Annotated in this window: 116 protein-coding genes and 1 pseudogene (2 of these 117 cut by a window edge); 56 read left to right on the top strand and 61 right to left on the bottom strand. The window is 60.4% G+C overall.

Annotated elements, in window-relative coordinates:
* From RAS12_RS12225 to RAS12_RS31075, 34 genes are all read right to left on the bottom strand, one after another.
* Window positions 1-569 carry the 5' portion of a phage baseplate assembly protein gene (locus RAS12_RS12225; RefSeq protein ID WP_306948761.1) on the bottom strand. Its footprint begins 565 nt before the window's first position, so only the first 569 of its 1,134 coding nucleotides appear in the window; it begins with the start codon at window positions 567-569; the stop codon falls past the left edge of the window.
* Window positions 553-1,830, bottom strand: coding sequence for a DNA circularization protein (locus RAS12_RS12220; RefSeq protein ID WP_306948759.1), 1,278 nt, complete (start codon window positions 1,828-1,830; stop codon window positions 553-555). The genes RAS12_RS12225 and RAS12_RS12220 overlap by 17 nt, the downstream gene beginning before the upstream one ends.
* A complete protein-coding gene (locus RAS12_RS12215) occupies window positions 1,830-4,166 on the bottom strand; it encodes a phage tail tape measure protein (RefSeq protein WP_306948757.1) in 2,337 nt (778 codons plus the stop codon). Before RAS12_RS12215 ends, RAS12_RS12220 begins: the two co-directional genes overlap by 1 nt.
* Before the next feature lie 179 nt (window positions 4,167-4,345).
* Complete coding sequence (locus RAS12_RS12210; protein ID WP_306948755.1) at window positions 4,346-4,768, bottom strand: hypothetical protein; 423 nt, start codon at window positions 4,766-4,768, stop codon at window positions 4,346-4,348.
* Window positions 4,765-5,139: a phage tail protein gene (locus RAS12_RS12205; protein WP_306948753.1), complete on the bottom strand. Its 375-nt coding sequence runs from the start codon at window positions 5,137-5,139 to the stop codon at window positions 4,765-4,767. The genes RAS12_RS12210 and RAS12_RS12205 overlap by 4 nt, the downstream gene beginning before the upstream one ends.
* 30 nt (window positions 5,140-5,169) lie before the next feature.
* Window positions 5,170-6,594 carry a phage tail sheath subtilisin-like domain-containing protein gene (locus RAS12_RS12200; protein ID WP_306948751.1) on the bottom strand — a complete coding sequence of 475 codons (1,425 nt, stop codon included), beginning with the start codon at window positions 6,592-6,594 and terminating at the stop codon, window positions 5,170-5,172.
* Window position 6,595: 1 nt separating this feature from the next.
* Window positions 6,596-6,823, bottom strand: coding sequence for a DUF2635 domain-containing protein (locus RAS12_RS12195; RefSeq protein WP_306948749.1), 228 nt, complete (start codon window positions 6,821-6,823; stop codon window positions 6,596-6,598).
* Window positions 6,823-7,506: a DUF1834 family protein gene (locus RAS12_RS12190; protein ID WP_306948747.1), complete on the bottom strand. Its 684-nt coding sequence runs from the start codon at window positions 7,504-7,506 to the stop codon at window positions 6,823-6,825. Before RAS12_RS12190 ends, RAS12_RS12195 begins: the two co-directional genes overlap by 1 nt.
* 2 nt (window positions 7,507-7,508) lie before the next feature.
* Window positions 7,509-7,931, bottom strand: coding sequence for a gp436 family protein (locus RAS12_RS12185; protein ID WP_306948745.1), 423 nt, complete (start codon window positions 7,929-7,931; stop codon window positions 7,509-7,511).
* A 6-nt stretch (window positions 7,932-7,937) separates the two neighbouring features.
* Window positions 7,938-8,213 (bottom strand): HI1506-related protein, encoded by a 276-nt coding sequence (locus RAS12_RS12180; protein WP_306948744.1) that lies wholly within the window; start codon window positions 8,211-8,213, stop codon window positions 7,938-7,940.
* 116 nt (window positions 8,214-8,329) lie between these two features.
* A complete protein-coding gene (locus RAS12_RS12175) occupies window positions 8,330-9,220 on the bottom strand; it encodes a Mu-like prophage major head subunit gpT family protein (protein ID WP_306948742.1) in 891 nt (296 codons plus the stop codon).
* Between the two features lie 42 nt (window positions 9,221-9,262).
* Window positions 9,263-9,661: a hypothetical protein gene (locus RAS12_RS12170; RefSeq protein WP_306948740.1), complete on the bottom strand. Its 399-nt coding sequence runs from the start codon at window positions 9,659-9,661 to the stop codon at window positions 9,263-9,265.
* A 61-nt stretch (window positions 9,662-9,722) separates the two neighbouring features.
* The gene (locus tag RAS12_RS12165; RefSeq protein WP_306948739.1) at window positions 9,723-10,877 is read right to left on the bottom strand and encodes a phage protease; all 1,155 of its coding nucleotides are present in this window, start codon (window positions 10,875-10,877) and stop codon (window positions 9,723-9,725) included.
* Between the two features lie 327 nt (window positions 10,878-11,204).
* Entirely contained in the window at window positions 11,205-11,708 is a 504-nt protein-coding gene (locus RAS12_RS12160) for a phage virion morphogenesis protein (protein ID WP_306948737.1), read from the bottom strand.
* Between the two features lie 12 nt (window positions 11,709-11,720).
* Complete coding sequence (locus RAS12_RS12155) at window positions 11,721-12,980, bottom strand: phage head morphogenesis protein (RefSeq protein WP_306948734.1); 1,260 nt, start codon at window positions 12,978-12,980, stop codon at window positions 11,721-11,723.
* Window positions 12,973-14,577 carry a DUF935 domain-containing protein gene (locus tag RAS12_RS12150; protein WP_306948732.1) on the bottom strand — a complete coding sequence of 535 codons (1,605 nt, stop codon included), beginning with the start codon at window positions 14,575-14,577 and terminating at the stop codon, window positions 12,973-12,975. Before RAS12_RS12150 ends, RAS12_RS12155 begins: the two co-directional genes overlap by 8 nt.
* 7 nt (window positions 14,578-14,584) lie before the next feature.
* Window positions 14,585-16,252 (bottom strand): phage terminase large subunit, encoded by a 1,668-nt coding sequence (terL, locus tag RAS12_RS12145; RefSeq protein ID WP_306948731.1) that lies wholly within the window; start codon window positions 16,250-16,252, stop codon window positions 14,585-14,587.
* A 3-nt stretch (window positions 16,253-16,255) separates the two neighbouring features.
* Entirely contained in the window at window positions 16,256-16,759 is a 504-nt protein-coding gene (locus RAS12_RS12140) for a DUF1804 family protein (protein WP_306948728.1), read from the bottom strand.
* 3 nt (window positions 16,760-16,762) lie between these two features.
* A complete protein-coding gene (locus RAS12_RS12135; protein ID WP_306948726.1) occupies window positions 16,763-16,981 on the bottom strand; it encodes a hypothetical protein in 219 nt (72 codons plus the stop codon).
* Complete coding sequence (locus RAS12_RS12130) at window positions 16,978-17,259, bottom strand: hypothetical protein (protein WP_306948724.1); 282 nt, start codon at window positions 17,257-17,259, stop codon at window positions 16,978-16,980. The genes RAS12_RS12135 and RAS12_RS12130 overlap by 4 nt, the downstream gene beginning before the upstream one ends.
* Window positions 17,256-17,882 carry a hypothetical protein gene (locus tag RAS12_RS12125; RefSeq protein ID WP_306948722.1) on the bottom strand — a complete coding sequence of 209 codons (627 nt, stop codon included), beginning with the start codon at window positions 17,880-17,882 and terminating at the stop codon, window positions 17,256-17,258. Before RAS12_RS12125 ends, RAS12_RS12130 begins: the two co-directional genes overlap by 4 nt.
* Window positions 17,879-18,133, bottom strand: coding sequence for a DUF7940 domain-containing protein (locus tag RAS12_RS12120; protein ID WP_306948720.1), 255 nt, complete (start codon window positions 18,131-18,133; stop codon window positions 17,879-17,881). Before RAS12_RS12120 ends, RAS12_RS12125 begins: the two co-directional genes overlap by 4 nt.
* Entirely contained in the window at window positions 18,130-18,621 is a 492-nt protein-coding gene (locus tag RAS12_RS12115; RefSeq protein ID WP_306948718.1) for a lysozyme, read from the bottom strand. Before RAS12_RS12115 ends, RAS12_RS12120 begins: the two co-directional genes overlap by 4 nt.
* Window positions 18,622-18,709: 88 nt before the next feature.
* Window positions 18,710-19,186 (bottom strand): Mor transcription activator family protein, encoded by a 477-nt coding sequence (locus RAS12_RS12110; protein WP_306948716.1) that lies wholly within the window; start codon window positions 19,184-19,186, stop codon window positions 18,710-18,712.
* Entirely contained in the window at window positions 19,183-19,611 is a 429-nt protein-coding gene (locus tag RAS12_RS12105; RefSeq protein ID WP_306948714.1) for a regulatory protein GemA, read from the bottom strand. The genes RAS12_RS12110 and RAS12_RS12105 overlap by 4 nt, the downstream gene beginning before the upstream one ends.
* Window positions 19,604-20,059, bottom strand: coding sequence for a hypothetical protein (locus RAS12_RS12100; protein ID WP_306948712.1), 456 nt, complete (start codon window positions 20,057-20,059; stop codon window positions 19,604-19,606). Before RAS12_RS12100 ends, RAS12_RS12105 begins: the two co-directional genes overlap by 8 nt.
* 354 nt (window positions 20,060-20,413) lie before the next feature.
* Window positions 20,414-21,028: a DUF3164 family protein gene (locus tag RAS12_RS12095; RefSeq protein WP_306948711.1), complete on the bottom strand. Its 615-nt coding sequence runs from the start codon at window positions 21,026-21,028 to the stop codon at window positions 20,414-20,416.
* Window positions 21,029-21,043: 15 nt separating this feature from the next.
* The gene (locus RAS12_RS12090) at window positions 21,044-21,421 is read right to left on the bottom strand and encodes a hypothetical protein (protein ID WP_306948709.1); all 378 of its coding nucleotides are present in this window, start codon (window positions 21,419-21,421) and stop codon (window positions 21,044-21,046) included.
* Between the two features lie 19 nt (window positions 21,422-21,440).
* Complete coding sequence (locus RAS12_RS12085) at window positions 21,441-21,779, bottom strand: hypothetical protein (protein WP_306948707.1); 339 nt, start codon at window positions 21,777-21,779, stop codon at window positions 21,441-21,443.
* On the bottom strand, window positions 21,776-22,171 hold the full coding sequence (locus RAS12_RS12080) for a hypothetical protein (protein WP_306948705.1): 396 nt from the start codon (window positions 22,169-22,171) through the stop codon (window positions 21,776-21,778). Before RAS12_RS12080 ends, RAS12_RS12085 begins: the two co-directional genes overlap by 4 nt.
* Window positions 22,155-22,775 carry a hypothetical protein gene (locus tag RAS12_RS12075; protein ID WP_306948701.1) on the bottom strand — a complete coding sequence of 207 codons (621 nt, stop codon included), beginning with the start codon at window positions 22,773-22,775 and terminating at the stop codon, window positions 22,155-22,157. The genes RAS12_RS12080 and RAS12_RS12075 overlap by 17 nt, the downstream gene beginning before the upstream one ends.
* Window positions 22,772-23,509 carry an AAA family ATPase gene (locus tag RAS12_RS12070; protein ID WP_306948699.1) on the bottom strand — a complete coding sequence of 246 codons (738 nt, stop codon included), beginning with the start codon at window positions 23,507-23,509 and terminating at the stop codon, window positions 22,772-22,774. Before RAS12_RS12070 ends, RAS12_RS12075 begins: the two co-directional genes overlap by 4 nt.
* Before the next feature lie 85 nt (window positions 23,510-23,594).
* Window positions 23,595-25,412, bottom strand: coding sequence for a Mu transposase C-terminal domain-containing protein (locus RAS12_RS12065; protein ID WP_306948698.1), 1,818 nt, complete (start codon window positions 25,410-25,412; stop codon window positions 23,595-23,597).
* A 404-nt stretch (window positions 25,413-25,816) separates the two neighbouring features.
* On the bottom strand, window positions 25,817-26,059 hold the full coding sequence (locus tag RAS12_RS31075) for a helix-turn-helix domain-containing protein (protein WP_371321277.1): 243 nt from the start codon (window positions 26,057-26,059) through the stop codon (window positions 25,817-25,819).
* A 95-nt stretch (window positions 26,060-26,154) separates the two neighbouring features.
* Here RAS12_RS31075 and RAS12_RS12060 point away from each other — a divergent pair, with 95 nt between their 5' ends.
* Together RAS12_RS12060 and RAS12_RS12055 are read left to right on the top strand one after the other, a co-directional pair.
* Complete coding sequence (locus RAS12_RS12060) at window positions 26,155-26,517, top strand: helix-turn-helix domain-containing protein (protein WP_306948697.1); 363 nt, start codon at window positions 26,155-26,157, stop codon at window positions 26,515-26,517.
* 9 nt (window positions 26,518-26,526) lie between these two features.
* Entirely contained in the window at window positions 26,527-27,189 is a 663-nt protein-coding gene (locus tag RAS12_RS12055) for a hypothetical protein (RefSeq protein WP_306948695.1), read from the top strand.
* A gap of 149 nt (window positions 27,190-27,338) precedes the next feature.
* On the opposite strand, the gene RAS12_RS12050 is transcribed toward RAS12_RS12055, so the two are convergent.
* The 10 genes from RAS12_RS12050 to RAS12_RS12005 all read right to left on the bottom strand — a co-directional run bounded on the left by RAS12_RS12050 (window position 27,339) and on the right by RAS12_RS12005 (window position 33,947).
* Window positions 27,339-28,313 carry a tyrosine-type recombinase/integrase gene (locus RAS12_RS12050; RefSeq protein ID WP_306948694.1) on the bottom strand — a complete coding sequence of 325 codons (975 nt, stop codon included), beginning with the start codon at window positions 28,311-28,313 and terminating at the stop codon, window positions 27,339-27,341.
* Window positions 28,314-28,515: 202 nt separating this feature from the next.
* On the bottom strand, window positions 28,516-28,899 hold the full coding sequence (locus RAS12_RS12045; protein WP_306948692.1) for a hypothetical protein: 384 nt from the start codon (window positions 28,897-28,899) through the stop codon (window positions 28,516-28,518).
* Window positions 28,896-30,113 (bottom strand): hypothetical protein, encoded by a 1,218-nt coding sequence (locus RAS12_RS12040; protein ID WP_306948690.1) that lies wholly within the window; start codon window positions 30,111-30,113, stop codon window positions 28,896-28,898. Before RAS12_RS12040 ends, RAS12_RS12045 begins: the two co-directional genes overlap by 4 nt.
* A gap of 203 nt (window positions 30,114-30,316) precedes the next feature.
* On the bottom strand, window positions 30,317-31,066 hold the full coding sequence (locus tag RAS12_RS12035) for a Rha family transcriptional regulator (protein ID WP_306948688.1): 750 nt from the start codon (window positions 31,064-31,066) through the stop codon (window positions 30,317-30,319).
* On the bottom strand, window positions 31,063-31,341 hold the full coding sequence (locus RAS12_RS12030) for a hypothetical protein (protein WP_306948686.1): 279 nt from the start codon (window positions 31,339-31,341) through the stop codon (window positions 31,063-31,065). The genes RAS12_RS12035 and RAS12_RS12030 overlap by 4 nt, the downstream gene beginning before the upstream one ends.
* A complete protein-coding gene (locus tag RAS12_RS12025) occupies window positions 31,334-31,534 on the bottom strand; it encodes a hypothetical protein (RefSeq protein ID WP_306948684.1) in 201 nt (66 codons plus the stop codon). Before RAS12_RS12025 ends, RAS12_RS12030 begins: the two co-directional genes overlap by 8 nt.
* Complete coding sequence (locus tag RAS12_RS12020; RefSeq protein ID WP_306948682.1) at window positions 31,531-31,860, bottom strand: hypothetical protein; 330 nt, start codon at window positions 31,858-31,860, stop codon at window positions 31,531-31,533. Before RAS12_RS12020 ends, RAS12_RS12025 begins: the two co-directional genes overlap by 4 nt.
* Entirely contained in the window at window positions 31,857-31,994 is a 138-nt protein-coding gene (locus RAS12_RS12015) for a hypothetical protein (protein WP_306948680.1), read from the bottom strand. Before RAS12_RS12015 ends, RAS12_RS12020 begins: the two co-directional genes overlap by 4 nt.
* A gap of 652 nt (window positions 31,995-32,646) precedes the next feature.
* A complete protein-coding gene (locus RAS12_RS12010) occupies window positions 32,647-33,519 on the bottom strand; it encodes a hypothetical protein (protein WP_306948678.1) in 873 nt (290 codons plus the stop codon).
* A complete protein-coding gene (locus tag RAS12_RS12005; protein WP_306948674.1) occupies window positions 33,516-33,947 on the bottom strand; it encodes a hypothetical protein in 432 nt (143 codons plus the stop codon). Before RAS12_RS12005 ends, RAS12_RS12010 begins: the two co-directional genes overlap by 4 nt.
* 99 nt (window positions 33,948-34,046) lie before the next feature.
* Here RAS12_RS12005 and RAS12_RS31070 point away from each other — a divergent pair, with 99 nt between their 5' ends.
* Window positions 34,047-34,292, top strand: a complete 246-nt coding sequence (locus RAS12_RS31070; protein WP_371321276.1) for a helix-turn-helix domain-containing protein — start codon at window positions 34,047-34,049, stop codon at window positions 34,290-34,292.
* A gap of 47 nt (window positions 34,293-34,339) precedes the next feature.
* Here RAS12_RS31070 and RAS12_RS12000 read toward each other — a convergent pair whose 3' ends face one another.
* A complete protein-coding gene (locus RAS12_RS12000; protein WP_306948672.1) occupies window positions 34,340-34,642 on the bottom strand; it encodes a hypothetical protein in 303 nt (100 codons plus the stop codon).
* 160 nt (window positions 34,643-34,802) lie between these two features.
* Here RAS12_RS12000 and RAS12_RS11995 point away from each other — a divergent pair, with 160 nt between their 5' ends.
* The 7 genes from RAS12_RS11995 to RAS12_RS11965 all read left to right on the top strand — a co-directional run bounded on the left by RAS12_RS11995 (window position 34,803) and on the right by RAS12_RS11965 (window position 40,216).
* Complete coding sequence (locus tag RAS12_RS11995) at window positions 34,803-35,003, top strand: hypothetical protein (protein ID WP_306948671.1); 201 nt, start codon at window positions 34,803-34,805, stop codon at window positions 35,001-35,003.
* 42 nt (window positions 35,004-35,045) lie between these two features.
* A complete protein-coding gene (locus tag RAS12_RS11990; RefSeq protein WP_306948668.1) occupies window positions 35,046-35,456 on the top strand; it encodes a hypothetical protein in 411 nt (136 codons plus the stop codon).
* Between the two features lie 9 nt (window positions 35,457-35,465).
* A complete protein-coding gene (locus tag RAS12_RS11985; protein WP_306948666.1) occupies window positions 35,466-36,569 on the top strand; it encodes a hypothetical protein in 1,104 nt (367 codons plus the stop codon).
* The gene (locus RAS12_RS11980; protein ID WP_306948664.1) at window positions 36,566-38,293 is read left to right on the top strand and encodes a toprim domain-containing protein; all 1,728 of its coding nucleotides are present in this window, start codon (window positions 36,566-36,568) and stop codon (window positions 38,291-38,293) included. Before RAS12_RS11985 ends, RAS12_RS11980 begins: the two co-directional genes overlap by 4 nt.
* A 179-nt stretch (window positions 38,294-38,472) precedes the next feature.
* Entirely contained in the window at window positions 38,473-38,850 is a 378-nt protein-coding gene (locus RAS12_RS11975) for a hypothetical protein (RefSeq protein ID WP_306948662.1), read from the top strand.
* On the top strand, window positions 38,847-39,437 hold the full coding sequence (locus tag RAS12_RS11970; RefSeq protein WP_306948660.1) for a hypothetical protein: 591 nt from the start codon (window positions 38,847-38,849) through the stop codon (window positions 39,435-39,437). Before RAS12_RS11975 ends, RAS12_RS11970 begins: the two co-directional genes overlap by 4 nt.
* Window positions 39,438-40,018: 581 nt before the next feature.
* The gene (locus RAS12_RS11965) at window positions 40,019-40,216 is read left to right on the top strand and encodes a hypothetical protein (RefSeq protein WP_306948659.1); all 198 of its coding nucleotides are present in this window, start codon (window positions 40,019-40,021) and stop codon (window positions 40,214-40,216) included.
* A 91-nt stretch (window positions 40,217-40,307) separates the two neighbouring features.
* On the opposite strand, the gene RAS12_RS11960 is transcribed toward RAS12_RS11965, so the two are convergent.
* Window positions 40,308-40,682 (bottom strand): hypothetical protein, encoded by a 375-nt coding sequence (locus RAS12_RS11960; RefSeq protein ID WP_306948657.1) that lies wholly within the window; start codon window positions 40,680-40,682, stop codon window positions 40,308-40,310.
* Window positions 40,683-40,695: 13 nt separating this feature from the next.
* Window positions 40,696-41,109, bottom strand: a complete 414-nt coding sequence (locus RAS12_RS11955) for a type II toxin-antitoxin system HicB family antitoxin (RefSeq protein ID WP_306948656.1) — start codon at window positions 41,107-41,109, stop codon at window positions 40,696-40,698.
* Window positions 41,110-41,271: 162 nt separating this feature from the next.
* Here RAS12_RS11955 and RAS12_RS11950 point away from each other — a divergent pair, with 162 nt between their 5' ends.
* A complete protein-coding gene (locus RAS12_RS11950) occupies window positions 41,272-41,784 on the top strand; it encodes a hypothetical protein (protein WP_306948655.1) in 513 nt (170 codons plus the stop codon).
* A 121-nt stretch (window positions 41,785-41,905) separates the two neighbouring features.
* Here RAS12_RS11950 and RAS12_RS11945 read toward each other — a convergent pair whose 3' ends face one another.
* A complete protein-coding gene (locus RAS12_RS11945; protein ID WP_306948653.1) occupies window positions 41,906-42,136 on the bottom strand; it encodes a hypothetical protein in 231 nt (76 codons plus the stop codon).
* 304 nt (window positions 42,137-42,440) lie between these two features.
* On the bottom strand, window positions 42,441-43,103 hold the full coding sequence (locus RAS12_RS11940) for a hypothetical protein (protein WP_306948651.1): 663 nt from the start codon (window positions 43,101-43,103) through the stop codon (window positions 42,441-42,443).
* 390 nt (window positions 43,104-43,493) lie between these two features.
* Between RAS12_RS11940 and RAS12_RS31065 the strand changes: the two genes are divergently transcribed.
* From RAS12_RS31065 to RAS12_RS11820, 26 genes are all read left to right on the top strand, one after another.
* Window positions 43,494-43,844, top strand: coding sequence for an HNH endonuclease (locus RAS12_RS31065; RefSeq protein WP_371321275.1), 351 nt, complete (start codon window positions 43,494-43,496; stop codon window positions 43,842-43,844).
* Window positions 43,845-43,950: 106 nt separating this feature from the next.
* The gene (locus RAS12_RS11935) at window positions 43,951-44,379 is read left to right on the top strand and encodes a hypothetical protein (RefSeq protein WP_306948649.1); all 429 of its coding nucleotides are present in this window, start codon (window positions 43,951-43,953) and stop codon (window positions 44,377-44,379) included.
* Complete coding sequence (locus RAS12_RS11930) at window positions 44,357-46,126, top strand: terminase large subunit (protein ID WP_306948646.1); 1,770 nt, start codon at window positions 44,357-44,359, stop codon at window positions 46,124-46,126. The genes RAS12_RS11935 and RAS12_RS11930 overlap by 23 nt, the downstream gene beginning before the upstream one ends.
* The gene (locus tag RAS12_RS11925; protein ID WP_306948644.1) at window positions 46,123-47,415 is read left to right on the top strand and encodes a phage portal protein; all 1,293 of its coding nucleotides are present in this window, start codon (window positions 46,123-46,125) and stop codon (window positions 47,413-47,415) included. The genes RAS12_RS11930 and RAS12_RS11925 overlap by 4 nt, the downstream gene beginning before the upstream one ends.
* A gap of 10 nt (window positions 47,416-47,425) precedes the next feature.
* Window positions 47,426-48,295 (top strand): head maturation protease, ClpP-related, encoded by an 870-nt coding sequence (locus tag RAS12_RS11920; RefSeq protein ID WP_306948642.1) that lies wholly within the window; start codon window positions 47,426-47,428, stop codon window positions 48,293-48,295.
* Window positions 48,296-48,305: 10 nt separating this feature from the next.
* Window positions 48,306-49,484 (top strand): phage major capsid protein, encoded by a 1,179-nt coding sequence (locus RAS12_RS11915; RefSeq protein WP_306948640.1) that lies wholly within the window; start codon window positions 48,306-48,308, stop codon window positions 49,482-49,484.
* A 47-nt stretch (window positions 49,485-49,531) separates the two neighbouring features.
* Window positions 49,532-49,756 (top strand): hypothetical protein, encoded by a 225-nt coding sequence (locus RAS12_RS11910; protein ID WP_306948638.1) that lies wholly within the window; start codon window positions 49,532-49,534, stop codon window positions 49,754-49,756.
* A gap of 2 nt (window positions 49,757-49,758) precedes the next feature.
* On the top strand, window positions 49,759-50,088 hold the full coding sequence (locus RAS12_RS11905) for a head-tail connector protein (RefSeq protein ID WP_306948636.1): 330 nt from the start codon (window positions 49,759-49,761) through the stop codon (window positions 50,086-50,088).
* On the top strand, window positions 50,076-50,462 hold the full coding sequence (locus tag RAS12_RS11900) for a head-tail adaptor protein (protein WP_442538742.1): 387 nt from the start codon (window positions 50,076-50,078) through the stop codon (window positions 50,460-50,462). Before RAS12_RS11905 ends, RAS12_RS11900 begins: the two co-directional genes overlap by 13 nt.
* Before the next feature lie 65 nt (window positions 50,463-50,527).
* Window positions 50,528-50,683: a hypothetical protein gene (locus RAS12_RS11895; protein ID WP_306948633.1), complete on the top strand. Its 156-nt coding sequence runs from the start codon at window positions 50,528-50,530 to the stop codon at window positions 50,681-50,683.
* Window positions 50,680-51,165, top strand: coding sequence for a hypothetical protein (locus RAS12_RS11890; RefSeq protein WP_306948631.1), 486 nt, complete (start codon window positions 50,680-50,682; stop codon window positions 51,163-51,165). The genes RAS12_RS11895 and RAS12_RS11890 overlap by 4 nt, the downstream gene beginning before the upstream one ends.
* Window positions 51,165-51,536, top strand: a complete 372-nt coding sequence (locus tag RAS12_RS11885) for a DUF3168 domain-containing protein (RefSeq protein ID WP_306948630.1) — start codon at window positions 51,165-51,167, stop codon at window positions 51,534-51,536. Before RAS12_RS11890 ends, RAS12_RS11885 begins: the two co-directional genes overlap by 1 nt.
* 61 nt (window positions 51,537-51,597) lie before the next feature.
* The gene (locus RAS12_RS11880; protein WP_306948628.1) at window positions 51,598-52,092 is read left to right on the top strand and encodes a phage tail tube protein; all 495 of its coding nucleotides are present in this window, start codon (window positions 51,598-51,600) and stop codon (window positions 52,090-52,092) included.
* A 9-nt stretch (window positions 52,093-52,101) separates the two neighbouring features.
* Window positions 52,102-52,434: a hypothetical protein gene (locus RAS12_RS11875; RefSeq protein WP_306948627.1), complete on the top strand. Its 333-nt coding sequence runs from the start codon at window positions 52,102-52,104 to the stop codon at window positions 52,432-52,434.
* 71 nt (window positions 52,435-52,505) lie between these two features.
* The gene (locus RAS12_RS31130; protein ID WP_442538741.1) at window positions 52,506-52,763 is read left to right on the top strand and encodes a phage tail assembly protein T; all 258 of its coding nucleotides are present in this window, start codon (window positions 52,506-52,508) and stop codon (window positions 52,761-52,763) included.
* A 9-nt stretch (window positions 52,764-52,772) separates the two neighbouring features.
* Entirely contained in the window at window positions 52,773-55,760 is a 2,988-nt protein-coding gene (locus tag RAS12_RS11870; protein WP_306948626.1) for a phage tail tape measure protein, read from the top strand.
* A 1-nt stretch (window position 55,761) separates the two neighbouring features.
* Window positions 55,762-56,109 (top strand): hypothetical protein, encoded by a 348-nt coding sequence (locus tag RAS12_RS11865; protein ID WP_306948625.1) that lies wholly within the window; start codon window positions 55,762-55,764, stop codon window positions 56,107-56,109.
* Between the two features lie 37 nt (window positions 56,110-56,146).
* The gene (locus RAS12_RS11860) at window positions 56,147-56,587 is read left to right on the top strand and encodes a DUF1833 family protein (RefSeq protein ID WP_306948624.1); all 441 of its coding nucleotides are present in this window, start codon (window positions 56,147-56,149) and stop codon (window positions 56,585-56,587) included.
* Window positions 56,587-56,973: a hypothetical protein gene (locus RAS12_RS11855; protein WP_306948623.1), complete on the top strand. Its 387-nt coding sequence runs from the start codon at window positions 56,587-56,589 to the stop codon at window positions 56,971-56,973. The genes RAS12_RS11860 and RAS12_RS11855 overlap by 1 nt, the downstream gene beginning before the upstream one ends.
* Entirely contained in the window at window positions 56,961-60,833 is a 3,873-nt protein-coding gene (locus tag RAS12_RS11850) for a host specificity factor TipJ family phage tail protein (protein ID WP_306948621.1), read from the top strand. The genes RAS12_RS11855 and RAS12_RS11850 overlap by 13 nt, the downstream gene beginning before the upstream one ends.
* Window position 60,834: 1 nt before the next feature.
* Window positions 60,835-61,647 carry a hypothetical protein gene (locus RAS12_RS11845; RefSeq protein ID WP_306948619.1) on the top strand — a complete coding sequence of 271 codons (813 nt, stop codon included), beginning with the start codon at window positions 60,835-60,837 and terminating at the stop codon, window positions 61,645-61,647.
* On the top strand, window positions 61,647-62,072 hold the full coding sequence (locus RAS12_RS11840; RefSeq protein WP_306948617.1) for a hypothetical protein: 426 nt from the start codon (window positions 61,647-61,649) through the stop codon (window positions 62,070-62,072). Before RAS12_RS11845 ends, RAS12_RS11840 begins: the two co-directional genes overlap by 1 nt.
* A 49-nt stretch (window positions 62,073-62,121) precedes the next feature.
* Window positions 62,122-62,469 (top strand): putative holin, encoded by a 348-nt coding sequence (locus RAS12_RS11835; protein WP_306948615.1) that lies wholly within the window; start codon window positions 62,122-62,124, stop codon window positions 62,467-62,469.
* A 1-nt stretch (window position 62,470) separates the two neighbouring features.
* The gene (locus RAS12_RS11830) at window positions 62,471-62,770 is read left to right on the top strand and encodes a phage holin family protein (protein ID WP_306948612.1); all 300 of its coding nucleotides are present in this window, start codon (window positions 62,471-62,473) and stop codon (window positions 62,768-62,770) included.
* Complete coding sequence (locus tag RAS12_RS11825; RefSeq protein WP_306948610.1) at window positions 62,767-63,243, top strand: hypothetical protein; 477 nt, start codon at window positions 62,767-62,769, stop codon at window positions 63,241-63,243. Before RAS12_RS11830 ends, RAS12_RS11825 begins: the two co-directional genes overlap by 4 nt.
* A gap of 270 nt (window positions 63,244-63,513) precedes the next feature.
* Window positions 63,514-63,717 (top strand): Rz1 family lipoprotein, encoded by a 204-nt coding sequence (locus tag RAS12_RS11820; protein ID WP_306948609.1) that lies wholly within the window; start codon window positions 63,514-63,516, stop codon window positions 63,715-63,717.
* A gap of 513 nt (window positions 63,718-64,230) precedes the next feature.
* Here RAS12_RS11820 and RAS12_RS11815 read toward each other — a convergent pair.
* On the bottom strand, window positions 64,231-64,983 hold the full coding sequence (locus RAS12_RS11815) for a hypothetical protein (protein ID WP_306948606.1): 753 nt from the start codon (window positions 64,981-64,983) through the stop codon (window positions 64,231-64,233).
* 371 nt (window positions 64,984-65,354) lie between these two features.
* On the opposite strand from RAS12_RS11815, the gene RAS12_RS11810 reads away from it, so the two are divergent.
* Complete coding sequence (locus RAS12_RS11810; RefSeq protein WP_306948604.1) at window positions 65,355-66,242, top strand: hypothetical protein; 888 nt, start codon at window positions 65,355-65,357, stop codon at window positions 66,240-66,242.
* 1,195 nt (window positions 66,243-67,437) lie between these two features.
* On the opposite strand, the gene RAS12_RS11805 is transcribed toward RAS12_RS11810, so the two are convergent.
* Window positions 67,438-68,574, bottom strand: coding sequence for a hypothetical protein (locus RAS12_RS11805; protein ID WP_306948603.1), 1,137 nt, complete (start codon window positions 68,572-68,574; stop codon window positions 67,438-67,440).
* A 1,079-nt stretch (window positions 68,575-69,653) separates the two neighbouring features.
* Between RAS12_RS11805 and mdtD the strand changes: the two genes are divergently transcribed.
* From mdtD to RAS12_RS31060, 11 genes and pseudogenes are all read left to right on the top strand, one after another.
* Window positions 69,654-71,048, top strand: coding sequence for a multidrug transporter subunit MdtD (gene mdtD, locus RAS12_RS11800; protein ID WP_306948601.1), 1,395 nt, complete (start codon window positions 69,654-69,656; stop codon window positions 71,046-71,048).
* A 372-nt stretch (window positions 71,049-71,420) separates the two neighbouring features.
* On the top strand, window positions 71,421-71,687 hold the full coding sequence (locus RAS12_RS11795) for a hypothetical protein (RefSeq protein ID WP_306948598.1): 267 nt from the start codon (window positions 71,421-71,423) through the stop codon (window positions 71,685-71,687).
* Window positions 71,687-73,093 carry a hypothetical protein gene (locus RAS12_RS11790; RefSeq protein ID WP_306948597.1) on the top strand — a complete coding sequence of 469 codons (1,407 nt, stop codon included), beginning with the start codon at window positions 71,687-71,689 and terminating at the stop codon, window positions 73,091-73,093. The genes RAS12_RS11795 and RAS12_RS11790 overlap by 1 nt, the downstream gene beginning before the upstream one ends.
* On the top strand, window positions 73,090-73,800 hold the full coding sequence (locus tag RAS12_RS11785) for a TadE/TadG family type IV pilus assembly protein (protein ID WP_306948595.1): 711 nt from the start codon (window positions 73,090-73,092) through the stop codon (window positions 73,798-73,800). The genes RAS12_RS11790 and RAS12_RS11785 overlap by 4 nt, the downstream gene beginning before the upstream one ends.
* Window positions 73,801-73,922: 122 nt before the next feature.
* Window positions 73,923-74,546 carry a hypothetical protein gene (locus RAS12_RS11780; RefSeq protein WP_306948593.1) on the top strand — a complete coding sequence of 208 codons (624 nt, stop codon included), beginning with the start codon at window positions 73,923-73,925 and terminating at the stop codon, window positions 74,544-74,546.
* Window positions 74,543-75,400 carry a Flp pilus assembly protein CpaB gene (gene cpaB / locus RAS12_RS11775; protein ID WP_306948591.1) on the top strand — a complete coding sequence of 286 codons (858 nt, stop codon included), beginning with the start codon at window positions 74,543-74,545 and terminating at the stop codon, window positions 75,398-75,400. The genes RAS12_RS11780 and cpaB overlap by 4 nt, the downstream gene beginning before the upstream one ends.
* Complete coding sequence (locus RAS12_RS11770; RefSeq protein WP_306948590.1) at window positions 75,397-76,761, top strand: type II and III secretion system protein family protein; 1,365 nt, start codon at window positions 75,397-75,399, stop codon at window positions 76,759-76,761. The genes cpaB and RAS12_RS11770 overlap by 4 nt, the downstream gene beginning before the upstream one ends.
* Before the next feature lie 25 nt (window positions 76,762-76,786).
* Window positions 76,787-78,538, top strand: coding sequence for a TadA family conjugal transfer-associated ATPase (locus RAS12_RS11765; RefSeq protein ID WP_306948587.1), 1,752 nt, complete (start codon window positions 76,787-76,789; stop codon window positions 78,536-78,538).
* Window positions 78,535-79,380 (top strand): type II secretion system F family protein, encoded by an 846-nt coding sequence (locus RAS12_RS11760; protein ID WP_306948585.1) that lies wholly within the window; start codon window positions 78,535-78,537, stop codon window positions 79,378-79,380. Before RAS12_RS11765 ends, RAS12_RS11760 begins: the two co-directional genes overlap by 4 nt.
* A 129-nt stretch (window positions 79,381-79,509) precedes the next feature.
* Window positions 79,510-80,277, top strand: a complete 768-nt coding sequence (locus tag RAS12_RS11755; RefSeq protein ID WP_306948583.1) for a type II secretion system F family protein — start codon at window positions 79,510-79,512, stop codon at window positions 80,275-80,277.
* Window positions 80,274-80,507, top strand: a pseudogene (locus RAS12_RS31060) (DUF192 domain-containing protein); the annotation flags it as partial. The gene RAS12_RS11755 and the pseudogene RAS12_RS31060, both read left to right, overlap by 4 nt.
* Window positions 80,508-80,513: 6 nt before the next feature.
* Here the strand turns inward: RAS12_RS31060 and RAS12_RS11750 are convergent.
* Both RAS12_RS11750 and RAS12_RS11745 read right to left on the bottom strand, forming a co-directional pair.
* Complete coding sequence (locus tag RAS12_RS11750) at window positions 80,514-81,317, bottom strand: BPSS1780 family membrane protein (protein ID WP_306948582.1); 804 nt, start codon at window positions 81,315-81,317, stop codon at window positions 80,514-80,516.
* Window positions 81,318-81,381: 64 nt separating this feature from the next.
* On the bottom strand, window positions 81,382-82,350 hold the full coding sequence (locus tag RAS12_RS11745) for a homoserine kinase (RefSeq protein ID WP_306948580.1): 969 nt from the start codon (window positions 82,348-82,350) through the stop codon (window positions 81,382-81,384).
* Window positions 82,351-82,535: 185 nt separating this feature from the next.
* Between RAS12_RS11745 and dusA the strand changes: the two genes are divergently transcribed.
* Window positions 82,536-83,552, top strand: a complete 1,017-nt coding sequence (gene dusA, locus RAS12_RS11740; protein WP_306948579.1) for a tRNA dihydrouridine(20/20a) synthase DusA — start codon at window positions 82,536-82,538, stop codon at window positions 83,550-83,552.
* 28 nt (window positions 83,553-83,580) lie between these two features.
* Here the strand turns inward: dusA and RAS12_RS11735 are convergent, their stop codons facing one another.
* Together RAS12_RS11735 and RAS12_RS11730 are read right to left on the bottom strand one after the other, a co-directional pair.
* Window positions 83,581-84,039 (bottom strand): CBS domain-containing protein, encoded by a 459-nt coding sequence (locus tag RAS12_RS11735; protein WP_306948577.1) that lies wholly within the window; start codon window positions 84,037-84,039, stop codon window positions 83,581-83,583.
* A gap of 36 nt (window positions 84,040-84,075) precedes the next feature.
* Window positions 84,076-85,389 carry a YihY family inner membrane protein gene (locus tag RAS12_RS11730; protein WP_306948574.1) on the bottom strand — a complete coding sequence of 438 codons (1,314 nt, stop codon included), beginning with the start codon at window positions 85,387-85,389 and terminating at the stop codon, window positions 84,076-84,078.
* Window positions 85,390-85,406: 17 nt separating this feature from the next.
* On the opposite strand from RAS12_RS11730, the gene RAS12_RS11725 reads away from it, so the two are divergent.
* The 3 genes from RAS12_RS11725 to RAS12_RS11715 all read left to right on the top strand — a co-directional run bounded on the left by RAS12_RS11725 (window position 85,407) and on the right by RAS12_RS11715 (window position 88,194).
* The gene (locus tag RAS12_RS11725; RefSeq protein ID WP_306948572.1) at window positions 85,407-85,778 is read left to right on the top strand and encodes a DUF2069 domain-containing protein; all 372 of its coding nucleotides are present in this window, start codon (window positions 85,407-85,409) and stop codon (window positions 85,776-85,778) included.
* On the top strand, window positions 85,775-87,262 hold the full coding sequence (locus RAS12_RS11720; protein ID WP_306948570.1) for a protein adenylyltransferase SelO: 1,488 nt from the start codon (window positions 85,775-85,777) through the stop codon (window positions 87,260-87,262). Before RAS12_RS11725 ends, RAS12_RS11720 begins: the two co-directional genes overlap by 4 nt.
* 212 nt (window positions 87,263-87,474) lie before the next feature.
* Complete coding sequence (locus RAS12_RS11715) at window positions 87,475-88,194, top strand: response regulator transcription factor (RefSeq protein WP_035212861.1); 720 nt, start codon at window positions 87,475-87,477, stop codon at window positions 88,192-88,194.
* 69 nt (window positions 88,195-88,263) lie between these two features.
* On the opposite strand, the gene RAS12_RS11710 is transcribed toward RAS12_RS11715, so the two are convergent.
* Window positions 88,264-89,727: a sensor histidine kinase gene (locus RAS12_RS11710; protein ID WP_306948567.1), complete on the bottom strand. Its 1,464-nt coding sequence runs from the start codon at window positions 89,725-89,727 to the stop codon at window positions 88,264-88,266.
* Between the two features lie 68 nt (window positions 89,728-89,795).
* On the bottom strand, window positions 89,796-91,754 hold the full coding sequence (locus tag RAS12_RS11705) for a bifunctional diguanylate cyclase/phosphodiesterase (protein ID WP_306948565.1): 1,959 nt from the start codon (window positions 91,752-91,754) through the stop codon (window positions 89,796-89,798).
* A gap of 530 nt (window positions 91,755-92,284) precedes the next feature.
* On the opposite strand from RAS12_RS11705, the gene RAS12_RS11700 reads away from it, so the two are divergent.
* From RAS12_RS11700 to RAS12_RS11690, 3 genes are read left to right on the top strand one after another with little or no spacing between them, the layout of a single operon-like run.
* Complete coding sequence (locus RAS12_RS11700; protein ID WP_306951423.1) at window positions 92,285-93,667, top strand: putative bifunctional diguanylate cyclase/phosphodiesterase; 1,383 nt, start codon at window positions 92,285-92,287, stop codon at window positions 93,665-93,667.
* Between the two features lie 36 nt (window positions 93,668-93,703).
* Complete coding sequence (gene aroC, locus RAS12_RS11695) at window positions 93,704-94,771, top strand: chorismate synthase (RefSeq protein WP_306948563.1); 1,068 nt, start codon at window positions 93,704-93,706, stop codon at window positions 94,769-94,771.
* Window positions 94,772-94,809: 38 nt separating this feature from the next.
* Window positions 94,810-95,637: a M48 family metallopeptidase gene (locus RAS12_RS11690; protein WP_306948561.1), complete on the top strand. Its 828-nt coding sequence runs from the start codon at window positions 94,810-94,812 to the stop codon at window positions 95,635-95,637.
* 63 nt (window positions 95,638-95,700) lie between these two features.
* On the opposite strand, the gene RAS12_RS11685 is transcribed toward RAS12_RS11690, so the two are convergent.
* The 4 genes from RAS12_RS11685 to RAS12_RS11670 all read right to left on the bottom strand — a co-directional run.
* Complete coding sequence (locus RAS12_RS11685) at window positions 95,701-97,680, bottom strand: bifunctional diguanylate cyclase/phosphodiesterase (protein WP_306948559.1); 1,980 nt, start codon at window positions 97,678-97,680, stop codon at window positions 95,701-95,703.
* A gap of 17 nt (window positions 97,681-97,697) precedes the next feature.
* Window positions 97,698-98,381 carry a transglutaminase-like cysteine peptidase gene (locus RAS12_RS11680; RefSeq protein WP_306948557.1) on the bottom strand — a complete coding sequence of 228 codons (684 nt, stop codon included), beginning with the start codon at window positions 98,379-98,381 and terminating at the stop codon, window positions 97,698-97,700.
* Between the two features lie 105 nt (window positions 98,382-98,486).
* Window positions 98,487-110,747 (bottom strand): retention module-containing protein, encoded by a 12,261-nt coding sequence (locus RAS12_RS11675; protein ID WP_306948555.1) that lies wholly within the window; start codon window positions 110,745-110,747, stop codon window positions 98,487-98,489.
* An 84-nt stretch (window positions 110,748-110,831) separates the two neighbouring features.
* Window positions 110,832-111,453: the 3' portion of a response regulator transcription factor gene (locus RAS12_RS11670; RefSeq protein WP_306948554.1), read on the bottom strand. 35 nt of this gene lie beyond the right edge of the window; 622 of the gene's 657 nt are visible here — the last part of the coding sequence; the start codon falls outside the window, past its right edge; it ends in the stop codon at window positions 110,832-110,834.

Raw genomic sequence — 111,453 nt, 5'->3', positions numbered from 1 at the left:
TCTGGCCCGCCGACGATAAGCGTCCCGTCCGGTGCAAACCAGGGCCACAGGCCGTTTGCATGCGCCGCACGTTCCAGCGCTCGCCATGCCGTGTCACCAGGTTCAATATTTACCTTCTTCGCGGCGCTGCTGCCACGTGAATCAACGCGCACTTTTGATATCCCCAGTGGGTTGACCACAGACCTTACAATCTGCTCAAGGCTCATGTCTTTGGCGGTGAAAATTGGAGCGCTGCAATCCGTGAGAATGCCAGCCCCATCTCTGCCGGACATAGACAGGCTTGCTGTCCGGCCGCCAACGTCATCATCAACATCGTCCACAATGCCAGTAAGCGCCACATCGGAGCCTATGCGCACTTCAACGCGTGCCCCAGGTTCAACGGCCAGCGGAAGTTGGCCAGCTGGCAAGCCTAAGTCCACACGCCATCCCGCAGCCGGCCGCATGAGGTCGGAGTCAACGTCATAGTTTGACCAGTCGTTGTGGACACGACCACCAATCAGAATACTAACTGGCTCTATGTCTCTCGACAGGTCTGGAGTGTGTCCTTGCGAGCTATTGGGCGTAGCCATTGATGGTGTCCCCCGTATTCAAATCGTTGGGATTCCGTAGCCGAGGATTCAACCTTAGTAGCTCATCGGACCGCCGAAAATCGCCGTACCACGCAAAGGCAATAAGATGCAGATTTGCTGGCGCGTCGATAGTACGGCGGCGCAGAGGCGGCCTCGCTTCGATGACGGCCGCCCCAGCTTCTTGAATTGCCAACGCAGCCTCTTTAAGCGGCTCCGTGATGACACGGGCTTCTTCTACGGGATAAAGGTCACGGTTGTCATCTATGGCATCTTGAATCGCATCACGCACGTCGGCAACAATCTGCTCGATATCCGCAGGCGAGAGCGTCGGCCGCTTTGCTTCTTCGGTCAGGATGTCCGATGCTATATCGACCAGCTCGCCCGCAACTACAACCTTGACGATGGCCTCAATTGGCTTTTGATCCTCGGGCAGAATTGCGATGGGATTTTGACCCTGTTGGGTCGCGGCTTGCCCTGTCTGGGTCGGTCGGAATGATGTCGGCGTCTGTCCTTTTGCGGACGAGACCGGCAGCAATACAACGTCGTCAAAGATACCCTTTAAGCCCTTCCAATCCGACATGCGACTGGCGGACCCAAATGCGCGTAAGTCCACTAGGCCATGCAGGCCGTTGGACAATTCTGCGGTAAACGCACGCGGAAAGTCGATCAGGTCAACAATCGCGCTAGTACCGTTGGTCACACTGCGAACTGCACTCAATACGCGTCCCATCGTTGACCGTATCGAATTCAATCTGTCCGTTATTCCTTGCAGGCTCGTTAGAGCCTTTAGGCGCTTGGCGAATGCCTCGACTCCACTGGCGATACCATCGTCTTTTAATTGCCGACTAGCTGCCGCCTTCTGTTCAGGCAATTGCCGCACAAAGAAAGGGCTGCTCGTCGTGCTGTGTAGAAAGCGCAACTCCACCGAGCAAGCGTCGGGGCTTTCCGCATCATGTCGGATTCTCCAGCCCTCAAGCTGGGCAAGAGGAATAGAGCCAAAGATTGGATGGATGAGTTCACCCGGTCCCGGCTGCTCCAACACCTCCACGAACTTCTGCAATTTCTGCTCGTAATCATCACCCCAGAAAACTGCGGTCAATTCGGTCCCGATGCCACCGCGCCCCAGGTCTTCCGCATCTTCGCCATTTAGGTAGGGGTATTGGTGCTTTTGTACGTCGCGCTCGGCCCCGTCCTGTGTATGCTCGCACTCAAACTTGATGCCCTTAAAAGACGCATCCAACAGGGTTTTATCCCAAGACATTAATCTCTCCTGGCGTCCCGTGAATTGTGTTCGTTGACTGAAGCTGCAATTTCTCGGCCATCAAGAATTACCTTGACCTCCATTTTCTGGGGCGACGCACGGTTAGCGCTAATGATGGCCCGCTGCATAGCTGCCGGGTCAAAGCCACCCGTTGCAAGACTGGCAGCTGAGCCAGTTTCAGGTCGTGCCACGCCTGAGCCAAACCACGCTTGGCCCAGTTTTTCCCCGGCCCAATCGCCTCCGAGACTACCCAAAAGCCCGCCGCCAATAGCGCCAGCTGCAACGCCGTAGGGGCCAAGAAAGGCGAGTGCTTGGCCTCCTGCATAGGCTCCTGCCATGCCGCCGCCAGTGCGCCCGCCAATCCGCGTATAAGCAGCGTTCTTTTCTGCCTGAGTAATATCGCTTCCAGAAACGCCAAGCGCGTCGTACCCCCCGAGCGCCACAGAAGCTAGTGGTGCTGATCTGGCCAGCACGCCGGACCCAAGGAATCGAGTAGGTGCCAGTACGCTCGCCGCACGGCCCGCAACGCTTGATACGCCACTGGCAGTCCCTGCCGCCACCGCGCCCACACCAACGCCAGCGCCCGTCACCATCTTGATGCCACCAAAGGCCAACGCTGCGCCTGCCATCACTTTGATCCCATCCGTAGCGCCCACTATCGCAGTGGTCAACCCCGGATAGGTATCCGCATACTTGGTAATCTTGTTAGCTAGATCGCCCATTACATCCGTGACGGGCTTTAACGCGTTGTGGCGCGCATCCGCAATTGCTTGATTGGCCTGGTTCACCTGCTCGCCAGCAGTAGCCATCATCACAGAGCTGCTCGTTTCCAACGCGCCAACACCGACGCCTGCGTATTCGCTGCGCAGACCCTTGATTGCACCACGTTGACTCATATAGCCAGACAGCGCCATGAGCGATTCCCGGCCGATGCCCACATCACGAAATACTGATGATTCAAGCAAGGTCGTCATTTGCTCCCTATCGGCTTGCGTGCCGCCATTAGCTAAACGGCCTTGCAACTGCTTGTAGACCTGGTTGTTGCCCATAGACTTATCAACAACAGCGGCGAATGTCTCCAAGGGACTGATGTCGCGTAGCGCACCCTTACCCAATGTACCCGCCAGGTCAACGCCTTTGCCGCCAATTGATAGCTTCTTGGCCACGGCTTGCGATACAGCGGGCTGTTTGAGCGTGTTCATCAATGCCATCAACGATTGGGCGGATTCTTGCGGCATGTTGGTGCCTGCTGTGATCGCTTGCATATCGACCAAGGCCATTTCCAGGCCCTTCATGCCTGATATGCCGTAGTTGTCGCGCTGGGATGCCAGGAGCTTCGGCAGGCTGGTAATCATGTTCTCAATGCCATAGCCGCCGGTTTCACCCGCATGCAGCATCTTGCCCAGCGCGGCGGGCATATCCGCGACGGGGATATTGTTTGCCTTGAGCGCGCCGACCAGGGGGACGATTTCCCGAGATTTCCTGCCCGCAGCCAACCCGGTTTTCTGCACGGTGGGGAGCATAGAAAACGCTTCATCTCGGGACAGTCCGCTGCTGCCCAGTAGCTCGTTGAGAGCGTCCGCCGCATCTTCCCGCGTGCCGCCTTGCCTCACAGCTCGACCGATTTGGAAGCTGATTTCTCTTTGCCCCTCTCGTCTGCCATCGATACCTTCTGAGGCATACGCCGTATTCGACATAGCCGCAATCTGCTGGTCATACGCCATCGTGTCCGAGAGCGGACGCTTTGCTATGGCAACTCCCGCCATCACGCCGCCGCCAATGGCTGCCAGACCCTTGCCCCATTCGCTGGGGGTTTTCAGCTCGCGCATTTCCCTTTGAAGCATTTTGACTTTGCGCTGTGCCGCCTCGGCAGCGCGGGCAAGTTCCCGTCCTGACACTCTGCCTGAATCTTCCAAACGCTTATAGGCGATTGCCGTCTGCACAATCTCGCGCTGCAAGGACTTTTCCGACCGAATGCCTAGGCGCGCCCTGGCAGAGTGCAGGCGCTCCGTATCGCGCAGGATTTGAGACGATGCGTGACGTGATGAGGCAATCTGCTGTTGGGCGAGCTGAACGCTGGCGCGTCGGCTTTGGTCGATGTACCTGCTGTTGGACGCGCTCACTACCGCGCCATCACGTTGTTCCTGGCGCGCGGCTTCTTGCTTTTTCTGCGCCACGACAGACACCGCCGTGACCACCGCAGCGGCATCACGCTGCTCTTGCCGTGATGCTTCATGCTTTTTTTGAGCGACGACAGAAACAGCTTGTGCAGCCTCTTTGCTGCCCCGGTCGCTGACGACGATCTCAAGGGCGACTTTCATGTTCGTGTTGGACACGGCTGGCCTCGGTTATGTAGATGGCGTGAGCGCGGCAATGCGCTGCTTGCGGCGCAGTCGCGCCTTTGGCCTTACGCGCCGCTGGCTCACGATGCGGCGCGTGGATGAACTACCTGAATTCTTGGCCGAGCCGTTCAACTCGGCCAAGGCTTCAAGGTAGCCCTCCAACTGCTCAAACGTCAGGCGACGGACGCGGTTTTCTGGGATGCCGTGCTTTCCGAGGACGAGGATGAGTTTTCTGTAGGTTCGGAGCTTTCGTTCCGTGGCCGCAGCTTTTTTTTTGCCTCGCTCATCGCTGCATAAATGACATCCACGTCAGTCGGGTCCATCTCCGTCAGCAGCTCGAAAGAGATATCGTCCGAGGGGATGTCGCCCAAGCGCACCATGCAAGAGGCAAACATGGCCAGGTCGATACGCGCAGGCGAACCATCCGGGTATGCCTCCAGCGCATCAATGTTGTCGCCCATAGTCGGCAGGTGCATGACGAAGTCGTAATGCCTGCGATCGCCGTAAGGAACGCCGTAGGTGAAACTGCCGGTGACCAGGACGACGCGCTGTTGCGTGGCCGTGCCGGTTTGCTGTTGTTGCGGCTTGGTTGTCATTCGTCCACCTTCTTGACTGCAAACATGGTCAGGGTGCGACGCGCTTCGTTGTCAACGGTGTACTGTTTGCCCACCTCTGACGTGCAGCAGTCCATGTATGTCTCGCGCTTGCCGCCAGGTGACGATGGAAACACCGTGATCGAGGCTCCGAATATCTCGGCCCACTTGGTGTCATCATCGAACGGGATGGGAACGGTCACACGCAGCGAGTATTCTTTAATTCCCTTGGCCACGCCGCCAATGAGACGGCTTCGGTTCATGACCTTGACGGGCTTCATGCCGGTGCTTTCGGTCACGTCGATGTCAATGACCTCGACCTCTTTGCCGTCCAGCTCCATGATGATGGCGCCAACGTATTCCTTGATTGCCATGATTGGCTCCTTATGGGTCTGTTGGACCCGTTAAACGTACAGGTCGATGCGACCAGCAAAGACGTGCATGCCATGCACAATTGGCGCGGGAATGGACGCGACGGCCATACCCTTGTTTTGCGGATGCTTCTGCACTACCAGGCGGTCTTTGTACTGGTCGATGTTCTGTAGGATTTCCAGGTCTTCGCATTGGTAAGAGATTTGCAACAGCAGAGTGCGCACCTTCGGCGGCGTTTTCTCCGAAAGCAGCTCACGCGGAAAACGTAGGGCCACGGCTTGGCGGCATGCCTTACGGAAGTAATGCAGCGTGCGGAACACTGTGATATCCAGGCTGGAGTCATCCGGGATGTTCTGGGCGTCGACCAGGTAGGTGGAGATTGCGCGCACAATTTGCACCCGGTTTCCGGGGCCGACGATGAGCGGAGTAACGCCGTTGTGCAAGGCGTTCTCTTGTTCCTTGCGTCCCGGATAATCTTCTTGGGCGATTATGTCCAGGCCCTGAATTTCCAGATAGTTCAAAGGCCGCGCCGGATGCTCTTCGCCCGCCATCACGGCGGCGTATCCCGCCGCAATCTCGCCCGTAGTGCGCTTGGATTTGTTGTACCAGGCCAAGGTGATGATGGACGAGTTGACCGCACTGGCGACGGTGGTGGCCGCCGCCAGCGTGCCAGGGAATCCCGCCACGCCGATGGCGTCACGCTGCTCCAAGGGACTACCAAGCTCTTCCAGGTGATCGCGGAAAGCCAGCAGCGCCTCTTGCGTGGCAAATGGGCAGACGCGAATTTCATAGGAAGAGCCGAAGGCGGCAGCGTAGGCAGGGCGCAGGTCAGGATCGGCCAGGCCGCCCGCGAGCTGCGCAGTGATCGTATTAGTTGCGCCCGTCGAATAGCGCACCACTGCGGCGAGCTTGATCTGGTTTCCGGCTTCGCCTTTGTGCTTGGCCTCGACCTTGATTTTTCCCGCCGTCGCGGTAGCTGTTACAGGAAGCTCCACGTTGGCATTAATCGCCGCCGCAGTTGCAGCCGCCATGTCGGCAGCGGGCATGTCGGTTTCGATAGCTACATCTACGGACTCAGGGCCAACGAAGAACTTGAGAATGCCGCGCCCCGTCGCCGCCGCCGTGATCTCCACCTCGCCCTGCGCGGCCTGGCTGGCGGCCGCGTCGTCTACCGCGATGACCGCAATCTGGGCATTCGGGTTGGCCTCGATGGCATTGATGACCATACGATGCGCAATCGACCCAGCGCCAAAGTAGACGGCGGCGTCTTTGTCATTGAATACGTCAACGGTTGTGAGTGCTGGCGTCATACCCGTGGCCAGGCGCTGGCCGTAGATCAAGACACGCTGCAAGTTCGTTGGCAAGGACGAGCGGGCAAGCTTCGTATTGAACTCGAAATATGCACCCGGCTTGAGGGTGCTGACAGGGATCTGGTCCAGCTGGATGATTTCGCCCATGTCAGGCTCCCTTTTTCGTGGTTGCACGTGGGGCCACGGCGTCGGTAGGCGCTGCCTGGCCAGCAGCCTGCGTATCGTCGACGTGGACAAGATCGCCGTCGGCCAGACGGCGCAGGTAGTAAATGGTTTGTTCCACCGAAAATGCTTTGTCGGTGATGTACTTGCGTCCGTTGTCCTCGCGGGGGACCCGCAGGCCAGGCGCGGCTTTGACATTGATGGTTGTCATCATCAGTCCTCGTTAAATGTCACCACGTCGGTGGCGTTAGGTGGATCGGTATCGCTGCGTGTGGCCAGCCGGTAATCCAGCTGGATGCCAGTAAGCCAGGGGTACGGTTCGTCAGTCTTGCCGCCCTCATCGGAAAAGATCAGGTCCGGGTCGGTTGCGTCCGGGTCGCCAATCTGCCCAGGGTCTGGGCTTGGCCAGCGGCCATTGGAGAGGACGTGTTCCACCCACTCCACATCAAACTCCACCGCAAAGATGGCGCAGGCGTCAGCCTTGGCGCGACCGTTAAAGAGCGGGCGCACCGCGCCGGGCTTCATCTGGCCCACGTCGTCCAGCCCGAAGTCCTGTCCGGCAAGCAGCCTGCGCACGGCATAGATGAGTTGGTCCGTTCCGACCTGGTCGCGTGAGCCCTTGCGCGGTGCGTCTTCAGAGCGCACCGAACGCTGGCCCACCATGACCGTGAAGCGCCCACGCGCCAGGTTCTTGGTGCGTGCCGTGTTCATGCCTTTCGTGGCCTGCACACCCAGGAACGAAACCCAAGCCGCAGGGAAACGCCGGACGACCGTGGCCAGCTCGTCGTCCAACTCGCCGCCGTAGGACTCGACGGACTTAACCATCTTGCCTAGGCCGATCTGGAGCCGTTCGATCATGGCCGCCTGGATACTGCCGATAGGAGTAGCGCGAAACATGGTCAGAACGCTCCCGGTCCTTGACGCACAAAGACGCGGGACCCTTGCACGAATTGCACGCCGCCGTCCGAGCTGGGCGTCACACCGTTTTCACCGGGTCCCAGCGTCACTTTTCCATTGGCCACCAGTTCCAGAAACCTCACCGCCGCCTTGTAGCGGTCGGTGATGGTGTCCGTTACCTGGCGTTCGTCGCCTGTCAGGACATAGCGTGCAATGTCGCAGCAGATGCGCACCAGGTGCTGGGGGGCAGGGTTGAGGGGTAGGCGATAACGTCCGCTGAGATAGGTGTCAATCTCAGCGGATGCCGCGACCAGCGCACCGTCCAGGATGACCTGGTCAATGTCGCCCGTATCCTCGGGGTCGGTCAGCGCCAGCACCTCGCGATGCGTGAACTGGCGGACCATATCGGCGGCGGTGGCGTACATGGAGCCTTAGCCGCGGTTGCCGTTGCGGGCGCGGGTGCGCGTGCCGGTAGCGGGCGTCGTGGCCGCCTCGGGGGCAGCGGCTTGGATGGCGTCGGCCTCCACCTCCAGCTCCGTCGCGACCAATGCGGGATCGGCCAGGATCGCCTCCAGCTTCTTTTTGCCTTGCGCGCCGGTCAGGTCATCCATCGGGATATCCACGGCGTTTGCGCCAAATTGGTAGCCAGCGCGGCGGAAGCTTTCCTTGCGTGCCACGACTCGCAGCACCTTGATTTTCTCGGCCATATGGCCCTCCTGAGTTTGATTCGGTTGCCGCCGCCCTCGATGGCCAGGGGCGGCGGGTGGGTCGCTATGCCAGGCTTATGGCTTCGCCTGGACTTGGGACGGCGCGAGGAGTCGCGTTAAGCCAGCCAGGGCGTGGTCAGCACGTCGACCACGTCGCGGTTGATGTTGGTCGCACCGTTGGCGCTGCGCTCTGCCTTGACAACCTCCAGCGCGGCGGCGCGGTCTTGGGGACCCACAACCAGCAGCTTGGGGCGGATGCCCAGGGGTTTGCCATGGTCACCCTTGAACGAGGACATTTCCGCGTGCGCGTCATTGAACGCGCTGCCGTCCAGCGGTTCGCGGCTGGCGTAGGCCAGTTGCCAGAGGCTGAAACCCACGTTCAAGCGCCCATCAACACCATAGACAAACTCATTCTTGTCGAACACGTTGGTGTCTTTCACGTCGGTCTTGGCGACGAAATCGTATTCACGACGCTTCTGGAGAATCAGCGGCTTGATGACGCGGCTGGTGTCCAGCAGGAACCAGGGGCGACCGCTGCCACCCTGGAAATTGCTGACGGACTGCGTGGCCCCTTCCTTGCCGACCGGGTGGTCGGTGTCAAAGAAATACTGGCCGTCATAGCAGGCCGTGCTGAAGGCGCTTTTCAGAAGCTCGAAGATAAGCAGGTCGGGGTGTTCCTTGGCGTCCTGGCCAAGCTGGGCCATCAGCGGCGTGAACACGCCGTACTGGTCATCTTCGATGGAGTCGCGGTCAACGGCGACGGTGTTTTCAAACGTCTTATTCTTGATGCGGTAACCGTGCATCTTGAGGTTTTGATAGACGCGTTCGCCCACCCATTCCCGGAACTGGGTGGATTGGCCGAGCCAGGGATAGGCCTCCTCGCCCGTTGTCGACGGGATCGGCGTGGCAAGCTGTGCCCAGGCCGAGGGCGCACCCTCGAAAGCCTGGGAAAACGCGAGCTTGAAGCCTTGGAACAGCGCCTGTAGGTTTTGCGGATTGATGATCATGCGTATCTCCGAAGTCGGATAAAGGGTGTTGACCTGGTCCGGTCAGAATTCGACCCAGACGCCATCAGCGTCCACATCGCGTACAACGCCTGCGACGATGGCGGCGGCGTCTTCGCCCACCAGCGCAACCGATTCGTCATCGACCGCCTTAACGGGCTTGCCGTAGGCAGCCAGGGTCAGGCCTGCCGCTGCGGGCTTGAGCTGGAAGGTGCCGCGCCGCACGTCCACGGATTGCGCGCCTGCTGCGCCGTCCCGGTTGTCCACCTGTTCCTGGGCAATCCCCAGGATGGCCACAGCGGCAGCACTGCCACCGGGGACGGCGTGGCCGTCCGCGTTCACGCCGACGATGGCCCCCGCGTAGATGCGGACGCCTGCGGCGGCGGGCGGGCGAAATCCCCGGCCGTCTCGGCGCAGGGTGTTGCGGTCTTTAGTCAAAGCCATGAGCGGTCCTTGCTGGTTGTATGTGGGAATTGCGGGCCATGCCGCGTTGAGATGCTTGGGTTCAGTCTTGGCTGATGGACTTGAGGTATTTCTGGGGGTCCAGGCCCATCCGCGTGCAAACGGCCATTTGTTCGTCGTTCAACTGCGAGCCGTTGCCGCCGGGCTGACGCCCGCCCGTTTGGGTGCCAGACAAGGCTGCAATGGCCGGGGCCTGGTCCAGATAGGCCTTGAGCTGGGCGGGGTCCTTCATGCCCAGGGCCACCGCCCAATCCTTCAGGGCAGGCGTCAGCTTGTTGGCGGAGAGGGCGACCGTGACCAGCTCGGCCACGTCGCGGGCGCGCTGGTCCGTGGTCAGCGTTGCGACTTGCGCCTGCAAAGCGGACAGCGCGGCGATGGGCACGTACTTGGCCGGGTCGGGCTTGCCTGCGCTCGAAGTCAAGGCGGCCACCTCTTCCTTCTTGTTTTCGACCTCGGTCGTCAGGGCGGCGACCTGGTCGGCGTCCTGCTTGGCCTTGTCGGAGTATTCGCTCAGCTTGGCGAGCGCTTGCTCTTCGGTCGCGTCGTCGGCCAAGCCGAGCAGCGCGAAGAGCGCCTTCAAAAGTTCATTCATCTTGCTTTCCTTCGGAGATTGGGCGGGAAGGAGCTGCGCCCCGCCATGCGCGATACCAGGTGCGAGCGCGCTGGCCACCGCCAGGCGCACCGCCTCCATGTTGTCTAGTGCCGGGTTGTTGGTCAGCGCCGCATGCAGGATGTCCTGCGGCCTGCCTTGCTTGTCGTAGGTAAAGACTGGCGAGATGTAGAGGTATTCCTCAGCCTTGATGTAGGCCTGGGCGCGCTGCTTCCAGTCCACCCTGGCATACACGCCTTCGCCTTCGCGCCACTCCAGCGCGACCATCCAGCCCGAAGCGGGCGCGGGCTGGCCGTTGGTAGCGGCGGCCAGCGTCTGGTGTTCGTAGTCGATGACCAGGCGGCGGTTGCGGGCGTTAAATCTGGCGATAAGAGCGCGGGCAATGTCGCCATCCATGCGCCAGGTGTCTACGTCCTCGGGGCGGCCATCCGAGGCGCGGAATTCGCCAGCGGGGAAAACCTGAATTTCGTCTTGGGCCTGGCCGTCCTTGCCAGGGCGCAGCGCAATGCTGAGAGCGGCCACCATGGGAGCGGCGGCGGCGGCAGGGCGGGTCGAGCTGGGAGCGGATGCGGATCGGGTCTTAGCCATAACCGCCATGGTGCCGATTAGCGCCCGCGCCGATTAGTTGAAAGACTTCAGTAGGTCCGGCTGGGGAATCGCGGCAAGCGGTGGGAGAAAACCCGCCGAATTGGCGGTTCTGTGCAAACCGCAGGGGGGCCAACAGGTGCCGATAGCGTTAAAAGGGTTTTTAACGCTGGGTTAACGATAGGCTGGGACCGAATGGGTAACGATGCCGCACCCCACCCCCTACAAATCGCGCCACGGCCCGATTCTGCGATTTCGGTCTAGACCGTCTGACGGAGCAATCCGAACCGTTCCGATTTCGCCCTAAGCCATTCGGCTGACCTGGTCAGGTTATGCCGGGCCGTCCTTGAATGCCCCGGCCAGATAGTCCGCCGCCAGCTCTTCGCTTTCGGTCGCGTCCTCGGCTGAGATACCCAGGTATTGACGCGCCGGTATCTTGACCTGGCTGACCACGCGCCCGCCGACCTTGAGCGCCTTGGCCTTCTTGGGGCGAATGACCCCGCCAAACTGGTGAATCGCGGCGTACTCCAAATTGCTGCCCACCAGGACCTGGTCAGGCATGACCTGCCAGTGTATGGAGCTGCGTAGGTATCCGCGAAGCGTCAGCACCTTGTCTTTGTTGGAGGGCTTGGTCTCCCTGTACCAATTGCTCAGGGGCGTCCACGCGCTGCCATCGGGGGCCGTCTGAGTGCCAAAACGGTCCTGGCTGGAGCTGGCCAGGTACTCGCCTATTCCGCGCAGGGCGGGGGTCATATCCGCCATCAGCTCAGTCAGCCGCTTCATGGCCTGGGCGAACTGAACGTCATTGACCTCTACAACTAGCATCGTGGCCATATACGTCTCCGCCTACTTCGCCGCGCCGCCAGGCTGGCCATACCAGAGGTTTCCGCCGCGCACCTGGGCGAGCGTGGCGCTATCGCCCAGCGGCAACCGCGCCCAGGACTCTAGATAGCCCCCGCCCACCTGGGCGACCAGCGCGGCCTCGGTGCCATCAGCCTGGCGGTATCCCTTGATGAAATGGGTACGCAGGACATACCCGCCCGTCACGCGGCTCCTGTAAAGGTTTTGCCACACTTCCCAGGGCTGGGTGAGGAGATCCACCAGGAGGGCCAAAAGCGGCAGCGGCTCGGCTTCCCTGGCCAGTGGAACGGCCAGCGACCGTGCAACCAGCGCAATAGGGATATCTTGCGTTTTCACCAGGCGCACCGGCCCGCCAAGAACTTCCGCGACCTGGTCGGTCAATGTGCCCGGCGCGTTAACGGCGGACGCGGGCGGCGGCGGGGCCGGGACTGTGGGAATGACATCGGGTCGGCCTGCGGAGCTGGGCGAGCCAGGCAGGACGGGCTGCCATCGGCTGGGCGTGAGGTCCGGCCCAAAGTGCAGGGCTTGATCCGCACGTGGGCCAAGCGCGCCCTGCGGCACCGTCGCGCCTGGCGCATACTCAAAGCCAGGGTCTATACCCTCGGGGACGCGCACCGTTCGCGGGGTGGGGCCATGCTGGCCAATCGTGACCTCGTGCACCGGGATGACCGGGGCCTGGTCAGGACCATCTTTCCCGAGTTTGCGCAGCTGCCTTTCAGTAAGCGCCCGCACCGAGCATTGACAGCCCCAGCCATTGGGGGGAAAGAACGTGTCCCAAAACGGATCATCCCAGCGCAGCACTAGGCCATCTAGAGCCAGATGCTCCGGCCTGGGATGCTTTACCGCATCGGAATGTACATACATCCAATACGGGTGCGTTTCCGTCATGCTCAATAGCTGTTCACGACGGCCAGCGGCAAAGCTGGTGAACATGTTTGTTTCGTAGATGACGCGGCTACGCCAATTCCGTGAGCCGTTGTAGTCCCAGCCATGGGTGGCGACGATACGGTCAAAATCCTTGCGGAACGACTCCAGTGACTTGCCCTCGGAAATCGACTTTTCCACCGCCTCAAAGAAGTCTTGCACCAGGGCTTCCCGCGTCGCGCCCGCGATAACAAAGCCATGGTCATGTCCTGCGGTGTACAACTGGGTCCAAGACTCGGACGGCAGGGGAACCTTGCGCCGAAAGAACGCGATTTGTTCGGCAAAGGGAATACGGCCAACGCTGAAAACGGGACTAGGCACGGGCTTCGTCCAAGATGTCCGCCCGGCCCGCAAGCGCCGCCGCCGTCAGTGCTTCGGCCAAGGCAGCGGCGTAGTCTTCAATGCGCATGTCGGGCGCAAGCGCGAGCAATCCCTCCCGAACCTCCGACAGGTTCTTGGCTCGCTCGACCAAATCGCGAACCTGGTCAATCCAGTCATTCAAAGTCGGGGCGGCATCGCTGGCCAGGCGGTCCACCTGGCCTGTCGCCGTCGCGATGGGCCGGGCGACAAGCGCAGCTCCGGTAGACCTGGACAATACTGCCAACGCCGCCCCGAGTTGAGACGTGGCGGCGGCAAGCTCGCTTTGCCCAGGCTGCTGTGTAGGTGCAGCCAGCCTGACCAGTACGGCCTGGCCTGCTGCGGGCTTCGGAATGTTGGCACGCTCGTGCGCCCAATCCACGGGAATCTGCATCCCAGCGTCTACCAAGCGCGGCAGGGCTTGGGAGAGGGTGCGCAGGTCGTCAAAGCGGCGCGTATCGAAACGGAATTCAGGAGGGCGACGACCGTCTGCGCCAGGGATGTTGAGCAGGCGTAGCGGGGCGACGATGTCCCGATTGATGGTCGCTGCCAGCTGGCGCGCATCCGACACCAGCAAATCGTGGCGAACCTCGTTATGTACATTGCCCAAGGCGTTCGTGGACGACTTGCCATCGGCCTGGCTCGTCAGCGTGCCGCCAAGGATCACTTTAGACTGCGTCCGCTCGCACCATGCAATCATTGCCTCGAAAGGCTCCTGCGTCCCTTGGGCGGCGTTCTCGAAGTCGATGGCCATTCCATCCGGGATGATGCCAGCCGCATTGTGGCCAATGCCTGCCACGGCGGCGAGCAAGGTAGCTTTCTCCCGCTCGGTCGTACCAGCGGGGTACTTGCCCAGGCGCAGCGGCAAGCCGTAGATTTCCAGGAACTCGGCCAGGTCCCGGACGGAATAGTTTTTGAACAGATACGGCCAGGCTAGGGTGCGGTGTAGGCCCGCCCGCGTGAGATAGCCGGACCGCGCTTTGTGCTGATGCACGACCCAGCCGAGCGGCCAAAGGGCTTGCCCTTCGGCGGAACCATCGCGCAAGCGCAGCGCGTTGCCGTCATGCTGGAGCGTCTGGAACCAGCGCTGCGGGCGATGCGTAAAGGAGCGCTGTAGGGCCACGCTCCCAACTTGGTGCCATTCTGTCTCCATGGGCGCGAAGCCATGGCCTGCCGCGTCCATGCAGTCCAGCAGCAATTCGTCAAAAGCGGGTAGCTCCGACATCCACTCGCGGAGCATGGCCGTGTCGCGCTTCTCCTGCGGTGTTGCCCCAGCCGGTTCGTGAACCTCCCAGTCCAGCGTCAGAATGGCCCGCTTCCGCTTGGCCATCTCGGACATGATGTGTCCGTCCTTCTCCTCCATGTCCGAGAACAGGTCGGCCTGCGCCGTCAGGTTGCCTTGCTCCGCATCCTCAAGAATATGGTGCAGGCGCTGCGGCGTGAGGCCGCGTGAGGGGTGCTCAGCCCATTCACGGCGCACCCAGCCCAGGCGGGCGCTTTGCGGTTCGTGCAGGGCTTCCCGGTGCAAGGGGCGGCCACGGGAATCAACAAGGTTTGTCATAGGTTTCCTACCAGGCCCCCACATCCCGAGAATGAGCGTCTGTCACATCATCCTGGTCAGTGTCGTCGGGGCGTTTGTGAGCGGGCGTGTATTCAAAGATGCCGAATCCAGTTGTTGCCGCCATCCACAGCATATGGAGGGCGTCTGGGCCGTCATCGTGATCGGCCATGGGCCAATGGGTAAGCTGGCTGTTGAGCGTCTTTTGAGACGGATGGAGCCGGATGAGGCCGTTGGCCACATGAGGCTGTATCGACGCAATGCGCAGGTCCTTGTCCGTTCCCGGAGTGATGCCCCGCGCCGGAACAGGAATGCCCAGCGCAGCAGACCGTTTAACCAGTTCGGTGCGTAGGAACTCCTGGAACTGCACCGCCTCAACGACCCACAGCAGGCAGCGCCATTCACGTTGCATGGCGATAACGTCGCTGATGATCTTGTCCGGCACACGCTTGGCAATCTTTGCCTCAACCACGTCAAGGACCCCCGTGACGCGATTGAAGCCGCCGACCAGGAGCGCGGACGGATCGCGCCGATTTCCTGCCTTGCCTAAGCTCGGATCGCAGGCACCATAGAAAATCCAGTCTGCCAGGCGGTTGACCCAAAAGGTGATGACGCCCGAGAACGGCGCGTTATCGCCCGCGACGGGATCGTTTTGCAATTCGGAGTCAAACGCATCGTGTCCGTCGCGAGCGCGGATGACCATAAGCGACAGGATCGGGCGGGCAGCGGGCCATGAAACCATGGCCCCTTCAATCATCTGCGCCTCATTGGCGGCATAGAACAGACGGGCAGTGTCTGGCCCATCGTTCCTATACAGCTCTTCCCACTGGTCCCACAGGTCCATCCGGCTCGGCCAGGTGATGACCGCTTGAAACTTGATGCCGCGCCAGAAATGATTCTTCAGAAGGCGGGACAGTACCGAGTCGTAATGCAGCACGGTGCCGATGATGACCACGTCCAGCTTCTCGCCTGGTCCGGCCAGTTTCATGACGGACTTGGCAATCCAGCCTTGCAGCTTGTCGCGTTGTTCGGGAGAGCGTACGTTTTCGTCGTTCTCCAGATCGTCGCCCACGGCCAGGTCTGGCCGGTGGGGGCCATGACGACGGCCTCGTATTCTTTTCCCGGCACCAAAGACTTCGACCATGCGCCCATTCTTGGTGATGATCTTGCCGACCTGCCAGGTGCTGCCTTGGCCAGCCGCCTCAGGGAAGTCCATGGCCAAGCGCGGATTGCTTTCCAGCTCGGCCTTGATCGCCTCCAGCATCACGGCGGCTTGCTCGAAAGCGTCCATGATGATGACCGGATACCACTTGCGCTCGGTGATGACACACCACAGGACGAATATCTGGCTGGTGATTGTTGATTTCGCTTCGCCGCGTGGGGCTGCCACCACGTCCGATTGCGACTCGGGCAGCGCCACCATTTCCGGCAAGCGCTTGTATAGATAGTCATGCAGCTGGCTGTTGGCTTTGCTGATGTAGTGCGGGAAATAGGTGCGGGCGAAATACTCGAAATCGTCCCAGGCCCTGGCCCTACGCTCGCGGGCAACGGCGGGGTCAGGACTGAAACCCGATACCTCGGCCTCGACCAGCGCCCGCATGCCTGCGGCCAGCTGCATGACCTCGGCCATGAACGCTTTGCGGTTCGTCCGCTTGGCCTTGATTTCAAAGCGAGCCATGTGTCACCCGCCGAAGTTGTTGGCCAGAACCTCGCCAAACGGCTCCAGAATCTGGACGAAGGCGGTAGCGTGCTTGGGGTGGCGCTGCTGGATGAAATCGGCCAGAAGCTGCACGACCTGCATGGCCGTGGCCAGTTCGCTCGTCTCCGGTAGGATGCGCTTGGACGCCGAGACGGTCTTGTTGTAGGCATCGGCCAGGCTGGCCAGCATCTGCACCTTGGCCGCTGGCTTGATGTCGGTGTCCACGCTGACGGCGTCCATCGTGGCCTGGTACTGCATGACAAGCCCCGCCAGCATCTGGCGGGCGATGTTCTCGATGCCCCCGCCGGAAAGCAGCTGTGCGGCCTGCGCCTTGTCCCAATCGTCACCGTCCTTGGCCGATTGGCTTTTCCAGCGCGCCGCCGTCGCATAGGAAACGCCAGCCTTGAGGGCTGACACTTCCAACGAGAGCCGGTCATACACGTAGGCACGCCGGACCGTGTCACGGGTTTCCTTAGGGTGGGCCATGCGTCACAGGCCCAGCTTTGCCTTGGCCAAGGCGATACCCACGGCGACAATTCCGCCCGTCACACCACCGGCCGCAGCGCCATACCGTACCGCGTCCTTGCGAACGTCCTGGCGGACACGATCAAGCTTGCCGTCCAGGTTGTCCAGCTTGCCGTCCACACGGCGAAGCAATTGCAATTGTTCATCGTGTCCAGCTCCGGTGTTCGTGTCTTTGGCGGTCATGCTTGTTTGTCCTGTTTGGAATCCAGTTTGTCGGTCATGCGGTCCAGCTTTTGTTCGATGCGGCGCATCAGTTCTTCCATCTCGCCGCGCCGGGCGTATTCGCTCGCTTCGCGTGCGAGCTGTTCACGCAATGCAGCAAGCTCGGTTCGTAGGACCGCGATCTGCTGCGTGTTCTCTTTCTGGTCGCTTTGCACCCGCCTGGTCCACATCCCGACCAGCGCGGCAATGATCATCACCACGACACTAAATATCTGTGCGCCGCCAATCTCGACCGTCATGGCGATTTCCCTTCGTCCAGGTCCAAGATGGCATTGAGCTGGGCTTCAATCTTTCGGCAAATGGCGGCGTTGTCGTGATGAGCCGTCAGGACATCGGCCTGGCTCACGGTGCTGCGGGTAAGGTCTGCGGCATCGGCACCGCCGAAGGGGCCAGAGGAAGAAAGCTCGGGGGACGTTCGCGCAACGCTGCCGGTAGCCGCTGGGGCTTCGGGCATTCGTAGGCCAAGGGCGGCGTTGTAGTCGCGCACCCAGCCAACAGTGAAAGGACGATCAGGCAGGGGAACAGGAGCCGCACCGGGCTTCTCGATGTAGACGGTAGACACATGGGGAACTCGCTTCTTGAGGTCATCAGATAGCTTGGCGCGCTCGGCGTGGCTGGCCAGGAGCGCGAGCGACAATTCGTCGCCGCGCTCCTGCTCGACTTGCAAAGCACGCATGTGGTTTACGAGCGCGGTTGCGGTGGCTTGGTTCTGCTGGGCGACATAGTCGTTATGGCGGGCCTCGCCCTGTGCGCTGGCGTAGGCATGTCCCTGGGCGTACCCACCCAGGCCAGCAAGCACGACTAGGAGAAACCAGCCCGTAGCCGCGTCAATGCCGAGCCAAGACAGAATGCGGGCAATCATTGCGGACCGCCTGCATCGTCGGGCGTATTCCGGGGCTGCTGCAAACAGGGCTGATCCACATAGCGCAGCGCTGCAATCAGCACGCCCAGCACCATGGAAATCCAGGCGAAACGGGATTGCTCGACGACGGACCGAAAGAGGGGGAGCAGTTCGTAGGCCGCCGAAGCGACCGCTAGGAGCAAACCTAGAATGACGGTGTACGAGCGATGCAGTCGCCGCCAGCTCTTCGTGAGCTTGAGGCGGCGCGTCATAACCAGGCCCCGGTCAGGAACAATTGCCGCTCGGCCTTGCGTCGACGTTCCAGCCCGCGAAGGGGGACGCCGCCCGCATAAATCCATTTGGGGAATTCTTCGGCTGCTCCGGCGTAATCGCGGGCCAGCACCTTGCGGGCGAGCGTGGAGACTTGGCCGCTCATCAACACGAACAGCCCGGACTTGATGCCACGTTTGCCGGGGCCTACGTTGTACAAGAAAGACACCAGCGCATCGAACTCGCCACGCGTGAGGGGCACGCTAGCAAAGAACTTCTTAACGGCGTTCTCGCGTTCAATCAGGTCTTGCGCAAGCATGGCGTCAGCGACTGCCTGCGTGATGACCAAACCCTCATACACATCCAGGCCAGTGTGGCCCCAGCCGATTGTCCAGCATTTGCCGTGTGGGTCCCAATAGGCTTTCAGGCGGCAGCTCTCGAAGTGTTCGATAAGCGAGACGCCAGCCTCTGAAGTGTGTTCCGGGTGCATAGTCGTGTCCAATAGTTGCTGGACATGACTATGCCGATGCTGCGCCTAGAGCGCGCCGTGAATCACTTCAGTGGGTGTTTGTATAGAGTCAGAAGAGGCCGAGCTGACCAGCGGCCCGCACAGCTTGTTCGGCCTGGCCGAAGCGGTCGGCCATCTTGAGGATGGACCAGATATGACGGTCGGAATAGCCGTAACGTACGGCCAGGACGGAGACAGCCTGTATTGCTGACGTATCGCGGGTGAGGCGGTCGAACGTCTGCCGGATGTCGCGGTAGATGTACTCCACCAGCGCATCCCGGCAGCGCGGAATGTACAGCGATTCACCGCCAAAGTGCCGCACCATGGCCATGGCGGCATCGGGTCCAACGACCTCGGCCAGCGCTTCAAACTTGGCCTCTCCGAGTCGGGTTTCGCGTTGGGGTACTGCAAAGGTCGTGCCACCGAGCTGGCGCACCAGCTCCGACGTTGCGCGCAAGCCAATCACCGCAATCAGAGCTTGTGCTGCGGGCGGAACCAGTCCGGCGACCTCAGACAGGTCGGTGCGGCTTGCGGCAATCTTGTTCACGGATAAGCCCGTCCATGTCGTTTGGCGTCAATTGCGAGCGCCGCAATCAGCTTGGAAAGCGCATGCTCGTCGCAGAATTCCAAGGCGTCCACCTTGGCTATGCGCTTGACCATCCCGTCCAGATAGCGACGGTCTCGGCCTGCCGCATTCAATTGGGCCGTCAGCTTCGCCAGCAGGCGCTGGCGAGAGGTGCCAACGCGGTCCAGCTTGGCGCGGCCCTGGGACTTAACGCCCAGGCGGGCGAAGTGATCCAAGACGCGACGCAACTGCGCGATGTCCAGATCCTTGCTGCTTGTCAGGCCGGTTTGCGCCTGGAGCATGGCGCGATACTCATCGTCGCTCATACCCGCTTGCGTCTTGAGAACGTGAACGGCGGAAATGGCGCGCTTGCGTGCCACGGCCAGCGGAGTCGAAGGGCTACGCATCGGTGACGGCCTCATCACGCGGCAGGCTGGCCCTGACAGCGGACGCACCAATTTCAACAAGCTCCACGCTTGCATTGTTGGCAGTGAAGTGGCGCAGCATGGTGCGCACCGATAGCCAGTTATGGGAATGGAACGTAAAGCGTTTTTCCGCGCCCATCTGCTTGGCAAAGCGCTTTCCGCCAATTTTTACGAGATTCTTGCGCTCCGCTGGCGAATACAAGTACTGCTCGCACGGACGCAGAAAGCGCCTACGTTCTTCGCAGTCTTCCACCAGCTGCTTGCCTGTCTGCCGACCGTTGATATACACCGTCAGGCCGAACCTGAGCGTGCCGGTACGCACAACCGCGACCGTCACACGGTAGCCGTCGCAGACCAGGCCCACGCAGCCCCAGGGCGACGCCAGCTCGGTTGTGATCGCCTTCATATCGTCTTGCTTCAATTTCGTCATGTTTTGGTCCCTAAGCCGTCGCTATCGTGTTACGGCCTTCATTGCGTTGCTGCTGTCGCTTTGCCCAGAACGCCTGGCGTGTCGGGCTGTCCTTCTCGCAGGCCCTGCACCGTGAGCGCAACCGACCTCTGTCCATAAAATAGAACTCGCCGTCTGCTGGCCAGAAGTTCTTGCAAGCAGCACACTGCACCTCTGTGCCCAGCTCGGTTTCTATGCTCTTACGCATTTGTGCCGCTCTCCAAAAATTGCCGGGGCCGCACACCCCGCCCGGCCAGGGTCCTGAACCGCGCACGTTTACCCGCGTGCGCCCGTCGACGGCTGACGGTAGATCGGGGCCATTGCAGCCGTGGCGCGTCAGATTGCCGCGAAGTCCAGCGAAATGGGGGTGTACTCGTCGGAGCCTTCTGCGCGCTCGTAGAAGCGGATATAGGGCTTGCTGCCGTCCACGCGCAGGCTGTCGCCAATCGCGGTCATGGCACGCTGCCATTTCTCATCCTTGATATTGAGACGACGCAGGCCGAGGACGCGGGCGGTGTTGATCTGCCCTTCCTGGTCAACCCGGAAAGCGTCATTGACCAGCACCTTGATTTCATCCGTGCTGCTTGCGGACCAAGCCATGATGCATTCGTCAATCAGCGTCTTGGCCGCTTGCAAGCGCTCATCGAACGCCAGGCGCTCTTGCACCTGGCGCACGATCTTGTATTGGCCGTTGAACGAGACAACCGTAAGGTTTCCCTTTCGTCCGCCGCTCTTGACGCCGTACATCTCCAGGCTGGTCGACGTGAACGCGTCCAGGTCTGAAAATGCGGCGCTCTTGAATTCAGCCAGCTTGGCGCTGATCGCCTTCGCGTTAACAATGAGTGATTCGACCGTCTGATCACGCAGCTTGTCGATATCGCTAACCATCGCCTCGGGAACGAGGGTGCCGTCAGCGCGGGCGCGGTAGCCGGGGGGTATTTGCTTGCTCATGAGTTTCCTTCGTGCTTAGTGGTAGGAGGGGGTTTCGTGGGGAGTGCCATAGCCGCTGGCGACCTCAAAGGCGCGACCGTTCCACGGTAGGAGCTTTCTGGCCATCTGGTTGGAGGCAAAGCGCGCCATGTGACCCAAGGCATGCTCCGAAATGCATCCCATGGCATGGAGCGATTGCGCGATGCCAAGGCTCGTGCCGTAGTTGGCGAACATCTGGAGGGGACTGTCTTCCGGGGACGGGGGGCTTTGCAGCTCAAAATAGGCCCGCACACATCGGTCAAGCTCCGGCGTCCAGCGGGCGCGCTCGGTCGTGAGCTGTTCGTACAAGGCGCGGTGCGCGGTGCATTGGATGTCCGTGACCGTGACGCTGTCAGTGCTTCGCGGATTGTTCATGGGTGATACCTCCTGGCGCTTACTGCGGGATAGTCCAGACGGCGCGCACGGCGAACACGGACGCGCTATGCCATTGCGTTGCGGAATTTCGGGTGCTGCCGCCCGCCATGCTGACGAGCTGGTCGGCTTGGTCGGGCAGGATCGGGCCGAGATTGACCACCGGGCGGCCCTCATCGTTCGGTGCCACGTCCTGGTCAACGATGCGCAAGCCCAGCTTGCGCAACTCGCGGCAGGCCGCATTGATCGTGGCCAGGCGCGCCTGGATATCCAGCGTCAAGATCGCGGGGCGGTGAATAACGCTTTCGCGGAATAGGGATTGATCGTTAACCATGCGTGAGTCGTTTGCAGCGTTCATCATTGGAATTCCCCGATGATTTCGGATGAGGGCGTGGCTTGCGGGCTGACATACTTGGCGCGGTGCGGGCAGGTTTGGCACGCCCGCCAGTGGCGCAGCTCGCGGGGATTGTTGATGGGCGGCGTCTCGCGGTCCGCGTGCCCACGGCATTCCGCGCCGGTAATGACCGTTGCTTGGCCATGAAACTCCGTCAGGAAGGGGCAATGCACCTTCGTGAATGCATGAATGGCTTTCTCGGCCAGCTTGGATACGCTAGCCTTGCCGGTGCCATAGGGGCCGCAATGGTTGATGACCTGCGACAGTGCCGACCGCGAGCAATTCATTCTCTTTGCCGTTGCGGTGATGCTGCCGGATGCCTTCACTTCTGCGCGTACCAAATCAAGCCAGGACGACATACTCACGTTCCTCATTGGGGTCATAGACGCAATCCTTGCCGCGTCGGGTCGGCGCAAGCGGGCCGCTATCGCGCACCAGCAGATACCGCTTGAACCCGTTGCTGGTGGGCTTCGTGCCCGGCTCGCGCCGCATTTCGATCAGGTAGCCAGTGGCACGCAAGGCGCGCAGGTACTTCTGGACGTTGTCGGTCGTGCGTTTCATGGTCTGGGGGGTGGCGTCGCCGTCGCAAAGCAAGGCGACCACTTCGGGCACAGACGCCTTCTGACGGATGCGCAGCAGTCTCCAGACCTTTTCACGCAAGGACCCCGCCGTGTCGCGAGCCTTGCCGCTCGGCCCCTTCGGGCCGCTCTTGAGGTTGGCCCCCGCTTCCAATGCAATGCGCCCCTCGGGCGTAAGCTTGAATTTGCCCGGCTTGACCTTGCCATCGCTGTACTGCTGACGCGACAGAAACGCGTGCGATACAAGCTTGTCGCAAGCGCTGATTACCTGCTTACGTTCCAGGCCGGACTCACGGACGATGTCCGCCAGGTCAAGCTGGTCGGTTGAGTCAACCAGGCGATGCAATGCAGCCATGACGGCCTGGGATGTCCATACGTGGCTCATGCCGTCCTCCCAGGGATGCGTGTGCGTCGACCCTGCCAGTCATGGCACAGGGGGAAGTCCTTGATATGCTCGGCTCGCACTTCGGTCAGGCCATTCGTTGCGGCGAGACGTTCGAGCGCGGCAATGCCGTTCATGACCAGACGCATGCGGCCATCGGACTGGCGGTGCAGCTCCGCAACGACCTCATCGGCAATCCTGACCTCGCCCAGCTGCCGCGCCGTGAGCATCACGTCTTGCTGATTCAACGGCTGAAAGTGAACGACCTGGGCGACGCGACTGGAAATCTGCGGATAGCGCGCAATGCGGCTTTCGATGGTTTCCATTCCGACCAGGACAACCAGGACCTCGGTTAGGTCGGAAATGTCGCGCACGCATTCCAATATGGATGCGGTAGTGCGTACAGTGAATTCGGCTTCGTCAATGACGATGGGTGTCTGGCGGGCGGCGACGTGGCCGATGATGCGGGCCTGGACTTCCTGATTGCGGCCCGTATTGGACAGCTTGAGGCAGTCTGCCATTTCGGACAGCAGGCCGCGCTTGGTCCAGGTTTCTTTGGCGCGCAGATAGATAGCATTGGTATCCATCGCAAAGCGGTCTACCGTCTCGCTCTTACCCAGCCCGGCAGGGCCAGTCACAAGCAGGATGGAGGCTTCACGCGCCCCGCGCTGTTCTACAGCCTTGACGGCCTCAACGAAGCGCACATAGTTGCTATTTTGGACAAAGGCTTTTTTCACGGTGTAATATCCTCCTGACTCTTGCAAGTCAGCTTTCCCGGCCCGGTTGGTGTTCCCGCACCTTCCGGGCCATTTCATTAAGGCCTCACGCAACCTTGCGTGCGGGGTTCTTGAAACTGTTCAATTCCTGTTCGTCCTGCTCGCTCCAGGCCAAGCCCAGCAGCTCATAGCGCTCCGCGAACAGTGCGTAACCATCCGGGTCTCGGACGTATTCAGAAAGGAATTGCTTGTCTGATTCCTTCCACGCGGCATGGCCTTCAGCCTTGAGCCATTCGTATCGCTCGGACGGGTTGCGGAAGGCCGGGCGAACGGCGGCGACGGTGGCTTGTTCGCGGGAGACCTCGATGGCTTGGACATCCACGGTCTGCCCCAATCGCAGGGCGTCGATTTCCGCCAAGAAGGGAACGCGCTGCGCCGGGTCGTTCTCCAGCAGCAGCGGCCCGCCGTGCAGCTCTTCGCGGACTTCCGTGAGCTTGTCTTGCAAGCGACGTGCGCGACCTTCTGCACGCCTGCGGTTTGCGCGGTCCAGGAAGCTCTCCGGCATGAAGTCGCGACGATTGCCGTCCAACTGCGCCTTGCATAGCAGGACGCCTTCGGCGTCGTGGACCCACACCTGGCTGGGGTCGTGGATGTCGAACCCGACGTTGACGCCCTCGCCGTGGTACTCGGTCAGCTCATGCGAAAAATAGGTATTGTTGAACAGGCGAATTTCGCCCCGCAGCACGCGGCATTGCTGCTGCGGACGGAATAGGTGGTCGGCCTCGCTCGGCAGCAACCGCACCAGGTCTGCGCCGTCCTGGACTCCCTTGGCCCATGCTTCATTGGGTGTCATGTGACGCCGCTTACCCGTAGTTGGGTCCGACATCATCGGCAGGCCACGATGGGGCCGGTCGTTGTATTGCTCGACCTGGTCAGCGGCAAAAGCAACAAATTCCGGCCAGGCCATGAGTGCACGGCTTGCGCCCAAGCGTTTGACATCGCGCCGGGTCAGCTTGTGGACCTTGTTGCTTGCCTCCGCGTCCATATCCTTGCCGATGTAGGTAGGTAGTTCCTTGGCGGCGCGCACCCATATGGATTGGTGGGCGCGTTCGATGATGCCTCGCGCTTGCGAGTTGTAAGGCAGGGAATGCGTCAGCGTGGTCCCGAGCCGAGACAGCAGGCCAGTGCCCGGCCCGCTAATCATTGCGTTGATATAGCCCGCCCCCCGGTCCACATAGAACACGCTGGCGATGCCGCCTGTCTGGGTTGCAACGCGCAGCGCGTCAAGGACAGCCAGGCCGGATTCAGCCAGGTCCGTCGACCAGCCCAAAGCCTTGCGGGTACTGGTGTCCAGCACGGTCGTGATTTCGGGGCGAAACGGGCGACCATGCCGAGGGTGCGCGACCTCCGCGTCAAAGGCGTGGCCGTCTGCCATATAGATATCGCCAGGCCAAAGCTTGGACGTGTCCCGACGCACGAAAGGCTTGATGGCCTTTATCTCGCGGGAACCCATGCGCCCCTGTTCAATCGCGACGTTGCCCATCTGGCCGATGAAGCGGCGCAAGGTGTCGTAGCTGGGCGGGGTCACGCCCTTCGGCAGATACGCGGGTAGCTGGTCGTGCACCCAGCGCAGTGATGGCTTTTGCGGGCGCTGGTAGAGCTTGAGCGCGGCATCAGCCCACGGCGCGACAACTTCTCGCAGCCAGCTGCCGCGCCGGGTCTTACCAGCGCTCGCAGGCGCGAGCAGTTCTACGGCATTGGGTTGCCGCAGGTCGAACTTGGCCAGCCAGCGGTAGAGTGTGGCCCGAGTAAGGGTCCTGTTGTTGCCCGCTTTGTCGTTCGCGACTGCAACTGCCTGCGCCAATGGGGGGGGGAGTTCACGATTCTGGGCGGCGTAAACCGTCTGCTGTATCGCTTGGCTCATACCCACGGAAGCCGCCAAGCGATGAACATGCAGCAAAAGTGCGGCACGGGCCTCTGCTACCGCTCGTTGTTTGGATGACAGAGCCACGGCAGCACTTGCCGCTTCCAACTGGGGCGTGCTACGGGCAGCTGCCTGCGTTGCCTGTTTCAGCTGAACCGCAGCACGGACGTAGGGCGGCACGAAATAGCGTCTCACGATACCGCGAGCGCCTGCGCCTGAGCCAGATTTGGATTCCAAGAACGCCCATGCTTCTGCTTGCGCTCGGCGACCGATGCTCGGCAAGGTTGACGGCAAGCAAGGCAACGCTAGGCCAAGAAGTTCAGATGCCGTATACGTGGCCTCAGACGCTTCCTCGCCAGCGTTAAATCGTTGTGTTACAAGGACATCCGATACTGTGACCGTAGTCATTTCGAATCTTCCTTATCCAGTGTTTTCGGGTCTGGTTTGATCCCTAGGGCAATGGCGGCGCGGTGAGATTCCCCACGTATGCCTTTGTTGCGGCCATATAGAAGCTCCCTGACTACGTGGTAGCTAAGGCCTTCCTGGCGGCACCATGAACTGATAGTCACGCCGTTGGCACGGAACCACGCCAAGTCCCGCGATGGGGAGCGGCGGGACGTCGCTGGAGAGGCAGTATTTTTTTTCATCGCAGCCGTGTTGGAATGCGTTGTTAAAAGTTGGATTGTGTTGGATTATGGTAAAGAAATATTTACCTGTCAATCCGTAATTAGGGAAAGTTTTGATGACCATAGGGGACCGTCTCCGTGCGGAAAGGGAAAGACTAGGGCTGTCGCAGACAGCCCTGGCTGCGCATGCGGGCACGTCAAAGCAGGTGCAAATCAGCTATGAGAAGGGCAAGACATTTCCCAATGCTGAGTATTTGGCCGTGTTTGCAGAGCTGGGCGCAGATATCAATTTTGTTGTGACAGGTAAACAAAATTTGACCTTAGCCCCGGTACGCACCTCTTTGCCCCTAACCCCTCGGGAAGAGGCGTTAATTGATAACTACCGTCACACGGCCGAAGTCGGTAAAAGGGCTATAGAGGCCACGGGGGCTACGCTGGCGCGCGAAATCTCCGCGCGCCGCAAGGCTAGCGGCGAATGATGAGCACTATTGAAGTCGCTATGTGAGGGAAACGGCCGCAACCAGCTCAGTTCCGGCCTGGTTAAATTTATTATTAATTTTCAAGGACTTAGAGGGATGTCATTGACGTCGAGAAAATTCACCGGCACGCAACCTGTCCTCTCCTTCCTGGTTGCGTCATCCCTCACTTTTGGGGCCTTCTTCTCCGCCACCGTTTTGGCAGGTGCGCAGGGGCCAGCCGATGCGGCGGCGGTCCGCTTCATACACGCAGATGCATCGCAAACTGGGCCAGCTTTGAAGGCTTGGACAAGAGAGCAGACGCGAGAAGCTGCGGCGGAAGCCGAGGCAGTGATTCGCCGTGCTGCTTTCAGGGTTCGGGCTGCACTGAACGGAAACGATGCAGCTTTCTTCATGGGAGCCGGGGATCAGTACGTGCAGCAGGAGTGGCCCTTGTTCACCGCGCAAGAGGTTCCATACGTCTTCGGCGTGCAGGCATACGACCTAAAAAACAGCTGGGTCCCTTCCTATTCCACATGCGAAGGAGCAGGCAAAGCACTAGGAGACTGGTACCACTTTTTCCGCACGGGCCTGCACAACGGCTATGCGCTTGCTGATCTTAAGGCTACTGGGGCGGCTGAGGAGGTAGAGCGGGAACTGTGGACAAACCTGGCAGCCTGCCAGCAGGCCCTATAAAAGCCCTATCCCGTCGCAAATTGCGTGCGTTTGTTCGCACTTCTTAGCATTTCGGCTAAAGGCGGTCGCAAATGCCCCACTCCGTGGAAATGTGGATAACCCCTTGATCCAGAGGCGGAATTTCTGAGATTCCGGCGGCTGTCTTTGTCTCAAACTGCGCACCTCCCCACACGTTCCCAGCCGCCCAGTTCTTTCAAGACCATCAGAGGGGTTCCGGCCTGTACATGCCATGAGGCCCAGGTATGGCGGAAATCGTGGAATCGAAACCCGGTGATGCCAACCTGTTTGCAAGCGCCCGAGAGAATCGACGAGTCGATCTGACTAATTTGGGCAGGTTCACGACCAGGACGCGGTCGCCGGCTAAAGATTAGGACCGGATGAGTTCCCATACGGCGTCGTAGTACAGCCATTGCGTCAGAGTTCAGCGGGACGGCCCGCGCTCGCTTATTCTTGGCTCGGCCATGCGTAATCCATGCATGAGATTTAGCCATGTCTACATGCGCCCATGAAAGTGACAGCACTTCGGTTGCCCGCATCCCGGTGGCCACCGCGAATAGGCTAACTTCTCGCATCCAGTCGGTAGACATGGCTTGGATTAACTGAACGATCACCGCGGGCGGCTCCCACCGTACGCGTACGTCGGGCTCGACAAACTTTCGAAGCTTCGGCGATCGGTTCAACCAACCCCATTCGACGCATAAGGACAAAATGCGTTGAATGGTCGCAAGATATCGATTCTTCGCCGCGGCTGATAAAGGTTTGGCCTTCCGGTGCGCGTGAGTGGAATGTGTGGGCAGGCCCTGAAGAATGGCGCCGCTTGTTAAAGAACTGACTGCTGTGCCGCCGCCAAGCACGCCACGCCAGTATTTGACGTGGCGTACCTTGGTGTCGTAATCCCGCTGACCTTCGGAAAGGCGGAGCATCTGTAGCGCGGCTTCGTCGAAAGTATGGGTCGGTTCCTCTCCAAACTTCACTTTCCGCCAGGCCTCAGCCTTCAGTCGGTCGTGGTACTCCTGAGCGGCTTTTTTTTCTGTGGTGCCAGAAGAGCATCTAATTCTCGGGATGCCTGGCGAGCAGATGTCGATCTGCCATACCCCGGATGCTTTGTCTCTGCGGATTGACATGGTGAATCTCCGTCGACCTGCAGCGATAGCCGGGTCACATTGTTGCTTTTCTGCCCTAACTGGGCAAGTTGAGAGGGCCAGACGCGCCAGGCACGGCCGCCTGGCAGTCTGAAACCGATCTGTTTTCGGCTGGCGAACACGGTCTGGTAAGACAAGCCCAGCCGTCTCGCCGCCTCCTGGAGGGAAATGGCGATTTCCTCGCTCATTCTCCGTTTGCCTTATCGAAGAGGCGTTCCAGGCCGGCTCGTGCAGCCCGGGCGGTCATCGGGTCACGGCGCCCCAAAGGACGATTCGTCCGTGCGCCGTGTCCGTTGTTCGGCCCTGCCGCTGGGATGTCACTGCATTCCAGCGGGCTTGCTGCGGCCACGACTCGCCGAGCATCGTCCATCGCTGCATTCCACCCTCGGACGTACACGCGGATCTCGGCGTCTACGTGCTTTGGCAGCAGAAGATTCCACACCACATCATCCTGCCTCGTTAGCTGGTTGCGCTTCGAATGAGCGCCGCAGCCTGGCCACTGACGCTCGAGTTCTTGGATTAGAAGTGCGCGGCGCCCTTGGTTGAGGAGTTCGACGATGGTCGTCATTTCGCGCTCCCCGTACCCCGCTCCAATGCTTCGCAGCCAGGTTCAAACGCGATGAAGCCAATATGGCCGTGTTTGTCTTGGCGGAAAGCAAACAGAACGCCACTCTCGGCAAACGACTGAACGAAGCGGAGCCGGTATAACAGGACGCGAGCCATGCTATGCACCTCGACAGAGATCCACGGAGCTGCGTCGTGCCTCGTCCTTATGTCAAATTCGGGGTGGCGAAATTGGAGCATGGTTGGCGTCAACCTACGAGCGATGGCATGAGCAACGCGGGCGCTCGCGCGACGCCGGAATATCTCCACCCAAACCTTGAATTGTTCGGGTATTTCGCCTGAATGAGGCTGTTGCGGCGGCAGGGTTAACGCATCTTCAATGGTCATACCCTTTTGTAAACGGACGCGGACATTCCTCGCCGAAATTGGAGGGTTGAACATCCGTACCAATTCTCCGACAAAGCCTGTGACGCCGAACGCAGTGTGTTGCTTGTGTTGGCGCTCTAGGCCGCGTCTAAAGCCTTGCATCTGCCTGGTTTTGCCGTCTTCGCTAATCTGCCGCGGCCGCCCGCGCTGGTTCGCCTGCGCGAGCTTTCTACCTAAACATTCGCTCGCAGTCGCAAATTGGATGCCGGTGCCTGCTGTAAGTAGGCGGAGCTTGCGTCTGGTCATGCCCATCAATTGCGAGGCGAAATTGAGGCTATGCCCTTGCTTGGCATATGTCCTGGCGAGGGCCTCTTCTTCTGGTGTGATCGGCTTTGTTCGAGCGCCCACGCCCGTACGGGCGGATGACATCGACCTGGCTTTTCTGGTAAGCGCCTCCTCTATGGCCACGCCGGCTCTTAACCGAGTAAGCACGGTGGTTTGGGACACCTTGCAGTCGAACTCCACCATCAGTTCTTTTAACGTGCCCGTGACCCCAAAGGCTGTACGTAGTGCTCGCTCTCGTAGGATGACGTGATTGCGCTTTAGGGCTTCAAGAGTTCCTTCCTTAGCTGGCAAGGGGCGGCCTCGGCGCGCTGCCTGCGCGGCAGCACGACCGAGTTTAGATGCTGTGCTTTGGTGCCCGTACGTGAACCGGATATCGGCGCCGTCATTCGCATCAAGTAATTCCCGGAGCTTAGAGTTCTGCAGCCCAAGCCTTTTTGCGGCGTAAGTGAAGCTATGCCCATCCGCGGCATATCTGCGAGCCTCATCAACGCGGCGATCCGAACTCATTTGGTTTCGACCTCCTGGGGTGCTACCGCAGCAGTCCATGAGGACGCTGGAGCTCACCTCAGAGCGGGCTATTGAGTTCTTTAGAATACTGGAAAGGTCGGCTCGACGGTCTCGACCGCGTGGCGAGTAGCGCTCGCGGAGTGGTCTCTTATATAGCCTTGCCCAGAGAAGACAACGGGGCCCGAAAGCGGTGGCATGGTCGATCATGCAGCTTCCCCTTTCAGTTGGCGCAGCTTGAATCGATCTCCGATCATGGGGTGAGATGCGAACCACAGAGTCTCCTGCGCGCACTCGCTCACGAACTGCTTGAACACACGTGTCACGTCGGCGACCGCCCAAACCTCGTAGTGCGAACCCTCCGCGCTTTCGTGGTTGTTGCGGACCATGCCGTGGACCTTGAGGCTTAGCGGCAACTCGCGCATAACGGTGTCTACCACCCAAGCGGGTAGCCCATAGCGCTGATTCATTCGTGCGCGGATCTTGGTGATCGGCTCGCAGTTCTGCGGGCAGTGGTCCCACACGCGGGATTCTGCGACTTGGACGAGTTGCTTCCGGACTTCTACTACGGCCTGCTCGTTTTGTTCCAGGCGACGTTGTTGGTCCACCATGAGCTGGGCCTGGGCAAGCAGCATCTCGGCAGGGCTGAGCGCCTTAAGGGCGGTGCCGGCTTCCAGGGCTTGCCACCGGTCTACCAGTCGTGCCGTGAACTCGGGCGAAAGCTGGGCGACGACGATGATGCTGTCGCGCTTTCCCTTCTCGCCGGAGAACACGAACTCCGCGGCCGGTCGTCCTCCTGTAGATGCCTTTTCCACCAACGGTGGGAAAGTGATAACCCCTTGATTCGAAAGTCGCTCGATGGTGCGCTTCACACTGTCGTGCCGGGATTCGACCAGATCCGCGATTTCTTGGCTCGTCATGGTGGCGGCAACGCCGCCGTCGATTATTGCGTTCATTGATGTGCCTCCGTGACGGGGGCGCGCCCCGCGGTGTTCAGCAGGGACCGCGCCGCAGCGGCGCTGGCCTTCAATTGATTGTCGGTCGAGGCTTCCAGGATGCTGGTGGTGATCTCCAGCGCGCTGGCCAGGGTGGCGCAGCGCTCGCGGAGGTCGGCCGCCCGTCCTTTCAATTCGGACAGTTCGGCCGTGGCCGCGTCGTACAGGCGGATGTACTGGTTCCGTGCGCGCTTCGCTGCTTCCAACTGTTCGAAAGGGTTGCGGGGCTTATGCATTGGTAAAGCCCTCCACCTTAGACAGATGATTAGCAAGCTCTTGCGCGCGGGCACGACCTACGGAGGCCAGGCCGTGCAGCGCCGGGGGATTGTCGGCACTATCCAGCGGCATGAGTTCATCCAGCGCATCGAAAAGCGCCTGAATTTCCCACGCCATAGCGGCCAGATCCGTGGGGGCGGGAATGTTGTTCATTCTTCACCCCGAGACTTACGGTGCCGCAGGAAAGCCCCGTGCTCCAGAAGCTGGCCGGCTTCCGCCGCGAGAGCTCCAAGGGCTGACACGAAATCGCCCATCACGTCGGCCGGGACCGGCTCCATGCCGTCCGCGGGGATGTAGCCAAACGGAGCCGCCAGATCCTTGATGCGTGCAACGCGGTCTTCGGCCGCAGAAATCAATACTTCCGGCGGGGCAAGGGGATTTGCAGCCAGCGCGTCAGCTGCGTCGAGGTCATCAGGGCCGGCGCCAATGCAAAACCGAACGTCGCGACCGTCGCTGCGAATGATAAGAGGGGCTTTCATGCCGCACCCCCTTCCAAACTCTCAGACTTAATTGCGTCGCGCAGAGCGCAGATGGCGTTGCAGGTGACGACGCGCACACCTTGCACCTCGACAACCGGGATTTCCGTGCCGTGGATGTGGATGAGGTGATTCATTGGCCACCTCCTTGCTTCTTAATGGAGTCAATCGCGTCATCTGCGTTCTCGAGGTGGCGACCGCACAAGTCGAGCGCGGCATTGACAAGCCCATTCAGCTCGGCGGGGTCCTTGGACGCTAGCGCATTCAGCGCTTCCAGAATGAATAGTGTATGGAGCAGTCCGGAACGAGCTAGTTCGAGAGCGGGAAGTCCGGCGGGAACAATACTGGGCAAATCTCCAGGTTTCGCTGGAGCGTGGGGGTGTGCTACATTTTGGGCGTGACAAAGCCCCTCCGTCCCCTCAGGGCGGATCAGTAATTTGGACATGTTGGCCTCCTCAGGCTGCCCGGGGTTGCGCGGCAAGATTCGCACTCTTGCCCATCACACGAGCCTCTAGTCGATTCGCACTCGTCTAGAGGCTTAGTCTTTTGGGCCGTGAGTACGCCGTAAATATAAGCTCAACTATTTGCAATGTAAATAGTCTGGCTATTTATATTTCAGACGTGCTGGCGTGCTCTTCATGAAAATCAGTATGAAGGGCCATGGAGGCTTGAGGAACGGGCGTAGTTTGAACTTCTGAAGGCATTGATGCCCCCGTCGCTTCTGGAAGAATTAGGAGGGGGGAAGCCCCCGGCCGTCGTTCGGCGTTTTCAACACAACAACCTCCGGGCTCAAAGCGTCTTGTTGAGCTGCCCGGAAATATGCGTCCGAAGCTGGAGGCGTTGTCGCTCCCAGTGCTCGTATTGTGCACATTGCTTTTCAAGCTGGCGCTCGGTCCATTCACTTTCGACGCCGTCTAGTTCGAGGAGGTGCCGAATTGCAGCCACCCCTCGACCGCGGACCAACCGCAGATTTAGGGTGGTCAGCCGCCAAATCAAGATTCTTACTCGAGCCGTCCGGTCGAAACGCTCAATCGGAGGAAAGATAGTGTCTTTGTTGAGGCTGCTTGCCAGCACAGTTGCTTGGCGCAGGATTTCAACCTCTACGTCCTTTCGCCCGCTGTATTGGTTGCGATCTTCGAGCAACACCTGGAGAGATGCGATTCCTTGGTGTACTCGCTTCAAATGACCGGGGAGTGCTGCTTTCCGTTTTTGGAGAGCGGCAGGCGCATCTTCGTGAAAGTACTCGTTCAAGTGTTCGAGCACCCTACCAGTCCAAATGGTCTTCGTTGGACGAAAATTGCAGACCAAATTGACCCGGCGCTGGAATGTCTCCGGCCCAAATGCCGCTGCGCTTTGAAGGGCCCGCGCCAAGCTGCGGGCGGCTTCCCGCGTAGTCCTTCCTGACCCTCGCCGGGATCGGAACGCCGCAGACGCGGCCCTCAGGAAGGTTCGTTGCTCTGCCAGCCATCGTCCAGCCGGCAATGCCATGGCGAACTTTGCACGGCTGGCTCTTTCATGGAAAACGTCGTTGGCCAGACGGACCGATAGGTCGGAGTCGTGCAGGAAAAAGTCCCGATTGAGGTGGATATGCATGCTTGAAGCATCTGCGCTCTTCAAGGCCGCAATCGCATCTTTGAACTCTTCGGCGGTCGGGATCGTCATTTTTTCGCACTGATTCCTGGATCTTTTTCTATTTCATCCAATATGGCCGCTAGTCGGCCTTCAATCAGGCCCTTCTGCCGGTCGGTCAATGCATCGAAGCGGGACCTCGGTATGGAAAAAAAAGGCCAGTCATTGGGCTCATCCTCCCGATTGACTCCGCCCAACTCCTTGGTGAGATCGTACTCCGCAGCAATGCTGGGGCTAATCTCCCATGGAGAACACTGCAACAGCTTTGCGAACTTCAGGACGGCACTCGCATTTAGCGCGATGCGCCCGTTGAGGTACTGCCACACCGTTCCTTGAGATCCGAAACCACCCGCTGCGGCGGCTTTCGCTTGAGAGCCGCCGTGCGCCTCCTTCCAGGCGTCGAACAAGAGTCTCAGTCTGGCGGCATCGTCCTGCTGCTGTTGGGAAAGCTCTTTTTTCATTACGCGTCCTAAAAGCCAGACTTTTAACATGAATAGCTGCACTTGTATTGTCAGTTCGAATAGCTGTACTATTTGACCTAAATAGTAAAAGGCTGAGCAATGCACCTATCCGTATACCTGAAAGAGCAGGGGCGCTCCCAAGCCCAATTTGGTGCAGCGCTGCGGCCACCAGTCAGTCAAGCGTTGGTGAGTCAGTGGGTGTTGGGGCATACCGCCATCTCACTGCATTATTCAATCGAAATCGAGCGCGAGACTAGTGGGGAGGTCACGGTGCGGGACTGCGCCGCAATGCTCCAGCGTCAGCATAAGGGGCGAGCTAGACAGCAGGAGCGCCCGCATGCTTAACGCCGACATCACCCAGATCGCTCCCGGCATGAAGTGCATCGCGCACTTCAAAGCTGAGCGTAGATCCGCTGCATGGTTTCGTCTGTCGGACCGTAGCCCTGCCGTGGGCCGGGGAACGTTTTCTGCGTCTCAACGGCCTGGGCAACTTTCCCAACGTCGAACAGCCGGAATGCGGGCCGATCCAGCGGCTTACGCGCATTCGATTGCTGCCAGGCGCGCAATACCAGACTCCCTGCAGTACTCACCCCGTAGCGGTGGGGTTCGATCAGGCGCGGGCCTGTCCCGTCGTACCAAATCTCTAGAACACGGCGGTCTCTAATGGCATCACGAATCAAAACGTCCCATCTCATTGCCTGCCCCTTCCAAATGTCGGTGAACGTGAGAACACCCATTTTAAGGCGCTGAGAGCTGACGGCGACACCTTGGCTGGACTCAGCGCGCACATCCCCGGCGACACCACTACGCCGCCGGCTCCTGGTGCCATCTCCATTGGGCCTGTGGATTGCTGACATGGGCACCGCTACTTCGATCCTGATCTTGATCGCCGCGTTTACGTGGTTGCTGATGTTGATTACAGGCTGCTGCATTGGCGTGTGGCTGATCTGGCGCCGCCGCGCAATGCGGCAATGGATCGCGGACTTTGACCAGAGTCTGGAGCGCGAAGAGCGCTTGCGGGCCAACTTACAACGCCGCTATCGGTTCAGACCGTAGGCGGATATCGGTGTGCACACGGCTAGGGTAGCTCCCGAAGAGATGGACTCCTCCACCCATCCTGCCGCAGTGCCTTCTTTGTGGAGTGAGGGAGGTTCTATGCAAGTTCCACGTATGGTTATGCCGCTTTCCAACTATCAAGACAGCGCTGGGGCGGAATACGAGGTCGTCCTCTATCAGGCTGTGCACGAGGAAGAGCCGCGGATCAAGGTATTGAAGTGGGCGGCAGGCGTTGAGACACCGATCCATTGGATGGATTTTTCCATTGCCGGCCAGTTGCAGATTGAGTTGAAAGACGAACCTGTGCGTCAGGTCGTTGGGGATTCGACAGATACGGCCGAGCTGAGCGCCGAGCGCGCGAGCGACGCAATCAAATTGGCACTGCGCTGCTTGCCGCCCACTGCGGGGCGCTTTCAGATTGTCTGGGTGCCCGACGATGGGCTTCCTTTCTGAGGGGGGCATATGGCAATTGACGCTCGTCTTTCCGTGGGCCTGGCTTCGCACCCGAAGACCAAGAAGCTGATCCGCCGTGTCGGTGGTGATGGCGCATGGCGCCTGGTCTGCCTATTCCTGTGGTGCGCGGCCAATCGGCCCGATGGCAATTTGGTTGGACTGTCCGACGAAGATATCGAGCTGGCTGTGGATTGGGCCGGCGATGAGGGCGCGTTCGTCGCGGCGCTGCACGACGTTGGCTTTCTCGATGGCGATGAGTTGAGCAGGGAAATACACGACTGGGCCGAGCACAATCCGTGGGTGTCTGATTCGGGAGCCAGAAGCGAAAAAGCGCGGTGGGCCGCCTTATGCAAACGGTATGGCCGCTCTGGTGCTGCCCAGCGCATGCCGGAGTACGCCAAGCGCATCGACATGGCAAGCGGCGAGGTTGCTAAAGCCAGCCAGGAGCATGCCACTAGCACGCAAGCCGCAGTGCCTGAAGTTGCTAGGACCATGCTTGAAGCACTGCCAGAAAGTGCTAACAGCATGCCCGGCGCACTGCTAGATTCTGCTAGTAGCATGCCCATAGCAGAATCGGGCAGTGCCCCATCTCCATCTCCATCTCCATCTCCATCTCTAAAAGATAAAACCCCTTTGTCGGCTTGCGCCGACCGAGGAGCCGACGGAGAACCCTCGGAACGGACGCCGCCGCCGAAACCTGACGATGTGCAGGAGGTCTTCGCCTACTGGCAGGAGGCGATGAGTTCACCTCGTTCTGTGCTGGACGACAAGCGGCGCAAGGTCATCCGAACCGCGTTGAAGGCGGGGCATAGCGTCGACGACCTGCGCCGGGCTATTCGCGGTTGCAGCAAGACGCCGCACAACATGGGCCTGAACGACCGGGGGGAAAAGTACAACGGGATCGAGCTGATCCTGCGATCTGCCGACCAGATCGACAGGTTCATTGCAAACGACACGGGCGGAGATTCGGCAGGTGTGGGCGACCGAGTCGCAGTGATGGCGGCTCTTCAGGAGCGGTTTCCTGGCGCGAGTGTGACTCAGCTTGACGGGGGGCGGTACCGCATCGGCAATCGCTTCTTCGACGCTATCGGCAACGCGGAGCCCGTGCTGTGAAAACTCTCGAAGACTTCGGAATCGATCTGCGCGGCCGTTCGGGTGTCGAGGTCAAGACCACCTGCCCGAAATGCTCTTCCAGCCGGAAGAAGAAGAACTACCCCTGCCTGTCGGTCAACACGGACAAGGGCTTGTGGAACTGCCACCACTGCGGTTGGGGTGGATCGCTGGGGCATGGCGAAGAACGCCGTCCCGATGCGCCGAAGATCTACCGCAAGCCCGAGTACGTGGTGAACCGTACGGACTTGCCACAAGCGGTCGTGGACTACTTCGCCGGACGTGGCATCAGTCAGGCCACGCTGCTGCGCAACTGCATCGGCTACGGCTCGCAGTACTTCCCGCAGGTTGAGGAGGAGCGAACCTGCGTGATGTTCCCGTACCTGGACGGCGATGAGGTGATCAACGTCAAGTACCGCACCGGCGACAAGCTGTTTCGGCTTGCGTCGGGGGCGAAGCGTGTGCTGTACGGCTTGAATGACGTGGATGCGGTATTGATCTGGGTCGAAGGCGAGATGGACAAGCTGTCCGTGGAGGAGGGCGGTTTCAAAAACTGTGTCTCGGTGCCCGACGGCGCGCCTACCCCGGACACGAAGAACTACGACAGCAAGTTCGATTTTCTTGACTGTGCACAGCTCGCAAACGTCCGCGAACACGTCATCGCTGTGGACGACGACGCGCCGGGCCGGCGCCTTCAGGAAGAGCTGGTCCGCCGGCTCGGTAGGGATAAGTGCCTGATCGTGACCTGGCCGGAAGACTGCAAGGACGCAAACGATGTGCTTATCAAGCTTGGCCCCGAAGCCTTGCAGAAGTGCATCGAAGACGCGCAGCCGGTGCCGATCGAAGGCACCTACTCGGTGACGGACTTCCGTTCGGAAATCCTTCGTCGCTACGATGGTGAGGTACGTCGCGGAACCCCCACCGGGTGGCAGGGCATGGACGGGCATTACACCGTGCTAGAGGGCGAATGGACACTGGTGACCGGCATCCCTGGCCATGGCAAATCCGAATGGCTGGACGCGCTGGCGGTCCACTTGGCGCAGCATCACGGCTGGAACTTCGGTGTGTTCTCGCCTGAGAACTTCCCCGCGGACTATCACAGCGAAAAGCTGATGGAAAAGTTCATCGGCAAACCGTTCGCCGCAGGCCCGAGCGAGCGTATGGACGTGGCTGAGTTGGACAGCGCGATGGATTTCTTGGCTGATCACTTCACGTTCATGATGCCGGAATCGCCCAGCCTCGATGCCCTTCTGGAGCAGGCTAGTCGCTTGGTGACTCGCAAGGGCATCCGCGGGCTGATCATGGACCCGTGGAATGAGATCGAGCATGGGCGCGCGGCGGGGCAGACCGAGACGGACTACATCTCCCTGGCCCTGTCGAAGATCCGTAAATTCTGCTGGGCGCATGGCGTGCACACGTGGGTCGTTGCGCACCCGGCCAAGCTCTACAAGGACAAGGAGTCCGGCGATTACCCCATTCCCACACCTTACGACGTATCCGGCTCGGCACATTGGCGCAACAAGGCCGACAACTGCATAACGGTGTACCGGCACGTCAAGGACGAGCATAAGCCGGTGGAGATCCACATCCAGAAAATTCGCAAGAAGTTCGTAGGTCGAGTGGGGATGGTTGAGCTCCATTACGACCGCGTGACTGGGCAATACCGCGACTACGCGCACTTCACGCGGCCACCGATCTATTCCATGCAAAACCGGGGGGCCGCGTAACCGGCCCCACTTCGCCTGCCGTTTGTGCAGGTTCACTGCCAATGAAGTACATCGCCGCCGCTATTGCGGAGGGGCGTTGCGCTTGCCCAGATGCCAGCTTAAGCGGCTCTGCGGTTGAGCTTGTGGCGCGCTTGTTGCGCGTCCCTCCCTACAACCCTGGAATCGTTTAAGGACTGATCATGCTCGATCACAGCAACCCGGAAACATGGCTGGAAATCCCGTATCAAGAGCCGGACACCAATCCTGTCAAAGCCGAGAAGGAGCGGCGCAAGCAGGCTCAAGCTGTCGAGTTGGGGGCATCCTATTCACCTTGCAGGTGCTGGCGCTGCCGCGGGGGCGTGGCGCTTGCTGATCGCCCCACGTTGGATCGTCTGCTGGCGAAACATCTGATGACGCTCAGTGCGCCGGAGCGCGGGCAATGGCTGCTCATGTGGGCAGGGCACCCGCGCCATGGCGCGGACGCGCGGGAGCAGCTGAATACGTGGGTGCGCATCGCTTCTGGTAGCGGTGAAGCGGAGCCGGAATACCCCGTTTACTCGATGCCGGAGGAAGCATGAGCGAACGCATTGCGCCGTTCGCGCGCCTGGCCGTAGCGCTGGCCTACGCCTTCAGCGACGAGCGGCACACCACCAATCGGCCAGCGATGTCCCGCGCTGCCGACACCCGCCTGGGCGAGCCTGGCCCGCTCTCCGGCATGGATGGGGCCGCTGAAATCGGCAAGGTCCGGCAATTCCTGGAGCGCGGCATTCAACCGCTTCATTTCGCCGCGTTATACGCCCGCTACGGCCAGCGGAAAGCCTGCTGCAAGCACTGCAATACGGAGGGCGACCACCCCGAGTGGGTAGGTGCGCTGTACAAGGTTGCGGCCGCACTGGGCGAATACCTGACGATGCGCACCGCCCACAGCGAACTGCTGTACGCGCTTGTGCGCCGCTACTACGATAGCGGTAGCGTGCGAACACATCAGGCCCTGGCGGATGCGTACGCTTGCAAGGTGCGCAGCGTCGAACGGGCCAGCGCGAGGACTGCCGACTGGTTGCGCGGCACGCGCGCGAAGAAGGGCGCTGAGCCGATCTACGGTGTAGAACAGGCGGCGCATGCAGCAGCTGAAAAACTCCTGCGTGACGGGGGGTTTATCCCGTAATCATTGACAGTGGCGAAAACGCCCGCCATAATCATCGATAACGGATTTCCTCAGAAGTCCGCCCCCAAGAAGCCCGCCAGCGAAAGCAGCGGGCTTTTCCCATTTGCGCGCGCCTTGGAGGTAGCTTCGGGGTGGCAAGCGCTCTAAACGGTCGCGAGATCTGAGGGCTACTGGCTATCGTCTACTCGGGTCGTAGGTGTGATGCTGCTACTTGCACGATAGTGCCATTTGGCAGCCGATATTGACCATGCCCAAGCCAGTCGACACGTTGCCCGTCCGGTAGGCAGCAGTAGAAGAAGGACGGCGCCTCCTCCCCGGGCAAAAACTGACAGCGCCTTTCGATTCGGTACGTAGTACCGTCGTCGGCAGCGGCTATTACCTCAACAATTTGCTTGCTGTGGTTGCTAGTCATCACGCACCTCCTATCGGACCGATGCATCGCATAGTGCAATTGGGGCATCCATCGAATTGGACGTCAATACGGCTTTACGCCACATCCAATGCTATTGCAATGCAGCACTTCACCGCTCATTCCTGCCCTGCCCGGGAACCCGGCCGGGGCGTTCGCATCGGAGATTTTCATGTTGCAAATGAAATGTGATCGTTGCCAGGGCTACTTCCGCAACTTCCAGCAGACCGTACGCCGTGGTGTCGATACGTACTGTGTCCAATGTGACGCGGCTATCAAAGCTGGTACGTCCCCGCAGATGTATGGCGAGGAGCCGCCGCCCAACTCGGTTTTTGAAACACCATCGGAGTTGCATCAGGCCGGTTCGTAAGCACAGTTTTGCAGCGTGGCGTAGTGATTACACGCCGGGTGCACAACACGATAGCGCTGGTTCAACTCCTGCCGCCGCAACCGCGGTTCGCTTAGGATCTGTTTTCAGCAGTCCATTCAGAGATACCATCCTGCACGTCGTGAAGGAAAGCGCTGCTTTCGACGGTCTGGCCCGAATTGGGTACTGCAAGTTCGATCAGACATTCCACGGTGTGCGCGAACCACTCGACATTTGAACCCATGGGCGGGATTGCATGTGTGTGCGCAATGTAGCGGACCGCACGTGTGAGGATATTCGGATCCCGATCCATGCCCGCAATGTATTCGATGTAGTGTGCACACCGTTGCATCAGTTTGTGCGTGTAGGTCTCCACCACGTCTGCTGAGGCCTCCCGGCCGGTCCATAGCGTAGCTTTGGCCACTTCCCTATAGGCGGCTTCCAACTCGGCGTAGTTCATCTTTGTCATGTCGTATTCCTATCTATACCAGCGAAATGTCGAGGTGACGCCCAAGTTCATGAAACGCAGCCTCAATGGCCTCCAGTTTTGAACTGTGCGATAGGTCCAGCAAGCGATCCACTTGCGGGTTGTGGATACCCAGGCGGCGCGCCAGTTCGGTCTTACGAACGCCCTGACGGACCATTTCGTTAGAGAGCAGAACCTTTGCCGTAGGCAGGGCACCCAGCGTTATGCTGCCGTCTCCTACTGCTTCAGGCAGGGGGATTGGGCGGCGCGCGTCGATATACATCTGAAGCACGGCTTCAAGTCCTTCTGTAGCGCTGGATTGCTGATCGTGCTCGCCTTCACTTACGGATGCGCCTTCCGGCAGATCCGGGTACTGAATCAGGTTCGTGCCGTTAGTGTCCGGCGTCAGGGTGTAGCAGTAGGTCAACATGGTTTGTAATCTGTGACGTGGTGGCGCTCAAGGAACGCGTAAGAGGCTGCCTTGGGCACGGGTACGGGATCGCCGCCGCCGGGCGGCACGGAGTCGGGCTGGACGAAAGAGTGCCACCCTTACCCGATGCATAATGCAGTCAGATAACAGTAGGGGCAGCGAATGAGTGATCTACTTGACTGGGTGGAAAAGGCGTCCGTAGAGAATTTCAAAGTCCAGCATCAAACCGCTGATATCCTCGCAAAAGAGGCGGCGACGACGTTGACGGTTCTTCTTGCAGGACTGGGTGCTGGGACCGCATACGCGGTCAAGGTGGTCGCTGGCGAAGTCTCAGGACCCATTGCCTATGGGGCCATAGCGTTCACCATTTACTTGCTCTTGCTCAATGCTGTATTGGTGTTGAAATGCCTCATGATTCAGCCAATACCTTCGATATTCAATGAGCCCAAGAACTTGTTGAACTATCAGTACACGTTCAACGAGATACGCCAATTCCAACTTAAAAATATGCAGGAAGGGATCGAGGAGGCGGGCGCAAGGAATGGCCGCGTCGCTCGTTCCCTGAATCGGATAAGACTAGCAGCGGTTGCTAGCCCAGGCTGGTTTCTTATGGCTTTCGGTTTCCATTATTGGGAGTCGGCGTGGACGGCGATCTCGTCGGGGGGGGCGAACTAGGGCGAGGGCTAGGGTCTCGAGTGTTCGGCTGCGGGCTGCGCCATACAGGACCAGGCTTAGGGATTGGGTTGTCAGACATTCAAATCTCCAAAAGGGGGGAGAACTGGAGCATCTTGCGGCCTTAGCCTTGAGCGAACACGATCAGCTTCCAACGGATATTTCCCTGCGTGGCGTTGTGCTGATGGTGATTCTGTGGGGGAAACGGGTCGCTTTTGTTAGATGCGATCTCTTTTCCGCAGCCTTCGCAGCGATAGATTCCTGAATTTGGATTGATGTCGCCAGGGCTATAAATCGTGTCGTACTGGGCGTTGTCACCCTTAGTCAGGTAAACGTCGTACTTGTAATGTGCCATCTCTGACCTCAAGTTAAGTTACCAACGTAGAAATAAGTAACTTAACACGATGCATCTAGGCGCGTTTACGCGGTGTGCACGCCTGGTCATACAGGCAGCGGGATTAATTTAACATTCAGTGCAGGGAGTGATATTCCCTTGAAACGACCAACAAAACCGGCGATAACGGATTCTAAGAAGCTCGTCCACGAACCCGCCACATCAAAGTTGGCGGGTTCTTTGCATTCAGTACCTCTGATCGCAGCTTGTCGTGTGTGGTGTTTTGGGCTACTGCGGCGCATTCCAAACGGAATGCCAGCTAACCTCATTCTAGCGCCTTGCTGTTTAACTCCTTCCATGCCTTCAGCCAAGCTTCTGCTGAGTTTTTTTTGTTGAGAGCGTCTATCTGGCGCGCGAGGTCATTTAAGCTCACCAACCCATCCGTAAGTTCCTCCTGTACAGCGAGCCTGGGTTCAGGGGCGCACACAGGAATCCATCCGAAGTTCACAATCTCGGCATCTCGCGTCAGAGCATCCTCCTCGTCGATAGGAAAATCTAGCAGATTTACTTCCTTAAGGTATTGCCCCACCGGGTAGACGACATATCGGAATGTATTGCGAAACGCTTCATCAAGGCGTTTAGCGGCACTCGAGACTGGGAGCCCTAATAAGTGCAAGTGAATCCACAACTTCTGACCGCTGTAGGTCGGCGGTTTTAAAAATCTATCCACTGACTGCTGGGATCGATGGCCAAGGCTACGATTTAAACAATCGACTTTTTCTTTCAAGCGCTTGAGCGACGTGGTGTCAACCTGCGCATTAGTCAGTCCGTGGCTGTAAACGCGTCTTTCGATAGCCTCCACTATCCACAAGCGGGCAGCGTCTGCAATCTGATTTGGCGCATCCTCATATCTTTCTGATAACTCAATTTCCAACTTGTGATGAGCACTGGAGGGGTTTTCATTTTTCTGGGTTTCGATCGGAGGCATAGTGGGGGAGACCGTACGGAAAACTTGCGAGTCACCGAGTATATGTGAGCCTCATAGAAGATTGATTGAATAGGCTTCAAGATTGCTAGCCGCGGTTTAGGGCCCAACATTTTCTAAGGGAGCGAGTGGTATGTTTGTCCGCGTATCGGCACGTCGGCTGGATGGTGGAACACGGTTGACAGAGGCCACCGAGGGCCGTGCGTAGGGCATGACGCTCGGGTGGTTGAGCATCGCCGCCGGGCGGTGTGTAGTTGATGGCACCCGGCAAGAACATAAGGGGAACAGGATGGCGCTCAAGACATTCAAGCCGCGCATAGCAATGGCTGGAGCCAAGCTGATCACAGCACCCGCGACCCGAGCGACAGCGGTCTGGGTGCAGGTGGTCCACTGATGCCCACCCGCCCCGGAAAATTGAAGCGTGTGGTGTCTACGGCGAGGCATGAGCCTGAGCCCCCCGCGTACGGTCAAGGCCGCGGCGGTCGGCCCTGGCGCCGGCTGCGTGATCAGATCATGGAGCGCGACGGCGGGCTGTGTCAGTGTGAGAGTTGTCGCGCGCGGTTGCTTCCGCGTGTGGCCCATGAGGTTGACCACATCGATAGTTCGCGGGACGCGTCGGGGAAGCTGAACGATCACCCGAACAACCTGCGGGCGATGAACCGAGACTGCCACGCCGAGAAGACCCAAGCCGAAGCCCTGCGCGCAAGGGGCCGGAAAACCGGCCCTGCCACCCCGGATTCGTGACCTGAGGGGGGGAGAGGCGAAAGTCGGGCCGATTTTGACGGACACCCGACGCCCAGCCTTTTTTTTGCGCAGTCACATCAGAAAAACGAGTTTTTTTGGAGGCAATATGGCCCCACCGAAGAAGCCGGTCTCGCTGAAAGTAGTGGCCGGCACATCGCGTGCGGACCGAGACGCCCAGCCCGAAGCCCCGGCCGTTGAAATGCCGCTGGTCTTGGATGTGCCGGAGGCTCCTGAGTGGTTGCCGAACAAGCACGCCGAGGCTGAGTGGAATCGGCTTACCCGCATCTTGCATTCGAACCGCCTGCTTACCGAAGCGAGTCTGTCGCCGCTGGCGATGCTCTGCGCGTTGCACGGGAAGCTGGTGCAGCTATGGATGGCAGGCGAGACCCCTACCGGTCACATGCTCGCGCAGTACCGTGCCCTGGTTGGCGAATTCGGGCTCACGCCTGTTGCCCAGGGCAAGGTGAGGGGTTCTGCCCCTGCTGAGAAGACCGGCAACAAGTTCAATACCAATGGGAAGCGCCGCAGCGCGTGATTATGTCGGCATCGCCACCAAGTACGCACAGGCGGCGGTGGCCGACAAGGGCCGCAAGAAGCACGGGCGTTGGATACGTCTTGCGGCGAAACGATTCCTGGATGATCTGAAACGGGCAAGGCGTCGCGGCACGGAATTCTTCTTCGACGAGTGGCACGCGAACGACGCATGCGATTTCATCGAAAAGCTGCCGCACGTCGAAGGCAAGTGGGAAACTCCCACCATCGTCATGCACCCGAGCCACATTTTTTTCGTGGTTCAGCTGTTCGGTTTCCGGCGGCGCGAGGCAATCGCGGTCGAGGGCTGGGGTGACGACAACACATTCCATCCCCGGCGCTTCACGTCGGCGCTGTTCGCGGTGGCGCGAAAGAACGCCAAGAGCACGCTTGCCTCAGCGATCCTGTTGTACTGCCTGTGCTGCGAGCCAGAAGAGGGCGCGCAGGTTATCAGCGCGGCAACTACCTTCGACCAGGCCAGCATCATCTTCCGCGCCTCGAAGCGCATGGTGGAAAAAACGCCGGACTTGGCAGAAGCCTTCGGCCTAGCCACATGGGCGAAGTCCATCAGCCGCTTCGAGACGGGCAGCAGCTACAAGGCGGTTCACGCCAAGGCCAGCACGCAGGACGGTCTGAACCCATCTCACACCGGCCTGGACGAGATCCATGCACACAAGACGGCCGATCTGTTGAACGTGCTGCAGTCTGCGGCGGGGGCACGTGCAAACCCACTGTGGCTGTTCACCACGACCGAGGGTTACACGAACGCCGGCCCATGGGCCGAGATTCGAGCATTCGTGTTCGCGCTACTACGGGGGGTGTTGGGAACGCAGGCCGACCACTTCCTGGCCTTGTTCTACGCCCTGGACAACGAAGACAAGTCCGCGAAGATTACGCAGGACGACGAGTTCGACGAATCGAAGTGGATCAAGGCGAACCCGCTGCTGGACGTCAATCCGCACCTGAAGGCGGCTATCCGAAAGGAGGCCGTCGAAGCCAAGCAGATGCCGTCCAAGCTGGCCGAGTTCCGCATCAAACGGTGCAACAGGCCAGCATCGACCGCCAGCGGTTGGGTTGATCTGACCAAGTGGGCCAAGTGCGGCGGTGCTGTCGACCTGGACTGGCTGGCAGGCTATCCATGCTGGGGCGGCCTGGACCTAGCCAGTACCACAGACATCGCCGCATTCCGTCTGTTGTGGCTTGTCGACGGCGTCTGGTACACGCACGGCTGGCGCTGGGTGCCGACCGAGGCGGTCAAGCAGCGCACCGAACGCGCCACTGTGCCGTATGCCGGGTGGGTGGAGGCTGGCTACCTGCTCCCGACCGAGGGTGACGTGACTGATTACTCAGTCATCGAGCGCGACATATTGGCCGCGGTGCAACGGTTCGACCCGCAGCAGATCGCGTACGACTCCTGGAACGCATCGGACCTGGTGAACCGTCTGGTGGCGGCGAGCGTCCCCATGGTGCAGTTTGTGCAGGGCACCAAGAGTTACCACCCTGCGATGCAGGCTCTCGAACTGGCCTATGTGGGCGGCAAGTTGGTTCATGGCGGGGATCCGGTGCTGACATGGTGCGCTTCGAACCTGGTGGCGCGTCGCGACGTGAATTTGTCCATGGCACCGGACAGAAAGCGTTCAGCGGACAAGATCGACGACATGGCGGCGCTGCTGATGGCCATGGGCCTGGCCGTAGCGACGGATGACGGCGAGGACCTCTCAGACTTCTTCAGGAATGCGGTGATCGGATGAAACAGAAAGCGAAGGTCGGCCGGCTACGCGCCGCGGTGCTGGGTTGGCTGGGAGCGCCGTTCGGTCTCACCGATGCGGATGCATGGTCACGGCTCGGTGTCAGCAGCTCAGCGGGCGTAAACGTCAATGATCGAAACGTCTTGCAGCTATCTGCTGTATGGGCGTGTGCTCGGTTGATTTCGGAGACCATGGGCACGTTGCCGCTTGGCATGCATGAGCGTACCAGCGCTGGCAAACGGCCAGCCCCACAACATCCCCTGCACTTCATCATCGGCACTCAGCCAAATTTCGACACCATCTCATCGGTATTCTGGGAGTCGGTGGTGACAGCGATGCTGCTGCGAGGTAATGCGCGCTGCGAGAAACTCATGGTTGGCGACCGAGTAGTGGGGCTGAATTTTCTGTACCCGCCGCGCCTGACGTTCTCGCGTAAAGGCGATGGCACCAAGGAGTACCGGTACACAGAAAACGGGCGGCAGCGCATTATTCCGACCTCGCGGATCTGGACGATTCCGGGGTGGTCGCTGGACGGTCAAACCGGCGCCTCGGTCATCCAGTACGGCGCGCAGGTGTTTGGCTCTGCGTTGGCTACCGACGAGGCCGCAGCCGGCGTGTTCAAGCGCGGGTTGATGCCTACTACGTGGTTCAAGTACCCAAGGATCATGAAGGAGAACCAGCGCGAAGAAGCCCGGGAAATGATCGAAGGACGGCTTTCTGGCGCGGTCAATGCGGGCCGTCCGGCCATTTTGGAAGCCGATATGGAAGTCGGCACGCTGGGCATCAATCCGATCGATGCGCAACTTCTGCAATCGCGCGGCTTCAGCATCGAAGAGATTTGCCGCTGGTTCCGTGTTCCGCCCTGGATGGTTGGTCACACAGAAAAGTCCACCAGCTGGGGCGCGGGCATCGAGCAACAAATGATCGGGTTCCTGGTGTTCACCCTGGGACCGTGGCTCAAGCGCATTGAGCAAAGCATCGTTAAGGACCTGCTTACCCCTGCCGAGCGACTGCGGTATTACCCGAAATTCGCTGTTGAGGGGCTGCTGCGGGCCGACAGCGCCGCACGTGCATCCTTCTATTCGGTCATGGTCAACAACGGCATCCTGACGCGCGACGAAGTGCGAGAGCTAGAAGACCGGGCGCCGATGGGCGGGAATGCGGCGGTGCTTACCGTGCAGACGGCGCTTGCACCGCTGGACAGCCTTGGCAGCAACACTGCGGACCAGCAGGCCCGCAACGCGATGGCCAACTGGCTGAAAGACATGATGGCCTCGACGGCCGACACCTGAGGTACTTCCAATGAGCAAAAAGAACCTGCCGGCGGCGCCGGCTGGTCGCCCGTGCGCGGCCGTGTCGTCCTACATGTCACCGCGTGCCCTGGAACGCTGGGACGCGGGCGTACGTGCTGCTGTAGAGGACGAAGCGGAGCGGACCATCAGCGTCTACGACGTGATCGGATACGACTGGTGGACCGGCGAAGGGGTGACCGTCAAGCGCATCGCTGGCGCCCTGCGCAGCATGGGCGCGGGCCCGGTGACGGTCAACGTCAATAGCCCCGGTGGCGATATGTTCGAAGGTCTGGCCATCTACAACCTGCTGCGCGAGCATCAGGGGGAGGTGACCGTCAAGGTGCTGGGTTTGGCAGCCAGTGCCGCCTCCATCATTGCCATGGCAGGTGACACGGTGCAGATCGCGCGCGCCGGCTTCCTGATGATTCACAATTGCTGGGTGATGGCCCAGGGCAATCGCCATGACCTGCGCGAGTTCGCAGACACAATGGAACCCTTCGATGCTGCTATGGCTGACATCTACGTCGCGCGTAGCGGCCAGGATCTGGCCTACGTTCAACGCCAGATGGACGGCGAAACGTGGATAGGCGGCAGTCAGGCGATCGACCAAGGCTATGCCGACGAGCTTCTGTCGTCCGACCAGGTTGGCAAGGGCACCAGCGGCACCTCGGCCAGCGCCGTGCGCCGAATCGAATCGGCAATGCGGGCAGCAGGCCTGCCGCGCAGCGAGGCCCAGCGCCTGATCTCTGAATTCAAGTCCAGCCTGAGCGATTCGGCTGGCAGCGGTGTGCGTGATGCCGCCGGACGCGGCACGGGTCACCCGGCTGCTCTTAATACCACGGCCGATCTGGCCGCATCCCTCGCAACCATCCTGAATTAAGGAACACGTAATGACCCCGGAACAGCAGATCGAACAGATCAACGCCAACCTGAAAACTGTCAGCGACCAACTGAAGAGCATGGCCGAAACCGCCAACGCGCGCGGCACGATGGACCAGAAACTGCGCGCCGATATCGACAAGACCCTGACCACGCAGGGTGAACTGCAGGCCCGCCTGGCCAGCGCCGAACAACTCCTGGCGAAGGTCCAGAATGGTGGCGGCGAAGGCGCACGGCCCAAGTCGATGGGCGAGCAGTTCAGCGAGCGCGAGGACTTCACCGCCTTCGCCTCCAATCCGCGCGGTAAGTTCCGTGCGCCCGTCAGCGCCGAGATCAGCACCGGGACGGCCGGCGACCTGGTCGTGCCCCAGCGTGTGCCCGGCATCGTCGCGCCGCCCAACCAGCAGTTGCGCGTGCGTGACCTTCTCAGTTGGGGACGTACCTCGTCCAACGCGGTGGAATTCGTGCGGGAAACCGGCTTTACGAACAACGCCGCACCTGTGGCCGAAGGCACCCTCAAGCCCGAGTCGACGCTGACGTTCGAAGATGCCTCGGCGCCCGTGGCCACCATCGCGCATTGGATCCGTGCGACGAAACAGATCCTGTCCGACGTACCGATGCTGCAGTCTTACGTCGACGGTCGCCTGCGCTACGGCCTGAAGCTGGTCGAAGACCGTCAACTGCTCAAGGGCAGCGGTGTGGGCCTGAACATCGACGGTGTCTATACCCAGGCCATCGCCTACGCCAACCCTGGCGTGGTCGTGCAAGCCGAGAATCGCCTGGACCGCCTGCGCCTCGCTCTGTTGCAGGCCGAGCTGGCCGAGTATCCCGCTGACGGCATCGTGCTGTCGCCCATCGACTGGACGGCGATCGAGCTGCTGAAGGACACGACGAACGGCTACCTGTTCGCCAATCCGCGCTTCGTCACGCAGGCTGGCCTGTGGGGGCGCTCCATCGTCACGACCACGGCCATGGGCGCGGGCGACTTCCTGGTCGGCGCCTTTGCCATGGGCGCGCAGGGCTGGGACCGCGAGGACGTGAATCTGACGGTTTCGCTGGAAGACCGCGACAACGTCGTCACCAACCGCGTGACCCTGTTGGTTGAAGAGCGCGTGGCGCTGACCGTATTCCGGCCTGAAGCGTTCGTGAAGGGCGGCTTCGCCGGTCTCGACGTGCCGGCAGGCGGTTGAAGCCAATGGGCGGCGGAGGGCCGCCGCCCGTCTACCAGGAGATATACATGGAAGTGAAGGCAATATCCCCCTTCGAACACATGGGCACGCGCCGCCGTGGTGATGTGTTCGAAGTGTCCGAGCGAATCGGCGAGCGTCTGGTCCAGAAGGGGCTGGCGGAGTTCGTCTCGCCGACGGTCAAGGAAGCCGCATCCAGCAACCCTGCAGGCGATTCCTCCGGAGCCAGCGAGCCGAGTGATACTTCGCGGCGCGCTCGAAGCAAGAAGGATTGATCATGTCCGTGCTCAGCCTCGAAACTGCGAAGCGGTTCCTGGATGTCATTCACAACGCCGATGACGCGAAACTGCAAATGCTGCTGAATAGCGCTGAGGACGAGGCGGTGCAGTACATGAACCGGGGGCTGCTGGAGCCAGTACCGGCTGTGGTGCTGGTCGATGGCGTGCGGGTGGCTGCTGATCCGCTTCTTGCTCCACCTGACAGCATGCTGCTGGGTGTGATGCTGCTTCTCCAGGCCACCTACCAAGCCAGCCCCGACGATATCGCCAAGCTGCGCACCGCGGCCGAAGTGAAGCTGGCGCCGCATCGCATTGGATGGGGGGCGTGATGCTGGCTCATCGACTACGGCACCGCGTGACCTTCGAGACGAAGGGGGAGCCCCTGCGCGACGAAAACGGCTACATCGTGCCCGGCAGCGGCGGCTGGCAGCCCGTGGTGCTGGACGATGGTTTGCGGCTCGAAGATGTGCCTGCCGAAGTGCTCACCGGCGCCGGCCGGGAGTTCCAAGGCGGGAACGCGACGCAGGCGGAGATCAGCGCACGGGTGAACCTGCGCTGGTTCCCGTCGAGCCCTACCGTGATTGCGTCCTGGCGCCTGCGCTGGGACAGCCAGATTTTCAATATCCAGTCCGCCGAGACGGACCCCACGGCGCGCCGCGAATGGCGCCTGCGCTGTGTGGATGGACCGAGCGAGGGCCAATAGCCATGCCTATACAGTTTCCGCCAACGCGAAGCCCGACAACGGGGGGGCGCGCCACACACTCGCAGATGGAGCGCATCGAAGCAGGGCAGGTGCGCATCGAGCAAAAGTTGGACCTGCTGCTGGAGGCGCTGGCCGCCGACGATGAGCAGGATGAGTCGCCCGCAATGACGCTGGACGGAGAGCTGGCAGGCGAGGCCAGGCCGGAAGGAGAGCCGCTGTGAAGGTAGAAATGAAGTTGCGCGGTGTCGATGATGTGATGCGCACGCTTCAGTCGCTGCCAACCGAGATCGTCTCCAATCGCGGCGGTCCGGTGAAGACGGCGCTGGCGCGTGGTGCCCGGTATCTGCGAGACAGGGCCAAGGAAAACCTGCTGGCCTCGATCGCGCAGAGGGGAGACGAATCCACCGGCCTGCTGTTGCAGAACGTCATCGCCAGCCGCGGCAAGCCGCCTACTGGCAGTAAGGGCGAGCGTTACCTAGTGCGCGTTCGCCAGAAGACTTACGCACGCAAGGGTAAGGAACCCGTGACGACTCGCAAGACGGCGGCGCTGATGGAATACGGGTCCAGTCACCAGCCTGCGAAACCATGGCTTAGGCCTGCGGTCCAGCAGCACGGTCAACGAGTCATCGAACTGGTGAGCGCAGATGTTGTAAGTCAGATCAGCAATGTAGTCGCCAAGGCCCGGCGAGAAGGGAGGCTGTGATGCTGGCTCCGGTATTCAAGACTCTCAACACGATAGCGGTACGTGGTCATGTCGGCGACGATCCAAGGATCTACGGATCGGGCATGGCGCCCCAGGGTACGCCTACTCCGTACATCACCTGGTTTACGGTCATTGATAACCCCTACGACCAGTTAAGCGGGCCTCCAGACGCCGACAACGGCACGGTCCAAATCGACTGTTGGGCAGGTCCAACCGATGACCAAGAGGCCGCTTGCATATCGCTGGCTGGGGCAGTGCGCGATGCGCTAGACGTCGCCGGCGTCGCCAATCGCATCATCATCCACACCCGCGAGACGGATACGAAGCTGTTTCGCATTGGACTGCAAGCCGACTTCATCAGGAGCCGGTAGGCCGTCAATTTTTGCAGAACCATCAGCCCGCCATGTGCGGGCCTTTTTTTGTGAGGTCATCATGACTGCTGGCATTATCAAGACCCAGGGCACCCACTTGTTCGTGCTCAATACCCTGGCCACCCCGGACCCGGTCATCCTGAAGATGGCCTGCCCCACGGGTATCACAGGCTTGGGGGCGGGCACCAAGTCGCAGATCGACGTTACCTGCCTGGATGCTATCGAGGATCAGGAGTTTGTTCCGGGTCTGGGCGCACCTGGTCAGGTGTCGGTCCCCTTCAACTTCATTCCGACTGCGGAATCGCATCAGGGCGTACTGACCACGCTTAAGGAATCCGGCGCGGTTCTGGAATGGATCGTTGGCTTCTCCGATGGCATTGCCCCTCCGACCATCCTCGATGACACGATGGTGTGGCCAGCGGCACGCACCGCAGCCCGCATCCAGGCCTACATTGCTGAGGTGACGATCGATGCTGCCACCAATGACCGTGTCACCGGCAATCTGACGCTGCAGCGTTCGGGCAAGGTTGACTGGAACTTCAAGCCGGCGGCTTAAGGGGGCGACATGGAAAAGCATGAACTGCCAGACGCCATGTTCGTCAGCGACGAGGTCGTGGCCCGTGAGGTCGAGTTGGGCGACGGCAAGAAGCACACGCTGAACTTCAAGGCGATCAGCCACGTGGAGTTCAACAAATGGGTCGCCGCGCTGACGTCCCCAGACGAAGACGTCCGCGATCGTGCCCACAGCCGCTTGGTCGTCGCCAGCATGGTGACGCCTGAGGGCAAGCCAGCGCTGAGCCTGGACCAGGCGAACCGCATAAAGCCCAAGGTTCTGCGCAAGCTGTCGGATGTGATCGCCGAGGTCAACGACTTCGCGGATCTGCGGGGAAAAGGCTAACGGGCGAGGTCCGCTTCTGGCACATCCTGGCCCTGGGCCTGGGGCGGACCGTCGGAGAGCTGAAAGCAACGTTGACGGAGGCCGAATTTCGATCCTGGCAGCAGTTTTACCAGGAGTCTCCCTTCGACGACCTACACCGCTACCACCGCCCCGCGGCCATGTTGGCTCAGGTCCAGGTTGGCGGGGACTTCCCAGCACGCCTGGATTGGCTGGTGGGTGGCATGGGTCTTCGGCAAGACGATGACCAGACGCCGTTGCTTTCGGATCAGTTTTCAGAAGCGGACTTAAAGACGTTCGCCGCCCTTGGAATGAGGCCCTCACGGGCATAGGTACATCACATGTCTACTGCCGGATCAATTGTCGTCGACCTGCTGGCTCGGACCGGCAGTTTCGAGACCGACATGGATCGCGCTGCCCGCACCACCCGTCGGGCGGGGCGAGAAATGGAGCAAAGCGCCGAACAGGCCGGTTCCTCCTGGACTCGCGCCTCTGCCTTGATGGGAGCGGCGTTTGCCGGTATCTCGGTGGGCACCGCGCTGACCGCGTTCGTCCAGAACACGATCAATGCTCAGAACGAGCAGGCGCAGCTGGTCGCGGTACTGGAGTCAACTGGCCGCGCCGCGACAATGAGCGCCGACAGCCTGAACGCTATGGCCGATGCGATCGAGTCGACCAGCACTGTCTCGGCCGGCGAGGTGACCGAAGCGCAGACTGCCCTGTTGGCGTTCACCGGGGTTGCGGGCCAGGAGTTCCCGCGTGCAATGCAGGCGGCAGCGGACATGGCCGCGCGGACCGGTATGACGATTCGTGCTTCCGCCGAGACCATTGGTCGAGCGCTGGATATTCCTTCGCAGGGGCTGGCGGCATTGAGCCGGCAGGGGTTCCGCTTCACTGAGGAACAGAAGGCGATGGTGGAGCAGTTGGAGCTCTCCGGTCGCACTGCGGAGGCGCAGGGTGTGGTGTTGCGCGCGCTTGAAGAGAGCTATGGCGGAGCCGCCGCCGCCGCGCGAGATACATTGGGTGGAGCGCTGATCGGTCTGCGCAATACGGTGTCTGCATTACTGACCGATGAAAGCGGCAGCCTGAGCGGGCTGCGGTCGGTCATTGAGGCGGTGAATGATGCGCTGGGTTCGGACGCCGCTCGGGATGGACTCAACGCGCTGACGATGGGAGCCGGTGCCTTGGCGGTGGTACTCGGTACCAGATTGACGGCCGCAGCTTTGTCGTCGGCGGGAGCGTTCGCTAGCGCCAATATTGAGGCAGCGCGCTACCAAGCCACGCTTGCGCGGATGGCAGGTGTGAGTGCCCCAGCTGCCGCAGGGTTGGCGGGTATCGGCGCCGTGGCGCGGGCTTCCAGTGCGGCTCTCGCCCTTGTGGGCGGCCCAGTAGGGGCGGTTACGCTCGCGCTTGTCGGCGCCGGCTATGCGTGGAGCCAGTATGGCCGGGATGCGCGCGACTCAGCTTCGGCTGGCGCGCGGGAAGTGGCCGATACCAAGCGAAGCGTGGATGAGTTGGTGACGTCGTTCAAGGAGCTGAACAACCTGCAGCGCCAGCAAGTAATCAGCATCAAGACGGACGACCTGAACGCGGCGCTCAAGGAAAGCCAAGCCGCCGTTTTCGAACTTGGAAATGCGTTCAAGCCGGCGTTAACTGAGGGAACTCGCGCCGCCGCCCAGTACCGCGCTGACTTTACCGCTGAAATGAAAGCGGTGGCCTCCAATACCAGCCTGTCATCTGAGCAAATGGCAGACTCCCTTGCAGCCTTGGTCGAGTCATATATCTCGTCGGGTCGCGCCAGCGAATCGAGCCGCGGACGCTTGATAGAGCTTGCACAGAAGGCAATCGAAACGTCGGGGAGCGTGGCGGGCTTGCGCCAGGAGATCGAGGCGCTGACGGGTGCGCAGGCCGCCGCGGCGAGCGGCGTGGCGCCAGTCATCAACGAGTTGGATAAGTATCGGGCCGCCTACGACAAGTTTTTGAAGGAATTCGCCACGCCCGGCGAGCGGCTTAAGGGGGCGGAGAAGGAGTGGCGTGACGCGCTGGGGCCGTTGTTCGATAACGATGCGCAGAAGCGGCTGAATGACCGGTTCCTGCCGAAGGGGGGCGCCGAACAGGCGAGCGAGTTGGCAAGCTTGATTAAGCGTCTTGAAGAGCAGCGTGCGACGCTGGGCATGACTTCCGACGCCCAGGAGCGTTATCGCATCGAACAGGCTAAGGGGACGGATGCGCACCGTTCACGAGCGCTAGCGCTGTTCGAAGAAATCCATGCTTGGAAGGAGGCCGAAGAGGCCACTAAGAAGGCCGCCGAGTCTGCGCGCTTCTTCGACGCCATCCAGCGTGAGATCGACCTCTACCAGCGTGAGCGCGACATCGATGTTGCGGGCGTCGGGCTGCCCGACCAGCAGCGCGAGCAGATGGAGCAGGAAGTAGCAATCCGGCGGGAATATGCCGAACGGCGCCGAAAGCTGGAAGAAGATCAGCAGCTCGAATCCACGCGCTTAGCCACGTCTGCGTATGAAGCGCGGATCGAAGCTCTGCGAGTTGGCGAAGAACGGCAAGTGGAAATCTTGCAGGACTCCGCGGCCCGCAAGCGTGAGGCGGAGTCCTCGTGGCAGTTAGGCATGGAGCGAGGGCTGGGGAACTACGCAGACAGCGCCAAGAATGTGGCGTCGTCTATGGAAGGTGCGGTGACGAACGCATTTTCCGGCATGGACGATGCGCTGTCTGGGTTTGTCCGCAGCGGCAAGCTGAACTTCGGCGACCTGGCCGATAGCATTATTTCGGACATGGCCCGGATCGCCATCCAGCAGAGCATCACCGGACCTCTGGCTGGCGCCCTGGGAAGCGCATTGGGCAGCTGGATGGGCGGCGGCGGTTCCACAGTGTCGGGCGCAAACATGCCGGGTATCGGCGGCACCGCCGGCGGCTTGCTAAATGGGATCCAGTTCTCAGCTGGTGGCTACACCGGGGATGGCGGCCGGTTCGAACCCGCCGGGGTCGTGCACCGCGGCGAGGGCGTACTGAACCAGGACGAGATCCGTGCCCTAGGTGGCGCCAGCGGCTTTAACGCTTTGCGGCGCTCCATCCGAACCGGGCACGCTGCGGGTGGAATGGCTGGCTCTCCAGCGCTGCCACCGCCTGTTGCTCGTTCCCAGACGGGCGGCGACCTTCGAGTGGAAATCATCAACAACGGCACGCCGCAGCAGGCAACGGGCGCGAATCGTAGCTTTGACTTGAACGGGGAGGTGATCAGCATTTTCGTGAACGACTTGCAGCGAAATGGCCGGTCCGCCCAAGCGGTGCGCGGCGTAATGGGGGGGGGGTGATATGGCGGTATTTCCGAGCTACGCAAAAGTGCTTCTGGCGGGGTTTAAAGAAGATGCCGACTACGGCGTGTTGCGAACTGACATGGACGGCGGCATTGCGAAGCAGCGCCCGCGTTGGACTACGCCCATCGTCACTCGTGACGTGACTATCCATGTTTCGAGTGTCGAGCAGAAAAACGCATTCGACGCATGGATAAGGTCTGACTTGAACGGTGGCGCGGGGTGGTTCGACTGGACTGACCCGCTTGACGCGGTACTCAAACAAGCACGGTTCGTGTCAGGGAAGGTTTCCTGGTCTAGCCCTGGCAGGGTATGGCGGGCAACGGCTCAAATGGAAACGGTGGGCTGATATGGGGCGCAACCTATCTACACAGGCGAAGCGCAATGTGAACGCCACCAGCGCTGAAGAGACGCTGATCGAGCTCATCGAGATAACGCATCCAGGTTTGGCAATTCCGGCGCGTTTTGCGAACGACACCACAGAAATGGTGGTCGAGGGCAACGTGTACGCGGCCTGCCGATTCGATCTCTCCCTGCCGGATGACCAGGATGAGCAGGTGCCTGCAGCAAAGCTGTCGGTCGACAACATTGGTCGCGAGCTTACTCAGTGGCTCGAAGTTAGCCAGGGCGGGGCCGGAGTCAAATGTCGGCTAATCATGGTTCTTCGTTCAAACCCGTCCAACTTGGAATTTGATATGACGATGGATCTGACTGGCCTGTTTATCACCAACTTTCGGGTAAGCGGTGATCTTGGTTTTAAGAACACGCTTATGCAGTCAGCAGTGACGACGCGGTTTGACCCAACGACGACGCCCGGGATCTTCTGATGCACTGGTCTGACCAATATCTGAATCGGCCGTACGTGCCGAAAACAGGGGATTGTGGGGCGTTCGCCGCGCTGATCGCTCGTGAAGTCTTGGGGCTTCACCCTGATCTTCCGGGCACGCACGAAGAAACCCTGCGTGCGCAAGCTGCGCAGATCGCGCGGGTGAAGGCTGATTTCGCCCTGCGCATCGAAATGCCGCTGGAAGGGCACCCCGTTCTACTAGTTTCCCGTGGAGACCTTTTCCACATCGGTGTGATGTGTCGACTGGGTGGAGAGTGGTGGGTGATGCACGCTGACAAGACTTTCGGTGCTGTCATCCGGCAGCGCCTGCGCTCCATGACGATGGTTGACTACAAAGTTGAGGGGTTCTACCAGTGGAAATCGTAGAGAAAGCCGATCTGGAGCGTCCTGTGACCCCGTCTCTATTGGTGGTGCGCAATCCTTTCGTTGCTTCTGAAGGACGTGAAGCGTTCAACTCCGCATTCTTGCCCGGCGAAACCCTGGGGGCGTATTGCGAGAGGGTAGGAGTGACACTACCGTCGCGCGTTGTAAACGTTTGGCATAACGGATATCCAGTGCCTCTCGACCTCTGGAAGCGGCTGATCCCGCGAATTGGAGACCAGGTGGTTATTCGCACGAAGGGCGAGGGCGGTGGTGGTGGCGGCAAGGTGCTGCGTACTGTGGCGATGATCGCAGTTGTGGTGGTGTCCATCTTTGCGCCCTACTTGGCGCCCGCGGCATGGGGGGCCGGGTTTGGCACTATTGGCGGTGCGCTTATCTCTGCAGGTGTGATGCTCGGCGGCAGCCTGCTGGTAAATGCTCTGCTGCCTCCCCTTACGCCGACCGCTGCGAAACTCGGCACCGGCCAAAAGTACGAAAGCAGCCCCACGTATTCGATCCAAGGCGGACGCAACCGCGCTCGACCATGGGAGACCATGATCTTGGTGTTCGGACAACACAAGGTGGTTCCGGATTTGGCCGGCACGCCATACACGATGCTGCAGGGCCAGAACCAATTCCTCAATCAGACGTTTCATTTTGGTCTGCAAGGCGTGACGCTGAACATCGATGAAATCAAGATCGGCAATACGCCCATCTCGAACTATCAGGGTGTTCAGATACAGGTTTCTGGACTTGATGGGAAATTGTCCATGTTTCCTGGCAACGTGGACACCATCCAGGGGTTTCCGCTCAATTCGACTGATGGATGGCAGACTCGCACGACTGGCCAAGACGTGACAGGTATTACGGTTGAAGCGGCGTCGCGGTTGTTCCGCGTCAACGATGATGGGACCATCGCGGGGCGTTCTGTTGATATTCGAATTCAGTACCGGGCAGTCGGCACGAGTGCCTGGTCTGAGTTCGGGACCATCGGCGTCGTGTACGCGACTCACTACTGGGCGGCAATCGCCTTTCCAGATCAAATTCAGATCGAGTTTGGAAGCACGAACCCAAGTGAGCACACACCGAACGAGGTGTTTACCAGACTAGATCCCGCAACTGGTTTCGTTCGAACCGGCCAGTGGCAATGGCGCCCGCATCCAAACAGTCTAGGTCAGCCGTGGCAGGGAATAGCCCCCGATCCCCTACTGACCCCCAGCGCTCTGGGCGTACGAATTACCGGATGGCGTCAGGAGCCGACCCGCATTGGCGTTAGCTTTGGTGTGCCGGCGGGGCAATACGAAATTCGAGTCATGAAAGTCACACCAGACATCAATGACACCAGGGAATCAAACGAGACCGCTATCAGCCAGATTTTGGCCTTTCAGAACGACAGGGCGGATTACTCCGGTCAATGCCGGGTAGCAGTCCGAATCATGGCATCCGGCCAGTTAAATGGCGCGATTGACGAACTAAACGCCGTCGTGCGCGCTTGGTGCGTGGTGTGGAATGGAAGTGCATGGAACTACCAGCCGACATCGAACCCCGCCTGGTGGTTTCTGTGGTTTGCCCGCGGCAAGTTGGACAGTGCAGGGCATCGTATATACGGCGGTGGATTGAGTGACGCCCAGATTGATATCGAAGGGATCAAGTCCTGGGCTCTGTGGTGTGATCAGAAGAAGTTGACGTTCGACTACGTGCTTGATCAAAAAATGAGCGCAGCTGCTGTGCTTCAGATAATTGCACGAGCAGGCAGAGCTTCCATCACATACCAGACGGGGAAGCTTGGTGTTATGTGGGATGCCGAGAACGTGCCTGCCACTGCGATGTTCGGCCCGCTTAACGTACGCTCAGGCTCTTTTAAAGTGGCTTACGTCAACGAGGGTACGGTTGATGAGATCGTCGCGAACTTTATCAACAAAGATGCCGGCTGGGTCATGGATGAGGTTCGAGCGAAGGTGCCAGGAGCGATCGCGACGAACAATCCAATGCAACTCGACTTGGACGGTTGTGTGAGCCGGGATATGGCCGGCCGGGAAGCAAATCTTATTGCGGCAAGTCAAGTTTGGCGTCGAAGGAAAATCACCTGGGAAACCGATATCGAAGGTCTGGTTTGCACACGAGGCGACGTGGTGTCGTTTTCCCACGATCTGACCGTGTGGGGTTACTCGGGCCGAATGATGCCAGGCAGCGCCGGCGTCACGATCAAATTGCAGAACAGCGTACCGAGCAACGGGACAGGTGTCGCACTGCTGCGAGATCCTGACGGCAATATGAAGACGGTATCGGTATCGTCAGCCGTTGGCGACGTAAACGAGCTGTTGATCGTGACGGACCTGGATGGATTTCCAATGCCGGGGGATGCGGGTTACGAGAAGTGCTCACCGTTCGATTGGGCGTGGCAATTCGACCCGATAGCAACTCCTGGGCGCCGGTTTAAGGTGTCCGGCATCACCCCAGCGGGTGATGGATTGAGGTTTGAGGCGGTAGATGATGACCCGGAGTACTACGCGTGTGAAGCGAATCCGTATCTGTATACGCCGCCGCGCGATGGCGGGCTGCTTGTTGGCATGGTCTTCTCCCTTACCGCAGCGGAATCCATCGCCAACGTCAGCAGCGACCAGATCCGCGTCAGCCTATCGTGGGTGTTGTCTCGGGATATGCCGGCCCTAGTGACGATTTCCGTCAACGGAGCGCCTCGGATTTCACAGACCGTAGAGGGTCGTTCGATCGAGCTGATTGTTCAAACAGGAGATCAGATCGTTGCCAGGGTAACGCCGAAGGCGTCAACAGGGGGCGGAACGCCCAAGATCTTGACCTATCAGGTGGAGGGCCTGAGCGCGCCGCTCGCAGCGGTGGAGGGACTTACCACGGTGTTTCGAGACGGTCTAACCGTGCTGAGCTGGCGAATGGTCGTCGACGTGCGGGAACCGGCCTACGAGGTGCGTGTGGGCGAGAGCTGGGCGAACTCTCGCACGATTGGGACCACGGCCGCCTTGGAGATGCTGGCGGTGGGAAATGGCAGCTACTGGGTCGCGGCACGATTCAAGTTGTCGAATGGCACGGTCGTTTACGGGCCTGCGGCCGGCATTGTGATTGCTGGCGCGGTATTGGTCCGAAACGTACTGTTGGAGCAAAACGAAGCGCCGGATTGGACCGGTACTGTATCCGGTGGTGCGTTCGTGTATGCGAGCCAGCTGTCACTGGCTGCGCTGGGCGATCTATTGGCCAGCCCGGATCTGTTGGCCGAGCCGGACCTGCTCTGGATGGGGGGGGCGGCGTCGGATGGAATCTACACCAATGCCATCGGCGACCAGGTCGATATTGGGTATGTGTCGCCAGTTCGGATGGATTTCGATATTGAGTTTTCTGCCATCAGCCAGGACGACGATCTGCTTGCGATCGAGGATTGGCTATCGGCCGAGGATTTGCTCAACGGCTCGGCCAGGCAAGCCATAACGGTGCGGCCACAAATACGCCATGCCCAGGCGGCGGGAGAGTGGTCCGACTGGGTGGACTTTGTGCCCGGCTTGATCAACGCCAGATATTTCGATGTGCGCCTTTATCTGGCCACGTCGAACCCGCGAATCATTCCCTTCGTTTCGCGGTTCGTCTGGACTGTCGATGTGCCGGATCTTGTGCAGCGCGCGGAGGCGCTGGCGGTCGTGGCCGCCGGCATGCGAGTGACGTTCCCCAAGGAGTTCCATGCCAAGCCGAACTTGCAGGTAACGATCCTCGATAGTCAGAACGGCGACCGCGCTGTTGTGTCCGCCGCCACAGCTGACGAGGAAGGTTTCGATATTAGGATTTTTAACGGCTCCACGGCAGTGGAGCGCAAGATTAACTGGATTGCTCAAGGGTACTGATATGCAAGGGAAACCTCAGATATCGACAACGCCGCCTCAGCCGGGAGTGGCTGTGTTGCCGGCAATTAACGAAGCGCTGCAGACCATCGCCACGGACTTTTCCGGAGACATTGATCCGGCGGCGAGCGCATGGCCATTCAGCCGTTGGGCGGACACATCGACGATGCTGCTTAAGCGTCGGAACGCAGCCAATACCGCTTGGTTCGTGGTTGGCCCGCTTCTGCCCACTCGTCAATCTTCGCTGCTGCGCACCGTGGTATTGACCACAAGTGGCACGTGGACCCGCGGCGCAGGAACCGAATCAGTAGAAGTGGAAATCTGGGGCGGTGGAGGTTCGGGGATTGGCGGGACAAACGGCGGGGACTCCAGCTTTGTCGCCGGCGCCACCAGCTTGGTCGCGGGTGGTGGCAACTTCGGTGCCTCTACTGGCTCCATCGGGGCAACAACGGGACAAGGCGGGAACGCCACCGGTGGAGACGTTAATATAAAAGGTGGCCACGGTAGCGATTTTATTTCTGCAGCAACTGGGACGGAATACAGCGGGGCTGGTGGCAGCGCCCCTAGGGGCGGTGCGGGCAGTGCAAACAAAGACCTGTCGGCGCAAATTCCTGGTGGCGGCGGCGCTCGAACAATTGTTCCTGCAACAGTTCCCAACAGGTCCATTGGTGGAGGATCGGGCGGGTACGCATATAAATTCGTAGCCAGTGCCCCAGCTTCTGCTGCGGTCGTGATTGGGGCCGGCGGTGTAGGCGTTCCAGTTTCAGCCAGCGGCGCGCAAGGTCAATGCGTCGTCAAAGAATACGGGAGGATGTAATGCGGGTGCATATCGTTAGTGATGGAGTGGTGATCAACACGATTGAAGCTGATGACCTCAATTTCCCCGTGGGTGAAGGTCAGGTGGTCATCGACGGTGATGTGGGTGGGATCGGATGGGCGTGGGATGGTGAGAAGCTCGTGGCGCCCATGGCGCCTGAGCCCTTTCCCGTCCAGATGCGCAGTGTATTTAGCGTCCGCGAATTCCGACAGCGCTTTACCCTCGATGAGCAGATGGCGATTCGTGCGGCGAGCGGCACTGATATGCAGGTTGGTCTCGTCTATGACGAATTTCTTAGCGCGCAGTTTATCGACATAGAAGATCCTGCGGTCGCGACGGGCATTGATCTGTATATCAGCAAGGACTTGTTGGAGGCGAGTCGCCGGCAGGAGCTTTTGGCGCGAGAGCCTTTCGACGCAGCCTAACCACCCGCTTCGGCGGGCTTTTTTTCGTCTACACGTGGAGTACGGATTTATGGCAGAACCCACAAGCACGGGGGTCGTTGCGGCGGCGGCCGCAGGTGTAGCAATCGCCGGCTTGTTGCCGGGGATCGATGGAAACGCGCTCATCGGGGCATTCGCTGGCGCATCGCTCTTTGTGGTGTCGCGCAAGGAGGGCGGCTTGCTGTCGCGCGCCATCTACTGGGCGATTTCTTTTGTGATTGGCTACCTGGCGGCGCCCGATGTGGTGGCGCTGACGCCGATCAAGGAAACCGCCATTGCGGCGTTCGGTGCTGCAGCGCTGGTCGTGACCATCGCTTTAGCGGCAATCGAACGCATCAAGACGTTCGATTTTGCCGCAGTCTTCAAAAAAGGTGGCTGATATGCAACCTGCCGAAATGATCAGCATGGGCCACCAGCATCTGGTGGCCCTTTTGTTTGTGGTGGCGAATTTCGCGTCGGCGGTCCGGCTGCTGCTGTATCGCCGGAATGGTGCGCGGTTCCGGTTGGGTATGTCTTGGTTGGCCTACCTGCTCATCGTGGGCACTGGGGGCCAAGCCCTGGACGTTCTGGTGAGGCATGAGCCCGTGACGGTCTGGCAGGCAGTGGTGGCGGTGCTGATCGCCGTGCTGGTTTGTCGCGCCCAGGGGAATGTGGCGTGCATTGTGAGGATCAATTCATGACTCTGAAAGAGATTATTGCGGGGGGCATCAACCCCGCACTGGCGCTGCTACCGGCCAAAATGGACACGGCTTCTGCGCGGATCATGCTGCTGGCTATTGGATTGCAAGAAAGTCGATTTCTGCATCGTCGACAAGTAGGCGGCCCAGCGCGCGGTTTTTGGCAATTTGAGCAGAGCGGCGGCGTGCGCGGGGTGTTGACGCACTCAGCAAGCCGCGACTTTGCAAATGCAGTATGTGCTGCGCGTGGGGTTGAACCAGTCACCGCAGCTGTGTATCCGGCGCTTGAAACAGACGATGTGCTGGCTGCGGCATTCGCCCGCTTGCTGCTGTGGACGGATGCGGGACGCTTGCCGTCCGCGGGTGATGCGCAGGGCGCCTGGATTCTATACACGCGCACTTGGCGGCCTGGTAAGCCGCACCCGCAGACTTGGTCAGCCGTGTATGTGCAGGCAGTAGCCGAGGTGAATCCATGAGCGCGTTATCGACCGTGACCATCCTGGCTGGATGGAAGGGGTATGCGGCTGCGCTCGCAGTCGGCGCAGTAATAGCAGGGGGCGCAGCCTGGACGTTGCAGAGCTGGCGATATGGCGCAGAGATCGCCGGAATGAAGGCGGATCAGTCGGGCCGAGTCGCCGCCTCACAGCGTCAGGCCCGCGAGAGCCTTGAGCGGCACTTGGCCGAAGTTGGCCAAGTAAACGAACGGAATGCCAAGGCCGAGTGGGCCACCTACGGAGGGATGCGCAATGCGCAAGTACAAGACGATGGTCTGCGGGCTGATGTTGATGCTGTGCGCCAGCGGCTGCACGTCGCTGCCACCTGCACCGCCGCCAGCGGTCGAGTGCTTAAAGCCGGAGCCCCCGCCCGCGTGGGTGATGGAGCCCGCGCCGAACTTGATCCAGCTGCTCGATCAAATTATTTCGCCCTCCGAGGAGCCATCCAACGAGTGACAGCGCAGCTGGAGGCGTGTCAAGTTCGGATCAAATAGAGGGGCCTTTTCCAATTTGCGAAGGTGGAGAGGCTAGAGCCGCTATTTGATTATGGTGAGTTTCGGCCGCGCTGAACCGGGTGCCGTTCCAGACGCGGCGTCCGGGGGAGCGGCGGCCACTATGTTTGGCAGTGTGTCGATTCGACCCGTAAGCTTAAGACAGCCTCTGTGCATTTGCTGCACATCGCTTTGGGAGATTATAGCGTCGTCGATATCGTAATCAGCCTCTTCTCGTTGACGTTTGTAGTCTTGGAGGAGGTACGCAATTTTCTTATGCTCATCAGTCGGACCGTTCGCATAGCAGCCCATCACCTGGGCGTGCGTGCCACTCGCGTACTGCACATGTCCATTACCGATTTTTGGTCCAATCTTAGCTCGAGCGTGCAGCAGGGCGCCATAATAGCTGCGGCTAATGGCATTGCGGAGGTCGATCTCAGTTGCCGATTCACACAGAGGTGCGGCGAAGGAAAAAAAATCACTGGGTCTGACGGCCATTTTTGTCTATTGTCGCGAACGTAACGTACTGGGAAAGTGGATCATTAAAAGAGGTGACCATGGCGTCCGCTATGGCAAAGTCGATGTCTACCAGTTGATCGACCGTGGCTTCACATTGAAATCTTAGCGATAACGAATTGTCGCTGCCTCTGCAGGTGGCGGTACCTGCCGGACGTAGGCCGGCCGAGTATATGGTGTTGATCGCGACTTCCCAACGTTTGATGTACTCAGTGCGGTCCAACCCGCCAGATTCTGCGAGCTCTAGCCACGCGGAGGTAGTCGCAGTCATGTTTGCTCGGTCAGGGCTGTTTAGCCTTAACAGCTGTTCGCGAATTTCTTGCCCTCGGAAATAGTCCCCTATTAGCATGGACCAAGTGAAGATGAGGTTGAGCGAGCGGAGGTTGTCCGGCGCCATATGCCATAACTGTTCGATTCGACGCTGCCCGAGCAACCACTCACCATGCTTGACGTTAATCGATGTATGTTGCAGCAAGTACTGAATGTCGTGTGTGTTTTCGAAAAGGCAAGTGTAGAGCTCGTTCACCCGCTCGTCGTCCCTGCGCGCAGCAGCCACAAGCGCTAGTACGTGCAGGCACCCATTGCGCACCTCGGGCGTGCCAGATTTTTCAAGTAATGCCCCAGCCTCAGCCTCAAGGTTTGCAAGGATCTCTTGATTCGGTTGTTCCGAAATCACCTGGGCATATGCCTGCTGGCCCCATTCGGTCGATTTCAACTGTGTCGGAGGTAGGGGGGGGAAACCCTGGGAAAGTCAGCCATGGGGAAATCTGGGATTCTCTGTCGAGAGGTGCGGGGACAATTTACATCCCGGTAAGAATGGAGAGTGTACCGGCTTTTTTACCGATCAATAGCCGATTCGATCGACCCTGGGACGCGGTTTCGGAGAGGATTGCAGCACTAGACCCACTGCAGCCACCACACCTGGGAATAGTGCCGGCTGTTGAACTTTTCGGCGCAGGCCACTGCGTGATCGGCCAGTCTAGTCGAAGGTCGCAACTCTGGATCGCCCTCAGATCTCCCTCGTCATTGTTATCTGTTACATTCCTTCGATAAATTATCCGGCCGCCACCCTCGAGAGGAAAATAGATGACGCAGTTTGTGTATGTGGCCGAACATGAGTTTTTCTACAGCACCAAGACACCCGTTCCTATCGCCGAAGTTATTGAGGGTTTGCAAGGCTTAGAACGTTTGCTTCGTAGTTTGCCTCGGGCGATTGAAAAAGCATCTGGCGTATCCATCTTGGATTCGGAGATCTATGTAGAGGAGATCAAGAGCGGCAGCTTGATTGAAAAGGTCGCCGTCAAACTGTTCTTCAACACCGAACAAGAGTTTGAGGATTTTCTTTCTAAAGTGAAGACCAAACTGGATGGTAGTCCAATGATCAAGGGCACACTTATCACTGCGCTTATCGCCGGACTGGTGGGCTACGGGATCTATCTCGCGGCAAAGACGGCACCTGCGCCGACGCCAAACATTACTGCGAACAATAACGTCATCATCAACATCGGTGCAGGGGAAGTGGGGATGACCCCGGATGCCTTCAGAGCTATTGTTGAAACAGCTGTTATTGACAAGAAGGATTTCGCCCGCGCCGCTGTAAAGTTGATGAAGCCAGCTAGGGGTGACACGGATGCTTCGATTGTGCTTGATGGACGACAGGACATTGCGATCGAGCCGGCGGCAATTGTCGAGACTCCTTTGATAGTAAATATCGAGCCTCAGAAGCGTGTGGATGAGCTGCAAAATGCCGTCCTGCTACTTCGTGCGGGCGATATGGATCGAAAGAATGCTGGTTGGGCTGGAGCAGTCGAGGGCAAAACCGAGCGGTTGCCGATACAACTTGACCCGACTGTAGATCCTGCGCATCTATTTGGAAGATCCAAGGTGATTGCTGATATAGCTTTGGTATTTCATCAGGACAATAGGTCCGGCAACATGGTCGCAAAGTCCATCTTTGTGCGGCACGTTCATTGACGATCGCGAATAGAACATGCGTGGTTAGCGCGGCCACATATCGCACTCGCCGATCGCGGTGTTCTTCTCGCGCCTGCCGAACTTCTTGAGCAGATGTCCGGCGTCCTTCAGGGTCTAATAATGGCTGCACATAGCGCCCTCCCGCGCGAAGGGCCAGTACATGATCAGTCGGTCGTCGGCGGTCGATTGCCAATCAGCTCCAGCAACACAATTTCGGCAAGGTACACGCGGACCATTGCTAAGCATAGCCTCCTGCCATTCCACTGGGAGAGCTTTGAACTGCTCAAGAGGAAAGTTGGAGAGCGGCAAGTAGTCCATGCTCGCAATCTAGCTGGCCGGCGAGCTGGTAGGCAATGCTGCACCCCGTAATCTCAGACGAAGGGAAGAAGGTTCTCCTAGGATGAGTCATAGTACGGTGATGAGATTGGTCTGCAATTCAGGCGTGGGTGCCCCTCGCGTGATTGACCCTGACTCGAGGCGCCGTATCGAGCAGATGGAACTTGAGCGGGAGCGCTCCTTGATCGACGACGCTGGACGGTGGCGCCAGGCAGATGAGCTCAGGCAGTACATTGAAGCCGTCGAGTGTAGGGCGAGAGAGGGCGGGGGGCTGGTTGCCGTCGAGCCTTGGTTGCTATGGGCACGGTCTGTTCTGGTGCGGCTTGATCCTATCTCTCAGTTGTTTGTTGAGTTACGGAGAAATGAGCGGAATTTGGGCTCGGAGGAACCTGGTCGAGATTGACGTAATCTTGACGTAAACCAGTCGAATTTCTGATGAAAAGGTACTAGATCACCTTCAGGTTGGGGGATGGCTATCGCCGCAACTCATTGATTTTTAAGTGATCTTTATTTATGCCTATTTCTAAAACGCCCGACTCATAATCCGTTGGTGCCGAGTTCGACTCTCGGGTGGGCCTACCAAAGAAATCAAGGGGTTACGCCAATTTGGCGTAACCCCTTGTACTTTCTGGTGCGTACACAGTGCGTACTGTTGTGCCGAATCCAAGTTCGTACACTTTGCTTCTGTACAGTCTGCTCAACCCACCCTCGCAATAGCGGCCAGTAGTTCCCAGGCGCCGCCCAATTTTTCGCGAGCGGCTCGGTCTTGGGCCTCTTCCTCGGTCTACGACATTGGGTCTATGAAACCGTAACCTGACACTATCGATCCTATCTAGGCTTCAGAAAACTCTGGCCGCGATCAACGCGCAGACCCTATCTGCAGCAGAGTGAATTGGCGCTGCATATAGCGGTTCATAACCTGAGACAGAATCGGGTTTCCGGCATTCTCTGCTTTGGGCGATATCAGGGTGACGACTGCGGCGCACAGCTTGCCAGCCTCAACCGTGCGCCCGGAGACTTTGGCCTCGACCGCACTGGCCATGCTTTCCTTCCAGGCAGCGCCGATGCCGTCCACCGCTTGTTTGGCGGTGTCGCAATCCGCGTACGACAGCGACACGACAAGCGCAGGCGCGTTGTCGATCTGGGCGTCAGCAATGATCCCCGAGAAATAAGCAGGGATTCCGCGACTGTTCGCTTCGACAGCAGCTTTCATATTCCGCTTCGCGCTCTCGATATCTCCGCCCGAAGAATGCAGCACCTTCGCCGGATCAACAGCGGTAAGGCCCATGACAGGGGATATGACTGCGGCCTGCACGATCTGGCCTCGGTCCGAAGGCACGGCTGCCCTCAAACCGGCCACCGAAGCGGCCACGACTTCACTGTCCGCAACCGATGGAGTGGGCTGCGCCAATGTTTTCATTCCCGCTGCCGATGACGCCTGGATTAACGCCGTATCGAGTGGCAGGACAAAACTGGACTTTCCCATCATCCCTCGCCACGGATCTTTCGCGTTGGCTTTTTTCATATCCATCTGGCCGTCAGCGCCATTGGCGATAAGGCCCGGCGCGCCACCGTCGACCGTAGCGAAATCGCTCTGCTTCAGGCTGGTAATCAATTTCCCGACAGCTTGCTTGTCCTTCAGCCCCCAATAGCTGATATTGAAGGGCGCTTGGCCAAACCCTGCGAAATAGGAAACATCATCGAAGGAGACCTTCGCGTTCAGCGACCACTGGTCCAGACCGTATCCGATGGATTCGATCGGGCGGATCATCTGAGCGAATGCCAGTCTGCGCATGCCATCAGCTGACGGTCCGATTTTTTCCAGCCCCCGCCAGGCTTGCACGTCCATAAAGACAACCTGCATTGCTTCCGGATTGGAAAGCACCACCTGCGGTATCTGCTTCAAGGCCTGTTGCAACGATTGGGTGCCGTCTTGTGCAGCGGCCGAACTACCAAAGCCCGCCAACAAGCAGAGTGCAAGAACCTTTAAGCGCATCAAATCTCTCCATTTTCTTGATTCGTTCGACGTATGTGCGATGCCTGTTTGGCAAGTCGGCCAAGAAACGCGCTGTCATTGTGACGTGCAGAAGCGCTTTTCAAGAATTGCCTTGGCCGTTCGAGGTGAGTCGTCGTCGGGTTTGGAAGACGAACCTAGATCGCATAGAGATAGTATCTCAAGGGTAGATGGTCGATTTCGAGGTGCTCAATTCTGCAGACAAGCGATCCGTGAGTCCGCCGCGATGGTTCAGGAGAATTAGATGATCGGCTGGTTAAACCGTGTTGATATGCCTAGAGCGCATTCTTAGAGAGGCCAGCATTTTTTATTAATTCAAATGCCACCGACGTGAGGCCGTTTCCGATGTCTGACAGATGATTTGCCGCGTAGGCGTGGGGTGGTCTTTAAGAAAAGCGTCGAGATGCTGGCGTTGCGTTGTGTTCAGGGTGTTATCCGGTGTTCGGAGGGATTTCAACCAGTCAGCCGTATCCGCGCCATCACCTCTGTAAACCGCGTTAAGCAGTGTCTATTTCCGCAAGCGCGTTTGATTCATCGGGCGGGCGGGAGGCTATAGATTTAAGTCGTATCGAGCGAAGAACATTCCACCCCCGTTTAAATGAAATTATTTCATCGTGAGAATTGCTGAACATTTAAGGTTGTTTCTCCTTGTAATATTCCGCCTGAAGTTCTTTCAATCTCCTTTCATTCGGGGGGTGGCATGGCGGTTTGCGAGGATTGCGAAGCGATCGTTCTGGATCGGCGGGGGGAGTCGGGCCACGATGGTTTGATCAAGCTGGGAGAAGTGCGCGCCCATGCTCTCGCCAAGCGCGGCGTGCGTCACGAAGCGTTTACTTGCGGCGTGTGCGGTACGGATTGGGATTATCTGCACGATAAAACCAATCCTGCGTCTGGGTGGAGCCGCGCCTAGGCATCCTCCACGTACAACTGGCGCCAAGCGCCGGGCACTTGGAGCCACGAGCATACCGGCGCGCGCGCACCTTGCCGTAAGCGCTGCGGTCATTGGGGTGAGAGCTGTACTGTCAGCGGTCCGTTGGCATTGGCGCAGTACGATTTACGCCATGGCCAAACCCTCATCACAACAGGCTTTACTTTGGGTTGTCGCAGCCTGCTTTTTCATGCAGACGCTGGACACGACAATCGTCAACACGGCGCTGCCGGCGATAGCCCGTAGCTTGGGCGAGGATGCGCTGGCGCTTAAGCCTGTGGTGGTGGCATACACCTTGACCATGGCGATGCTGACGCCCGCGTCGGGGTGGCTTGCTGACCGTTACGGCACCCGGCGAGTTTATCTGGCGGCAATTTTGATATTTGCCGTCGGCTCGGTTTTCTGCGCCTCTGCGCAGACCTTGACTCAGCTGACCATTGCGCGAGTCGTGCAGGGGGTGGGCGGGTCGATGCTGTTGCCTATTGGCCGGCTTGCTGTCTTGCGCACGGTGCCAGGTGATCAATACATATCAGCGTTGGCGTTTGTGTCCATAGCGGGGCAAGTGGGTCCCATTTTTGGACCCACGCTAGGCGGGTTGCTCGTGCAGGTGGCCAGCTGGCACTGGATCTTTATGATCAACGTGCCTATTGGCATCGCAGGCTTGTTTGCAGTCCGGCGCTTTTTGCCAGAAGACGCATTGACAGATGTGGCGCCGTTTGATGTGCTGGGCTGCGCGTTGCTGTCCCTGTGCATGGTGTCTTTTTCGTTGGGGTTGGACCTGCCTGCCGGCCACAACCGCATTGCGTTGTCTGCAAGCCTGTTCGCGGTAAGTGCGCTAACGGTATTGCTCTACGTGCTTCATGCGCGCAAGCGTCAGAATCCCTTGTTTGAGCTTCGCCTGTTCGGCGAACCTAATTTCAGTGTGGGCCTGATCGGTAATCTGGTCTGCCGCATTGGCAGCAGTGCCGTGCCTTTTTTACTGCCCTTGTTGTTGCAATTGCAGTTGGGCTACAGCCCCTTGCAATCGGGTTTGATGATGTTGCCAGCCGCGATTGCCGGCACCATCTCCAAACCTTGGATTGCACCGCTGGTCCGACGCTTTGGGTACGACCATTTCCTGTTAGTAAACACCTTGCTGGTGGGAGCGTCGATAGTCTCGTTCGCTGCCATTTCACCTGGGTGGCCATTGGGCTTGCAAGTGATTCAGCTGGCCCTGTTCGGCGCAACCAACTCCATGCAATTCGCCGCTATGAATAGCGTGACATTGAAGGGCTTGAGTAAGCGGGATGCAGCGAGCGGGAATAGCTTGTTTTCAATGATTCAGATGCTGGCAATCGGGCTGGGCGTGACGATAGGAGGGGGTTTGGTCGGCATGTTCTCGGGCGAGAGTAATGCAACGCTTGGCCGGGCCTTCACGCTAAGTTTTGTTTGCGTGGGCGTGATCACGTTGATCTCGGCGTCGGTGTTCCGGCGCCTGGATATGACGCAGTTAGGACGTCCTGCGGTAAAGCGCCGCGCTGCGGGGTAGTCGCCTGGGGGCGGGGCTGGTCGATAGGTAGGCGCCACGGCCGCAATTGAACTGCCGGAAATGGAAGAGCGCCCCAGCTCTAGATGAGTCTGAGGCGCTCCTGCCCGGCGTCGCACGCGATGGGTGTCAGACCGCCCGGCAACTCAAATCTACTGCTGCCGAAAGCACGCGGCAATAGGGAAAACCCTGAAATATTAATGAGTTACAAGGCCGCGCACCGGTAGAGCGCGGCCTTTCTGTTTGAATTTATGTTGCGGTTTTTGCGCCGTCTACACGCATGCGACGTTTTTGCCCGCCTCGGCTTCTGCGAATTGTGGCGGTGGTCTTCCCGGCCGACACTCGATCCCACATTCAAAGCACTGGAGAGCAGACATGTGGGGTATTCGTAAGCGTCAATTGGGTCAAGGGATGACTGAGTACATTGTCGTGGTGGCGTTGGTGGCCGTTGCGGCGATCGCCGTTTACCAATATTTCGGGCAAGTTGTGCGCGCTCAAACCGCGGCGATGGCGCGCGAATTGGCTGGTGAAGATGGCGGCACACAAACCAGAGCTGCCCAGCAAGCTGCGCAAAAGGCTGCAGCGCAAACCAAGGCGCGCACGCTTAAGTCTTTCACGGGTAACGCCGGGGATGCCAAGTAATGGCGAATTTTCCGACGCTTCCGGGGCTGCAGCAGGGTCAGGCGCTTGTGTTGGGCATGCTGTTGCTTGGTGTCGCGGCGGCGTCTCTGGTGGTTCTGTACAACTTGGGGCAAACGGCGGAAGGGCGATTGCGCTTAACGCATGCCGCGGATGCCGCGGCGTATAGCGGGGCATTGGAGCAAGCCCGCGTGCTGAATTCCATTGCCTATATCAATCGAACACAAATCGCCCATCAGGTGGCGATGGCGCACTTGGTGACACTTGGGGCGTCCGCTCAGTATGGCCGCAACCTGCAGCGGCAGCGCAATCGTCGCAATCCACCAGTCAGTTTGATTGGCATGCTTTTCGGTCCCGACATGGGGCTGGCATATCGCGCCGGGCAAGCGGTGCCGGATGCCGAAGCGCGTCTGGCCCGGGCGTTCGAGCAGCATGACCGGGTGGTGCATCAAGTGCTTGACGCCGCTGCCGCATCTTCCATGACCGGCCTGGCGGCATCGCGCGATCGCATGATGCAGAAAGTGCTTGAGGCCAACTATTCGGACGGCAATGGCGCGCAGGGTTTGGCCTCGCGCAGCATTACGTTGAGCTTGTTGGCAGACACATGGCCGGGGTACGTAGAGCGGAACGCCTCTGCACGCAAGGCTGGTCTGCGGCCCGCCGTGGAGCAGGCTGTAGAGCGTTACGGATTTCTAAAAAAACGCAATGAAATACGGCGTAATCCATGGCCAGTCAGCAGCCGCTGTCCGCTAAACCGGCATGAGCTGCGGCGGCGCGGCTCAACTTGGCTCGGGCCTGACGGCCGCTGGGGTGCGCTGGACACGCAGTCATTTCATGCCCTGCGATCCAATCGATGGATCGGCTGCTACTACCGGGAGTACGCCATGGGGTGGGGCACCGCGCAAGGCGAAAAGGTCAAGGCGCCGCCTGGCGTCGAGTATGTCGATGAGCCGCCTCTCGATTTTTCTGAAGAAGACTTCTGGCGATGGGTGGAGCAGTCCACCTCGTGGAATATCGTCGACGGGATCAACAATCCCATGGCCAATTCCTACGCCATGGCTTCAGCGCAGCGATGGCCCGGCAAAGGTTTGCCTGCGTATCGCGAGGTAGCGTTGTCGCGAGTGGCTGAACCGCTGCGTTTTGCCGTCGCCGTGCGATTGGCAGGCAACGCCTTGAAAACCACGGATGCAGACAGTGCGCTATCAGCGCCCGCCGGTATTTTTAGCTATGCGGGCGTGGGGCGGGCGGGAGCTGTCACAGTGACCAGCGCTGCGGAGACCTATTTTCAGCGGCCCGAACGCCGAGCCGACGGCTTGAATGAACTAGCCACGCTTTTTCGTCCCTATTGGCAGGCACGTCTGACCGCCGTTACCACTCACGAAGCCTTGTTGGCAAAGGGGGAGCCATGACTCGGCTGCGTGTGTTGCCAGGGCCGGATTTCGCCCGGCAACAAGGCCAGGCGCTGGTGGAAGCACTGCTGATGCTGCCGCTTATGGCCATGCTGATATGGGCCGTTGCGTGGTTGGGCGATTTGCAATGGTCCGCGCAACGGGTGGCGCAACTTAGCCGAAAGGCAGCAATGTCGAGCGCACTTGGGCAGCCTGTGAATCAAGTGCGCGCGGCAGGTCCAGTGGACTTGCGGGGTAGCTCCACCGCCCTTGCGGGTGTGGCGCCACGATCCGTTGCGACGTTGCAAGATGAGTGGTTTGGAACGGGATTGCAAATGCTGTCGGTGCAAGCGCAGATGTCTGTGCAGACATCGGGGCAGATGCGTGTGCAATCACTGTCACAACTTCGGGTAGAGCCACAAACGCAGACCATTGGACTGGGCCGCGGCATCTTGCCTGCGCCGTTGATCCGCCGCTATACGCGAGTGGCCATCGGTGCAGGACATGCGCAGGGGGATGCTGATATGCAGCGCCGCATCGCCAATGCACCCACCGCGTGGCGACAGGCGCAGCGCACGTCGGCGGCAGAGGCGCGCCGAGTGGGGGCGGCAGCGAGACGGATGGATGGCCCTTGGGGGCGGCCCGAACTGTCGCTGGATTGGGTGGCTGCATGGGACGACGTGGTTCCCGCGGACCGGCTGGGCAAACGTGGAGGCATCGTGAGATGAGCGCAGCATCATTCTTTTCTTCTGCGCGGGTTGTGAGCCAGCGCGCGGGCTCGCATGTTGCCGGCGCATTGCGCTGTCTCTTGCTGGGAACCCTTCTGGTTCTGTTTCCGGCGAGCGTGCCGATGGCATATTCCGCAGCGTATTCAGGCACACGTATGCCGGGTGCGGCGTCGTTGAGCGGCTTGCGGTTTCCTGCGGGATCGACGCATGTGTTTCTGGCCGAACGCATGTGGTTGTACGGTATGCCGGCTCAGGTGCTGGTGTTCGATGTGCCGATGGGCGTCCGGGATCTGGCCCGCTCGCTTTCTGAACAGCAGCCTGCGTTGGCTGACTTGAACGTGTTGCCGGGGCAGATCCTGTTGTCTGGCAGCGTTGGTGATGAGCAGTGGGTGGCCCAAATGGAAAGTGTGGGTACGGCACGGACTGTGGGGCGCATTTCGTCACTGGTAGCTGGATCACCTCGCAGCTCACCGGCACCCGTGTGGTTGCCAGAGGGTGGACGGCTACGACTGGACACGGTGGTGATGGACGCTGGGGCTACGGTGTCGGAACGCATCTGGCAGCATCCTTTGCCTGCTGCGCAGATGGCGCCGTTGCTGGAAGCGCGTTTGCTGCGCGACGGATGGCAGCGCCAATCCGCAACGGACGCCGCTCAAGTATGGGGGCAAGGAAGTCAGCGCGTGCAGGTGTCGGTGACACCGTTGGATGAGGGCAGTGCACTCACCGTCAGAGGCTGGATTCTATGAAATTTCTATTGCTTCACGCTGTGCAGCGTCTGCGACGCACAGGTGTATATGCATTGGCCTTGATTGCGGGATTGCTGTCTGCATGGGCGGTGCACGAGCACGTGCAACAACGCGTCGACGCGCTTGAGGCCGAGGCGCGCACGCCGGTTGTGGAGCGTTTGGTCGCTGCCTACGATCTGCCCGCCGGCACGCAACTGGAACCGGTGCATTTGGCCGTGCGCGAAATTCCTGCGCAGTGGGCGTCCCGTGACAGTCTTGATCCACTCATTCTAGACAGCATGCTTGGCGCGACGCTGATATCAGATTTAGCGATGGGTGAGCCGCTGCTCAACGCCTATCTGACACACAACCCGCCGGCTCCAGCCTTGGCGTCCCGGCTTCGTTCCGGTCAACGAGCGTTAACCGTCGCAGCGGCGGACCTGGGCGGCTTGGCGAGCATGCTGCGCGCGGGCGACGCGATCGATATCTATGTGACGTTCTTGCATCGTCAACGGGAGTTGACCGTACCGCTGCTGCAAGGAATGAAGGTGCTCACTGTGGGTAGCGACACGGATGGCGACGCGGGTGGCGCCGGCAATATCACGCTGGCCGCAGAGCCTGACGAGGCAATGCGATTCGTCGCTGCGCGGCAGGCTGGCACGTTGACGGCCATGTTGCGTCACCGGGACGACGCCGTTGCCGTTGCCGCATCGGCGCAGACGGATCTTGCTTCGCTGATCGGGCTGGACACGGCGACGCAATCTACACCGGGTGTCTCCATTCTTTACGGAGACCAGCTGGATGTTCATTCGACCAAGGCAATGCCGGAAGTTTCCTTGGGCGGCCCTGTTCGCTCTGACATGGGGCAGCCATGACACGCGCGGCTGCAATTCTCGCCGTATTCGTGCTGTCTTCGCTGTGTTTTTCAGCCTGGGCCGTGCCGGAAGCACTAGAGCTGCAAGTAGGTGAAACGCGTGTGTTGGCGCACCCCGGCGTGAAACGGGTAGCGATCGGCAACGGCCAAGTGCTCAGCGCCATCGAAGCCGAAGGCCGCGAAGTCGTGATTTTTGCGCGCGCCGAAGGCGTCTCGTCGGTTCATGTCTGGACGGCAGCGGCGCGGCCTAAAGCTTATGAACTGAGGGTGGTTCCAGCGGGTGCGCCTCGGTTGCGCGCCGAGGTCGAAGCATTGCTGGCCCGCATTCCTGGCGCGCGCAGCTCGAATGTAGGGGGGCGCATTGTGATCGAGGGCGATGATCTATCCGACGATGATCGTGCGCGCATTGCCGCCTTGGCCGAGCGCTATCCCGCTCTATTGGATTTCACCGGACAGGTGGGATGGGACAGGATGGTGCTGTTAGATGTGCAGGTAGTCGAGATCCCAATATCAAGAATGCGTGAGTTCGGCCTGCGCTGGGATGGCGTGACGCAAGGCGGTGTGAATGCGGGTCTGGCGTGGGATGGGGGCTCTCGCGGGCGCATAAGCCGGCCCGGCGAGTCCGTGATCGAGACAACGGGGTCGGTGTCTGCGGCAGCGGGTTATTTCGGCGTGAATGCGCTGCTGTCTGCTCGTATCGCCGCCCTGGCGCAAAGTGGCGAGGCCGTCATGTTGGCACAGCCGCAATTGCTGGCGCGCAGCGGAGCCAGTGCAACCTTTCTTGCCGGGGGAGAAGTGCCCTACGCCACGACTGATTCTCGCGGCAATCCCACGACCATGTTCAAGCCTTACGGCGTATCCCTAAGCATCACACCCCGGATCGACCGCAATGGCGTCATTCGCTCGTTGATCGAGGTCGAGGCCAGTTCGATAGATACGTCGCTAAGCGTGGCGGGTGGCCCGGCGCTGCGGACGCGGCGCGCATCCACTGAATTTAATGTGCGTTCGGGTAATACGCTGGTCATTGGCGGCTTTCTGTCCCGGGAGCAGGGGCACGAAGTCAGCGGCTTGCCCTGGCTGCAGAACATTCCCATTCTGGGCGCCTTGTTTTCATCGCGCCGCTATCAGCAGCGCGAAACCGAGCTGGCAATTTTTGTGACACCCAAAGTTGTGTCGCAAAGCGAGCCCGCGATGATGGACAGGGTGTTGCGCGGCCGCCAGGTATTGGAATCCGCCTTTCCTGAGGCGCCTCGCATGGGAACGGCGGCGCCCAATGCCGCCCTGGGTTGGAACCCCTATTCGGGAGCGGGTTCGCAATGGAGCGTTGAAGAAAGCACATCGGGGGGGACTCGTGGGCAGTGAAGCCATGTTTGATTTGGATATCGAAATGACTTTCGAGGACGCGGCGGTGCGTCGCTTGACGGTGGCCGCGCCAGTGCTGATCGGGCGCAGCGCGCATTGCGGACTGCGTATACCGAACTGGCGAGTCGGCAGGCAACACGCCCGCTTGCTGTGGGAGGACGCCAGTATCGTGCTGGAAGATCTGGGCACCTTGGCAGGCACCCTCGTCAATGGCGCAAGGGTAGTGCGTCATGCTCCAGTATTGCCAGATGACGAAATTTTGATCGGCCCTTGCCGTTTGCGGGTGCAATGGTCCGCACGCGATGGCGCGTCATTGTCTGAAGGCAATACCCACGATCCTGCGGAAGCTGTTGCGGTCGAGTCCTCCATCGTTGCTGCGGACTCCATGGACGCGCTCTCAATGCGTCCTGGGCAGGCCTCTCATGGAGTGTTGCAGCACCCGGTGCCTCAGCCCTTGCCGCAGGGCTCGCCACTACAGCACGGGCAACCACAGCCTCGGCCGACTCAGCATCGCTTGCAAGAGCGCAGGCGCTTGCATACCGCGTTGCTGGACGGACTGGACCTGCGTAGGCGCGATGTCGCGGGTATGAGCGATGGCACGTTGCGCGCCGAAGCCGAGCGTTTGCTGACGCACATTGTCGCAACCGACATGGAATTGTCCGCCGATGTGGACAAGGCCGCTTTGTGTCGGGAGGTGCTGGACGAGGCCGTCGGCCTGGGGCCATTAGAACCGCTGTTGGCTGCGGCGGACATCACTGAAATCATGGTCAATCGCTATGACGAAATCTACGTTGAACGCGCAGGCCGTCTTACCCGTCATCACGCCGCCTTCACGAGCGAGCAGTCCGTGCGATGGGTTATCGAGCGCATCGTGACGCCGCTGGGCAGGCGTATCGACGAAAGCTCCCCAATGGTGGACGCGCGCTTGCCGGATGGGTCGCGAGTGCACGCCATTCTTCCGCCTGTGGCAATGAAAGGAGCCAGCCTGACCATCCGCAAGTTTCCCCAACAGCGGCCTCGAATGCCAGATCTGATCCAGGCAGGCTCCTTGAGCAACGCAATGGCGCAGTTTTTGGCGTTGTGCGTAAGGATGCGCAAGAACCTTGTTGTTTCCGGAGGAACGGGTTCGGGCAAGACGACATTGCTGAACATTCTGTCCAACGAAATCCCGGATGGCGAACGCGTGGTCACCATTGAAGACGCGGCTGAACTACGCCTTATCCATGATCATCTGGTGGCGTTGGAGGCGCGGCCAGCCAACCAAGAGGGCCGGGGGCGCGTTGATATCCGTGAACTGGTGCGCAATGCATTGCGCATGCGGCCCGACCGCATCGTTGTGGGGGAGTGCCGCGGGGCCGAGGCGTTTGACATGCTGACAGCCATGAACACAGGGCATGAAGGGTCGCTGACGACTCTGCACGCAAACTCGCCGCGAGACGCCTTGGGGCGGCTCGAATCGATGATCCTGATGGCAGGTCTGGATCTACCGCTGTCGGCCGTGCGTGAGCACATCGCGGCCAGTGTAAATGTGGTGGTACAGCAGGCAAGGCTGGCGGATGGCCGGCGTCTTGTGACGTCGATTGTCGAGGTGGCGGGGATGGAGAGCGGCCGCATTCAACTGCAAGACCTGTTTCTGTACGACCGCAAGGCAGGCTTTACAGGATGCGGCGCCTTACCGGGATTTGCCCGGGAATGGGCCGAGCAGGATGTGGACATGGATACCGCCTGGTTTACAGATGTTCAGGGTCCGTCCGCTTTCGCGCAGGGGGTGAAATGATCTGGCTCGCCGTCGCCAGCACCATGTGCTGCGCGGGAGTGTTGGCGTGGCGGATTCAGAATTGGTTTGCGCCTGCGCTTCGCCGCTACCGCGAGATCTACACCCAGGAAGCCGGTGTGCGCTTGAGCGAACTGTTTCTGTTCATTGACCCGGCGCAGCTATGGGTAGCCGCCGTGGCGTGCGCGGCAGGGGCGGCGGCGCTGGCATTTTCGGCGACGGGTAGTGGTGTGGTGGCTGCGGTGATCGCGGCGGCTGCGTCCCGAGTTCCCCGCATGATGGTTGACGGGTTGCGGGCCAGGCGTGCGCGCCGCTTTGAACAGCAGTTGCCGATGGCGCTGTTGATGCTGGCTGCGGCCTTGCGCGCCGGCGTCGCGTTGGCGACGGGCCTGCGTCATGTCGTCGAGCAGAGCGGCGCGCCATTGGCGCAAGAGTTCGGTCTGATGCTGCGAGAGCAGCGATTGGGCGTTCCGTGGGACACCTCCCTGGACAACCTGCACACGCGCATGCCGGCGGACTCCACGTCGCTTGTGGTTGCTGCGATGCGCATCGCCGCTCAGACCGGCGGCAATCTTGCCGAGGCATTAGAGAGTATTGCGCAGACATTGCGCGCCCGCTTGCAGTTGCAGGCAAAGCTGCAGGCACTGACGTCTCAGGGGCGATTGCAGGCTTGGATTGTGGGGGCGCTGCCGTTGTTGTTGCTGGCTGTGTTGGACCAGCTAGAGCCGGAAATCATGGGGCTGCTGTGGCGTACGCCGATGGGGTGGGGCGTGCTGGCTATCGTGGCAGTGCTTGAAATAGCAGGGGTGCTACTGATCCGCCGCATTATCCGGATCGATATTTGATGGGAGATCGCGATGTGGCTTTATGTGGGGATGGTGTCAACAGCGCTTGGCGTCACCTGGGGGGCGTGGCTGATCTTGCGGCCTTTGCTGAGGCCCCTGGCATGGCAAGACTCTAGCGCGTCCGCTTCCATGCCTTGGTGGTGGCGTGCTGCATGGCCGTGGGTGTCAGCCGTGGCGCCATTGGCCGGGCCGTTGTGTTCCTGGCGTTGGCGCATTCGGCTGACGCGGGCGATCGAACAAGCTGCCTTGCCGGCGGGCGTGGGTTATGCACACCTGGCGGCGCTCTGTGCAAGCGCGGCCGCCGCGGCAGGCAGCTTGGTGGCGGGTATTGCGCTGCTTACTACGGATGCGCCACCGTTGTCCTGGTTGCCATGGATGGCAGCTGCGGCGCTGGCGGGCGGCGTGTCGCCCATGCTTTGGCTACGAGGGTTGGGCGCGAAGCGTCGCGCCAGTATTGAACGAGATCTGCCGTTTGTGTTCGACATGATGACGCTGTGCGTCGAGGCAGGCTTGAGCGTGCAGGGCGCCTTACAACTGGCCGCGCAAAGCGGACCTCGCGGGGCGCTGCGGGACGCATTGGCGGACGCCCTGGCCGAGATGCGGGCAGGGGTGGCTAGAACGGCTGCGATCAAGGCTTTGGCCGAGCGCAGCAATAGCGCGCTTGCGCGGAATTGGGCGGCAGCGTTGGCGCAGGCGGATGCGCTGGGCATCAGCCTGGGGCCGGTGTTGCGCGCCCAGGCTGCGCAGTGCCGCAGTGACCGCCATGTGCGCGCCGAGCAGTTGGCCATGCAAGCGCCAGTAAAAATGCTATTGCCGCTTATCGGGTGTATTTTCCCGTGCACGTTCATCGTGCTGGCGTTTCCGATCGTGGTTCAGTTGCTGCGCAGTGTGCAATGACTGGCCGGACGCCGTTGCTGGCGAACCGCTTTCGATTCTTGCAAGTGAGCGATTGGCGGGGCCGGATGCGTGGCCTGCTGGGACGCCGGCCGCCCGGTGCGCGATCCGGCATCCTGTTGATGCCGTGCGCAGCCGTCCACACTTTTGGAATGCGCTACGCCGTCGATGTGGCGTTTGTGTCGCAAGATCTGCGCGTGATCGCGGTGCGCAGGGCGCTTGCGCCCCGACGCATTGCGTTATGCCTGGGCGCTATTGCCGTTGTCGAGCTGCGAGCTGGCGCTATTGATGCCGAACACGGAGGTATAGGCAGGATAGAAGCTGCAATACAGTATGCCGCCCGCCGCGATATTGAACGGAATTTGCAGCGTGCCGGCAAATTGTGGCGATACGCCCATCGCCACCAGCAAGCCCGCGCACAGGTCGATAAACAGGAACACCAGAAGCCATGTGGCGCCATAGATCAAGAAGGGCCACTTATTGCGCCAGCAGGCGATACCCGAGAAGAACAGCGCCTGAATCAGACGCAGTCCGTGCCAGGCAACCAGCACCGGGGCGTGCCAGAACAGCGCGGCGATGATGACATAAATGATGGCAAAGGTAATCAGCGGGATGCGCATCGCCGACAGCAGGGGATCCATCGAGCTTTCGACGGCCGCGATACGCATGCCTTCGACCATGGCATCCATGAACGGCATGAAGACCGCCAGGCCCGCAATCATGCATAGGCCCGCGTACAACAGGCCCATCAGGAAGAGCTTCTTGAAAACGCCGGGCTGTTTAAGCGGCTTGCCCCACATCGAAGGCAGCATTACTCGGTCGGCTTCCACATGCTTGCACGCGGAAAGCGTCATCAAGGTGATGATGGGCATAAGGGCAACGACCAGAATTGGACCCACGGGGGGCGTCACACTGGCGAAGACGACCAATAGGCTGATGAACATGGCCCAGGTAAACATGGCCAGCGGCTGTTTACGGAACAGACGGAATCCGTCTCGAACCCATTGCCAGCCGGATGTCGCGGGTAAGAATGCTGCTTGCATGGCTCTCTAAGGGGGAGGTCTCTTAAGAAGGGACGCGATACGCCCATTATGGGGGGCGTAACGATTACGGCAATATGGGCAAGCCGGGGCGGTGGCGCGCTAGCAACACTCTTTCAAAATGACGAGGGTCATGCGGTTTAAGGGTTTGCGCCGGACGCGGTAAGAAAAAGTCGTACAGGCGCGATACCCAGAAGCGCAAGGCGGCGGCCCGCAGCATCAGGGGCCAGACTTCACGTTCAGCCTCGGTAAATGGGCGCACGCTGGCGTAGGCGCTGAGCCAGGACTGCACCAGCTCGGGGATGAAAACCCCAGTATCGCGGTCAATGCACCAGTCATTGACGCTGACTGCCACATCGAACAACCAAGTATCGCAGCCGGCAAAGTAGAAATCGATGATACCGCCCATTAGCGGATCTTCGAATGTGCCGGCAAACAGCACGTTATCGCGGAAAAGATCGCAATGAGCCGGGCCGGTTTGCAGCGCCTGCCAGGCGGGCGTGGCGGCGGCGGCCTGCTGGGCGTCTAATTCCGAACTCAGCAGTTGGGCTTGGCTGGGGTCCAGAAAGGACATGACCTTGGGAGCCGTTTCTTGCCACCACGACAGACCACGCAGGTTGGGCTGGTGGATCGGGAAGTCCTGGGCGGCCAAATGGGCGCGGGCCAGCGTGGCGCCGGCCAAAGCGCAATGGGCCGCACCGGGGGCGGGCTCGTAACCGCCTGGCAGGCGCGACACAATGGCGCAGGGCTTGCCGTGCAAGGTCGTCAAGCGGGTACCGTCGCGCAAGTTCTGCGGATGGGGCACGGGGATGCCGCGCTGCGCCAGGTGGTACATCAGTTCGATGTAGAACGGCAACTGGGCGTGCGTCAACACCTCGAACAGCGTCAGGACATACTCGCCGCGGGTCGTATACAAGAAGTAGTTCGTGTTCTCGATCCCCGCCGTAATTCCTCGAAGCGAGACAAACTCGCCCAGGTCGAATTGCGCCAGCAGGGCGCGCGCGTCGTCGTCGGATACGGGAGTGAATACGGCCATTGATATACGAGATGGAGGGGGTTAACGGACGCTCAGGCTGACCTTGAACGGCGGCGGCGGCGCAATTTTAGACCACATAGCGGCCGGGGTCTGGCGGGAGCCGGCCCAGGGGGCGAATCCCCGGGCCGGACATAATGACGCTAAGCCCGTAAAATACTGCATCCCCTTGTTTTGTAGAGTGATTCGTGGACTCCCCCGATTGGCGGCTGTGTGTCGCCCCGATGATTGACGTAACTGACCGCCATTGCCGCTTTTTCCACCGGCTGCTGGCCCCCCGCGCTCGCCTGTATACCGAGATGATCACCACCGGCGCGCTGTTGCACGGCAGTGCGGAACGCCACCTGGACTTTGACGAGGCCGAGCATCCGGTCGCCCTGCAATTGGGCGGCAGCGAACCCGACGCGCTGGCTCAATGCGCCAAGCTGGGTCAAGAATGGGGCTACGACGAGATCAATCTGAATTGCGGCTGTCCCTCAGAACGCGTTCAGAAGGGCGCTTTTGGGGCTTGCCTGATGGCAGAGCCAGCACTGGTGGCAGACTGTATCAAAGCCATGCAGGACGTCGTGGACATTCCCGTCACCGTCAAACACCGGTTGGGGCTGAACTACGAAGACTCCTACGCATTCGTGCGGGATTTTGTCGGCACGATCTATGACACGGGGTGTCGGATTTTCATCGCTCATGCGCGAAACGCGGTGTTAAAGGGCCTGACACCCAAAGACAACCGCGAAATTCCTCCACTGCGCTATGACGTGGTCAAGCAGCTCAAGCGGGACTTTCCGGACTGCACCTTTGTGCTGAATGGCGGGTTGGCTGATGCGGAACAATCCGTGCGTGCCGCAGAGGAGTTCGACGGAGTCATGTTGGGCCGCGCGGCTTGGCATACGCCGCGTGTCTTATCCGAAGTCTCGATGCGGCTGTGGCCGTCTGTGCGTTTGCCCAGCGATGCGCAAGTGGTGGATGCAATGACTGAATACACCGCTCGGCAGGTGGCCAAGGGTGTACCGCTGCGCGTGATGACGCGCCCTTTGCTGGGTCTGGTAAACGGGCAATCGGGCGCGCGCCGCTGGCGCCGAATGCTGTCGGACCCGTCTTTGCTGTCCGCCAACAATCCCGAATTGATCTACGAGGCCTGGCGCAGTCAACAGCATGCGCCTGATGTGCGCGGCGCCGCGTTTTCAGCGGCGCCGGTAGAGGCGTGACACTGCGGCGCGGACCGCAGTGGGGCGCTTAAGACTTGACCGGTTCGGCGCTTTCCGTGGGCCAGTCGCGGATATAAGCCTTCAGCATGTTGTTTTCGAACTGCTGCGCTGCCACGATGGCCTGGGCCATGTCATAGAAAGAAATAACGCCCATCAGGGTTGGGCCATCCATGACCGGAATGTAACGCGCGTGCTTTTCCAGCATCAGGCGCTGCACTTCGTCGGCGCTGGTGTTGGGCGTGACGCTGACGGGGGCGTCATCCATGATCGAGCGGATCGTGGTCTCACCGGCGCCACCGTGTGCGTGCATGTGGCGGATGATTTCGCGGAACGTGAGCATGCCAGTCAGGGTGCCGAATTCCATAATTACCAGCGAGCCTATGTCTTGCTCGCTCATGGTTTGCACCGCCTGGGACACAGGCATGTCCGGCGACGCCGTATATAGCGTGTCGCCCTTGACGCGCAAAATCTCGCTGACCTTCAACATCGGTTTCTCCTGGGCGGACTACGCCCTAATGCTTTGCTAGTTCTTTTTCGCTTCCAATTGCAATATTGGAGCGATGCCATTTTCGGTATTCTGCGCTTCTCCGCAGACTTCTTCCAGCGTGGGCGTCTTTTTCTGGGAAATCACCGCAGAGGCGACTCGTAATATTTCCGGGTCATCTCGCACTCTGGGCTGGTTGCGGTCCAGCAGAAAATGATCCACCAGGGGCGCAAGTGATGTTTCGCGGGCGTCGCAGGTCAAGACCCAATGGTCGTCGGGACTGCGTGTTGCCAGACCCATACTGCTCAATATTTCCAGCACCTCATTCAGTTCGTCTTGATGCAGATGCAGTTGCGCCGCCAACACGTTGGCGGGCAGCCCGGGCGGATTTGCGGCCTGCACTTGGCGCAATGCGCGCAGCGCATCTAGCGCGTCGACAAACGCCGCGCCCGCGTAGCGGTTGATTTCCCAGCGCCCCAACCGGATCAGCGGCGCGCTGGCAGCCAGAGTGGCGCCCAGGAGCACGGCCAGCCAAGACAGGTAGATCCAGAGCAGAAAAATGGGCAGCGTCGCAAAGGCGCCGTAAATGACTGTGTAGGTGGGAAACCGCGTCAGGTAATAGGCGAATGCCGACTTCATGACTTCCAGCACGATGGCGGTCACGCAGCCGCCCACTAGCGCATCCCGCCACAGCACTTCCCGGTTCGGGACAACGACAAACAGCGCCGCAAAGCCCAATGCAGTCAAAATCAGCGGGATGAAGGAAATGGCGACACTGATGGCGTCAGGCACGTCGCTGACGAGCCCGAGCGATTCGCGCGCTACGAAAGAGGTAGCCCAAAGGCTGGCGCCGGCCAGGACGGGACCCAGTGTGATGACCGCCCAATACACCAGAGCCCGCTGGGGCAGGGGGCGCTGGCGCGAGACATGCCAGATATCGTTGAATGCCTGGTCGATCGTCATGATCAGCAACAGGGAAGTGACCAGCAGGAATCCCCCGCCAATGGCGGTCAGGCGAGAGGCCTGACGGGCGAACTGGTTCAGATATTCCATGATGTTGTCCGACACGGACGGCGGCATCAGGCTGTTGGTCAGGAAGTCTTCGAGTGCGACACGGAATTCCTGGAACACCGGGAAGGCGGTGAACAGCGACAGCACCACTGCCAGCATGGGAACAATGGCCAGCACGGTTGTGAAGGTCAGGCTGGAGGCGACCTGCAGCAGCTTTTCTTCGTTGGCGCGTTGCGCAGTGAAGAGAAAGACGCGTCCAGTCCTCGCAACCCATGAAGAGCGCGAAGACGAGGGCTGGGGGGCCGCCGGCGTGGCGGCGTCGGGCTCGGCGGGGCGATTCATCAGGCGATAATAGCAGTATGAACCCTGAACTCAACCCCCGTTTGCGGCTGCTTGCCTCGGTTTCCCTGTTTGCCCTGATCGTGCTTTGTGTCGCCTGGGAAACCGTGGTGGCGCCCGTGCGGCCGGGCGGGTCCTGGATGCTGCTGAAGGCTTTGCCGCTGGCATTTCCGCTGCGTGGCATCGTGCGCGGCAATCTATATACCTACCAGTGGGCGTCGATGCTGTCGCTGCTGTATCTGATGGAAGGCGCGGTGCGCGCCATGTCCGATCCCGCGCCGCTGTCGGTGCTGATGGCATGGGGCGAAATCATCCTGTCAGCCACTTTTTTCCTTAGCGCCATTTTCTATGTGCGGCCTGCCAAGCGGGCTGCCAGGAGCCAACGCGCATGACCGCCTATTCCCTGTCTGAACTGCATGCCGTCAATTCCTTCGCGGCCCTGCCCGCCGCGTTCTATACAAGGCTGGCGCCCCAAGGGTTAAACAATCCGCGATTGCTGCACGCGAACGCCGAGGCGGCGGGTTTGATCGGGCTGGACCCATCGGCCCTGACTTCGGCTGAGTTCCTAAGCGTGTTTTCTGGTTCTCAGCCCTTGCCCGGTGGCGACACGCTGGCGGCTGTCTACAGCGGCCACCAGTTCGGCGTTTGGGCTGGCCAGTTGGGTGACGGCCGGGCTCACCTGCTGGGCGAGGTGGAGGGGCCGCAAGGAGGCTGGGAATTGCAGTTAAAGGGTGCTGGCATGACGCCGTATTCGCGTATGGGCGACGGCCGCGCTGTCTTGCGTTCGTCGGTGCGCGAGTATCTGGCTAGTGAAGCCATGTATGGCCTGGGGATACCGACCACGCGGGCGCTGGCGCTAGTGGTGTCGGATGATCCGGTAATGCGCGAAACCGTGGAAACGGCCGCCATTGTGACGCGTATGGCGCCTAGTTTCGTGCGGTTCGGTTCATTCGAGCACTGGTCGTCCCGGCGTCAGCCCGATTTGTTGAAGACCTTGGCCGATTACGTTATCGACCATTTTTATCCCGAATGCCGGGTATCGCCTGCCGGAGAGCCTTTGGATGACGCCGGGGCATACCTCAATCTGTTGCGGGCGGTCACGCGCCGAACCGCGACGTTAATGGCGGATTGGCAGGCGGTGGGATTCTGTCACGGCGTGATGAATACCGACAATATGTCGATTTTGGGCCTGACACTCGATTACGGCCCATACGGGTTTATGGATGGCTTCCGGTTGGGGCACGTCTGCAACCATTCGGATACGGAAGGGCGCTATTCCTGGAACCGTCAGCCGTCGGTTGCGCTGTGGAATCTGTATCGGCTTGGCGGTAGTTTGCATACGCTGGTGCAGGATGTGGATGCGTTGCGCGCCGTGCTGGACGAATTTGAACCGATATTCTCGAAAGCTTTCCACGAGAAAATGGGCGCCAAGCTCGGTCTGGCTGCCTGGCGGCCCGCCGACGAGGCATTGCTGGACGATCTGCTTAAACTGATGGACGCCAACAAGGCGGATTTCACGTTGACTTGGCGCCGGCTGGCCGACGCCGTGCTGGGAGATCGCCGCGCGTTCGAAGATCTTTACATTGATCGCTCCGCCGCAGCGGCATGGCTGGACCGGCTGTTGGCGCGCCACGCCGAAGACGCCCGGCCTGCCCAAGAGGTGGCGCAGTCAATGAATGGCGTCAATCCGCTGTATGTCTTGCGAAATCACTTGGCTGAAGAGGCAATCAGGGCCGCAAAGACGGGAGATGCCAGTGAAATCAATACGCTAATGCAGCTATTGCGCAGCCCATTCGTGGCTCAGGCAGGCTTTGAACGCTATGCCGGACTTCCCCCCGATTGGGCGGGTAGTTTGGAAGTTAGTTGTTCGTCTTGACGCGAATTGTGGATATTCGCAAATCAGACATCACCAAATTTGGGTATTAGTACAAAAAATACCTGTTAAATCGTGAAATATCGCGTTTTTTTTCACTGCAATCATTCGTTTCCATTGTAAATCTCGTAAGATTGTCGCCTGCGGAACACTCAGGATGGCAAGCGGCATCCTTGGGCATTTGTCGACAATTTTCAATATAAAGCACTCTGAATATGCCTGGAGCAGATGGTTTGCTGTGTATAGGCCTGCTTGAGGATGATGCTGACTTCCGCGAGGAGTTGGCATTAGGCTTAGGCGGCTACGGATTTCGGGTAGCGTTTGCTTGTGACAATGCTGCGGCGTTTTATCGCCGGTTGCAGGAGCAGCCGTGCGACATCGTTATTTTGGATGCGCACCTACCCGGAGAGGACGGTTTTTCTGTGGCGACCCGGCTGCGGGCGTTAAGTCCCGTGGGCATCGTCATGCTGACGGGCCGCAGTGCGCTGGAAGATCGCGTGCGAGGTCTGGAAGGTGGCGCTGACGTCTATATGACCAAGCCCGTAGACCTGCTGGAACTCAGCTCAGTCATTCGCAGCCTGGCGCGCCGGATGCGTCTGGCCAAAGCGCCTCGCCCTGCGGACGCCGAAACGCGTGCATCGGCTGATAGCACTTGGTCTTTGCAGGACGGCGGCTGGATTCTGGTGGCCCCGGACGGCGCATCCTTGCACCTGAGCGCCCAGGAAAGAACGTTTTTGGTGGCCCTCATGGATGCGGCCGGCAGCGCGGTCAGCCGTCAGGTATTGGCGGAACTGTTCCTGCCAGATAGTCCGGGCGGATTTGAGTTGCGGCGTATCGACGTGCTGGTCAGCCGTCTGCGCGCCAAGGCGCAAAGCGCGGGCTTGAAACTGCCAGTGTTGTCGGTACGCGGCCAGGGTTACGTATTCGCAGCTTGAGCGGGCGAGTGCCCGTATGGAAGGGCTCGCCTAGCCGGCGCTACGCAATGGAAATAGTCCGCCGGCCCATCACGTTGCGGGTCCGCGCGCGGGCAGTGTGATGACAAAGCGTGTGCCCACGCCGACCTTGCTGTGCATGGTCAGTGAACCGCCCTGGTTCTGGCAGATGCGGCGCGCAAGATACAGGCCAATCCCCATTCCCTGCGTTTCCCGATGAGCGGCACGCCGGAAATGCGGCTCGAAAATCTGAGACTGCTCTTCTTCGCCTATGCCCGGGCCGCGGTCCACGACTGCCATCCACGACATAGCCATGCCGTCGCTCAACGTTTGGCCTGTTTCGATTCTGACGGGTTCGTTGGCGGGTGAGTACTTGATGGCATTGTGGATCAGGTTGCGCAACACCACGCTCGTCAGTGGACGGTCGCAAAATACAGGTAGTGCGCCGTCAGTCTGAAGGACCAGCGCGTGCGCCGTGTCCGGTTTCATGGCAGTGACGACATCGCGCGCCAACTCTGCCATGTCCATTTGTTCGCCGCGGGGCGTCCACGCCTGTTCACCGAGCCGGTCTTGATTCAGCAACTGGTCCATTAATTCGGTCATCCGATTCACCGAACGATGGATGCGGGCCAGCCGATTGTCGACGGTTTCCCCACTGTCGGACAGAATCATGTCCAGCGATTGCGCTGCCGCACTGATCGTCGCGAGCGGTGCGCGCAGCTCATGAGAGACCAGTGCGTTCATTTGGCGCTGGGTATCCAGGGCGCCGGCCAGTTCTGCCAGACGCAATTCGCCTTGTGCCACATGCTCGGCGTCGCTTTGTTCTTGGACATTTCGCAGGATTGCCGGCTGGCTGGAACGTTGACGGCTTAGTGCCAGACTTAGCAAGGCGCCCGTTACCAGCAGCAAGCGAGCCAGTTCGACAAGCGCTCCGGGAGAATCTGCGCCATTTGCCAGCCAAGCATCCCTACCCAGCATCCACGCCGATAGGGCATACGCGGCGGCCAGGGCCAATGCCGGTACCCGGCCTGCCGGGCGCGAGACGGCTTGGCCAAGAAACCAGGCAGCCAACGGTGCGCTGAGGATGGCACAGACGCCAGCCACCCAAGCAGGGATCAGCCCGTTTTCGGTTTCGTACACAAAGATCAGTGCCAGTGCCGCCACGCCGGCCAGTGCAATCGAGGCCCATCGACATGCCGCGGCAAGGCGGACGGATGCGGGGGAGCCTGACAGGATGGGGGCCGTCAGCGCCAGCAAGGCGGCAAAGGAGCCTGCTTGCAATGCGCCGGGAGGCAGCAAGGACGGCATTGAGCGGAACAGGCCTTCCACCAGCATAAAGGCCACGCCCGCGCCATAGAGTGCCTGCCGCGTATAGCCCCAAGCAACGGCGCAAGCCAGGCCGCATGCAATGGCGATTCCAGCCGTCACGCCTAGTTGAAGATCGTCGTGAGCGCCGCTCAGGCCGAATGCCAAGACCGCGCCGGGCCAGAGCAGGGCGCACAGCAACAATCCCAGGCGCCGCAGAGGCGCTTGCAAACCGGTAACCGCACCGAGAGCACGACGATGGCGAAAGCGCCAGCAGGTGCGTAGAAACAATCCTTCCGTCAACTAGGAACCCATTGGTGATCCGGCGCGAATTCCCGCGCACGGGCGAAGTTTACGACAGGCCCGCGTACGGCGCGGACCCCCAAATCTTCCAATATTCTTTGCGTGGCTGAATCTGGCACGTCATCGGCGTAGACCGCCATGTCCAGCGTCGCGGCGGTCGCCATGACGGTGGCCGCCAAGTGTTGGCTGCCGGGGCTATGGAGCAGGCCAGTGATAAATCCGCCGCACAGCTTCAGGTAGGACACGGGAAACTCATGCAGCCGTTCCATGGCGCCAAATTGTTGTGATAACCGCGACACACCGATGCGCGCGCCCGCAGCCGTGACGATGTCGCACAACTGGCGCAGATCGGCGGCTTGCTCTACCAGGCCCGCGGCGTCCACCTCAATGATCAGGCGCGACGTCAGGGTGGGCCGGTCAGCCAGCATGCGTTGCAGCCGGGCGAAAAACGAGGTGTGCGCCAATGATGCCGTGGATATGGGCACCGTCAACGCGTCGACGTGCGTAAACAGCCAGTCTAGTCCCAGCCGGACGGCCTGTATGTCGCATTCCGCCGATAGTCCCAGACGGACGGCGGGTGGCATGAAGATCGAGGCGGGGACGGGATCGGCGCCGCTAATGTCATGTAGCGTCAAGCTGGCCTCTTGGTGCAGCAGGGCCCCAGACAAGTCATGCAAAGGCTGCACCGTAAGCGAAAACCGATGCTGTTCCAGGGCGGTGACTAAAGCGTCGTGCCAGCTGTATTCACCGATGCGTGTGCTGTCGGGCGCCTGGCTGGCGGGGGCAATCTGATCATCGTCGGCGCTTTCCGCGCACATTAGGGCATGGTCCAGGCGAGCCAGCGTATCGCTCATATTGTCGCCCGGAGCAAAGGCGGCCATGGCCAGCGCCCAGCGGCACCAGCCATGTTTTTCCACCGGCACGCGTAGCGAACGCAGCTCACGGCGCACCCGCTCGGCCAACAGACTGGCTTGCGGCGCCGAGGTGCGGGGCATCAGCAAAGCAAAGTCTGACCCGCTGATGCGGGCGATTTGCGCGTCAGGTCCGCCAAATTCCGCGATCAGTTTGCGCAGCCTGTCTGACGAGGAGCGTAGCCATTGATCCGTGAAAGCTCGAGACAGATGCCGGTTGATCTGGGCAAGATCGCGCTGCCGGAACATAAGAATGTGGCCGCCAGCTTCGGCTGTCTTGTCCGTCAACGCCAGCCTGAATTGATCGACGAAGTGCTTGCGATTGGACAGCCGGGTGACGGGGTCCCGATAAATTTCACTTTGCAGCGATTCAATCTTGGCGTTTTGTTCTTCGACCGTGGCGGCAACGCGGCGTTGCGCATCAACCAATGCTTGGTCGACACCCGCCAGCTCACAAGAACCGGCCGGTGCCGCGATACTGCCAGGGGCCAGGGCCCGCACGCGTTCACAAATATCTCGCGACGTTCGCGCTTCAATCCAGCGGACCAGATTCAAAGAGAACAGCGCCCAAAAGACACCTGCGGCCAGCACCAGGCCCAGAACACGTACACCGCCTTGCCATAGCGTGTCGCTAGCCAGCCGGGAGTCCGCCTGCACCGTGACAGTTCCTTGGCCGTGTCCACTTGGCTGCTTGAATGTGCGCGACACCGTAGGCGCTTGAACGCTGAACCAGTCGCTGTCGCGGGCCGCTGCCGCTGGTTCTTTGCGCAGCTCGATACCGGGCGCGCCGTCACCGTCCGAGACTCGCACCAGCGCATACAGCCCCTGGCCGAACAGGTCCTGCACCAGCGTTTTCCTTTCACTGGCGTCGCCCTGCGTATGGGATAGGGCCCACGCCAGCGCACTGGCGCCGCCTTCACTTTGTTGGGTCAGTTGGGTGTTCAGATAGCGATGAGCGGCAAGCATCCCCAGCGCCTGGGCGCCTAGCAGGATGAAGCCGATCAGGAGGGCAGTGCAGAAAAGTAACCGGCGTAATGTCGACATGAGAATGGAATTCCCTTCCTGGCGAGTGCGGCTGCCCACGTGGACGATTGCCAGACTGCCGGTTAAAGGGGACACCAGGCAGCGAACGTGCCCGATGGGAAAAAACCGGGATAAGAAACGTGACACACGTTACTGATGCCTCGTTGGCGCCGCTTACACTTTAATTCGGCATGTCAGAGAGGGTACAGAATATTACGAAATTTGCCGCAATTTCAGACAACCTATGCAATTATTTCGATCGTGATAATTGGCCGGGTGATAACTATTGAGACACGGTGTATTAATTTTTGGGCATTGGCTGTCGTAGTAAGGACAAGGCATGGCTCAAAGGACCGGCCAGCGAACGCTATCCAAGGACCGACATGACCATCCACGAGCAACCAGCAAGCCTGCGGAATGCAAGGAAAAGAGGCTTTTGGCCTCTGAAGTGTGGCGTTTTTTTGCGAAAATAATGCATAATTTAAAAAATGTTACAGCCCTTGGGTTCCTTCATGGACCGCAACGCCAAGGGATTCCACATAGGGGGCTCCGTGCGTGAGAGTTACCTGCTCGCACTGTGCCTGACACTCGCGGGCGCACTTGCGGCGATAAGTTTGCTTTTCGTACGCAGGGAACGCGTTTTGCGACACCGGCTGACGCGCGATGAATTGACCGGCGTCCTGAGCCAGCAGGAGCTGCATCGCCGCGCGCGCGTCTGGCTGGCCAAAACCCAGGGGGCCGCGCACCGTGGCGCCTTCTTCCTGGTCAGTTTTGAGCAGTACGCCGAGATTAGCGCCATGCTGCGCGCCGGGGAAGATCAAGCTCTGCTCGTCATGGTGGCCAATCGTTTGAGCCTCATCGCGCGCACCCTGGGCGGCTTGGTGGCACGTACTGGCACCGATACGTTCACGGTCTGTGTTCCAGAGGTCGACGAGCTGGGTGCGGCGCAAGTGTCCGCTAAATTGTTGGAAGACTTGAGCGCACCGTACGAATTAGGGGGCCGTCCCCTTATTGCCGTATTCCGGGTGGGCGCTGCGTTGTATCCCGGCCACGGCCGCACGGTGGAAGAGCTGCAACGCTGTGTTCAGGTGGCCTTGGTGCCCCTGAAAGAGCGGGGTGGTCCCGGCTGGAATCTCTTTGATTTCAGGCTGTTGGCGCAACACCGGGATCAGCAAGGTCTGGAAAACGATTTACGGTTGGCGTTGACGACGCCCGCCATGGAGCAGTTCGAACTGTATTACCAGCCGGTTTGCGACAGCGCGACGGGCGTCGTGCAGGGATGCGAGGCGCTGCTGCGCTGGCATCACCCCAAACTGGGCAGCGTTTCACCTGCCGTGACCATTGAATTGGCTGAGCGTAGCGGCCTGATCGTGCCGCTGGGCGCATGGATTCTGGAACGCGCATGCTCGCAAGCGGCGCTGTGGCCAACGGCATGGCGGGTGCATGTGAATCTGTCCGTTAAACAGATGAACGAGGATGGGCTGGTTCAATTGGTGTCCGACGTGCTTGCCGCCACCAAGTTGGCGCCGCGCAAGCTGGTGCTGGAGATCACGGAATCCATCTTCATCCTGCACTACGAACGGCACATCAAGATATTGAACACGTTGCGGGCGCAAGGTATCGGTGTGGCGCTGGACGATTTCGGCTGCGGCTATTCCAGTCTGAACCACTTGCGCCACCTGCCCATTGATTGGGTCAAGATTGATCGCAGCTTCATTTCGGCGCTGGAATCCGACGCAGGCAGCCGCGAAGTTGTTTCGGCCCTGTTCGGCCTGTGCCAGGCGATGCGGCTGCCCGTGGTGGCCGAAGGTGTCGAAACCGAAGGCCAGCGAGAAATCCTGAAGGCGCTGGGATGCCGAGTGATGCAAGGCTTTTTGCTCGGACGACCGGCGCCAGCCGCTGAAATCCAGGCTTTGGCGTCGGCGGTGTCATAATCTGGGTTGCTCGCAAACCCGACCTGTTGACTCCCTATGCCCGGCAATACCCTAGGTACTCTCTTTACCGTCACGAATTTCGGCGAATCCCACGGGCCAGCCATTGGTTGCGTCGTGGATGGCTGTCCGCCCGGACTGAGCCTGGACGCCTCCGATATCCAGCTTGAGTTGGACCGCCGCCGTCCCGGAACCTCGCGCCACGTTACGCAGCGCCAGGAAGCGGATCAGGTCGAAATCCTGTCAGGCGTGTATGAAGGGGTCACTACGGGCACACCGATCAGCCTGCTGATCCGCAACACCGATGCCCGCAGCAAGGATTACACCAATATTGCCGATACCTTCCGGCCCGGCCATGCCGATTATGCGTACTGGCGCAAGTTCGGCGTGCGCGATCCGCGCGGCGGAGGCCGTTCGTCGGCGCGCCTGACGGCGCCTACCGTGGCGGCAGGGGCCATTGCCAAGAAATGGCTGGCCGAGCAGTACGGTGTGAAGGTCCGCGGCTACATGAGCCAGCTGGGTCCTGTCGCGATTCCGTTCGTATCGTGGGAAGAAGTTCCCAACAATCCGTTCTACGCCCCGAATGCAGACGTCGTCCCCGAGCTGGAAGCCTATATGGACCAGTTGCGCCGCGACGGCGACTCTGTCGGCGCGCGTATCGAGGTCGTGGCCGAGAACCTGCCGGCAGGCTGGGGTGAACCCATCTACGATCGGCTGGATGCCGATATCGCGCACGTGATGATGGGCTTGAACGCCGTCAAGGGTGTGTCGATTGGCGCTGGCTTTGATTGCATTGCGCAGCGGGGCTCTGAACATGGGGACGAGATCACGCCCGATGGTTTTCTGACCAACCACGCTGGCGGCGTCCTGGGCGGTATTTCCACCGGTCAACCTATCACGGTGTCGCTGGCTATCAAGCCCACTTCCAGCATTCGTGTTGAACGCCGCTCGGTCAATCGCGAAAATGAGCCGGTCATGGTGCAAACGCTGGGCCGTCATGATCCTTGCGTGGGTATCCGCGCGACGCCCATTGCTGAAGCCATGCTTGCACTGGTGCTGATCGACCACGCCTTGCGTCATCGCGGGCAATGCGGCGATACGCGCTGATGCCCTGGCACACTTGCCATCGCCCGCAGGAGGCCAACATGAACCGTAAACGTTATCTGCTTCGCTACTCGGGCGCGGCTTTATTGCTGGCCGCCGTGGCCGGCTGCACCGGCATGAACACCACGCAGTCCGGCGCTATCGGCGTCAACCGGACGCAATACATGTCCAGCCTGGTGCCCTCTCAGGCACTGGAGCAAGAAGCAAGCCAGCAGTACACGGACATTCTCAAGCAGGCGCAGGCCAAGGGTCTGTTGGACCGCGACGCGCAGCAACTGGCGCGCGTGCGCGCCATTTCTCAGCGCCTGATTGCGCAAGCGGGAGTATTTCGTCCCGACGCGACAGGCTGGAAATGGGAAGTGCATGTGCTGTCCAGCGACGAGATCAACGCTTGGTGCATGCCGGGCGGCAAGATCGCCGTCTATACGGGTCTGATCGGCAAGATCAAACCCACCGATGATGAGCTGGCGGCGGTGCTGGGCCACGAAATCGCCCATGCGCTGCGTGAGCATGCGCGTGAACGTGTGTCGCAACAGATGGCGACCAATCTGGGCTTGTCGGTGTTGTCGATGGCCACTGGCTCCACCGCGGCGTCCGACCTGGGCGGTCAACTCACGAGCGTGATGTTCACTCTGCCCAACAGCCGTACGCACGAGACTGAAGCGGATCGTATGGGTGTGGAACTGGCGGCGCGGGCTGGCTTTGATCCGCGCGCTGCCGTCACGCTATGGCAAAAAATGGGCGCAGCCGATCAGGGCAATGCACCACCCGAAATCCTCTCCACGCACCCGTCGGCCGCTTCGCGCATCAGCGATCTGCAAGCGGCTGCGCAGCAGGTGTTGCCGCTGTATCAACAGGCGAAAAAGTAAAACCTGGATTGGTATTCCCCACGAAAAAGCCGCCTGAACAGGCGGCTTTTTCGTGGGCGTGGTTCAGGCTTTGCCTGAGACCGGTTTCACGCCAGGACCCCGCATGATGCTGATACCCAGGCCGCTCAGGATGCGCTGCGTTTCAGCATCTGGCACATCTTCGGCATAGACCGCGATGTTCAGCGCCCGGGCCGTTTCCAGCACCGAAGCCGTTAATTGCTGGCTGCCCGGGCTTTGCGACATCCCACCAACAAAACCGCCGCCCAGTTTCACGTAAGACAAGGGCAGGGTGTGCAGTTGGGCCACCGCGCCGAACTGCTGGGCCAAGCGGCGTACCCCGATACGGGCGCCGAATTCCGAAACAACGCGGGCCAGGGTGGCGATTTGCTCATGGCATTCCACCAGCCCGTGCGCGTCAATTTCCAGGAACAAGCGAGACGCTAGTGCGCGGCGTTCCGTCAGCAGCAAGGCCAACTGGCGAAAGAACTTCTGGCCGCGCAACGAGGGCAGGGCGACCCGCACCGCCAACTCGCCTTCGTGGGACGCCAGCCAATCCAGGCCCAGACTTACGGACTCCAGATCGCAATTGGCCACCAAATCCAGCCGCACCGCCGGCGGGATGAACAGTGTGGCGGGGATGGGCACCTGATCGGGGGCAGTGCGCAACATCAACATTGCCTCGGTACGGACGGTGCTGCCGTCAGCGGCCAGCAGCGGTTCCATGGCCAATTCAAACTGGCGCTTGTCCAACGCAGTCAGGATCGCGTCCTTCCAGGCGCGCTCTCCGGACTCCGAGGGGGATTGCATGTCGGTCGCGCCCGCGATCACGACCTGGTCGTTGTTGGCGCTTTCGGCGCGCATCAGACCAAAATCCAGACGAGCCAGCACCGGGCCGGCCTGATTCCCATGGCTGTAATCAGTCATGGCTTGCGCCCAGCGGCACAAATGGCCTTCACCGACAGGAATGCGAGAGGCGTGCAGGTCTGCGCGCAATTGTTCCGCAAGCATCATCGCCTGGGGAGCGGCGCAGCCGGGTAGCAGCAGTGCAAAATCAGATCCATTCAGGCGCGCGAGCAAGGGAGCAGCCACGTGCATGCTCTTGAGAGTGCCTTGAATGCGCTCGCACGCAGCGCGCAGCCATTGGTCGATGAACTCTCGAGGCATGTGGCGGTTCAGGTCGGCCAGGTCTCGCTGGCGGAACACCAGCACATGGCCGCCGTCGATGGCCGGCTGGTGCTTACCCGCGCCGGTTGCGCTGGCCGGCGTTTCCAGGGCGCGCCGGAATTCGTTGACGAAGTATTTGCGGTTCGGCAACCGGGTCACCGGATCTTGATTCAGCTCCAGTTCCAACGATTCGATCTTGGCATTTTGTTCTTCGACACTGGCGTACACGCGTTCGCGCGTCTGATTCAGCGCCTGAACCACACCGGATAGTTCAGGCACACGGGCCTCGACCTGTTCAGGCGGGGTGTCCTGGCCGATGCTGCGGACATGGTCGCTGATTTCTCGCAGCAGACGGTTTTTGATCCAGCCCACCAGCACGAAGGCGAACACGGCCCACAGAATGCCAGCGCCCACCACCAAGGCAATCATCTTCAGGCTGCTTGCCCACAAGGCTTCCCAAGCATAGGCATCGTTTGCGACCAAGGTGACTTCGCCGATCTGGCGCCAGCCGTCACTGACCGCATGGGTGGCCGATTGCGCATCCAGCGGCGCCAATTTCTGGAACCAGCGGGGGACTGACGTTTCCGCTGCCGTGGCCTTGCGTTCGATCAGCACCTTGCCTTCAGGGTCGCTCAAACGCACGAGCGAAAAATGGCCGCCGTCAAACAGCGCCGACACCAACAGCTCTTGCAGCACGGGATCGTTGTTGGCCGGTTGCGACAGCGTGAGCGCCAGGGAGACGGCGGCATCGGTGCTCTGCACCGTTAACTGGCCCGACAGGTATTCGCGCGCCGAATTGACGCTAAGCGCCAGCGTGCCCAGCAGAATGACGCCGATCGCAAGGGTAACGCTGAGCAGTAGCTGTCGAAGTATGGACATAGTCTTGTTTCCGGCGTTCAGGGGCGTATGCCTTCCCGTTCCATGCGTTGAAGTAGATCACGCCAGCGGCTCAGGCGGTCAACCGGTGCGGCGGGCTTGCCGTCCACGTAGACGCCGTCGGCGTTAAAGCTGAACACCGGCGTCAGATCACGACGCTGCGTGGCGGGCAGGATGGTTGAGATCAGGCTGTCCAGCACCAGCGGTACTGCGTTTGGTGTTTCGTAATAGCCCAGCACCATGTGGGCGACCTGGCTGCTGCTGGCCGGTCCGCCGATGCGCGCGCGGACATAGATGAAACGCAGCTTGTTGGAGGGCACGCCTTGCGCCAGCAGCGTGAAGTACTTGCCGATGACGTAGTCTTCGCAATCGCCTGCGCCTTTGCCCAGTGATTCTAGCGGGGTGGCCCAATAGTCAGCCTGCCCCCAGATGGTCTGGTCTTCGCCCGAAAGCAGGGCGCGGTTCCAGAAGTCGTTCACCTGGGTCAACTTATCTCTTTCTAGCGCGGCGGGCGGGTTGCGCAAGAACTGCAACCAGCTGGCCACCGACTTTGCGCCCTTGGCGCCATAGCGGCTGGCCGACAGGCTTTGCAGCCGGTCAGCATTTACCTCTAGAGCGGAACTACCGCTCCAGACGCAAGCCAGGCATAGCAAAACCAATCGGCACAGGTTCAGCGGACCGCGGAAACGGTGAGTCGATGGCATGAAACGGATTTTCACATTTTTCCGGCCCTCGCAGACGTGCGAGGAGGAAAAATTGCAGCTGCCGAGGGCAAAGCCATCTTTGGCATTGCCCTCGGGTCTAACGCCTTAGCTGTGGTCGACGTTCAACTTACCCTTTTGCAGCAGGTCATTAATGATGGCCTGGTTGCTGAGTGCGCCGTTGTTCGTCAAGTCCACGTTTTCCAGCACGATCTTCTGGTCGGCACCTTGGCCGATCTGGCCCTTGGTGTTGATGTCGATAACCGTGTTGTTGCCATCCTTGTGGATGTTCAGGTACTGCGTCAGCGTGCCGTCCTTTTCGCCGATCAGCAGATCCTTCAGATCCAGGACATCGCCGCCATTGGCAATCGTGGCATTGGAGAAGTCCTTGATCGTGTCGACGGCCGGGGCAGCGGTCGTGCCCTGGTCGTTCAACTCCCACTTGAACGTATCGCTGCCAGCGCCGCCAATCAGCGTGTCATTGCCCTTGCCGCCGATCAGCGTGTCGTTGCCCGAGCCGCCATCCAGCACGTCGTTGCCAGCGCCACCATGCAGGTAGTCATCGCCGGAACCGCCGTACAGAATGTCGTTGCCGTCATCGCCGTACAGGGTGTCGTTGCCGCCCTGGCCGTAGATGATGTCATCGCCCGTGCCGCCGTGGATGGTGTCATTGCCACCACGAGGATCGTCCGGCAGGTTGAACTGCGCGTGGTTGGCCTTCAGGTAGTCGTAGACCTCTGTTGCCGTCGCGGCATGACCATTCTGGTAAGCCAGGAAGTCTTGCAGCGCCTTCAGGCCTTGGCCATCGTGCGAACCAGCGGCGACGGAACCCCAGGCGAGGTGATCGGTATTGATCGTGTCGCCAAAGATGATGTCGTTGCCGGCGCCGCCGTTGATGACGTCGTTGCCCACCACGGCCGGGTCGGTGCTGGAGCTGCCGCCTTGCAGGGCCGCGGCCAAGTCCGAGCCCTTCAGCACAATGTCCACCTGGCCAGACGGAGACGCAACGACCTGGCTGGCGCTGTAGGCGGCCAGGGTGATGTCGTCGATGTAGGCTGTGGCGTTGCGGGAGTTGCTGGTGTTGTCCACCACTTCGTAGACAAGACGATAGCTGCCCGACGGCATCAACTGAGACGTGATGGTGGTGCCGTTGCTATAGCCGGAAGTGGTGGTTCCCCCGTCCACGCTGACCCATGTCTTGGTCACGGAGTCGTAGCGTTGGAGCGTCCACGTGAACTGGTCCCCGGACGAGAAAGTCGCCGTTTGCACCCAGAAGCTCACCTTGCCGTAGCTGGCAATTGTGATGGCTGACGAGCTGGTGGCCGTGGTGCTGGTTCCGCCCACCGTATCCACAATCTGCATGACGCCACTGGTCTTGGTCACGGAGCCTGTCAGAACACCTGTCCCCGTGGTGGCCCAGTTGCTCATGTTGTTCAGGCCATCCGACCTGCTGCCAAAGGAGGCCAGCGTCGAGTCGCTGCTGGAACCGAACGCGTTGTAGCTCGTACCACCGCCGCCCGTGTTGTCGAACAGGCGCAGGTAGTTTTCGTTTACACCGTTGCCAATCCCGATACCGTGGACCGTGCTGACCTTCGAAAGCGGGTCAAAGGCGTTAACCGATTCCTGCAACGTGGTGACGTTCGTCGAGTTCCCGGTGCCGGCCAGATCGCCGTTTTTGTCGTAGTAGAACGTGGGGTCACCGTCGGTCAAGAAGAAGGTCACGTTTTCGTAACCCGCTGCGGCGGTCTTGCCAGCCGCAGTCTGGGCGTTGAACCACGCGACGGCGGAGTTGAAAGCGGCTTCGTAGTTGGTGCCGCCGTCCGCAGACAATTTGCCGATGGCATCGGTCAATTGCTTGACGTTGGTTTGCGTCAGGTTTTGCAACGTCAGGTTTTGGCCTGCGTTATCGGCGAAACCAATCAGCGTTACGTTGACCGTGCCGTCATGACCCGCCAGTTGCGAAGCAAGCGATTTCAGCGCGTCTATCACCAGCTTCATGCGCGAATTGGCGTAGCTGACACCCGTGCTGCCATCCAGCCCGTACGCCATACTGCCCGACGTATCCACAACCAGGGCAATGTTGTAGTTCTTGCCCGGCTCCACCGTGACGACCGTGCCGCCCTTGTCGCCCAAGATGATGTCGTCGCCAGAGCCACCATTGAGCGGCGGCGTAATACCCGTGCCGCTGCCAACGTTTTCGCCTGTCACGATATTGTTCGTGTTCAGGACGAAGTTGTACGTGCCGGACGTGTTCTGACCGCCGTGGTCAGTGCCGCCGTTGTCGCGCACCTGGAAGCCGATCGAGGTATCCAGGCCATTGGCGGACGGGGTGAATACCAGCTTGCCAGCAGCAATATCCGCTGCCGAGACGGCCGTGTTCAAGCCCACCGGGTTGCCGTTGAGCGTCAGCGTGCCATCCGTCGGCAGGCGCGAGATGATCACGCTTTGCAGCGTGTTGCCCTCGGCGCCGTCGTTGAAGGCGAACTCGCTCAGCGTGAATACATGGCTGGTGCCCACTTCAACGTTGGCCGAGTTGTCCGCCGAGACGGGCGCGTCGTTGGTGCCGATGACCGAGACGGTAATCGGTTGAACCGTCACGCCGTCACCGGCAGTCACGTTGAACGTTTCCGTCAGCAACGCGCCTGCGGGCAGGTTTTGCACCACCGCCAGGCTGTTGTTCAGGGAGTAGGTCCAGTTGCCGTTCGCATCGATCGAGAACGTGCCGTACTTGCCGACCACGTTGGTCTGAGCGGCCACGCCGCTCTGGCCCACGTCGGCGTCCACGACATTCAGCTTGCCGTTGACGGTCAGCGCGTAGTCCTCGGTTACCGAACCGCTAGTCTGGCCGGTGATCACAGGGGCGTCGTTGGTGCCGGTAATGGTGATGGTGATGGGCTGTTGCGCCGTACCGCCGTTGCCGTCGTTGACGGTCACGATGATGGTGTCGGTGACTTGCTGGCCTTCCTTCAGACCTTGCACGTTGGCGCTGGCGTTATCCAGTGTGTAAGTCCACTTGCCGGATGCGTCGACGGTCAAGGTGCCATAGATGCCCTTGCCGCTGTTGTTGACGGTCCAGGTGTGGGTGTCATTGACATCCACATCGGTCTTGGTCAACTGGCCCGTGGCCTTCAGTGTGCCGTCTTCCTTGACTGCTCCCGTCGCCAATCCAGAGATGGTCGGAACGTCGTTGGTACCGTTGACGGTGATCACGACTGTGCTGGTCGTGCCGTCGGCGGTGGTGACGGTGTAGCTTTCGGTCAGTTTTTCAGTGGCGCCCAGTTGCTGAACGACGGGCAGGGTGTTGTCCAGCTTGAACGTCCAGTTGCCGTTGGCATCGATGGAGAACTTGCCGTACTTGCCTGCAATGTCAGTCTGCGCCTGGAACTTGGCCTCGCCCACATCGGCATCGGTCACGTTCAGCTTGCCCGCGGCGGTGTAGATCTCGTCTTCCTTGACGGAGCCTGCATCGCTGCCCGGGGTGGCGGGAGTGATGATCGCTTTGTCGTTGGTGCCAGTGATGGTGACCGTGATGGGCTGCTGCGCCGTGCCGCCATGGCCGTCGTCGACGGTCACGATGAGGGTGTCGGTGACTTGCTGGCCTTCCTTCAGGCCTTGCACATTGGCGTTGGCGTTATCCAGTGTGTAGGTCCACTTGCCGGATGCATCGACCGTGAAGGTGCCGTAGACGCCCTTGCCGCTGTTGTTGACGGTCCAGGTGTGGGTGTCGTTGACATCCACATCGGTCTTGGTCAACTGGCCCGTGGCCTTCAGTGTGCCGTCTTCCTTGACTGCTCCCGTCGCCAAGCCAGCGATTGTCGGAACGTCGTTGGTACCGTTGACGGTGATCACGACCGTGCTGGTCGTGCCGTCGGCGGTGGTGACGGTGTAGCTTTCGGTCAGTTTTTCAGTGGCGCCCAGTTGCTGAACGACGGGCAGGGTGTTGTCCAGCTTGAACGTCCAGTTGCCGTTGGCATCGATGGAGAACTTGCCGTACTTGCCTGCAATGTCAGTCTGCGGCTGGAACTTGGCCTCGCCCACATCGGCGTCGGTCACGTTCAGCTTGCCCGCGGCGGTATAGATCTCGTCTTCCTTGACGGAGCCTGCATCGCTGCCCGGGGTGGCGGGAGTGATGATCGCTTTGTCGTTGGTGCCAGTGATGGTGACCGTGATGGGTTGCTGCGCCGTGCCGCCATGGCCGTCGTCGACGGTCACGATGAGGGTGTCGGTGACTTGCTGACCTTCCTTCAGGCCCTGGACGCTAGCACTGCCGTTGTTCAGCGTGTAGGTCCACTTGCCGTTCGTGTCGACCGTGAAGGTGCCGTAAAGGCCGACGCCCTTATTGCTGACGGACCAGGTGTGCGTATCGGTCGTGTCGATATCGGTCTTGGTCAGTTGGCCGGTGGCGGTCAGCGTGCCATCTTCCTTCACTGCACCAGTTGCGGTGCCAGCGATGGTCGGAGCGTCGTTAGCGCCGGTGATCGTGATGGTGATCTGCTGCGTGGTCTTGCCACCGTGGCCGTCATCGACCGTCACCGTAATGCTGTCGGTCGCGGTTTGACCCGCGGCCAACGATTGCACCTTGGCGCTGTCGTTGTCCAGGTTGTAGGTCCACTTGCCGTTCGCGTCGACAGAGAAGGAGCCGTACTGGCCCTTGCCTTCGTTGCTGACGGTCCAGGTGTGGGTGTCAGTCGTGTCGACGTCGTTGGCCGTCAGTTGGCCCGTCGCCGTCTTCGTGCCGTCTTCCGTCACGGCGCCCGTTGCAGTACCGGTGATCGTCGGAGCGTCGTTGGCACCGGTGATCGTGATCGTGATCTGCTGGGTGGTCTTACCGCCGTGGCCATCATCGACCGTCACCGTGATGCGGTCGGTCGCGGTTTGACCCGCGGCCAACGATTGCACCTTGGCGCTGTCGTTGTCCAGGTTGTAGGTCCACTTGCCGTTCGCATCGACGGAGAAGGAACCGTACTGGCCCTTGCCTTCGTTGCTGACAGTCCAGGTGTGGGTGTCGGTTGTGTCGACGTCGTTGGCGGTCAGTTGACCCGTCGCCGTCTTCGTGCCGTCTTCCGTCACGGCGCCCGTTGCAGTACCGGTGATCGTCGGAGCGTCGTTAGCGCCGGTGATCGTGATCGTGATCTGCTGGGTGGTCTTACCGCCGTGGCCATCATCGACCGTCACCGTGATGCGGTCGGTCGCGGTTTGACCCGCGGCCAGCGATTGCACCTTGGCGCTGTCGTTGTCCAGGTTGTAGGTCCACTTGCCGTTCGCGTCGACAGAGAAGGAGCCGTACTGGCCCTTGCCTTCGTTGCTGACGGTCCAGGTGTGGGTATCAGTCGTGTCAACGTCGTTGGCCGTCAGTTGGCCCGTCGCCGTCTTCGTGCCGTCTTCCGTCACGGCGCCCGTTGCAGTACCGGTGATCGTCGGAGCGTCGTTGGCACCGGTGATCGTGATCGTGATCTGCTGGGTGGTCTTACCGCCGTGGCCATCATCGACCGTCACCGTGATGCGGTCGGTCGCGGTTTGACCCGCGGCCAGCGATTGCACCTTGGCGCTGTCGTTGTCCAGGTTGTAGGTCCACTTGCCGTTCGCATCGACGGAGAAGGAACCGTACTGGCCCTTGCCTTCGTTGCTGACGGTCCACGTGTGGGTATCGGTCGTGTCGACGTCGTTGGCGGTCAGTTGACCCGTCGCCGTCTTCGTGCCGTCTTCCGTCACGGCGCCCGTTGCAGTACCGGTGATCGTCGGAGCGTCGTTGGCACCGGTGATCGTGATCGTGATCTGCTGGGTGGTCTTACCGCCGTGGCCATCATCGACCGTCACCGTGATGCGGTCGGTCGCGGTTTGACCCGCGGCCAGCGATTGCACCTTGGCGCTGTCGTTGTCCAGGTTGTAGGTCCACTTGCCGTTCGCATCGACGGAGAAGGAACCGTACTGGCCCTTGCCTTCGTTGCTGACGGTCCACGTGTGGGTATCGGTCGTGTCGACGTCGTTGGCGGTCAGTTGACCCGTCGCCGTCTTCGTGCCGTCTTCCGTCACGGCGCCCGTTGCGGCACCGGTGATCGTCGGGGCATCGTTGGCGCCGGTGATTGTGATCGTAATCTGCTGGGTGTTCTTACCGCCGTGGCCATCATCGACCGTCACCGTGATGCGGTCGGTCGCGGTTTGGCCCGCGGCCAACGATTGCACCTTGGCGCTGTCGTTGTCCAGGTTGTAGGTCCACTTGCCGTTCGCGTCGACGGAGAAGGAGCCGTACTGGCCCTTGCCTTCGTTGCTGACGGTCCAGGTGTGGGTGTCAGTCGTGTCGACATCATTGGCTTTGAGTTGGCCAGAGATTTCCGTGATGTCATCTTCAACTACTGCGCCCGTAGCAGCACCCGTTATGGTCGGGATGTCGTTGGTGCCTTCGATGGTGACGGTAACAGTGCCCGTAGTGCCATCAGCGGTGGTGACAGTGAACTTCTCGGTCAGAGTTTGACCGACACCCAGAGCCTGAACCGCCGGATCAGTGTTGGTCAGGTTGTAGGTCCACTTGCCATTCTCGTCGATCGAGAACGTGCCATGCTGGCCGGCCGTACCGGTCTGCGGGCGGAACACGGCTTCGCCGACGTCCGGATCGGTCACATTCAGTTTGCCGCCGGTCGAGTAGATCTCATCTTCCCGGACCAAGCCCGCATCGCTGCCCGGCGTTGCCGGCGTGATGATGGCGCCGTCGTCTGTGCCGTTGATGGTGACCGTGACTTCTTGCGTCGTGACGCCGCCGTGACCGTCATCCACCGTGACGGTGAATTTCTCGGTAGCAGTTTCGCCAGTCTTCAAAGCCTTGACGTCGGGGTTGTTGTTGTCCAGGTGGTAGGTCCACTTACCGGTGTTGTCCACCGAGAAGCTGCCAAAGCTGCCCTTGCCATTGTTGCCGACCGACCAAGTGTGCGTGTCGGACGTGTCCACGTCTGTCTTCGTCAGTTGGCCGCTGGTGCTGAGAGCGGTGCTCTCGGTAACGTCGCCGGTGGCGACACCGGAGATGACGGGCTTGTCATTGGTGCCGTCGATCGTGACCACGATCTGAGCGGTCGTGCCATCGATGGTGGTGACCGTGATCGTCTCGGTCAGGTGTTCGCCAACCGCCAGGGCTTGCACCTTGGGGTCGTCGTTGTTCAGGTGGTACGTCCAGGTGCCGTCCTTGCCGATGGAGAACGTACCGTGGTCGCCAACTTGGCTGGTGATAGGCTTGAACTCGGCTTCGCCGGTGTCCTTGTCGGTCACGTCCAGCTTGCCGCCGGTGCTGAGGGTGGCGTCTTCCTTGACCGTACCCTTGTCGCCATCCGGAGTGCCCGGGGTGACGATGGCGCCGTCGTTGGTGCCGTTGATCGTGACCGTAACTTCTTGCGTGACCACGCCGCCGTTGCCGTCGTCAACCGTAACGGTGAAGGTTTCGGTCAGCGTCTTGCCTTCGCCCAGGGCCTGAACCTTGGGATCGTCGTTGTTCAGCGTGTAGGTCCACTTGCCGGTGTTGTCCACCGAGAACGTGCCGTGCTCGCCATTGCCGCCGTTGTTGACCGTCCAGGTGTGGGTGTCGTTCACATCCACATCGGTCTGGCTCAGTTGGCCGCTGGTCGTCAGGTCGCCGTCTTCCTTGACCGAACCGGTGGCTTCACCGGTGACAACCGGCTTGTCGTTGGTGCCGTTGACCGTCACCGTGACTTCTTGCGTGACCACGCCGCCGTTGCCGTCGTCGACGGTGACCGTGAACTTCTCGGTCAGCGACTCGTTGGCGCCCAGGGCCTGGACCTTGGGATCGTCATTGTTCAGCGTGTAGGTCCACTTGCCGGTGCTGTCGACCGAGAACGTGCCGTGTGCACCGTTGCCGCCATTGTTGACGGACCAGGTGTGGGTGTCGGTCGTGTCGACATCGGTCTGGCTCAGTTGGCCGGTGGCCGTCAGTTCGCCGTCTTCCTTGACCGAGCCTGCGGCTTCGCCGGAGATGACCGGCTTGTCATTGGTGCCTTCGATCGTGACCACGATCTGAGCGGTCGTGCCATCGATGGTGGTGACCGTGATCGTCTCGGTCAGGTGTTCGCCAACCGCCAGGGCTTGCACCTTGGGGTCGTCGTTGTTCAGGTGGTACGTCCAGGTGCCGTCCTTGCCGATGGAGAACGTGCCGTGGTCGCCAACTTGGCTGGTGATGGGCTTGAACTCGGCTTCGCCGGTGTCCTTGTCGGTCACGTCCAGCTTGCCGCCGGTGCTGAGGGTGCCGTCTTCCTTGACCGTGCCCTTGTCGCCGTCCGGAGTACCCGGGGTGACGATGGCGCCGTCGTTGGTGCCGTTGATCGTGACCGTGACTTCTTGCGTGACCACGCCGCCGTTGCCGTCGTCAACCGTAACGGTGAAGGTCTCGGTCAGCGTCTTGCCTTCGCCCAGGGCCTGAACCTTGGGATCGTCGTTGTTCAGCGTGTAGGTCCACTTGCCGGTGTTGTCCACCGAGAACGTGCCGTGCTCGCCATTGCCGCCGTTGTTGACCGTCCAGGTGTGGGTGTCGTTCACATCCACATCGGTCTGGCTCAGTTGGCCGCTGGTCGTCAGGTCGCCGTCTTCCTTGACCGAACCGGTGGCTTCGCCGGTGACAACCGGCTTGTCGTTGGTGCCGTTGACCGTCACCGTGACTTCTTGCGTGACCACGCCGCCGTTGCCGTCGTCGACGGTGACCGTGAACTTCTCGGTCAGCGACTCGTTGGCGCCCAGGGCCTGGACCTTGGGATCGTCATTGTTCAGCGTGTAGGTCCACTTGCCGGTGCTGTCGACCGAGAACGTGCCATGTGCACCGTTGCCGCCATTGTTGACGGACCAGGTGTGGGTGTCGGTCGTGTCGACATCGGTCTGGCTCAGTTGGCCGGTGGCCGTCAGTTCGCCGTCTTCCTTGACCGAGCCTGCGGCTTCGCCGGAGATGACGGGCTTGTCATTGGTGCCTTCGATCGTGACCACGATCTGAGCGGTCGTGCCATCGATGGTGGTGACCGTGATCGTCTCGGTCAGGTGTTCGCCAACCGCCAGGGCTTGCACCTTGGGGTCGTCGTTGTTCAGGTGGTACGTCCAGGTGCCGTCCTTGCCGATGGAGAACGTACCGTGGTCGCCAACTTGGCTGGTGATGGGCTTGAACTCGGCTTCGCCGGTGTCCTTGTCGGTCACGTCCAGCTTGCCGCCGGTGCTGAGGGTGCCGTCTTCCTTGACCGTGCCCTTGTCGCCGTCCGGAGTACCCGGGGTGACGATGGCGCCGTCGTTGGTGCCGTTGATCGTGACCGTGACTTCTTGCGTGACCACGCCGCCGTTGCCGTCGTCAACCGTAACGGTGAAGGTCTCGGTCAGCGTCTTGCCTTCGCCCAGGGCCTGAACCTTGGGATCGTCGTTGTTCAGCGTGTAGGTCCACTTGCCGGTGTTGTCCACCGAGAACGTGCCGTGCTCGCCATTGCCGCCGTTGTTGACCGTCCAGGTGTGGGTGTCGTTCACATCCACATCGGTCTGGCTCAGTTGGCCGCTGGTCGTCAGGTCGCCGTCTTCCTTGACCGAACCGGTGGCTTCGCCGGTGACAACCGGCTTGTCGTTGGTGCCGTTGACCGTCACCGTGACTTCTTGCGTGACCACGCCGCCGTTGCCGTCGTCGACGGTGACCGTGAACTTCTCGGTCAGCGACTCGTTGGCGCCCAAGGCTTGGACCTTGGGATCGTCATTGTTCAGCGTGTAGGTCCACTTGCCGGTGCTGTCGACCGAGAACGTGCCGTGTGCACCGTTGCCGCCATTGTTGACGGACCAGGTGTGGGTGTCGGTCGTGTCGACATCGGTCTGGCTCAGTTGGCCGGTGGCCGTCAGTTCGCCGTCTTCCTTGACCGAGCCTGCGGCTTCGCCGGAGATGACGGGCTTGTCATTGGTGCCTTCGATCGTGACCACGATCTGAGCGGTCGTGCCATCGATGGTCGTGACCGTGATCGTCTCGGTCAGGTGTTCGCCAACCGCCAGGGCTTGCACCTTGGGGTCGTCGTTGTTCAGGTGGTACGTCCAGGTGCCGTCCTTGCCGATGGAGAACGTGCCGTGGTCGCCAACTTGGCTGGTGATGGGCTTGAACTCGGCTTCGCCGGTGTCCTTGTCGGTCACGTCCAGCTTGCCGCCGGTGCTGAGGGTGCCGTCTTCCTTGACCGTGCCCTTGTCGCCGTCCGGAGTACCCGGGGTGACGATGGCGCCGTCGTTGGTGCCGTTGATCGTGACCGTAACTTCTTGCGTGACAACGCCGCCGTTGCCGTCGTCAACCGTAACGGTGAAGGTCTCAGTCAGCGTCTTGCCTTCGCCCAGGGCCTGAACCTTGGGATCGTCGTTGTTCAGCGTGTAGGTCCACTTGCCGGTGTTGTCGACCGAGAACGTGCCGTGTTCGCCGTTGCCGCCGTTGTTGACCGTCCAGGTGTGGGTGTCGTTCACATCCACATCGGTCTGGCTCAGTTGGCCGCTGGTCGTCAGGTCGCCGTCTTCCTTGACCGAACCGGTGGCTTCGCCGGTGACAACCGGCTTGTCGTTGGTGCCGTTGACCGTCACCGTGACTTCTTGCGTGACCACGCCGCCGTTGCCGTCGTCGACGGTGACCGTGAACTTCTCGGTCAGCGACTCGTTGGCGCCCAGGGCCTGGACCTTGGGATCGTCATTGTTCAGCGTGTAGGTCCACTTGCCGGTGCTATCCACCGAGAACGTGCCGTGTGCACCGTTGCCGCCATTGTTGACGGACCAGGTGTGGGTGTCGGTCGTGTCGACATCGGTCTGGCTCAGTTGGCCGGTGGCCGTCAGTTCGCCGTCTTCCTTGACCGAGCCTGCGGCTTCGCCGGAGATGACGGGATCATCGTTGGTGCCGTTGATGGTGACCGTGACGACTTGGGTGGCGGTGCCGCCATGGCCGTCATCAACCGTGACGGTGAACGTCTCGGTCAAGGTTTCGCCGACGGCCAGGGCTTGCACTGCCGGATTGCCGTTGGTCAGGTTATACGTCCAGGTGCCGTCGGCGCCGACCGTCAACTTGCCGTATTGGCCATTGCCGCTTTCGTTCACGGACCAGGTGTGGGTGTCGCTCGTGTCAATGTCCGACACGTTCAGCTTGCCAGTGGCAACCAGCGCGTCGTCTTCCGTCACGGCGCCAGCAGCGATGCCGCTCAGCGTCGGAACGTCGTTGGTGCCTTGAATCGTGACAATGACAGTGCCGGTCGTGCCGTCTGCCGTCGTGACCGTAAACCGTTCGGTCAGGGTCTCGCCAACGGCCAACGCTTGCACGCGCGGATCGTTGTTGTTCAGGTTGTAGACCCATGCGCCGCTGGAGTCGAGCGAGAACGTGCCGTGTTGGCCGGCTTGGCCGGATTGCACGACGAAGAACGACTGGCCGTCGTCCACGTCAGTGACGTTCAGTTTGCCGTTCGCGGTGAACGTAGTGTCTTCCTTGACCGTGCCCTTGTCATCATCCGCGTTGGCGGGAGTGATGATGGCGGCGTCATTCACGCCGACGACCGTCACTTCGACAGTAGCGGTGGACGTCGCGCCGCTGGGGTCGGTGACGGTGTAGGAAATTGTGGTGGTGGCGGTCTGGCCTTCCGGCAGATGCTGGAAGCCCGTGCCAGGCGTGAACACGTAGCTGCCATCCGGCAGGACGGTGAAGGTGCCGCCATTGGAACCGGTGACGCTGACGCCGCCGGGGGTCATCGGACGGCCGCTGACGGAAACAATCGCCAGGGGATCGCCATCGGGATCCGAGTCGTTGCTCAACAGGTTGCCGCGCACGGGTGTGTTCTGGTCGCCGCGTCCAGTGTCGTTCAGTGCGCTAGGCGCATTGTTGGTGACTGCCGGGGTGTCGGCGGCGCCGCCATCGGTCAAGCCGGCACCCGACACACGGGGCAAGGTGTCATCGCCGCGGCTGGGATTGGGGTAGGCCAGATCCAGCGGGGACGTGCTTTCCAGAATGCGGGCCAGGCGGACAAAGCTGCTGCCGCCGGCATCGCCGCCGCCAGCCACTACGGCAGCGGTGGGGTCCAATTCATCAAACGGGTCGCGGCCGGCTTGCAGCGCGGCCAACAGGCGGTCAGAGTCGGTGCCGGAGGGCGGAGCTACAGCCGCTTCAGACGGGTCGGCCAGCGGGCCGCCCATATCGCCATTGACGGCTACTTCACGGCTTTCGCCGATGACGATCGGCATGCCATTTTCGACCTGAAGCGAAACTGTGGCGCCCGAGGCAGTGACGATGTCGCTGCCAGCGGGAACTTTGCTGCCTTGATGCAGTTCGGTCAGGGAACCGTCGCTATTGCGTATCCAAGCGCGACCGGAGATTTCGTTGACGACTGCGGGAGAAGAGTTGGCCATGTGGGTTCCGTTTCAGGGAGTTATCCAAGATGGCCAAATACTAGAGGGCTCCGCCGGAGCGGGATATTGTCCTCAAGGACAGTATCAGGAAGTAATTTTGCTCCGGGTTTCGGCAGGCGCGGAAATGCCATGAACGAGCAGGGCAAGCTGAAGACGATCGGACACGCCCAGCTTCTCGAAAACAGCCGAAAGATGGGCCTTTACGGTGCGTTCCGTAATGCCCAGCGCCTCGGCGATCTGGGCATTGGGCTGTCCGCTGGCGGCGTACCGCGCGGCGGTAATTTCGCGCTCGGTCAGCAGGCCGGCATCCCAGGAGTGCGAGTCTTGTGCGCGTTCCGTTACGAGTTTCAGCAGTCGAGTGACCAGCGAACGCCCCATCCAGATGCCGCCCGAGGCGACCACTTCCAGCGTTTGGGACAGAGACGCCGCGGGCGCATAGCTGTGGCAATAGCCGTGCGCGCCCGCGCCGAGCGCTTGCGTGCCTTGCTCGTCATTGGGGCTGGGGCTGGCGACCACCAGATGCAGTCCCCCCAGGCTTGCCGCCCAGACGGGGTCCTGCCAGGACGGCAACCGGGGCACGTCGGTATCCAATACCACTAGCGACCGGCCTTGCTCGCGCCAGCGTTGCAGATCGGCCAGACCACGTCCGCGGGCGGCCAGCCAGCGCGCCGGGTCCAGCGCGCGCCAGTGCTGCCAGAGCAGATCG

The sequence above is a fragment of the Achromobacter seleniivolatilans genome (assembly GCF_030864005.1).
Lineage (GTDB): Bacteria > Pseudomonadota > Gammaproteobacteria > Burkholderiales > Burkholderiaceae_B > Achromobacter > Achromobacter seleniivolatilans.
The sequence above is the reverse complement of the archived record's forward strand: the minus strand, read 5'-3'. Positions and strand labels throughout refer to the sequence as shown.

Excerpts from the sequence above, each read along its gene's own strand:
- RAS12_RS12220 (WP_306948759.1), bottom strand. The coding sequence starts at position 1,830 with ATGTCTTGGGATAAAACCCTGTTGGATGCGTCTTTTAAGGGCATCAAG.
- RAS12_RS12210 (WP_306948755.1), bottom strand. The coding sequence starts at position 4,768 with ATGACAACCAAGCCGCAACAACAGCAAACCGGCACGGCCACGCAACAG.
- RAS12_RS12205 (WP_306948753.1), bottom strand. The coding sequence starts at position 5,139 with ATGGCAATCAAGGAATACGTTGGCGCCATCATCATGGAGCTGGACGGC.
- RAS12_RS12200 (WP_306948751.1), bottom strand. The coding sequence starts at position 6,594 with ATGGGCGAAATCATCCAGCTGGACCAGATCCCTGTCAGCACCCTCAAG.
- RAS12_RS12195 (WP_306948749.1), bottom strand. The coding sequence starts at position 6,823 with ATGATGACAACCATCAATGTCAAAGCCGCGCCTGGCCTGCGGGTCCCC.
- RAS12_RS12190 (WP_306948747.1), bottom strand. The coding sequence starts at position 7,506 with ATGTTTCGCGCTACTCCTATCGGCAGTATCCAGGCGGCCATGATCGAA.
- RAS12_RS12185 (WP_306948745.1), bottom strand. The coding sequence starts at position 7,931 with ATGTACGCCACCGCCGCCGATATGGTCCGCCAGTTCACGCATCGCGAG.
- RAS12_RS12180 (WP_306948744.1), bottom strand. The coding sequence starts at position 8,213 with ATGGCCGAGAAAATCAAGGTGCTGCGAGTCGTGGCACGCAAGGAAAGC.
- RAS12_RS12175 (WP_306948742.1), bottom strand. The coding sequence starts at position 9,220 with ATGATCATCAATCCGCAAAACCTACAGGCGCTGTTCCAAGGCTTCAAG.
- RAS12_RS12170 (WP_306948740.1), bottom strand. The coding sequence starts at position 9,661 with ATGGCTTTGACTAAAGACCGCAACACCCTGCGCCGAGACGGCCGGGGA.
- RAS12_RS12165 (WP_306948739.1), bottom strand. The coding sequence starts at position 10,877 with ATGGCTAAGACCCGATCCGCATCCGCTCCCAGCTCGACCCGCCCTGCC.
- RAS12_RS12160 (WP_306948737.1), bottom strand. The coding sequence starts at position 11,708 with ATGGCCACGATGCTAGTTGTAGAGGTCAATGACGTTCAGTTCGCCCAG.
- RAS12_RS12150 (WP_306948732.1), bottom strand. The coding sequence starts at position 14,577 with ATGACAAACCTTGTTGATTCCCGTGGCCGCCCCTTGCACCGGGAAGCC.
- terL (WP_306948731.1), bottom strand. The coding sequence starts at position 16,252 with ATGGCTCGCTTTGAAATCAAGGCCAAGCGGACGAACCGCAAAGCGTTC.
- RAS12_RS12140 (WP_306948728.1), bottom strand. The coding sequence starts at position 16,759 with ATGGCCCACCCTAAGGAAACCCGTGACACGGTCCGGCGTGCCTACGTG.
- RAS12_RS12135 (WP_306948726.1), bottom strand. The coding sequence starts at position 16,981 with ATGACCGCCAAAGACACGAACACCGGAGCTGGACACGATGAACAATTG.
- RAS12_RS12130 (WP_306948724.1), bottom strand. The coding sequence starts at position 17,259 with ATGACGGTCGAGATTGGCGGCGCACAGATATTTAGTGTCGTGGTGATG.
- RAS12_RS12125 (WP_306948722.1), bottom strand. The coding sequence starts at position 17,882 with ATGATTGCCCGCATTCTGTCTTGGCTCGGCATTGACGCGGCTACGGGC.
- RAS12_RS12120 (WP_306948720.1), bottom strand. The coding sequence starts at position 18,133 with ATGACGCGCCGCCTCAAGCTCACGAAGAGCTGGCGGCGACTGCATCGC.
- RAS12_RS12115 (WP_306948718.1), bottom strand. The coding sequence starts at position 18,621 with ATGCACCCGGAACACACTTCAGAGGCTGGCGTCTCGCTTATCGAACAC.
- RAS12_RS12105 (WP_306948714.1), bottom strand. The coding sequence starts at position 19,611 with ATGCGTAGCCCTTCGACTCCGCTGGCCGTGGCACGCAAGCGCGCCATT.
- RAS12_RS12100 (WP_306948712.1), bottom strand. The coding sequence starts at position 20,059 with ATGACGAAATTGAAGCAAGACGATATGAAGGCGATCACAACCGAGCTG.
- RAS12_RS12095 (WP_306948711.1), bottom strand. The coding sequence starts at position 21,028 with ATGAGCAAGCAAATACCCCCCGGCTACCGCGCCCGCGCTGACGGCACC.
- RAS12_RS12090 (WP_306948709.1), bottom strand. The coding sequence starts at position 21,421 with ATGAACAATCCGCGAAGCACTGACAGCGTCACGGTCACGGACATCCAA.
- RAS12_RS12085 (WP_306948707.1), bottom strand. The coding sequence starts at position 21,779 with ATGATGAACGCTGCAAACGACTCACGCATGGTTAACGATCAATCCCTA.
- RAS12_RS12080 (WP_306948705.1), bottom strand. The coding sequence starts at position 22,171 with ATGTCGTCCTGGCTTGATTTGGTACGCGCAGAAGTGAAGGCATCCGGC.
- RAS12_RS12075 (WP_306948701.1), bottom strand. The coding sequence starts at position 22,775 with ATGAGCCACGTATGGACATCCCAGGCCGTCATGGCTGCATTGCATCGC.
- RAS12_RS12065 (WP_306948698.1), bottom strand. The coding sequence starts at position 25,412 with ATGAGCCAAGCGATACAGCAGACGGTTTACGCCGCCCAGAATCGTGAA.
- RAS12_RS31075 (WP_371321277.1), bottom strand. The coding sequence starts at position 26,059 with ATGAAAAAAAATACTGCCTCTCCAGCGACGTCCCGCCGCTCCCCATCG.
- RAS12_RS12060 (WP_306948697.1), top strand. The coding sequence starts at position 26,155 with ATGACCATAGGGGACCGTCTCCGTGCGGAAAGGGAAAGACTAGGGCTG.
- RAS12_RS12050 (WP_306948694.1), bottom strand. The coding sequence starts at position 28,313 with ATGTCAATCCGCAGAGACAAAGCATCCGGGGTATGGCAGATCGACATC.
- RAS12_RS12045 (WP_306948692.1), bottom strand. The coding sequence starts at position 28,899 with ATGACGACCATCGTCGAACTCCTCAACCAAGGGCGCCGCGCACTTCTA.
- RAS12_RS12040 (WP_306948690.1), bottom strand. The coding sequence starts at position 30,113 with ATGAGTTCGGATCGCCGCGTTGATGAGGCTCGCAGATATGCCGCGGAT.
- RAS12_RS12035 (WP_306948688.1), bottom strand. The coding sequence starts at position 31,066 with ATGAACGCAATAATCGACGGCGGCGTTGCCGCCACCATGACGAGCCAA.
- RAS12_RS12030 (WP_306948686.1), bottom strand. The coding sequence starts at position 31,341 with ATGCATAAGCCCCGCAACCCTTTCGAACAGTTGGAAGCAGCGAAGCGC.
- RAS12_RS12025 (WP_306948684.1), bottom strand. The coding sequence starts at position 31,534 with ATGAACAACATTCCCGCCCCCACGGATCTGGCCGCTATGGCGTGGGAA.
- RAS12_RS12020 (WP_306948682.1), bottom strand. The coding sequence starts at position 31,860 with ATGAAAGCCCCTCTTATCATTCGCAGCGACGGTCGCGACGTTCGGTTT.
- RAS12_RS12015 (WP_306948680.1), bottom strand. The coding sequence starts at position 31,994 with ATGAATCACCTCATCCACATCCACGGCACGGAAATCCCGGTTGTCGAG.
- RAS12_RS12010 (WP_306948678.1), bottom strand. The coding sequence starts at position 33,519 with ATGACGATCCCGACCGCCGAAGAGTTCAAAGATGCGATTGCGGCCTTG.
- RAS12_RS12005 (WP_306948674.1), bottom strand. The coding sequence starts at position 33,947 with ATGAAAAAAGAGCTTTCCCAACAGCAGCAGGACGATGCCGCCAGACTG.
- RAS12_RS31070 (WP_371321276.1), top strand. The coding sequence starts at position 34,047 with ATGCACCTATCCGTATACCTGAAAGAGCAGGGGCGCTCCCAAGCCCAA.
- RAS12_RS12000 (WP_306948672.1), bottom strand. The coding sequence starts at position 34,642 with ATGAGATGGGACGTTTTGATTCGTGATGCCATTAGAGACCGCCGTGTT.
- RAS12_RS11995 (WP_306948671.1), top strand. The coding sequence starts at position 34,803 with ATGGGCACCGCTACTTCGATCCTGATCTTGATCGCCGCGTTTACGTGG.
- RAS12_RS11990 (WP_306948668.1), top strand. The coding sequence starts at position 35,046 with ATGGACTCCTCCACCCATCCTGCCGCAGTGCCTTCTTTGTGGAGTGAG.
- RAS12_RS11985 (WP_306948666.1), top strand. The coding sequence starts at position 35,466 with ATGGCAATTGACGCTCGTCTTTCCGTGGGCCTGGCTTCGCACCCGAAG.
- RAS12_RS11975 (WP_306948662.1), top strand. The coding sequence starts at position 38,473 with ATGCTCGATCACAGCAACCCGGAAACATGGCTGGAAATCCCGTATCAA.
- RAS12_RS11970 (WP_306948660.1), top strand. The coding sequence starts at position 38,847 with ATGAGCGAACGCATTGCGCCGTTCGCGCGCCTGGCCGTAGCGCTGGCC.
- RAS12_RS11965 (WP_306948659.1), top strand. The coding sequence starts at position 40,019 with ATGTTGCAAATGAAATGTGATCGTTGCCAGGGCTACTTCCGCAACTTC.
- RAS12_RS11960 (WP_306948657.1), bottom strand. The coding sequence starts at position 40,682 with ATGACAAAGATGAACTACGCCGAGTTGGAAGCCGCCTATAGGGAAGTG.
- RAS12_RS11955 (WP_306948656.1), bottom strand. The coding sequence starts at position 41,109 with ATGTTGACCTACTGCTACACCCTGACGCCGGACACTAACGGCACGAAC.
- RAS12_RS11950 (WP_306948655.1), top strand. The coding sequence starts at position 41,272 with ATGAGTGATCTACTTGACTGGGTGGAAAAGGCGTCCGTAGAGAATTTC.
- RAS12_RS11945 (WP_306948653.1), bottom strand. The coding sequence starts at position 42,136 with ATGGCACATTACAAGTACGACGTTTACCTGACTAAGGGTGACAACGCC.
- RAS12_RS11940 (WP_306948651.1), bottom strand. The coding sequence starts at position 43,103 with ATGCCTCCGATCGAAACCCAGAAAAATGAAAACCCCTCCAGTGCTCAT.
- RAS12_RS31065 (WP_371321275.1), top strand. The coding sequence starts at position 43,494 with ATGCCCACCCGCCCCGGAAAATTGAAGCGTGTGGTGTCTACGGCGAGG.
- RAS12_RS11935 (WP_306948649.1), top strand. The coding sequence starts at position 43,951 with ATGGCCCCACCGAAGAAGCCGGTCTCGCTGAAAGTAGTGGCCGGCACA.
- RAS12_RS11930 (WP_306948646.1), top strand. The coding sequence starts at position 44,357 with ATGGGAAGCGCCGCAGCGCGTGATTATGTCGGCATCGCCACCAAGTAC.
- RAS12_RS11925 (WP_306948644.1), top strand. The coding sequence starts at position 46,123 with ATGAAACAGAAAGCGAAGGTCGGCCGGCTACGCGCCGCGGTGCTGGGT.
- RAS12_RS11920 (WP_306948642.1), top strand. The coding sequence starts at position 47,426 with ATGAGCAAAAAGAACCTGCCGGCGGCGCCGGCTGGTCGCCCGTGCGCG.
- RAS12_RS11915 (WP_306948640.1), top strand. The coding sequence starts at position 48,306 with ATGACCCCGGAACAGCAGATCGAACAGATCAACGCCAACCTGAAAACT.
- RAS12_RS11910 (WP_306948638.1), top strand. The coding sequence starts at position 49,532 with ATGGAAGTGAAGGCAATATCCCCCTTCGAACACATGGGCACGCGCCGC.
- RAS12_RS11905 (WP_306948636.1), top strand. The coding sequence starts at position 49,759 with ATGTCCGTGCTCAGCCTCGAAACTGCGAAGCGGTTCCTGGATGTCATT.
- RAS12_RS11900 (WP_442538742.1), top strand. The coding sequence starts at position 50,076 with ATGGGGGGCGTGATGCTGGCTCATCGACTACGGCACCGCGTGACCTTC.
- RAS12_RS11895 (WP_306948633.1), top strand. The coding sequence starts at position 50,528 with ATGGAGCGCATCGAAGCAGGGCAGGTGCGCATCGAGCAAAAGTTGGAC.
- RAS12_RS11885 (WP_306948630.1), top strand. The coding sequence starts at position 51,165 with ATGCTGGCTCCGGTATTCAAGACTCTCAACACGATAGCGGTACGTGGT.
- RAS12_RS11880 (WP_306948628.1), top strand. The coding sequence starts at position 51,598 with ATGACTGCTGGCATTATCAAGACCCAGGGCACCCACTTGTTCGTGCTC.
- RAS12_RS11875 (WP_306948627.1), top strand. The coding sequence starts at position 52,102 with ATGGAAAAGCATGAACTGCCAGACGCCATGTTCGTCAGCGACGAGGTC.
- RAS12_RS11870 (WP_306948626.1), top strand. The coding sequence starts at position 52,773 with ATGTCTACTGCCGGATCAATTGTCGTCGACCTGCTGGCTCGGACCGGC.
- RAS12_RS11865 (WP_306948625.1), top strand. The coding sequence starts at position 55,762 with ATGGCGGTATTTCCGAGCTACGCAAAAGTGCTTCTGGCGGGGTTTAAA.
- RAS12_RS11855 (WP_306948623.1), top strand. The coding sequence starts at position 56,587 with ATGCACTGGTCTGACCAATATCTGAATCGGCCGTACGTGCCGAAAACA.
- RAS12_RS11845 (WP_306948619.1), top strand. The coding sequence starts at position 60,835 with ATGCAAGGGAAACCTCAGATATCGACAACGCCGCCTCAGCCGGGAGTG.
- RAS12_RS11840 (WP_306948617.1), top strand. The coding sequence starts at position 61,647 with ATGCGGGTGCATATCGTTAGTGATGGAGTGGTGATCAACACGATTGAA.
- RAS12_RS11835 (WP_306948615.1), top strand. The coding sequence starts at position 62,122 with ATGGCAGAACCCACAAGCACGGGGGTCGTTGCGGCGGCGGCCGCAGGT.
- RAS12_RS11830 (WP_306948612.1), top strand. The coding sequence starts at position 62,471 with ATGCAACCTGCCGAAATGATCAGCATGGGCCACCAGCATCTGGTGGCC.
- RAS12_RS11825 (WP_306948610.1), top strand. The coding sequence starts at position 62,767 with ATGACTCTGAAAGAGATTATTGCGGGGGGCATCAACCCCGCACTGGCG.
- RAS12_RS11820 (WP_306948609.1), top strand. The coding sequence starts at position 63,514 with ATGCGCAAGTACAAGACGATGGTCTGCGGGCTGATGTTGATGCTGTGC.
- RAS12_RS11810 (WP_306948604.1), top strand. The coding sequence starts at position 65,355 with ATGACGCAGTTTGTGTATGTGGCCGAACATGAGTTTTTCTACAGCACC.
- RAS12_RS11805 (WP_306948603.1), bottom strand. The coding sequence starts at position 68,574 with ATGCGCTTAAAGGTTCTTGCACTCTGCTTGTTGGCGGGCTTTGGTAGT.
- mdtD (WP_306948601.1), top strand. The coding sequence starts at position 69,654 with ATGGCCAAACCCTCATCACAACAGGCTTTACTTTGGGTTGTCGCAGCC.
- RAS12_RS11795 (WP_306948598.1), top strand. The coding sequence starts at position 71,421 with ATGTGGGGTATTCGTAAGCGTCAATTGGGTCAAGGGATGACTGAGTAC.
- RAS12_RS11790 (WP_306948597.1), top strand. The coding sequence starts at position 71,687 with ATGGCGAATTTTCCGACGCTTCCGGGGCTGCAGCAGGGTCAGGCGCTT.
- RAS12_RS11785 (WP_306948595.1), top strand. The coding sequence starts at position 73,090 with ATGACTCGGCTGCGTGTGTTGCCAGGGCCGGATTTCGCCCGGCAACAA.
- RAS12_RS11780 (WP_306948593.1), top strand. The coding sequence starts at position 73,923 with ATGGCATATTCCGCAGCGTATTCAGGCACACGTATGCCGGGTGCGGCG.
- cpaB (WP_306948591.1), top strand. The coding sequence starts at position 74,543 with ATGAAATTTCTATTGCTTCACGCTGTGCAGCGTCTGCGACGCACAGGT.
- RAS12_RS11770 (WP_306948590.1), top strand. The coding sequence starts at position 75,397 with ATGACACGCGCGGCTGCAATTCTCGCCGTATTCGTGCTGTCTTCGCTG.
- RAS12_RS11765 (WP_306948587.1), top strand. The coding sequence starts at position 76,787 with ATGACTTTCGAGGACGCGGCGGTGCGTCGCTTGACGGTGGCCGCGCCA.
- RAS12_RS11760 (WP_306948585.1), top strand. The coding sequence starts at position 78,535 with ATGATCTGGCTCGCCGTCGCCAGCACCATGTGCTGCGCGGGAGTGTTG.
- RAS12_RS11755 (WP_306948583.1), top strand. The coding sequence starts at position 79,510 with ATGCCTTGGTGGTGGCGTGCTGCATGGCCGTGGGTGTCAGCCGTGGCG.
- RAS12_RS11750 (WP_306948582.1), bottom strand. The coding sequence starts at position 81,317 with ATGCAAGCAGCATTCTTACCCGCGACATCCGGCTGGCAATGGGTTCGA.
- RAS12_RS11745 (WP_306948580.1), bottom strand. The coding sequence starts at position 82,350 with ATGGCCGTATTCACTCCCGTATCCGACGACGACGCGCGCGCCCTGCTG.
- RAS12_RS11735 (WP_306948577.1), bottom strand. The coding sequence starts at position 84,039 with ATGTTGAAGGTCAGCGAGATTTTGCGCGTCAAGGGCGACACGCTATAT.
- RAS12_RS11730 (WP_306948574.1), bottom strand. The coding sequence starts at position 85,389 with ATGAATCGCCCCGCCGAGCCCGACGCCGCCACGCCGGCGGCCCCCCAG.
- RAS12_RS11725 (WP_306948572.1), top strand. The coding sequence starts at position 85,407 with ATGAACCCTGAACTCAACCCCCGTTTGCGGCTGCTTGCCTCGGTTTCC.
- RAS12_RS11720 (WP_306948570.1), top strand. The coding sequence starts at position 85,775 with ATGACCGCCTATTCCCTGTCTGAACTGCATGCCGTCAATTCCTTCGCG.
- RAS12_RS11715 (WP_035212861.1), top strand. The coding sequence starts at position 87,475 with ATGCCTGGAGCAGATGGTTTGCTGTGTATAGGCCTGCTTGAGGATGAT.
- RAS12_RS11705 (WP_306948565.1), bottom strand. The coding sequence starts at position 91,754 with ATGTCGACATTACGCCGGTTACTTTTCTGCACTGCCCTCCTGATCGGC.
- aroC (WP_306948563.1), top strand. The coding sequence starts at position 93,704 with ATGCCCGGCAATACCCTAGGTACTCTCTTTACCGTCACGAATTTCGGC.
- RAS12_RS11690 (WP_306948561.1), top strand. The coding sequence starts at position 94,810 with ATGAACCGTAAACGTTATCTGCTTCGCTACTCGGGCGCGGCTTTATTG.
- RAS12_RS11685 (WP_306948559.1), bottom strand. The coding sequence starts at position 97,680 with ATGTCCATACTTCGACAGCTACTGCTCAGCGTTACCCTTGCGATCGGC.
- RAS12_RS11680 (WP_306948557.1), bottom strand. The coding sequence starts at position 98,381 with ATGCCATCGACTCACCGTTTCCGCGGTCCGCTGAACCTGTGCCGATTG.
- RAS12_RS11675 (WP_306948555.1), bottom strand. The coding sequence starts at position 110,747 with ATGGCCAACTCTTCTCCCGCAGTCGTCAACGAAATCTCCGGTCGCGCT.